This is a genomic window from Denitromonas halophila (genome assembly GCF_007625155.1).
GTDB lineage: Bacteria > Pseudomonadota > Gammaproteobacteria > Burkholderiales > Rhodocyclaceae > Nitrogeniibacter > Nitrogeniibacter halophilus.
Window position 1 is genome coordinate 1 of record NZ_VMNK01000015.1, and the last position, 115,343, is coordinate 115,343.

Annotated in this window: 101 protein-coding genes, 2 tRNA genes and 1 other RNA gene (1 of these 104 running past the window's edge); 53 read left to right on the forward strand and 51 right to left on the reverse strand. The window is 62.3% G+C overall.

The window, feature by feature from the left end; genetic code table 11:
* From FHP91_RS14510 to FHP91_RS14540, 7 genes are all read right to left on the reverse strand, one after another.
* On the reverse strand, positions 1-879 hold an 879-nt coding region (locus FHP91_RS14510), incomplete at its 3' end, for an aminopeptidase P family N-terminal domain-containing protein (protein WP_144310279.1).
* 9 nt (positions 880-888) lie between these two features.
* Positions 889-1,878 (reverse strand): cyclodeaminase, encoded by a 990-nt coding sequence (locus tag FHP91_RS14515; protein ID WP_144310280.1) that lies wholly within the window; start codon positions 1,876-1,878, stop codon positions 889-891.
* Positions 1,879-2,012: 134 nt separating this feature from the next.
* Positions 2,013-3,407: a MocR-like ectoine utilization transcription factor EhuR gene (ehuR, locus tag FHP91_RS14520; protein WP_144310281.1), complete on the reverse strand. Its 1,395-nt coding sequence runs from the start codon at positions 3,405-3,407 to the stop codon at positions 2,013-2,015.
* A 33-nt stretch (positions 3,408-3,440) separates the two neighbouring features.
* Complete coding sequence (eutB, locus tag FHP91_RS14525; RefSeq protein ID WP_144310282.1) at positions 3,441-4,415, reverse strand: hydroxyectoine utilization dehydratase EutB; 975 nt, start codon at positions 4,413-4,415, stop codon at positions 3,441-3,443.
* Positions 4,412-5,176 (reverse strand): maleate cis-trans isomerase family protein, encoded by a 765-nt coding sequence (locus tag FHP91_RS14530; RefSeq protein WP_144310283.1) that lies wholly within the window; start codon positions 5,174-5,176, stop codon positions 4,412-4,414. The genes eutB and FHP91_RS14530 overlap by 4 nt, the downstream gene beginning before the upstream one ends.
* A 172-nt stretch (positions 5,177-5,348) precedes the next feature.
* Positions 5,349-6,629 carry a TRAP transporter large permease gene (locus FHP91_RS14535; RefSeq protein ID WP_144310284.1) on the reverse strand — a complete coding sequence of 427 codons (1,281 nt, stop codon included), beginning with the start codon at positions 6,627-6,629 and terminating at the stop codon, positions 5,349-5,351.
* An 11-nt stretch (positions 6,630-6,640) separates the two neighbouring features.
* Positions 6,641-7,210, reverse strand: coding sequence for a TRAP transporter small permease (locus FHP91_RS14540; RefSeq protein WP_144310285.1), 570 nt, complete (start codon positions 7,208-7,210; stop codon positions 6,641-6,643).
* 398 nt (positions 7,211-7,608) lie between these two features.
* Here FHP91_RS14540 and dctP point away from each other — a divergent pair, with 398 nt between their 5' ends.
* Positions 7,609-8,631 (forward strand): TRAP transporter substrate-binding protein DctP, encoded by a 1,023-nt coding sequence (gene dctP / locus FHP91_RS14545; protein WP_144310286.1) that lies wholly within the window; start codon positions 7,609-7,611, stop codon positions 8,629-8,631.
* 205 nt (positions 8,632-8,836) lie between these two features.
* On the opposite strand, the gene FHP91_RS14550 is transcribed toward dctP, so the two are convergent.
* From FHP91_RS14550 to FHP91_RS14580, 8 genes are all read right to left on the reverse strand, one after another.
* Positions 8,837-9,934, reverse strand: coding sequence for a hypothetical protein (locus tag FHP91_RS14550; protein ID WP_144310287.1), 1,098 nt, complete (start codon positions 9,932-9,934; stop codon positions 8,837-8,839).
* Entirely contained in the window at positions 9,925-11,145 is a 1,221-nt protein-coding gene (locus FHP91_RS14555) for a glycosyltransferase family 4 protein (protein WP_186301568.1), read from the reverse strand. Before FHP91_RS14555 ends, FHP91_RS14550 begins: the two co-directional genes overlap by 10 nt.
* Entirely contained in the window at positions 11,145-12,425 is a 1,281-nt protein-coding gene (locus FHP91_RS21170) for a hypothetical protein (protein WP_186301569.1), read from the reverse strand. Before FHP91_RS21170 ends, FHP91_RS14555 begins: the two co-directional genes overlap by 1 nt.
* Positions 12,426-12,704: 279 nt before the next feature.
* Positions 12,705-14,327: an MFS transporter gene (locus FHP91_RS14560; protein WP_246116322.1), complete on the reverse strand. Its 1,623-nt coding sequence runs from the start codon at positions 14,325-14,327 to the stop codon at positions 12,705-12,707.
* Positions 14,328-14,461: 134 nt separating this feature from the next.
* Entirely contained in the window at positions 14,462-16,351 is a 1,890-nt protein-coding gene (locus FHP91_RS14565) for a TRAP transporter permease (protein ID WP_144310289.1), read from the reverse strand.
* A gap of 10 nt (positions 16,352-16,361) precedes the next feature.
* Positions 16,362-17,348: a TAXI family TRAP transporter solute-binding subunit gene (locus tag FHP91_RS14570; protein ID WP_144310290.1), complete on the reverse strand. Its 987-nt coding sequence runs from the start codon at positions 17,346-17,348 to the stop codon at positions 16,362-16,364.
* 20 nt (positions 17,349-17,368) lie between these two features.
* Positions 17,369-17,722: an AtuA-related protein gene (locus FHP91_RS14575; RefSeq protein WP_144310291.1), complete on the reverse strand. Its 354-nt coding sequence runs from the start codon at positions 17,720-17,722 to the stop codon at positions 17,369-17,371.
* Positions 17,723-17,724: 2 nt separating this feature from the next.
* Complete coding sequence (locus tag FHP91_RS14580; RefSeq protein ID WP_144310292.1) at positions 17,725-19,095, reverse strand: acyclic terpene utilization AtuA family protein; 1,371 nt, start codon at positions 19,093-19,095, stop codon at positions 17,725-17,727.
* A gap of 93 nt (positions 19,096-19,188) precedes the next feature.
* Here FHP91_RS14580 and FHP91_RS14585 point away from each other — a divergent pair, with 93 nt between their 5' ends.
* Complete coding sequence (locus tag FHP91_RS14585; RefSeq protein ID WP_144310293.1) at positions 19,189-20,100, forward strand: LysR family transcriptional regulator; 912 nt, start codon at positions 19,189-19,191, stop codon at positions 20,098-20,100.
* 199 nt (positions 20,101-20,299) lie between these two features.
* On the opposite strand, the gene ssrA is transcribed toward FHP91_RS14585, so the two are convergent.
* The 5 genes from ssrA to FHP91_RS14610 all read right to left on the reverse strand — a co-directional run bounded on the left by ssrA (position 20,300) and on the right by FHP91_RS14610 (position 24,271).
* Positions 20,300-20,675, reverse strand: a transfer-messenger RNA (tmRNA) gene (ssrA, locus tag FHP91_RS14590).
* Positions 20,676-20,724: 49 nt separating this feature from the next.
* On the reverse strand, positions 20,725-21,387 hold the full coding sequence (gene gph / locus FHP91_RS14595; protein WP_144310294.1) for a phosphoglycolate phosphatase: 663 nt from the start codon (positions 21,385-21,387) through the stop codon (positions 20,725-20,727).
* Positions 21,380-22,075, reverse strand: a complete 696-nt coding sequence (ubiG, locus tag FHP91_RS14600; RefSeq protein WP_144310295.1) for a bifunctional 2-polyprenyl-6-hydroxyphenol methylase/3-demethylubiquinol 3-O-methyltransferase UbiG — start codon at positions 22,073-22,075, stop codon at positions 21,380-21,382. Before ubiG ends, gph begins: the two co-directional genes overlap by 8 nt.
* A gap of 94 nt (positions 22,076-22,169) precedes the next feature.
* On the reverse strand, positions 22,170-22,886 hold the full coding sequence (locus FHP91_RS14605) for an OmpA family protein (RefSeq protein ID WP_144310296.1): 717 nt from the start codon (positions 22,884-22,886) through the stop codon (positions 22,170-22,172).
* Between the two features lie 59 nt (positions 22,887-22,945).
* The gene (locus tag FHP91_RS14610; protein ID WP_144310297.1) at positions 22,946-24,271 is read right to left on the reverse strand and encodes a TRZ/ATZ family hydrolase; all 1,326 of its coding nucleotides are present in this window, start codon (positions 24,269-24,271) and stop codon (positions 22,946-22,948) included.
* Between the two features lie 214 nt (positions 24,272-24,485).
* On the opposite strand from FHP91_RS14610, the gene gyrA reads away from it, so the two are divergent.
* The 31 genes from gyrA (at position 24,486) to FHP91_RS14765 (ending at position 53,852) form a co-directional block, all read left to right on the forward strand.
* Positions 24,486-27,161: a DNA gyrase subunit A gene (gyrA, locus tag FHP91_RS14615; protein ID WP_144310298.1), complete on the forward strand. Its 2,676-nt coding sequence runs from the start codon at positions 24,486-24,488 to the stop codon at positions 27,159-27,161.
* Positions 27,161-28,258 carry a 3-phosphoserine/phosphohydroxythreonine transaminase gene (serC, locus tag FHP91_RS14620; RefSeq protein WP_144310299.1) on the forward strand — a complete coding sequence of 366 codons (1,098 nt, stop codon included), beginning with the start codon at positions 27,161-27,163 and terminating at the stop codon, positions 28,256-28,258. The genes gyrA and serC overlap by 1 nt, the downstream gene beginning before the upstream one ends.
* Positions 28,258-29,340 carry a prephenate dehydratase gene (pheA, locus tag FHP91_RS14625; RefSeq protein WP_391527573.1) on the forward strand — a complete coding sequence of 361 codons (1,083 nt, stop codon included), beginning with the start codon at positions 28,258-28,260 and terminating at the stop codon, positions 29,338-29,340. Before serC ends, pheA begins: the two co-directional genes overlap by 1 nt.
* A gap of 59 nt (positions 29,341-29,399) precedes the next feature.
* Positions 29,400-30,497, forward strand: a complete 1,098-nt coding sequence (gene hisC, locus FHP91_RS14630) for a histidinol-phosphate transaminase (protein WP_144310300.1) — start codon at positions 29,400-29,402, stop codon at positions 30,495-30,497.
* The gene (locus FHP91_RS14635) at positions 30,497-31,390 is read left to right on the forward strand and encodes a prephenate dehydrogenase (protein ID WP_144310301.1); all 894 of its coding nucleotides are present in this window, start codon (positions 30,497-30,499) and stop codon (positions 31,388-31,390) included. Before hisC ends, FHP91_RS14635 begins: the two co-directional genes overlap by 1 nt.
* Positions 31,391-31,409: 19 nt before the next feature.
* Positions 31,410-33,335 carry a bifunctional 3-phosphoshikimate 1-carboxyvinyltransferase/cytidylate kinase gene (locus tag FHP91_RS14640; protein ID WP_144310302.1) on the forward strand — a complete coding sequence of 642 codons (1,926 nt, stop codon included), beginning with the start codon at positions 31,410-31,412 and terminating at the stop codon, positions 33,333-33,335.
* Positions 33,336-33,453: 118 nt separating this feature from the next.
* On the forward strand, positions 33,454-35,133 hold the full coding sequence (rpsA, locus tag FHP91_RS14645; RefSeq protein WP_144179992.1) for a 30S ribosomal protein S1: 1,680 nt from the start codon (positions 33,454-33,456) through the stop codon (positions 35,131-35,133).
* Between the two features lie 11 nt (positions 35,134-35,144).
* Positions 35,145-35,429 (forward strand): integration host factor subunit beta, encoded by a 285-nt coding sequence (locus tag FHP91_RS14650; protein WP_144179995.1) that lies wholly within the window; start codon positions 35,145-35,147, stop codon positions 35,427-35,429.
* A 79-nt stretch (positions 35,430-35,508) separates the two neighbouring features.
* Positions 35,509-35,826: a LapA family protein gene (locus tag FHP91_RS14655; RefSeq protein WP_144179998.1), complete on the forward strand. Its 318-nt coding sequence runs from the start codon at positions 35,509-35,511 to the stop codon at positions 35,824-35,826.
* A 5-nt stretch (positions 35,827-35,831) separates the two neighbouring features.
* On the forward strand, positions 35,832-37,007 hold the full coding sequence (lapB, locus tag FHP91_RS14660) for a lipopolysaccharide assembly protein LapB (RefSeq protein WP_144310303.1): 1,176 nt from the start codon (positions 35,832-35,834) through the stop codon (positions 37,005-37,007).
* Between the two features lie 41 nt (positions 37,008-37,048).
* The gene (locus tag FHP91_RS14665; protein WP_144310304.1) at positions 37,049-38,371 is read left to right on the forward strand and encodes a UDP-glucose dehydrogenase family protein; all 1,323 of its coding nucleotides are present in this window, start codon (positions 37,049-37,051) and stop codon (positions 38,369-38,371) included.
* 1 nt (position 38,372) lies between these two features.
* Positions 38,373-39,317, forward strand: a complete 945-nt coding sequence (rfaE1, locus tag FHP91_RS14670; protein WP_144310305.1) for a D-glycero-beta-D-manno-heptose-7-phosphate kinase — start codon at positions 38,373-38,375, stop codon at positions 39,315-39,317.
* A 26-nt stretch (positions 39,318-39,343) separates the two neighbouring features.
* Complete coding sequence (gene cysM / locus FHP91_RS14675) at positions 39,344-40,234, forward strand: cysteine synthase CysM (protein WP_144310306.1); 891 nt, start codon at positions 39,344-39,346, stop codon at positions 40,232-40,234.
* A gap of 55 nt (positions 40,235-40,289) precedes the next feature.
* The gene (locus tag FHP91_RS14680; protein ID WP_144310307.1) at positions 40,290-42,212 is read left to right on the forward strand and encodes a hypothetical protein; all 1,923 of its coding nucleotides are present in this window, start codon (positions 40,290-40,292) and stop codon (positions 42,210-42,212) included.
* 8 nt (positions 42,213-42,220) lie between these two features.
* The gene (locus FHP91_RS14685; protein ID WP_144310308.1) at positions 42,221-42,400 is read left to right on the forward strand and encodes a hypothetical protein; all 180 of its coding nucleotides are present in this window, start codon (positions 42,221-42,223) and stop codon (positions 42,398-42,400) included.
* Entirely contained in the window at positions 42,397-42,810 is a 414-nt protein-coding gene (locus tag FHP91_RS14690) for a YdbL family protein (RefSeq protein ID WP_144310309.1), read from the forward strand. The genes FHP91_RS14685 and FHP91_RS14690 overlap by 4 nt, the downstream gene beginning before the upstream one ends.
* Positions 42,807-43,598: a 3'-5' exonuclease gene (locus FHP91_RS14695; RefSeq protein WP_144310310.1), complete on the forward strand. Its 792-nt coding sequence runs from the start codon at positions 42,807-42,809 to the stop codon at positions 43,596-43,598. Before FHP91_RS14690 ends, FHP91_RS14695 begins: the two co-directional genes overlap by 4 nt.
* Positions 43,599-43,622: 24 nt before the next feature.
* Positions 43,623-43,865 carry a GlsB/YeaQ/YmgE family stress response membrane protein gene (locus FHP91_RS14700; RefSeq protein WP_144180025.1) on the forward strand — a complete coding sequence of 81 codons (243 nt, stop codon included), beginning with the start codon at positions 43,623-43,625 and terminating at the stop codon, positions 43,863-43,865.
* A 45-nt stretch (positions 43,866-43,910) separates the two neighbouring features.
* Positions 43,911-43,987 (forward strand) — tRNA-Val (locus FHP91_RS14705).
* A gap of 144 nt (positions 43,988-44,131) precedes the next feature.
* Positions 44,132-46,048: a threonine--tRNA ligase gene (gene thrS, locus FHP91_RS14710; RefSeq protein WP_144310311.1), complete on the forward strand. Its 1,917-nt coding sequence runs from the start codon at positions 44,132-44,134 to the stop codon at positions 46,046-46,048.
* A 27-nt stretch (positions 46,049-46,075) separates the two neighbouring features.
* On the forward strand, positions 46,076-46,600 hold the full coding sequence (gene infC, locus FHP91_RS14715) for a translation initiation factor IF-3 (RefSeq protein ID WP_144180031.1): 525 nt from the start codon (positions 46,076-46,078) through the stop codon (positions 46,598-46,600).
* Positions 46,601-46,719: 119 nt separating this feature from the next.
* Positions 46,720-46,917: a 50S ribosomal protein L35 gene (gene rpmI, locus FHP91_RS14720; RefSeq protein WP_144180034.1), complete on the forward strand. Its 198-nt coding sequence runs from the start codon at positions 46,720-46,722 to the stop codon at positions 46,915-46,917.
* 12 nt (positions 46,918-46,929) lie between these two features.
* On the forward strand, positions 46,930-47,289 hold the full coding sequence (gene rplT, locus FHP91_RS14725) for a 50S ribosomal protein L20 (protein ID WP_144180037.1): 360 nt from the start codon (positions 46,930-46,932) through the stop codon (positions 47,287-47,289).
* Positions 47,290-47,358: 69 nt separating this feature from the next.
* Entirely contained in the window at positions 47,359-48,390 is a 1,032-nt protein-coding gene (pheS, locus tag FHP91_RS14730; RefSeq protein ID WP_144310312.1) for a phenylalanine--tRNA ligase subunit alpha, read from the forward strand.
* A 6-nt stretch (positions 48,391-48,396) separates the two neighbouring features.
* On the forward strand, positions 48,397-50,775 hold the full coding sequence (gene pheT / locus FHP91_RS14735; protein WP_144310313.1) for a phenylalanine--tRNA ligase subunit beta: 2,379 nt from the start codon (positions 48,397-48,399) through the stop codon (positions 50,773-50,775).
* Positions 50,772-51,089, forward strand: a complete 318-nt coding sequence (locus FHP91_RS14740; RefSeq protein ID WP_186301570.1) for an integration host factor subunit alpha — start codon at positions 50,772-50,774, stop codon at positions 51,087-51,089. Before pheT ends, FHP91_RS14740 begins: the two co-directional genes overlap by 4 nt.
* Positions 51,073-51,453: a MerR family transcriptional regulator gene (locus FHP91_RS14745; RefSeq protein ID WP_144310314.1), complete on the forward strand. Its 381-nt coding sequence runs from the start codon at positions 51,073-51,075 to the stop codon at positions 51,451-51,453. Before FHP91_RS14740 ends, FHP91_RS14745 begins: the two co-directional genes overlap by 17 nt.
* Before the next feature lie 69 nt (positions 51,454-51,522).
* Positions 51,523-51,599, forward strand: a tRNA-Pro gene (locus FHP91_RS14750).
* Between the two features lie 468 nt (positions 51,600-52,067).
* Entirely contained in the window at positions 52,068-52,328 is a 261-nt protein-coding gene (locus tag FHP91_RS14755) for a hypothetical protein (RefSeq protein WP_144310315.1), read from the forward strand.
* A 67-nt stretch (positions 52,329-52,395) separates the two neighbouring features.
* Entirely contained in the window at positions 52,396-53,304 is a 909-nt protein-coding gene (locus FHP91_RS14760; RefSeq protein ID WP_144310316.1) for an HNH endonuclease, read from the forward strand.
* Positions 53,301-53,852, forward strand: a complete 552-nt coding sequence (locus FHP91_RS14765) for a thermonuclease family protein (RefSeq protein ID WP_144310317.1) — start codon at positions 53,301-53,303, stop codon at positions 53,850-53,852. Before FHP91_RS14760 ends, FHP91_RS14765 begins: the two co-directional genes overlap by 4 nt.
* A gap of 438 nt (positions 53,853-54,290) precedes the next feature.
* On the opposite strand, the gene hxsC is transcribed toward FHP91_RS14765, so the two are convergent.
* From hxsC to FHP91_RS14835, 14 genes are all read right to left on the reverse strand, one after another.
* Entirely contained in the window at positions 54,291-55,448 is a 1,158-nt protein-coding gene (gene hxsC / locus FHP91_RS14770; RefSeq protein WP_144310318.1) for a His-Xaa-Ser system radical SAM maturase HxsC, read from the reverse strand.
* Positions 55,442-56,902, reverse strand: a complete 1,461-nt coding sequence (gene hxsB, locus FHP91_RS14775; RefSeq protein WP_144310319.1) for a His-Xaa-Ser system radical SAM maturase HxsB — start codon at positions 56,900-56,902, stop codon at positions 55,442-55,444. The genes hxsC and hxsB overlap by 7 nt, the downstream gene beginning before the upstream one ends.
* Positions 56,899-57,183 (reverse strand): His-Xaa-Ser system protein HxsD, encoded by a 285-nt coding sequence (gene hxsD, locus FHP91_RS14780; RefSeq protein WP_186301571.1) that lies wholly within the window; start codon positions 57,181-57,183, stop codon positions 56,899-56,901. The genes hxsB and hxsD overlap by 4 nt, the downstream gene beginning before the upstream one ends.
* Before the next feature lie 66 nt (positions 57,184-57,249).
* Positions 57,250-57,543, reverse strand: a complete 294-nt coding sequence (gene hxsA2, locus FHP91_RS14785; RefSeq protein ID WP_144310321.1) for a His-Xaa-Ser repeat protein HxsA2 — start codon at positions 57,541-57,543, stop codon at positions 57,250-57,252.
* Between the two features lie 262 nt (positions 57,544-57,805).
* Entirely contained in the window at positions 57,806-58,444 is a 639-nt protein-coding gene (locus FHP91_RS14790; protein ID WP_144310322.1) for an SOS response-associated peptidase, read from the reverse strand.
* A 58-nt stretch (positions 58,445-58,502) separates the two neighbouring features.
* Positions 58,503-59,792 carry a Y-family DNA polymerase gene (locus FHP91_RS14795; protein WP_144310323.1) on the reverse strand — a complete coding sequence of 430 codons (1,290 nt, stop codon included), beginning with the start codon at positions 59,790-59,792 and terminating at the stop codon, positions 58,503-58,505.
* A 5-nt stretch (positions 59,793-59,797) separates the two neighbouring features.
* A complete protein-coding gene (locus FHP91_RS14800; RefSeq protein WP_246116324.1) occupies positions 59,798-60,289 on the reverse strand; it encodes a LexA family protein in 492 nt (163 codons plus the stop codon).
* A 146-nt stretch (positions 60,290-60,435) separates the two neighbouring features.
* A complete protein-coding gene (locus FHP91_RS14805; protein WP_144310324.1) occupies positions 60,436-61,068 on the reverse strand; it encodes a hypothetical protein in 633 nt (210 codons plus the stop codon).
* A 668-nt stretch (positions 61,069-61,736) separates the two neighbouring features.
* Entirely contained in the window at positions 61,737-63,263 is a 1,527-nt protein-coding gene (locus tag FHP91_RS14810) for a primase-helicase family protein (protein WP_144310325.1), read from the reverse strand.
* Positions 63,260-63,772: a hypothetical protein gene (locus FHP91_RS14815; protein ID WP_144310326.1), complete on the reverse strand. Its 513-nt coding sequence runs from the start codon at positions 63,770-63,772 to the stop codon at positions 63,260-63,262. The genes FHP91_RS14810 and FHP91_RS14815 overlap by 4 nt, the downstream gene beginning before the upstream one ends.
* A 538-nt stretch (positions 63,773-64,310) precedes the next feature.
* Positions 64,311-64,832, reverse strand: coding sequence for a hypothetical protein (locus FHP91_RS14820; protein ID WP_144310327.1), 522 nt, complete (start codon positions 64,830-64,832; stop codon positions 64,311-64,313).
* A gap of 8 nt (positions 64,833-64,840) precedes the next feature.
* Positions 64,841-65,248: a hypothetical protein gene (locus tag FHP91_RS14825; protein WP_144310328.1), complete on the reverse strand. Its 408-nt coding sequence runs from the start codon at positions 65,246-65,248 to the stop codon at positions 64,841-64,843.
* Positions 65,245-65,469, reverse strand: a complete 225-nt coding sequence (locus FHP91_RS21720; RefSeq protein ID WP_222105221.1) for a helix-turn-helix transcriptional regulator — start codon at positions 65,467-65,469, stop codon at positions 65,245-65,247. The genes FHP91_RS14825 and FHP91_RS21720 overlap by 4 nt, the downstream gene beginning before the upstream one ends.
* Before the next feature lie 597 nt (positions 65,470-66,066).
* Positions 66,067-67,422: a tyrosine-type recombinase/integrase gene (locus tag FHP91_RS14835; protein ID WP_144310329.1), complete on the reverse strand. Its 1,356-nt coding sequence runs from the start codon at positions 67,420-67,422 to the stop codon at positions 66,067-66,069.
* 390 nt (positions 67,423-67,812) lie between these two features.
* Here FHP91_RS14835 and FHP91_RS14840 point away from each other — a divergent pair, with 390 nt between their 5' ends.
* Complete coding sequence (locus FHP91_RS14840) at positions 67,813-68,028, forward strand: DUF3820 family protein (protein WP_144310330.1); 216 nt, start codon at positions 67,813-67,815, stop codon at positions 68,026-68,028.
* Between the two features lie 71 nt (positions 68,029-68,099).
* Here the strand turns inward: FHP91_RS14840 and FHP91_RS14845 are convergent, their stop codons facing one another.
* From FHP91_RS14845 to FHP91_RS14865, 5 genes are read right to left on the reverse strand one after another with little or no spacing between them, the layout of a single operon-like run.
* Complete coding sequence (locus tag FHP91_RS14845; protein ID WP_144310331.1) at positions 68,100-70,598, reverse strand: hypothetical protein; 2,499 nt, start codon at positions 70,596-70,598, stop codon at positions 68,100-68,102.
* Positions 70,595-75,073 carry a hypothetical protein gene (locus FHP91_RS14850; RefSeq protein ID WP_144310332.1) on the reverse strand — a complete coding sequence of 1,493 codons (4,479 nt, stop codon included), beginning with the start codon at positions 75,071-75,073 and terminating at the stop codon, positions 70,595-70,597. The genes FHP91_RS14845 and FHP91_RS14850 overlap by 4 nt, the downstream gene beginning before the upstream one ends.
* Positions 75,070-76,215, reverse strand: a complete 1,146-nt coding sequence (locus FHP91_RS14855; RefSeq protein WP_144310333.1) for an AAA family ATPase — start codon at positions 76,213-76,215, stop codon at positions 75,070-75,072. Before FHP91_RS14855 ends, FHP91_RS14850 begins: the two co-directional genes overlap by 4 nt.
* Entirely contained in the window at positions 76,202-76,819 is a 618-nt protein-coding gene (locus tag FHP91_RS14860; RefSeq protein WP_144310334.1) for a hypothetical protein, read from the reverse strand. Before FHP91_RS14860 ends, FHP91_RS14855 begins: the two co-directional genes overlap by 14 nt.
* Before the next feature lie 3 nt (positions 76,820-76,822).
* A complete protein-coding gene (locus FHP91_RS14865) occupies positions 76,823-77,368 on the reverse strand; it encodes a toll/interleukin-1 receptor domain-containing protein (protein ID WP_144310335.1) in 546 nt (181 codons plus the stop codon).
* A 587-nt stretch (positions 77,369-77,955) separates the two neighbouring features.
* Here FHP91_RS14865 and FHP91_RS14870 point away from each other — a divergent pair.
* The 5 genes from FHP91_RS14870 (at position 77,956) to pstB (ending at position 86,074) form a co-directional block, all read left to right on the forward strand.
* Complete coding sequence (locus FHP91_RS14870; protein WP_246116325.1) at positions 77,956-80,976, forward strand: transglycosylase domain-containing protein; 3,021 nt, start codon at positions 77,956-77,958, stop codon at positions 80,974-80,976.
* A 388-nt stretch (positions 80,977-81,364) separates the two neighbouring features.
* On the forward strand, positions 81,365-82,405 hold the full coding sequence (locus tag FHP91_RS14875) for a PstS family phosphate ABC transporter substrate-binding protein (RefSeq protein ID WP_144310336.1): 1,041 nt from the start codon (positions 81,365-81,367) through the stop codon (positions 82,403-82,405).
* Between the two features lie 75 nt (positions 82,406-82,480).
* Positions 82,481-83,866: a phosphate ABC transporter permease subunit PstC gene (pstC, locus tag FHP91_RS14880; protein ID WP_144310337.1), complete on the forward strand. Its 1,386-nt coding sequence runs from the start codon at positions 82,481-82,483 to the stop codon at positions 83,864-83,866.
* Positions 83,859-85,166 carry a phosphate ABC transporter permease PstA gene (gene pstA / locus FHP91_RS14885; protein ID WP_144310338.1) on the forward strand — a complete coding sequence of 436 codons (1,308 nt, stop codon included), beginning with the start codon at positions 83,859-83,861 and terminating at the stop codon, positions 85,164-85,166. Before pstC ends, pstA begins: the two co-directional genes overlap by 8 nt.
* A gap of 59 nt (positions 85,167-85,225) precedes the next feature.
* A complete protein-coding gene (gene pstB / locus FHP91_RS14890) occupies positions 85,226-86,074 on the forward strand; it encodes a phosphate ABC transporter ATP-binding protein PstB (protein ID WP_144310339.1) in 849 nt (282 codons plus the stop codon).
* Positions 86,075-86,146: 72 nt separating this feature from the next.
* Here the strand turns inward: pstB and FHP91_RS14895 are convergent, their stop codons facing one another.
* The 3 genes from FHP91_RS14895 to ppk1 form a co-directional block, all read right to left on the reverse strand.
* Complete coding sequence (locus FHP91_RS14895) at positions 86,147-87,433, reverse strand: methyl-accepting chemotaxis protein (RefSeq protein ID WP_144310340.1); 1,287 nt, start codon at positions 87,431-87,433, stop codon at positions 86,147-86,149.
* Positions 87,408-87,926, reverse strand: coding sequence for a PAS domain-containing protein (locus FHP91_RS14900; RefSeq protein WP_144310341.1), 519 nt, complete (start codon positions 87,924-87,926; stop codon positions 87,408-87,410). The genes FHP91_RS14895 and FHP91_RS14900 overlap by 26 nt, the downstream gene beginning before the upstream one ends.
* A gap of 101 nt (positions 87,927-88,027) precedes the next feature.
* Positions 88,028-90,112 (reverse strand): polyphosphate kinase 1, encoded by a 2,085-nt coding sequence (gene ppk1, locus FHP91_RS14905; protein ID WP_144310342.1) that lies wholly within the window; start codon positions 90,110-90,112, stop codon positions 88,028-88,030.
* 172 nt (positions 90,113-90,284) lie between these two features.
* Here ppk1 and ppx point away from each other — a divergent pair, with 172 nt between their 5' ends.
* From ppx to FHP91_RS14945, 8 genes are all read left to right on the forward strand, one after another.
* Positions 90,285-91,787: an exopolyphosphatase gene (gene ppx / locus FHP91_RS14910; protein ID WP_144310343.1), complete on the forward strand. Its 1,503-nt coding sequence runs from the start codon at positions 90,285-90,287 to the stop codon at positions 91,785-91,787.
* 8 nt (positions 91,788-91,795) lie between these two features.
* Positions 91,796-92,908 carry an ABC transporter permease gene (locus FHP91_RS14915; RefSeq protein WP_144310344.1) on the forward strand — a complete coding sequence of 371 codons (1,113 nt, stop codon included), beginning with the start codon at positions 91,796-91,798 and terminating at the stop codon, positions 92,906-92,908.
* A 25-nt stretch (positions 92,909-92,933) separates the two neighbouring features.
* Complete coding sequence (locus FHP91_RS14920; protein WP_144177163.1) at positions 92,934-93,707, forward strand: ABC transporter ATP-binding protein; 774 nt, start codon at positions 92,934-92,936, stop codon at positions 93,705-93,707.
* 3 nt (positions 93,708-93,710) lie between these two features.
* Positions 93,711-94,658 (forward strand): MlaD family protein, encoded by a 948-nt coding sequence (locus FHP91_RS14925; RefSeq protein ID WP_144310345.1) that lies wholly within the window; start codon positions 93,711-93,713, stop codon positions 94,656-94,658.
* An 18-nt stretch (positions 94,659-94,676) separates the two neighbouring features.
* Positions 94,677-95,297, forward strand: coding sequence for an ABC-type transport auxiliary lipoprotein family protein (locus FHP91_RS14930; RefSeq protein WP_144310346.1), 621 nt, complete (start codon positions 94,677-94,679; stop codon positions 95,295-95,297).
* A gap of 50 nt (positions 95,298-95,347) precedes the next feature.
* Complete coding sequence (locus FHP91_RS14935) at positions 95,348-96,997, forward strand: acyl-CoA synthetase (RefSeq protein WP_144310347.1); 1,650 nt, start codon at positions 95,348-95,350, stop codon at positions 96,995-96,997.
* A 130-nt stretch (positions 96,998-97,127) separates the two neighbouring features.
* Positions 97,128-97,928: an enoyl-CoA hydratase gene (locus FHP91_RS14940; RefSeq protein WP_144310348.1), complete on the forward strand. Its 801-nt coding sequence runs from the start codon at positions 97,128-97,130 to the stop codon at positions 97,926-97,928.
* A 19-nt stretch (positions 97,929-97,947) separates the two neighbouring features.
* Entirely contained in the window at positions 97,948-98,724 is a 777-nt protein-coding gene (locus FHP91_RS14945; protein WP_144310349.1) for a TatD family hydrolase, read from the forward strand.
* A gap of 10 nt (positions 98,725-98,734) precedes the next feature.
* On the opposite strand, the gene FHP91_RS14950 is transcribed toward FHP91_RS14945, so the two are convergent.
* Positions 98,735-99,328: a TetR/AcrR family transcriptional regulator gene (locus FHP91_RS14950; RefSeq protein ID WP_144177153.1), complete on the reverse strand. Its 594-nt coding sequence runs from the start codon at positions 99,326-99,328 to the stop codon at positions 98,735-98,737.
* Positions 99,329-99,500: 172 nt separating this feature from the next.
* On the opposite strand from FHP91_RS14950, the gene FHP91_RS14955 reads away from it, so the two are divergent.
* Genes FHP91_RS14955 through FHP91_RS14970 form a run of 4 tightly spaced genes read left to right on the forward strand, consistent with a single transcriptional unit; the run spans position 99,501 to position 103,727 of the window.
* The gene (locus FHP91_RS14955) at positions 99,501-100,250 is read left to right on the forward strand and encodes an electron transfer flavoprotein subunit beta/FixA family protein (RefSeq protein WP_144310350.1); all 750 of its coding nucleotides are present in this window, start codon (positions 99,501-99,503) and stop codon (positions 100,248-100,250) included.
* A gap of 2 nt (positions 100,251-100,252) precedes the next feature.
* On the forward strand, positions 100,253-101,188 hold the full coding sequence (locus FHP91_RS14960) for an electron transfer flavoprotein subunit alpha/FixB family protein (protein WP_144310351.1): 936 nt from the start codon (positions 100,253-100,255) through the stop codon (positions 101,186-101,188).
* 18 nt (positions 101,189-101,206) lie between these two features.
* The gene (locus tag FHP91_RS14965; protein ID WP_144310352.1) at positions 101,207-101,872 is read left to right on the forward strand and encodes an energy-coupling factor ABC transporter permease; all 666 of its coding nucleotides are present in this window, start codon (positions 101,207-101,209) and stop codon (positions 101,870-101,872) included.
* A gap of 58 nt (positions 101,873-101,930) precedes the next feature.
* On the forward strand, positions 101,931-103,727 hold the full coding sequence (locus tag FHP91_RS14970) for an acyl-CoA dehydrogenase (RefSeq protein ID WP_144310353.1): 1,797 nt from the start codon (positions 101,931-101,933) through the stop codon (positions 103,725-103,727).
* Positions 103,728-103,893: 166 nt separating this feature from the next.
* On the opposite strand, the gene FHP91_RS14975 is transcribed toward FHP91_RS14970, so the two are convergent.
* Positions 103,894-104,910, reverse strand: coding sequence for a Fe(3+) ABC transporter substrate-binding protein (locus tag FHP91_RS14975; protein ID WP_144310354.1), 1,017 nt, complete (start codon positions 104,908-104,910; stop codon positions 103,894-103,896).
* A 124-nt stretch (positions 104,911-105,034) separates the two neighbouring features.
* Between FHP91_RS14975 and FHP91_RS14980 the strand changes: the two genes are divergently transcribed.
* Positions 105,035-105,355, forward strand: coding sequence for a DUF2325 domain-containing protein (locus tag FHP91_RS14980; protein ID WP_144177109.1), 321 nt, complete (start codon positions 105,035-105,037; stop codon positions 105,353-105,355).
* A gap of 11 nt (positions 105,356-105,366) precedes the next feature.
* Here FHP91_RS14980 and FHP91_RS14985 read toward each other — a convergent pair whose 3' ends face one another.
* Complete coding sequence (locus tag FHP91_RS14985; protein ID WP_313791160.1) at positions 105,367-105,792, reverse strand: C40 family peptidase; 426 nt, start codon at positions 105,790-105,792, stop codon at positions 105,367-105,369.
* A 211-nt stretch (positions 105,793-106,003) separates the two neighbouring features.
* Between FHP91_RS14985 and FHP91_RS14990 the strand changes: the two genes are divergently transcribed.
* Positions 106,004-106,585 carry a DUF2726 domain-containing protein gene (locus FHP91_RS14990; RefSeq protein WP_144310356.1) on the forward strand — a complete coding sequence of 194 codons (582 nt, stop codon included), beginning with the start codon at positions 106,004-106,006 and terminating at the stop codon, positions 106,583-106,585.
* Between the two features lie 6 nt (positions 106,586-106,591).
* Here FHP91_RS14990 and FHP91_RS14995 read toward each other — a convergent pair whose 3' ends face one another.
* From FHP91_RS14995 to FHP91_RS15020, 6 genes are all read right to left on the reverse strand, one after another.
* On the reverse strand, positions 106,592-107,419 hold the full coding sequence (locus FHP91_RS14995; protein WP_246116326.1) for a 3'-5' exonuclease: 828 nt from the start codon (positions 107,417-107,419) through the stop codon (positions 106,592-106,594).
* Positions 107,334-109,226, reverse strand: coding sequence for a DUF294 nucleotidyltransferase-like domain-containing protein (locus FHP91_RS15000; RefSeq protein ID WP_144310357.1), 1,893 nt, complete (start codon positions 109,224-109,226; stop codon positions 107,334-107,336). The genes FHP91_RS14995 and FHP91_RS15000 overlap by 86 nt, the downstream gene beginning before the upstream one ends.
* A 126-nt stretch (positions 109,227-109,352) precedes the next feature.
* Positions 109,353-112,439: a CBS domain-containing protein gene (locus tag FHP91_RS15005; protein ID WP_144310358.1), complete on the reverse strand. Its 3,087-nt coding sequence runs from the start codon at positions 112,437-112,439 to the stop codon at positions 109,353-109,355.
* Positions 112,440-112,540: 101 nt separating this feature from the next.
* The gene (locus FHP91_RS15010) at positions 112,541-114,043 is read right to left on the reverse strand and encodes an NAD(P)H-hydrate dehydratase (protein WP_144310359.1); all 1,503 of its coding nucleotides are present in this window, start codon (positions 114,041-114,043) and stop codon (positions 112,541-112,543) included.
* 67 nt (positions 114,044-114,110) lie between these two features.
* A complete protein-coding gene (locus FHP91_RS15015; RefSeq protein WP_144310360.1) occupies positions 114,111-114,923 on the reverse strand; it encodes a DUF429 domain-containing protein in 813 nt (270 codons plus the stop codon).
* Positions 114,920-115,343, reverse strand: partial view of an NYN domain-containing protein gene (locus tag FHP91_RS15020; protein WP_222105222.1) — the 3' portion only. Its footprint extends 329 nt past the window's final position; 424 of the gene's 753 nt are visible here — the last part of the coding sequence; the start codon falls outside the window, past its right edge; the stop codon is at positions 114,920-114,922. Before FHP91_RS15020 ends, FHP91_RS15015 begins: the two co-directional genes overlap by 4 nt.

The window sequence follows — 115,343 nt, forward strand, 5'->3', positions numbered from 1 at the left end:
CGCGTCGAGGCCGGCCTCGATGCCTTCGATGATCGCCTTTTCGGCCTCGATGAAATGCTTGGGCGGGCGACCCAGATACACCGTGCGCGACTGCGGGCAGTGATAGCGGCGGTAGCAGCCGGTGATCTCGAAGAAGGTGCCAGAGTCGGCCGGCATGGGCGAGTCGTCCCAGGTCAGGTGCGGGGCGGCAGCGTCGGCGCCGGTGGGCAGCATCGGCACGATCGACGGGTAGTCGCCGCCGTGGCCCTCGGCGCCGAGAATCGCGGTCGAGTAGATCTGCGCGACCAGCTCGTTCTTGCGCATGCCCGGCTCGATCACTTCGACGATCTTTTCGTGCATCTTCTCGACGATGCGCGCGGCGATGCGCATGTAGGCGATCTCTTGTGGCGACTTGACCGCGCGCTGCCAGTTGACCAGGCCGTTGGTGTCGACGAAGGTGGCCTGCGGCAGATGCTTTTGCAGCGAGGCGAAGGCGGCGGCGCTGAAGTAATAGTTGTCCATCTCCACGCCGATGCGCTTGGTCTGCCAGCCGCGCGCGGCGATGACCTCGGTGGACAGGTAGTCCATGGGGTGGCGTTCGGTGGACTGCACATAGATGTCGGGGTAGCCGATCATGTTGTCGCGCGCGAGCCAGGTGGTGAGGCGGGCGCCGTTGGTGTCCTGCCCACGGCCAAACCACACCGGCTCGCCTTCGAGCGCGACCAGCACGCACTGGTGCACATAGAAAGACCAGCCGTCGTAGCCGGTGAGCCAGTGCATGTTGGCCGGGTCGGTGACGATCAGCAGGTCGACGCCGCGCTGCGCCATGGCGGCACGGGTCCTGGCCAGGCGCTGGGCGTACTCGCTGCGCTCAAAGGGGAGGCGGAGGGCGTTTGTCATGTGCCGGGCTCAGGACGCGAATGACAGACCCAGGCCGCGCTCGATGGCGCGTGCGTAGGTGAAGTTGGCGATGGCCGTGTCTTGCGCACCGGTGCCGGTCAGGTCGCACAGCGTGACGTCGTCGGCATGCGTGCGACCCGGGCGCTGCGCGGCGATCACCTGGCCGAGTTCGGCTGGCTGCGCGTCGGCGGCGACCGTGCCGGCGTCGATGGCGTGATGCAGTTCGCCGAGCACGCGCACCTGGCTGACCCGGTCGCACACATAGGTGCAGGCGGCCAGCGCGTCAGGGGCGATTTCGTTCTTGTGTTCGGCGTCCGAGCCCATGGCGGTGATGTGCAGGCCGGGGCGCAGGTGGCGGGCCTGGATCAGCGGCTCGCGGCTCGGGGTGGTGGTGATGGCGACATCGGCCTCGGCCATGGCGCTATCGATATCGGTGCACGGGGTGATGGCAATGCCCAGCTCGCGCCCGATGTTGTCGGCAAATCGCTGCGCGGCGTCAGTGTGCGGCGCCCATACGGTGGCCGAGGTGATCTTGCGCACCAGCGTCAGCGCCTTCAGTTGCAGGCGGGCCTGCTCGCCGGCGCCGATGACGGCGGCGCGATGGGCATCCTCGCGGGCCAGCCAGCGGGCGGCGACGGCGCCGGCGGCGGCGGTGCGCACCGCGGTGAGGTAGCCGTTGTCGAGCAGCAGGGCTTCGAGAATGCCGGTGCGCGCCGACCACAACATCATCATGCCGTTGAGGCTCGGCAGGCCGAGTTTGGGGTTGTCGAAGAAGCCGGGGCTGACCTTGATGGCGAAGCTGTCGAGGCCGGGCAGGTAGGCCGTCTTGACGTCCACTTCGCCGTTGTACGCATGGATGTCCAGACGCAGGATCGGCGGCATGATCACATCCTCGGTGGCGAGGATGCGGAAGGCCTGCTCGATGCAGTCGATAGACGCCAGATCCAGCGTGACGCTGGCGCGCAGGTCCTTCTCGTTCAGCAGTATGACATTCGACATGACGCCCTCTTTGCGTTGCAGCCCTGAACGAACGGGTTCAGATCATTGCAATCAAGTGTAGGGCGTGGAATTTGGCTTTCTTTTGTCCTAGTGCATTGCCGCGGATATTGGTGCGGGGTGCCGCATGGGCGCGCTCAGAGCGTGGCGTGGACGTGGGGGTATTGTTGAAAGACGCTGCGCAGGGTCGACAGGGCCGAATGCATGCGCACGTCGCTGCCCTCGGCGCCCAGGCAGATGCGGATCGCGTCGGGGCGCGGGGTGCCGAGGACGAGGAAGGGGTCGGGCAGGGTGACCGCGATATGGCTGTTGCGCAGCTGCTGTGCGAGCGCGTCGAGCCGCCAGTGCTGGGGAATGCGCAGCCAGGCCGAGAGGGATTCCGGATGGCTGCCGAGGCGGTAGTCGCCCAGCACTTCGAGCACCATGTCGTGTCGGCGGCCGAGGCGCTCGCGCTGGATCTCGATGAGATGATTGGCGGTACCGTCGGCGATCCAGCGGGTGGCGATTTCGGCCATCAGCGGCGTGGCCATCCAGCAGTTGACGCGCAGGATGCTCTCGACGCGCAGAGCCATCTTCCTCGGCATGCTCAGATAGCCGGTGCGCAGGCCGGTGAGCACCGATTTGGTCAGGCTGGTGCAGTAGAAGCCGAGCTCCGGGATGTGGTTGGCGATCGGCTGCGCGCGCCTCGACAGCAGCGGGCCGAAGACATCGTCTTCGATGACGTACACCCCGTAACGCTCGGCGATGCGGGCGATGGCCCGGCGGCGCGCGTCGGGCATGATCGACGAGGTGGGGTTGTTCAGGTTGGGCGTGATGACCAGCGCCGTGATGCGCTCATTGGCGCACATCTCTTCGAAGTGGTCGGGCTGGATGCCGTATTCGTCGGTGTCCAGGCCCTTGAGCGTGAAGCCGAGCACCTGCGCGGTGCCGATCACGCCGTGGTCGGTGATGTTCTCGCTCAGCACCACGTCGCCGGGGCTGACCAGCGAGGCCAGCGCGAGAAAGATCGCGTGCGAGGCGCCATTGGTGATCAGCGTGGTTTCGACCCGGGCCTCGTGCCCCAGCGAGGCCATCCACTCGACGCCGGCCGCGCGGTGGTATTCGAAGCCGGCGATCGGCCGGTAGGCGCGCATCCATGGCTGGTCGACCTGGGTGGCCAGATCGGCGCAGGCCTTGCGCCACAGGCGGCCGTGCTCGGCGGTGTGCACGATGCGCACGATGGAGAAATCGAACAGCGCGCGCTCGGCCCGGTCGAGCATGTAGGTGGCGACCTTTTCAGTGACGCGCTTGGCGACGAAGCTGCCACGCCCGACCTCGCAGCGGATCAGGCCGTGCTGTTCCAGTTCCTTGTAGGCATTAGTGACGGTCTGCACGCTGATGCCCACCGCCAGACTCACCTGGCGCTGCGGTGGCAGGCGCACGCCTTCCTTGAGCACGCCGCTGTCGATGTCCCGTGTGATCGCCTCGACGAGTACCTTGTACTTGGACTCGCCGCTGCGTACCGCGTCGAGCGCCTTGCGCCATTGCTCCATACCGATGACTCCCGGACCGAAGGGGCTGGTTGTTCAGGTCTCCATGCCGCACACGATGCGGCGGTGGAGCGCCATGTCGATGTTCGCGCCGCTGACCAGGATGGCCGTCGTGCCGGTGGTCTTGAGGCGTCCTGAGAGCAGGGCGGCGATACCGACCGAGCCACTGCCTTCGATGATGATCTGTTCCTTGGTGTAAGCATGACGGATGGCCGCGGCGATGTCTTCCTCGGTGACCAGCACCACATCGTCCACCAGCGTCTGTGCCATCCTGAAAGTGTAGCGGTTGTCCAGGCCGATGCCGCCGCCGAGCGAGTCGGCCAGCGTTTCGAGCTCCTCGACCTGCACCGGCTTGCCGGCGGCCAGACTCGCATGCATCGCGCAGCCGCGTTCCATGGTGACGCCGATGACGCGGATCTGCGGCGACGCGCGCTTGAGCGCCAGGGCCACGCCGGCCAGCAGGCCGCCACCGGACAGTGGCACCAGCACGGTGTCCAGGGAAGGCAGATCGTCGAGCAGTTCGAGCCCGACGGTGCCCTGGCCGGCAATGATGTCGGCGTGGTCGAAGGGCGGCAGCAGGGTCAGCCCCTCGTCGCGGATCAGGCGCGCGACCTCGACCTCGGCCTCGTCCTGGCTGTTGCCGACGATATGCACCTCGGCACCGAGCGCCCGGATTGCCTCGACCTTGTTGGATGGCACCAGCTTCGACATGCAGATGACCGCGCGCACCCCGAGCTGATGTGCGGCATAGGCCAGCGCGCGGCCGTGGTTGCCGGTGGACACGGCGATCACGCCACGGGCACGGGCATCGTCATCCAGGCAGAGCAGCGCGTTGGTGGCGCCGCGCAGCTTGAAGCTGCCGGTGATCTGGCGGCATTCGAGCTTGAGATGCACCTCGCCGCCAGTGTGTTCCGAGAGGCTGGGCGAGCGTACCAGTTGGGTGTGCAGCACGTGGCCGCGCAGCCGGTGGCGGGCGCGGTAGATATCGATGGGGCGGATGTCGTCAGTCATGAGGCACCTTGTGCGAGGGTTCGAAACAGGCGACCCGGCGCCACTGCGCCGGCGCCCTGGCCGGTGAGATGCAGCGCATGCCAGGCGATGGCCTGGTTGCTGGTTACCACCGGGCGGCCGAGTTTCGCTTCGAGCCGCTCGACGGCACGGCTCGCGCGCAGCGCGGTGCAGGAGATGAACAAGGCGTCGGCCTCATCCGCCATGGCCGCCACGCCGGCGTCCATCAGCGTGTCGGGGTCGAGCGCGGTCATGGCGTAGTCGTCGTCCATGTCGAGGCCCGAGACATTGAGCACCTCGAGGCCCCGGCTGGCGTAATACTCGCCCAGCGCGCGATTGACGCTGGCAACATAGGGCGTGAGGATCGACACCCGCTTCGCGCCCAGGTGGGCCAGCGCCGCCAGGCTGGCGGTGACCGGCGTGGTCTGGTAGCGGCAGGGGCGCGAGCGGGCGATCAGTGCCAACGTCTCGGCTTCTCCCAGGGCGATGGTGCCCGAGGTGCAGCCATACACCACCACGTCGAGGTCAAGCCCGGGCAGCAGATCACGGCCGGCGCGGGGCAAGTCGTCGGCGACCCGGCGCAGCGCCTCGAGGCTCATCGGGTTTTCATGGCGCACCCGGTTGCTGTACAGGCCGACCGTGTCGGGCAGCATGCAGCGCAGGTCGGCCTCGCTGCACAAGTCGGTGGCCAGCGCGAGCAGGCCGATCCGCGCCTGCTCGGGCGGGGTCATCGGGTCGTGGTGGGGGAGGGTGTCAATTCTCAATTCGGGCTCCGGGCTCAGAACGTGTGAATAAATCTACTGCGCGTGCCGATTGCTGCGTTGCTCACTTGCTCACTCCTCCCCTATCTATTTGATATGTCTCGTCGTTCGCTCGCGTAGTTGCCAAATGCGGCCTTGCACTCGGCCCTGCTCGCTACGATTTCTTCACACGTTCTCAGTGGAAGGCGAGCCGTGGCAGCAGCAGCGCGATGTCGGGCACCAGCACCAGCAGCAGCGTGGCGAACAGCAGGATGATGATGAACGGCGGCGTGCCGGCGATCACCTCGAGGTAGGGTTTGCGGAAGATCGCGCAGGCGGTGAAGATGTCGCAGCCGAAGGGCGGGGTGCACGAGCCGATGGCCATCTGCAGGGTGACCAGCGTGCCGACCAGCACCGGGTCGATGCCTGCGGCGTTGACCAGCGGCATGAAGATCGGTGTGAGGATGAGCGTCACCACGATCGGATCGACGAACATGCAGCCGATAAAGAAGGACAGCGAGATCACGAACAGGATCGTATAGGGACCGGCGTCGGCCAGGCCGATGGCGGCGATCAATTGCTGCGGCAGCTGGGCGAAGGAAATGAGCCACGAGAAGGCCGCGCCAGTGCCCACCAGCACAAAGACGATGCCGGTGATCAGGCCGGTGGAGTAGGCGATGCGCGGGATGTCCTTGAGCTTGACCGCGCGGTAGATGCACACCTCGAGGATGAAGGCGTAGAGCACCGCGATGGCCGCCACTTCGGTGGGGCTGAAGTAGCCGGCATACAGCCCGCCGATGATCAGCACCGGGAACATCAGTGCGAGCACTGCCTTGCGCGAGGCGCGAAAGCGGTCGGCCCAGCCGATGCGCGGGGCCAGCGGAATCTTGTTATGCCATGCGTACCACACCGAGTAGGCGCTGAACAGCACCAGAATCAGCAGGCCCGGCCCGATACCGGCGAGGAACAGCTCGCCGATCGACACCTTGCCGACGATGCCGAAGACGATCATGCCGATGCTGGGCGGGATCAGGAAGGCGATGTCGGAGGCGTTGATGATCAGCGCGGTGGTGAAGCGGTCGTCGTAGCCCGCCTGAAGCATGCGCGGGCGGATCGGGCCGCCGATGGCCACCACGGTGGCCTGGGTGGAGCCGGAGATCGCGCCGAACAGGGTGCACGCCACGGCGGTGGTGACCGCCAGGCCGCCCTTCACATGGCCGAAGAAGGTCATCGCCAGGTCGAGCAGCCGGTTGGCAGTATGGCCGCGGGTGACGATGTCGGCGGCGAGAATAAACATGGGCACGGTGATCAGTGCCACCGGGCTGATGCCGCTGATCATCTGCTGCACGATGATGTCCGACTTGAGCATCGGGAAATAGACGAAGAAGCCGACGAAGGTCGCCACCAGCATCGGGACGATCATCGGATAGCCGAGCAGCAGCAGGACCAGCATGACGAGAATAATCGTGAGAGCCATTGTCGAACTCCTCAGACGGTGGGCATGTCGACGTCGTCCTGCTCACGCACATATTGCGCGAGATAGGCGTCGTCTTTGCTGCGTAGATTGGCGGCGGAGGCGAGCACGAACTGCAGCGCGGCAATGCCCAGGCCGAGCGGCAACCACACCAGCGTGATCCACATGGGAACCTGCATGGCCGGCGTCACCCGGCCGAGCCCCTGGACGCGCAGGATGTAGGTGGCGGCGTACCAGGCCAGGGCGGCCAGGACGATTGCCGTGGTGGCCTGAATGAAGGCGAACATCCAGCGGCGGTATTTGAGCGGCAGCATGTCGGTGAGCGCCGACATGCGGATGTGCCGCCCCTGGCGAGCGGCTGCGCTGGTGCCGACGAAGGTGACGAGGACGATGAGGAACTGGTTGAGCTCTTCGGCAAAGAACAGGCTTGAGCTGAAGCCCAGCCGGACGACCACATTGCCGATGGTATTGACGGCCATCAGGATGACCGCGCCGGCTAGCAGTATTTTTTCGAGGCGGGCGAGCGCGCGATCGACTCGGCGCGCGCCGCGCAACACGATGCCGCCTTCGGACATTGAGTCCATGGGTATTCCTCCTTCGGCGTTGAGCTGCGGGTACTACTGGCGGTCACATCGCTTTTTGTTTTTGTGACCTGAGCAGTCTAGCGGCAGGTGAAAGTGCGCCAGATTGCTCTAGAACAATATTGTTCCGGGTCAAAGTCGCCATCGCCCTGCAGCAATTTTCCGGCTTCAGGCGGCCCCTGCGCGCGGCAAACGCCTCGCATGGTCAGGAAATCTGGCGCGCGACCGGCGGAGCGCGCTGGATAACGGAGGCCGGAGAGCGGGGCGCGGCGTCTGCACTTTGTATTGTTCTAGTGCATTCGGCGTCGTATCGCGACGTTGTAATCTGGACGTCGAGTCGCCATGCAGCTAATTGTGGCCGACCGACAGACTGCCCGATAACGAGGAAGGAGACACCCACCATGGCATTCACCGGAAAATTCAAGACCCTGCTTTGTGGCGCCACGCTGGCGCTGGCGGCGATAAGCAGCGCCAGCGCCGCCGACTGGAAGTTTGCCGTCGAGGAGAGTCCGGGCGACGTCCAGACGCTTTACGCGGAAGAGTTCAAGCGCCTCATCGAGCAGCGCACCGGCGGCAAGACCACCGTGACGGTGTACACCTATGGTCAGCTGGGTAACGAAAATGACCTGACCGAACTGACGGCGGGCGGGGCGATCCAGTTCTCCAACGCCTCACCGGGACACCTGGGTACTTTCGTGCCTGAGGTTCAGGTGCTCAGCCTGCCGTATTTGTTGCCGGAGTCTGATGCCGCAAAGGGTAAGGTGCTTTCGAGCAGTCCGGCACTATATGACTCGCTGGCAAAGGACTTCGCGAGCAAAGGTCTCAAGCTGTTCACCGTCTATCCCGAAGGGGAGATGGTGTGGACGACCAAAAAGGCCGTACGCACACCGGAAGATCTGAGTGACGTGAAGTTTCGTGTCATGACTTCGCCAATTCTCATCGAGCAGTTCAAGCTGTATGGCGCCAACCCGGTTGCGTTACCTTGGGGCGAGATTTACAGCGGCCTGCAGATGAACGTGATTCAAGCGCAGGTCAATCCGCCGTTCTTCATCGAGAGCGCCAAATTCCATGAAGTGACCACCCATTTGATCTATACGGGCGATGTCGAGTACACCACCACGGTGGTGGCCAACGCTGACTTCTGGAACGGTTTGAGCGAACAAGACAAAACCATGCTCAACGAAGTACGCGAGCAATTGCAAACCTTCATCCTGGCTAAACAGAAGGAGAAGAACGCCGCTGCGCTCGCGAAAATGCAGAAGGATAATCCCAAGCTGACGGTCATCCGTTTGACCGACGCGGAGCGCGAAGTGTTTCGCAAGCGCGTGAAGCCCTTGAACGCAAAACTGGTTGAAATGGTTGGGGGGCGTAGCGGGAAAATTCTTGAGCAACTTCAGGCGGATGTTGCCGCGGCATCCAAGTAAGCGTCTGTTGCGAAGCGCCATGGCATGTCAATCGCCCCGGCAGGAGTGAGCACAACGCTGCCAGCGCTTGACTGACTTCAGTCGCCAGACCAGCAAAGCACAAGGCCCGTATCGACAGATCGGGCCTTGTTTTTTTGCTATCGCCGGACGGCCGTTGGCGAGCGCATCACTGTGTACCGATCGTAATTTTCAGACTGATAAGCCTTCAAATTCGGGGCTTTCGTTCGGTGTTGCGGAGCAGGTCATGGGCGCGTGCGTAGTACCAGCGCGTTCGCGCAATCCGCTTCCAGAAGATCGGGAACACATCCTGCAGCGGAAGGATGTCGTCCTCTTCGACGTAGCCCATGTCAGCGGCCCGGTAGAGTTCGGTGAGGATTTCGCCATAGGCTTTGGCGACCGGGTCCTGCCAGAAGTCGCTGCCGCCCGGCGCATGGGCGGGCAGGAAGTCGAGTGTCATCTCGCGTGCATTTTCGAGCGGGTCGGACACGCAGGCGAGCGCTGGGCCCAGTGCGTCGAGCAGCCTTCGGTACTGTGTGATCGACACGGGGTTGATACGGTCACCGTCATCGCCGGTGAACCGGCAGGTGGTGTCCGTGGGGGACTGCGTTTCCTCGAGTCGGGTGATGAAAGCGTCGAGCGGGGCGTCGTCCCAGGCATGGTGCAGGGCGCCGGTGGTGCCGAAGGACAGCGAGCGGCGCAGATCGGACGAGAGGATGCGCAGTGTCAAGGCGCTGTCCGGCGACTGGTTCAACCGGTAGGTGCGATGGATGAGCGATTCGGACATCAGGGTGTCGACGAGCAGGGTGTCCAACTGCATGCTGTCCTTGCGCAGCCACTGCCAGAGTTGTGTCTGGTGGGCTTCGCGCAGGTGCGCTTCGTCGATGATTGCGGTGTGAAGGCCGAGTTCGGACAGGATGTCGGGCAGGGCCGGGGTCCAGGCGAGGTTGCCCGACCAGAAGGCGGTCGGCCGAATCGAGAACAGGCGCTGTTTGGTTTTCAGGTCCAGCGTGATCTGGCGGTGCAGATAGCGCGGTGGGATCAGGAAGGGGCAGACCTCGTGGTAGGTGGTGGCGACCAGTTCGACGATGGCGTCGGCGATCGCGTCGCCCAGGCTGGTCAGGAAGCGCGGTCGATGGGTCTCGATATGCGCCAGCAGGCTGCCGGTGATCGCGAGGCTGACTTTGGCCCGGGTGTCGTGATGGGCGTCCACCAGTAGTTGCAGGCTTTCATCGACCAGGGTCGTGACCTCGAATTCGGAGGCGCATGCCGGGAGGTGGTAGTACCAACCAATCATCAGGCACATGGCATTGCACCGTGCTTCGCCTGGGTGTGCGCGTCGCGCAGGGTTTCCGACAGACGTGCGACATGGGCGCCCCACGAGAACGCCTGGGCACGCCGGAGTGCGGCCAGCCCGAGGCGCTGGCGCTGTTCGGGGGCGTCGGCGAGAGTGCGTATGCGTGTGACGAGCGCGTCGATACGGCAGACGGGCGTGCCGAATTCTGCGCTGAGTGTTGGACCCCACAGCTCGGTCAGGGCGCCGACGGCGAAGCCGATGGTGGGGCGGCCGGAGGCCATGGCTTCGAGCACCGCCAGGCCGAAGGTTTCGTAGAGCGAGGTGGTGACCAGCAGGTGGTGGCGGTCGATGAGCGGCCATATCCCATCCGGCGCGGTCGATGGCGCAAGGTCGACATGGGCGAGCACACCGTGAGCGCGGGCCAGCGCGGCAATGCGCGTGCTGTCCTTCTCGCCGGTGACCACGGTCAGGCGAATGCTGGCGTCGTCGCGAATCAGTTGCGCCAGAGCCGCAAACAGGAAGTGATAACCCTTCTGTTCGGTCGGCCGGCCAATGGCGAGCAGGCGCAACGGCTCGTCGGGCGGGGGCACGACCGCGCTCGGGCGGTGGGCGCCGAGCGGTAGCACGCTGAGTTTGCCGGGCGAGACGTTATGGGTGAGCGTCAGGACATTGGCCGCGAAGGCGGACGGGACGATGACCCGCTCCGCCAGTTGCACCAGCTTGGCTTCCAGAATCTGGTGCATGGCGTCGCCGACCGGTTTGTCGAAATAGGTGAAACCGGCATACACCGGCAGATGGCAGGCGGCGATGAGGTGTGCGGCGGGCCGCAGGTGCTGTAGCGCGGCGGCGATCAGGGCGAGCGCATAGTCCTGCACGAAGACATGCAGCGTCTCGTCATGCCCGACAGGCTCGAGGGCTTGCCGGGCCACGGTAAGGGCGATGTGCTCCGCCTGCCGGAAGTCTGTCTCGGCGCCGATGTGCGGCAAGGCGTTGCGATAGGCGTCGCCCGCCATGTTGATGACAAGTCCGGGGGCGTTGGGGCTTGCACCAGGTGTATGGGGCGTGACGCCATTGATCGCGAACGGCCGGTAGGTCGGCACCACCATGACCGAAACACGCATGTCATGGCGCAGTCGCGAGGCAAGTTCGAATACGTAGCGTCCGACGCCACCGACGGTGAATGGCGGGTACTCCGAGGTCAGGATCAGGCAGCGCGACATCAGTGGGGCGCGGCCCCGGGATCGGCCGGTGCGGCCGGCGCAGCCGGTGCCGGTGCGGCAATGTGCAGGGTGCCCGTAAATACATCGCGGAGGATGAACTTGTCCGGGTCGATGAACGCGAGCGCGAGAATCAGGCCAGCGATTGCGAGCAGGACGTTCCGGGTCGTATCGCGCAGGCGCAGCATCTCCATGGACGCGTTGGTGGTGCGTGCCTGTAGCTGCAACTCGAGCGTTTCGTTCAACAGGCTTCGCACGACTGGCAGGCGGATGCCTTCGAGGTTGGCCGCCAGGAGGTGGCATTTGCTGGGCTTGGGTGTCCAGGGCATGCGCAGTGGTCGTTGGAGCACGCTGCTGAAAGCGGATTCGTGAACCGCCCGGAGCGTCTCTTCATAGGCGGCGCCATAGTGCAGAACCGGAACGGCGAGATAACGCAGGGGCGGGTATTCGGGCAGAAAATCGTAGCTCGGGTAGGCGTCTGCTGTGGCGCCGGATGAGGGGGCCACAGCCATCGGGAAGGGCGCCACCGCCAGGGTTGGCGGCGTCGGGTTGAACCACGCATCGTGCTGTTGGTGCGCCGTAGCCGGGTAGGGCGTCGACACCGAGAGCATGCCGCCCGGTTGGGAATAGAGCCTGAAGAACGCGGCTGATCCCCAGGGTTTGGGCAGCATTGCGGTGGCGACGGCGGCGTCGACGCCTTGTGCATGCTGATACAGCAGGCGATAGAGGTTCACGCGCAGTGCGTCGGACGGTGAGGCGATGGCGTCCGCGTCATTGCAGGCAAGTGAGGTGTAGATGTAGCGGGAGATGCCCAAGGCATGTTGCCGGCCGCGGGCCACGCCGCACAGTAACCGGGACAGATCCCGGAGGCCGCCCGGCAGGTCTTGTTCGTATTCGCTCAGGTGATAGACGTCCTTGAGAAAACCGGCAATCGCCTCGGTGGTCGGGCATTGCGGGTTGTTCAGGTCGAGGCGCAGGGTGGGAAAGCAGAAGTTGATATGCAAGGACTGCGTGGCCAGACGTTTGTCATCCAGCAGAACCCAGTCGGTCCAGACTTCGCCGATCGGACCATCGAGTACGAATGTCGATGACCGAACGTGAGTCAGCCCGATCTGCCGTCGATAGAAATCGTTGAATGTGAAGGACAGCGCGCAGCGGTAGCTGCGCTCGATATGGGTGCGCCAGGCCGTATCCGCCGCATCTCCGATGGACTGCCGGAGCCGAGCAACATCCAGCTCGAGCCGTGTCGAGCAGAAGATGGCCGAGGCGTATACACGGGTCATGTACCACTCCTGAGGGGCGCCGATGAACGCCATGGCCTGCGCCCGCCGGCTTCAAAGCTTTCCATCGTATCTCACCGGGGGGCAAACGGCACCCCCGGGGCGGCCCGGGCATCGCATGAAACGCGGTGGCGCGTGTGCATGGCCTCGACGCTTCAGGCCCATGCCGTGCGGCGCATGACAATGAAGCTATTCAGCGATCCCGATGGCTCCGTGCTCGATCGTATTGCGCACAAGGGCCACGATTTTTGGGCGCTTATCTGGCCGAATGACGCAGCTCGGTCAGCTTTCGTCCGGTGTGCCAAACCCTCGGATCGGCTCGCCGATGTAGCGCCGCGTTCGGGGCGGCTCGGTGCCGATATGGAAGGACAGTCGGCGATTTCGCAGCCCGATGTCGGCAGCGGTGAAGCGCGCCAGGCGGCGCTGGTGTTCGATCCAGTTTTCGTCGAGGAAGTACTCGATGTAGCGGCCCGCCAGCGAGGTATCACGGAACAGGCCCCAGGACAGCGCACCCTGGCGCAGGCGCGCGAGCCGCGTCAGCTGCATCACGGCGTTGAAGGCCTGGGCCTGGGCGGGGTCGATCAGGTATTCGACGGTCACCATCACCGGCCCTTCGTTGGGGGCGATGTCGATCACCGGCGGCGGGGCGGTGGCGCTCACCGGGGTGGGCGTCAGGTCTTCGTCGACCACACCGCCGGCGCCGTGATGGCGCGTCAGCAACAGAACCAGCGGGCCGATGACGGCCGCCGTGATGATGCTGGTCGGCACCGAGCTCACATTGGCGACATAACCCCACAGCGCGGCGCCGGCCGCGCTGCCTCCCATCAGCGCCATTTGGTAGATCGACATGCCGCGTGCGCGCACCCAGTTGGGCAGGGCCAGCTGGGCGGCCACGGTCAGGGAGTTGGCGGTGGCGATCCAGGCCATGCCGGCCACCGCCATGGCCGGCACGGCCAGCCACAGCGTAGGCGCGAGCACCACCGCGACGGCGGCGACGGCATGTACGCAGACGCCCCAATAGACCATCGCGTCACGCCGAATGCGCTGGCGCAGCCGGGTGAGGTTCAGCGCCATCACGACCGCGCCGCCGCCCATCGCCACCAGCAGTGTCGTGAACGCGCCGGGGCCGCCGTCGCCGAGGCGGCGCGCGATCAGCGGCAGCAGCGCGGTCAGCGAAACCGATTGCAGGAAGAACAGGAAGATGCGCATCAGCACCACGCGCATCCGCGGCGACTGCGTCACATGCTGCAGGCCGACGCGCATGGCGGCAAAGAAGCGCTCGCCGGGCAGGGCGCTGACGACCGGTTCGGAGCGCCAGCGCAGGATCAGCATGAAGGCGATGACCGCCAGCACGGCGTTGAGCAGATAGACATAGGCGCTGCCGACGCTGGCCAGCAGCGCACCGGCGATGACCGGGCCGATCACCCGCGACATGTTCATGGCGATGCCGTTGAGGGCCAGCGCCGCGGGCAGGTCGGCTCGGGGCACTACGTCAGGCACGATGGCGGCGAACACCGGCCAACGCATCGCCATGCCGATACCGTTGGCGAAGGTGAGCATGAGCAGGAGGGGGGCGCTCAGCTGCCCGGCGAAGGACAGGGCGGCGAGAATGATGGCAATGACGCCGACCCACACCTGGGTGACGGCGAAGTAGCGGCGCCGGTCGACGATGTCGGCGAGTGCGCCGCTGGGCAGGCCCAGAACGAACACCGGCAGGGTCGAGGCCGCCTGGACCATGGCGACCATGAAGGCGCTGTCGGTGAGCGAGGTCATCAGCCAGGCGGAGGCGACCTCGTTCATCCACATGGTGACATTGGCGGTCAGCCAGGCCAGCCAGAGCATGCGAAAGACTGCGTCGCGCAGCGGGGCGAGGGCGGACGGATTTTCCGTGGGGGCGCTCGTCAAGATGGATCCCTCCGGGGGCGCCGGCGCAGGGCACGGCGAGCCCCCATGGTACCGCGGTCATGGGGTGGCGCGCGGCGGAGAACCGCCGTCACCCGCGATGGCGAGGCGTCGGGGCGCCGGGCAGGGCCGGCCGCTCAGCAGGCATTGGCTGCCGGATAACGACGCCGGCTCAGCCACATCAGGGCCAGCACCGCGGCGATGCCGATGACCAGTCCGGCCTCGTGCGGATAGATGGCCGCCAGCGCCACGCCCAGCCAGGCGGGGATGTCGATGAGGCGCCGGCCGGTGATCTGCGCGCCGCCGAAGAGGTGCGCGAAGGCGGTCACGAACACCACGCCCGACAAGGCCGCCTCGATGTACTCCACCGCCGAGCCCGGCGTGAGCATGCCCGGGTAGAGCAGGAACAGGAAGGGGATCACATAGGTGACCGCGCCAAGCGAGACCGCATGGCGCGCCACCTGGGTCCAGCCCACGCCGGCAATGCCGGCGGCAACGAAGACGCCCACGCACACCGGCGGGGTGATCACCGACAGCGTGGCGAAGTAGAACACGAACATGTGGGCGGCCAGCGGGCTGACGCCGACCTTGACCAGCGCCGGGGCGAGCGTCGCCGCCACCAGCACGTAGGCGGCGGTGGTCGGGATGCCCATGCCCATGATCATGCAGATGGCCGCGACGATCAGGCCGACCGCCAGCACCGAAGCGGTGGCCTCGCCGACGATCATCGACGAGAGCGTCACGCCGATGCCAGTAAGATTGATCATCGCCACCAGGATCTGGGCGCCGGCCAGCAGCACGCCGACCACGACCAGGCTGTTGGCGCCGTCGTCGAGCGCGGAGCGCAGCTGCTTCGTGACCGGTTCGCGCGTCTCGTCGTCTCCGCCACGCGCGGGCCACAGGCGCCCGATGGCCACGCCGATCACGGTGCCGGCGATGCCGAAGAAGGCCGAGGTCTGGATCGAATTGCCGTTGGTGATGCCGATCCCCAGGCCGACGAAGGCGCAGGCGATCGGCGCCAGCCGATGCATCTTCAGGATGCTCTCCCAGGCCGGAATCTGGTCGTCGGGTACCTGTCCGAGCCGCTGTTCGCGGGCGGTGACGTGCACCGTGCCGAAGACGCCGATGTAGAACAGGGCGGCTGGCAGGATGGCGGCGAGCGCGATGGTGACATAGTCGACGCTGATGATCTCGGCCATGATGAAGGCGGCCGCGCCCATGATCGGCGGTGCCAGCTGGCCGCCGGTCGAGGCCACGGCCTCCACGGCACCGGCGAGCGCGGCCGGATAGCCGAGCCGCTTCATCAGCGGGATGGTGAAGGTGCCGGTGGTGGCGACGTTGCCCACCGCGCTGCCGCTGACCATGCCGAACAGGCCCGAGGCGATGGTGGCGATCTTGGCCGCGCCGCCGGTCGAGCGGCCGCTGACGCGCAAGGCGATGTCCATGAACGCCGCGCCGCCACCGGAGTGCAGCAAGAAGCTGCCGAACAGCGAGAACACCGCGATGATGGTGGCGGCAACGCCGAGCAGCGAGCCCCAGATGCCGATGTCGCCCAACAGCAGCGTCTCGGTCATGAAGTAGATGTCGAAGCCGCGGTGGCCGAGCCGGCCGGGGATATAGCTGCCGAGCAGGGCGTAGAGCAGGCCGATCAACACCATCGACGGGAAGATGAGACCGATCGCACGCCGCGACATCTCCAGGATGACCACGATCAGCGAGGCCGCCATGGCGATCTCCAGCAGGCCGGCGGTCGGCAGCGAGTCCATGATCTGGTCGGAGTGTGTCGCGATCCAGGCGCAGGACCCGACCGCGACGAGGCCGAGCGCCAGGTCGACAACAGCGCCGAGCGGCCGCCATGCCTTGCCCGCGCCCAGCGGATAGCGCAGCAGCGCGAGCACCACCACCAGGGCGAGAAAGGTCGAGCGCTGCACCAGCGCATCGAGGACGCCGAAGGCCGAGGTGTAGAGCACGAACAGGCTCAGCACCAGGGCAACGGCCATGACGGCCTTGTGTCGGAGCGTGTCCATGGCGCGATCCTCAGGGGGCGATCAGACGGGCCGGTACCTCGAGACCGCGCTCGCGGAAGTAGCGTACCGCGCCGGGATGCAGCGGCGACGAGGCGTACTTGAGCGTCATTTGCGCGATGTCGACGCCGGCCACTTCGCCGAAGGCGGCGGCCTGGATGTCCTTGTCCTCGCACACCGCCTTGACGATCTGGTAGGCGATGTTTTCGTCCAGCTCCGGTGCGGCCGCGGCGCCCACGCCAAAGCCCCAGGTCGAATAGGCGGGCAGCTTGGTCTGCGCATCGGCCGGCACGTCGACGATCGACAGTTCGGGCATGGCGCTGGCGATCTTGGCCTTCTGGCCGTCGTCCAGGCCGAGCACGCTGATCGGCGTGAAGGTGGCGATCTCGCGGGTCGAGGCGTCGAGCTTGAGACCGGCGCCGGACTTCACATAGCCGACCACCCGGTTGTCCTTGACCGCATCGACGATCTCGCCAGTGGAGCCGCGCACCACGTCGGGCGTGATGCCGAGCAGGGCGAACACCGCGTCGGTGGTTTTTTCGGTCGCTGAGCCCTTCAGGCCGGTGTTGAATTTCTTGCCGGCCAGATCGGCGAACGAATTCACGCCCGAATCCTTGCGCACTACCGCGTTCTGCGGCGCGATGGAGTAGATCCACAGCAGCCGGCTCTTGCTCGGCTTGCCGGCAAAATCGCCGGTGCCGGCGTTGGCATGGTGGATCACGTTGGTGGTGACCAGGCCGAGGTCGACCTGGCGGCGATCCATGCGGCGCAGGTTGTCCATGGTGGCGCCGGTTTCGACCACCGAGGTGTCCACGCCCTTGACGCGGCTGTTGACGATCTGCGAGACCGCCACGAAGTAGCCATAGTGGCTCGACGACGAGGAGGTGGTGCCGATCGCCAGGCGGCTCGACTGGGCGACGGCCGCGCCGTGAAACACGGTGAGCAGGGACGCGCCCAGGATCAGGGCGGCAGGCTTGAAGCGCGATGGATGGGTTTTCATGGTTGTCTCCTCCGAAGGGATCAGCGCCCGGCCACGCATTGGCGAGGCAGGCGGATGGTCATCGCCAGCAGCAGGTAGGAAAGCCCTTTGCCATGGCGATCGAGGCAAAGGCTGTTGTTCACGCCACCGGCCAGCACGTCGTCGATGACGAAATTGCAGGCGGCAAGATTGGGCACCAGGTAGCGCGTGACCGCGGACGGTGCGCGATGGCCGTAGCAGGCGAGCACTTTCGCTTCGGTGAGCTGCTCGGCCAGGTACGGATAGACGGCCGGGTCGTAGCAGAACACGGCGACGTTGATGCGGTTGCCCTTGTCGCCGGTGCGTGCATGCGCGATCTGATGGAGCGGGACGTCGACGAAGTCTTCAGCGGTCATGATCAGGCTTCCAGCGTCTCGATCTGCGGCGCGAAGGCCTCGCGCGGCACGAAGACCGAGGTCGAGTTCATCAAGGGCGTGACATGGGTGCGCACCCCGCCGCCGCCCGCCGGCCCGGCGGTGTAGAGCGCTTCGACTTCCTGCAGGGCACGCTCGACGTCACGGCGCTCGGCGCCCGACACGGCCAGGCGGACGCGCACGTCGTCGATCTCGCGCGCGGGGCACTGGTCGAGCCAGCGCCCGTCGGCATCGTTGAACACGCTGGCGACGCCGATCAGGTCGAAATGACGTTCGACCGCCAAGGCAAGCGCCGACAGTCGCTCGCGCAGGATATCGATGGCGAGCAGGCCGCGTGCGCGGCAGTTGGGGCCGGCGTAGGAGATCTCGCCTTCGCCCAGCCAGCCGCCATCGAAGCAGACCGTGCCCTTGAGCGTGGCTGGCCGCGGTTTGCCGGCCGCGCCGGTGACCCGGACCCGGTCCGGCCCGACCTGCTCGACCGTGACGCCGGACAGGTCGAGCGTGACGTCGGGCGTCAGGTAGGCCGAGGGGTCGTGGATCTCGTACAGGATCTGCTCCTTGACCGTGCGTTCCGAGACCATGCCACCGGTGCCCGACGGCTTGCCGATGACGAGGGCGCCGTCGGCCGCGATCTCGGCGATCGGGTAGCCCACCGCGGCCAGGTTCGGCACATCCTTGACCCCGGGGTCGGCGAAATAGCCGCCGGTGACCTGTGCGCCGCATTCGAGCAGATGGCCGGCGAGCACGCCCGCCGCGAGCCGGTCCCAGTCGTCCCAGCGCCAGCCGAAGTGATGCACCAGCGGGCCGAGCGCCAGCGCCGGATCGGCCACGCGGCCGGTTACCACTACGTCTGCACCCGCGGCGAGCGCCTGGGCAATACCTTGGGCGCCGAGGTAGACGTTGGCCGACACCAGGCTCGATCGTGCGATCTGCGTGGGCGGGCTGAACGGCATGGCGAGCAGTTCGTCGGCGCGCATGCGGCCGAGCAGATCGTCGCCGGTGACGGCCATGACCTTGATCGGGCCGCAATCGAGCGTAGTCGCCAGCTGGAGGATGCGTCGTGCCGCGGCGGCCGGATTGGCGGCTCCGAAATTGCCAATGATGGGGATGCGGTGGGCCACGCAGTCGGCCAGCACTGGGGCCAGCAACTCCGCCAGCGTCGTCAGGTAGCCGCCCTCGACATCTTGACGACGGCGCAGCTGCGCCAGGGCCAGCGTGCGCTCGGCCAGGGTCTCGAAGATCAGGCAGGCGGGTTTGCCTTGCGCGATCAGTTCCCTGACGACCGGCAGGGCCGCGTCCAGACGGTCACCGGCAAAGCCGGCGCCGCAGCCGATCAGTAGCGATTCCTTGGGCAAGTCCTCACCCCTTCGAAGTGCGATTGACGCGATGGGGTGATTGAAGCAAAGTCGCCTATATAAAACAATTTTAATGATTGCATAGGTTTATTTATGGCACGAATAAATCTCGACATGCGCCAGCTTCAAGCCCTGGTGGCGATCGCGGAGGAGGGCACCTTCTCCGCCGCCGCCAGCCGGATCTGCTTGTCGCAACCGGCGCTCAGCTTGCTCGTCAAGCAACTGGAAGAGGTGCTGGCGTTGAAGCTCTTTCACCGGACGACGCGCAAGGTTGAACTGACACCCGCCGGCCATGAAATGCTTCAAACGGCACGCCGGGTCCTCGGAGAGATCGACGAGGGGCTGAGTCAGCTTCACGACTATGCGGACTGCCGTCGGGGTCGGGTGACCGTGGCGGCGTTGCCGTCCCTCGCGTCGGGCTTGTTGGCCGAGGCGGTCGCAAGCTTCCGCCGCGAGTATCGCAACGTACGGGTAGTGATCCGGGATGGTGTCGCGGATGTGGTCGTCGAGTCGCTCAAAACCGGTGAAGCGGATTTTGCGCTGGGTTTCGCGGTCCCCGGCGAGGACGATCTGATCGCGACCGAGTTGCTGACGGACACCTTGGTGGCCGTCGTTCAAAAGGGGAAATTCAAGGCGACACGCAAGGCGCTGGCCTGGTCCGAACTGGCCGACCAGCCCTTGATCGCCATGGCACGGGGCACCAGTATTCGCCGTCTCACGGATTCGGCGTTCGGACAGATCGGATTGGATCCGGTGCCGGCCTACGAGGTATCGTTCATGAGCACCGCGATGGCCCTTGTCGAGAACGGCGAAGGCAATGCCGTCCTGCCCTCGAGCGCTTTGCCAGCGGTGTTTGCCGGCGCGCTACAGCGTTTGGCGTTGAATGCGCCACGTGTCGAGCGCCGGATCTGCATTCTTGAGCGCAAAGGCAGACAGAGGTCGCCCGCTGCCGAGCAGATGATCGGCCATTTGCTGAATCTCGCGGCGCACAACGATGGCGCATGAGCGTTTTAGCGGCGTGGCCTTCGGGGCTGCTTGAGCGGGCTGGGGAAACCCGACATTGCGCGGGGGCATGCGTTCAGCGTGGTGGTATGCCGGCGGTTTGTTCTATACCCAGGTGAATGTAGACAAACGAAAGCATAAAAAAAACCAGAAAATCTGATTTCAGATTTTCTGGTTTTGTCCGGATGTTCCGGAAAGTGTGTGGTGGAGCCGGGGGGAATCGAACCCCCGTCCGCAAGCCCTCCACAATGAGCTCTACATACTTGTCCCGTCTATTTGGATTTAATCACGGGGGTTGGCCGACGGACGGGCCGTCCCGCAACGAGTTACCTTGGTTTTAGGAGATGCGCCAAGTAACCCGACGCATCCACGAGTTCCTGTAAATGACACTGCAAGAAAGGATTTTCACCCCATCATCCGACCCAGGAACCTGTCGGGGCAGCGCCCACCGGGATTAAGCGGCGAGTGCGAAACGCTTGTCGTTGGCGTTTAGTTTGTTTCCAGCTGATTTACGAGGTAACTGGACCTCGGTATGCACTCAATTGCTTTGCGACCCACGTCGAAGCCAAGTCGGCCCCTTGAAGTGCTATATGGGAACGGTAGCCCCAGACTTCAAGCCCCTGCAGTTTAGCATGAGTCTTGAAGTCGAACGTGAAGTAGCGCTTCAGGCGTGTCGACGATCCAGTCGGCGCCCCATGTTTCGATCGGGTGGTCGACCCCCAGATACCCCCAATTGGCGGCGGCGGTAGGCATACCGGCGGCTTTTCCGGCGGTGATGTCTCGCAGGTCGTCACCGACGTAGAGAGTTCTGGCGGGGGAGACGTTCAGCGCCTGGCAGGCAAACAGGAGGCTGTCCGGGGCGGGTTTGGGGTTTGGGGTGGTGTCGCCACTGACAACGCAGGCTGCGCGCGATCCCAGCGGGAGTGCATTGACGAGCGGCTCGGTGAAGCGCCTGGGTTTGTTTGTGACGATGCCCCATGGCGTACCCGCGGCTTCAAGGGCGAAGATCAGTGTTTCGATGCCAGGGAAGAGTCTGGACCCGACGCACAGGGCGTTGGCGTAGTGGGTCAGGAAGCGCTTCGCAAGCTCGGGGAATTGGGTGGAGTCGGGGGTGACGCCGTAACCGATACGCAGCATGCCCCGGGTGCCGGATGAAGTGTGGGGTCGGAGTGTCGCGAGTGGCAGTACTGGCAGGCCGTCTTCGGCCAGCAGTACGTTGAGCGCGCCCCCGAGATCGGGCGCCGTATCGGCAAATGTGCCGTCGAGGTCGAACAGGACGGCCTCAAACATGGCGCCGGGTGTGCATCAGGTAGTTGACGTCGGTGTCCTTGCTGAGGGCGTAGGCGCGTGTCAGCGGGTTGTAGGTCAGGCCAGTCAGTTCGCCAAGCGCCAGGTCGTTTGATCGGCAGTGCCGAGCCAGTTCCGAGGGTTTGATGAATTTTGCGTAGTCGTGCGTGCCCCGCGGGAGCATGCGGAGGAGATACTCGGCGCCGATGATGGACAGCAGATAGGATTTCGGATTGCGGTTGAGCGTCGAAAAAAACACATGGCCGCCGGGCTTGACGAGCGTGGCGCATGCTTTGACGATGCTGGCCGGGTCGGGGACGTGCTCGAGCATTTCCAGGCAGGTGACGGCGTCGAACTGGGCGGGCATTTCGAGTGCCATTGCTTCGGCACTGATGAGCCGATAGTCGACGTTGAGGCCGGATTCGTGGAGATGGAGTTTGGCGACGCTGAGTGCTTTTTCTCCGAGGTCGATTCCGGTGACTTGGGCGCCACGCGCTGCCATGCCTTCGGAGAGCAGGCCGCCTCCACAACCGACATCCAGCACGACTTTGCCTTGCAGGGGGAAGAGGCTGTCGATCCAGTCCAGGCGTAGCGGATTGATTTCGTGGAGCGGTCTGAACTCCGATTCGGGATCCCACCAGTGGTGGGCCATGTCGCCGAATTTTTGAAGTTCGGAGGGGTCTGCGTTCATGGCGAAAGGCTTGCGAAATATAGGGTGGCGAAACGATAGCATGAAAAGAAAAAGCCCCGCGGTTGCGGGGCTTTTTCAGTCGAAGCGGGCTAAATTACTTGGAGCCGATAACTTCGATCTCAACGCGACGATCCGGCTGCAGGCAGTCGATCAGGGCCTTGCGGCTCTTCTGGTTGCAGTTGGTGGTCACGGGCTGGGATTCGCCCTTGCCTTCGGTGTAAACACGGTTGGCTTCAACACCTTTGCTGACCAGGTACTGCTTGACAGCAGCAGCACGCTTCTCGGACAGCTTCTGGTTGTAAGAAGCGGAACCCAGACGGTCGGTGTGACCAACAGCCAGGATCACTTCCAGCTTCAGCGAACCGGCTTCAGCAGCCAGTTTGTCCAGCTTGCCTTTGCCTTCTGCTTTCAGGACGGCCTTGTCGAAGTCGAACAGCGCATCAGCGGCCAGTTTGACCTTGTTTGCAGTGGGCTTGGGTGCCGGCGCCGGAGCGGCCATGGGCTTGGCAGCGGCAGCCATCGGGGCTACGCACTTGTCTTTCGGGACGATGTCGCCATCACACCCGCAGCCAACCGGGAACTCGCCAGCCAGGACGCTGGAAGCGGCAGCCGGGCTCCAGTAGCCTGTGCGCCAGCACAGGTTGGTGCCACTGCGGGCAACGACGTTACGACCGTCGATCACGTAGGGGATGTCACCTTGGCCAGTCACTGTGATGTCACCGTGGTTGTCGGCCATGACTGCCGACGCGGAGACACTAAGTGCGGCAGCGGCGGCCGCCATGATGAGATGCTTTTTCATTTGTTTGATCATATGTTCCTCGTCACAGGGCAAGGTTGAACGGTGAAAGTTCCGCGGTCTTTGTCGCGGTACTAGTCGAAACGACTACCGACCTTATTCTGCCATACGCGTGCAACGCCAAGCAATTCATTGTCTGCTTTTTGCAACACTTGTTTATTGGAAACACGCGCCTGTCCAGCAATCCAGACGTCCGACACATGTTCGCGGCCTGCGCAATATACAAGATGTGAGGCGGGGTCAAAGCAGGGTTGTGTTTCAAATGGTGACAGATCGACGGCGCAGAGGTCGGCCCACTTGCCAACTTCGATGCTGCCGATGTCGTTTTCCAGCCCCAGGGCCTTGGCGCCATGCTGTGTCGCCATGCGCAAGGCGGTTTTCGCCGGGATGGCGGCGGCGTCCTGTGTGCTGACTTTGGCGAGCAGCGCGGCCATGCGCATTTCCTGGAAGATGTCGAGCCGGTTGTTGCTGGCGGCGCCGTCGGTGCCCAGCCCGATTGGAATGCCGTGGGCGAGTGCGGCGGCCACCGGGGCGATGCCGGAGGCGAGCTTCATATTGGAGGTGGGGCAGTGCGCGAGGGCGCAGCCGTGTCGTGCGAGTGTCTCGATTTCGCTCGGCGTGAGATGCACGGCATGGACGCCGATGAGTTGGCTTTCGACCAAGCCGAGGCGGGCCAGGCGTTCGAGCGGGCGTTCGCCGTATTGTTTGAGGCTGTCTTCGATTTCCTGCGCAGTTTCGTGAATGTGAATATGAATCGGCAGGTCCAGCTCGTTGGACAGGCTGACGATGCGCGAAAAGGTGGTGTCGGAGACGGTGTAGGGGGCGTGGGGTGCCAAAGCGAATCGCACCAGCGGGTTGCCTCGCCAGGCGTCGCGCGCAGCGAGTCCTTTGCTGAGGTATTCGTCGGCGCTGGCGGCGTAGGAGGTCGGGAAATCGATGGCGGTAATGCCGATGACGCAGCGCATGCCCAAAGCGTCGAAGGAGGCGGCCGCAGCGTCGGGGTAGAAGTACATTTCATTGCAGGTGGTGATGCCTCCGCGCAGCATCTCTGCCGCGGCCAGCAGGGTGCCGTCGCGAACGAAGGCCGGGCTGACGTGTTGGGCCTCGGTGGGCCAGATCGCCGTTTGCAGCCAGGTCATCAGGGGCAGGTCGTCGGCAATGCCGCGCATGAGTGTCATGGCGGCGTGTGTGTGCAGGTTGATCAGGCCCGGGATGAGCACATGATCGGGCAGGCGGGTTTCGGTGGTGGCGTGGTAACGCTCCCGCGCAATATTGCTGGGCAGAACGGCAACGATACGCCCCTTGTGTATTGCGATGCTGTGATGTTCCAGCGTGGCGTCGGTGGCGTCGACGGGGATTACCCAGCGGGCGCTGATCAGCAGGTCGACCTGTTCGCTCATGGCGTCTGTTCGCTCAGGGATTGATGAGTGGAGGTGGCATTCAAGCCCGGTGATCGATAAAGATCAAGTCGGCCGCGCCGCGCCGGGGTGGGGTCGTGTTGGGGGTCTGTGCTCTTAGGTGGTGTGACGTCGCTGTCAGAGGGGGAGAAGGCGGGGCGTGACGTGGTAAGATTTCCCTCTTTTGAATGCCGCCTTTTCAGGCCCGCTGACAGCCATGGATCAATTCGCAAAAGAGACCCTTCCGATCAGCCTTGAGGAAGAGATGCGTCATGCCTACCTCGATTACGCGATGAGCGTGATCGTGGGGCGGGCGCTGCCGGATGCCAGGGACGGTCTCAAGCCGGTGCACCGGCGCGTGTTGTTTGCCATGCATGAGGCCAACAATGCCTGGAACCGGCCCTATGTGAAGTGTGCGCGGGTGGTTGGTGAGGTGATGGGTAAGTATCACCCGCACGGCGACTCGGCCATTTACGATACGCTGGTCCGCATGGCGCAGAATTTTTCGCTGCGTTACATGCTGGTCGATGGTCAGGGTAACTTCGGCTCCATTGATGGCGACAATGCGGCGGCCATGCGATACACCGAGTGTCGTCAGGCGCGCGTGGCCAGTGAGTTGCTGTCGGATATCGATAAAGAGACGGTCAATTTCGTCCCCAACTACGATGGCAAGGAACGCGAGCCGGCGGTGCTGCCCGCGCGGATCCCGAACCTGCTGATCAATGGTTCGTCGGGTATCGCCGTGGGCATGGCGACCAACATTCCGCCGCACAACCTGCGCGAGGTGATCGATGCCTGCCTGTTGTTGCTGAATGAGCCGGACACCGATATTGAAGCGCTGATTAAGATCGTCAAGGCGCCGGACTTCCCGACGGCCGCTCTGATTTACGGTCTTTCCGGCGTGCATGATGGTTACCGCACCGGTCGCGGCCGGGTGGTGATGCGGGCGCGGACGCACTTCGAAGATCTGGAACGCGGCAATCGTCAGGCGATCATCGTCGATGAGATGCCCTACCAGGTGAACAAGCGCTCGGTGCTTGAGCGTATCGCCGAGCTGGTTAACGAGAAAAAGATCGAAGGCATCTCCGAGATCCGCGACGAGTCGGACAAGTCCGGCATGCGCGTGGTGATCGAGCTCAAGCGCGGCGAAGTGCCCGAGGTGGTGCTCAACAATCTGTTCAAGCAAACGCAGTTGCAGGACACCTTCGGCATGAACATGGTGGCGCTGGTCGATGGCCGCCCGAAAGTGCTTAACCTGCATCAGCTGCTCGATTGTTTCTTGCAGCACCGCCGCGAAGTAGTCACGCGTCGCACCATTTACGAACTGCGCAAGGCCCGCGAACGCGGCCATGTGCTCGAGGGTTTGGCGGTTGCGTTGTCGAATGTGGACGAGGTGATCGCGCTGATCAAGGCGGCGCCGACGCCGGCCGAAGCCAAGCAGGGCCTGATGACCCGTATCTGGCGCTCGCCGCTGGTCGAAGAGATGCTGGCACGTGCCGTGGCCGATCGCGACAGTTTCCGCCCGGCCGGCCTGCCGCCAGAATTCGGCTTGCAGGACAATGGCTACCGCATGTCCGATGCACAGGCGCAAGCCATTCTCGAACTGCGCCTGCAGCGACTGACCGGTCTGGAGCAGGACAAGATTCTGTCGGAGTACCGCGAGGTGATGGAAACCATCTCCGATCTACTCGATATCCTGGCGCGGCCCGAGCGTGTGACCAGCATCATCGCGGAAGAGTTGGCTGCGGTTCGCGAACAATACGGCGACGAGCGCCGCTCGGAGGTCGTTATGGACACCTCCGATATCAATATAGAAGACCTGATCGCGCCTGAAGACATGGTGGTGACCTTGTCGCACACCGGCTACTTCAAGCGCCAGCGTCTGGCCGACTACCGGGCCCAGCGGCGTGGCGGTCGGGGCAAGCAGGCCACTGCGATGAAGGACGATGACTTCATCGACCGCCTGTTCGTGGCCAACACCCACGATACGATCATGTGCTTCTCGAACCGCGGCCGCGCCTACTGGCTCAAAGTGTACGAGGTGCCCGAAGGCACGCGCAACTCGCGCGGCAAGCCGATCGTGAACCTGTTCCCGCTGTTCGAGGGCGAGAAGATCACCGCCGTGTTGCCGGTCAAAGCCTTTGATGAGGACCACTTCGTCTTCATGGCGACCTCGCGCGGCACGGTCAAGAAAACCCCGCTGTCCGACTTCTCCAACCCGCGCAAGGCCGGCATCATCGCCGTCGGGCTGGACGAGGATGATTACCTCATCGGCGTGTCAATTACCGACGGCCAGTGCGATGTGATGCTGTTCTCCGATGCGGGCAAAGCGGTGCGTTTTGTTGAAACCGATGTGCGCCCGATGGGCCGCACGGCGCGCGGCGTGCGCGGCATGATGCTCGAGTCGGGTCAGCAGGTGATCAGCATGCTGGTGGCCGACGACGAAAGCTGGTCGGTGCTCACCGCTACGGTCAATGGCTACGGCAAGCGCACCCCGATCGGCGAATACACCCGCCATGGTCGCGGTACCAAGGGCATGATTGCCATCCAGTCTTCCGAGCGTAACGGCAAGCTGGTGGGCGCCGTGCTGGTCAAACCAGAGAACGAGATCATGCTGATCTCCACCGGTGGTGTGCTGATTCGCACTAAGGTCGAGCATATTCGTGAGATGGGGCGTTCAACTCAGGGCGTGACACTGATCTCGCTCGATGACGGCACCTATCTGGCAGGCATCGAGCCGGTGGCAGAAACCGAAGACGATGATGCGTTTTTCGATGAGGCCATGGATGTGACCGAGGGAGTCGAGGGCGCCGCAGCAGCAGTGGATGCGCCGGCCGAGACGGACGGGGCCGCTGAGGCCCCATCGGAAGACGGTGCAGACGGAGCAGAGTGATGTCCCGCGTGTTCAATTTCAGCGCCGGTCCTGCGGCGCTGCCCGAGTCTGTGTTGCGTCGCGCGGCCGAAGAAATGCTCGACTGGCACGGCACGGGCGTGAGCGTGATGGAAATGAGCCATCGCAGCCCGGCTTTTCAGTCGATCTACGATCAGGCCGAAGCCGATCTGCGCGAGCTGCTGGCGGTGCCATCGAATTACCGCATCCTGTTCATGCAGGGCGGCGCGATTGCCGAAAATGCGCTGGTGCCGATGAACCTGCTTGGCGACAAAGCCGGCGCCGACTATGTGGTGACCGGTTCCTGGTCGGCCAAATCTCAGAAAGAGGCGCGGCGCTATTGTGATGTGAACATCGCGGCGGCGACCGAAGCTGGCGCGTACAACACGGTGCCCGCTCTGAGCGACTGGCGCCTGTCGGACGACCCGGCCTACCTGTTTGTGTGCACCAACGAAACCATCGATGGTGTCGAGTTCGGCTTCGACCCCGATCTGCGCACCATCGGCCGCGGCGAGGTACCGGTGGTGGCTGACGTGTCGTCGCACATCCTGTCGCGCACGGTGGACGTGTCGCGCTACGGCGTGCTGTTTGGTGGCGCGCAGAAAAACATCGGGCCAGCCGGGCTGACCATCGTCATCGTGCGCGAGGATCTGCTCGGCCGTGCCCACAAGGATTGCCCGTCGGCCTTCGATTACAAGTTGGTGGCCGACAACAATTCCATGTACAACACGCCGCCGACCTACGCGATCTACATCGCAGGTCTGGTCTTCCAGTGGCTGCGCGCCCAGGGCGGCGTTGAGGCCATTGAGGCGATCAACATCAAAAAAGCCGACCGGCTCTATGGCTTCATCGATCAGAGCAACTTCTACCAGAACCGTATCGACCCGCGCTATCGCTCGCGTATGAATGTCCCGTTTTTCCTGGCCGATGAGTCGCGCAATGCCGCGTTTCTCGAGCAGAGCTCGGCCGCCGGTCTGGTGCAGTTGAAAGGGCATAAATCAGTCGGTGGCATGCGTGCCTCCATTTATAACGCGATGCCGATGGCCGGCGTCGAAGCGTTGGTCGAGTTCATGCGGGACTTTGAAAGGCGGAACGGGTGATGGCTGAAGGGATGAGCGAAGAGCAGGAACTGCTCAAACTGCGCAACGAAATCGATGCGATTGACGATGCACTGCTGGCCAGCATGTCGCGCCGTGGCAAGCTCGCCCAGCGGGTGGGTGAGATCAAGCAGGGCAATATCTATCGCCCGGAGCGCGAAGCCCAGGTCCTGCGGCGCCTGGCCGACGCAAACCCCGGCCCCTTGCCGTCGACGGCGATTCAGCGGATTTTTCGCGAATTGATGTCGGCCTGCCTGGCGCTTGAGCAGCCGCTCAAGGTGGCCTATCTCGGGCCGGCGGGCACTTTTTCGGAAAGCGCCTCGCGCAAGCACTTCGGCAGCGCGCCGACCTTCATGCCCATGCTCGCCATCGACGATGTATTCCGTTCGGTCGAGGCGGGTAGCGTCGACTACGGCGTGGTGCCGGTCGAGAATTCCACCGAAGGCGCCATCGGCCGCACGCTTGACCTGCTGCTGCTTAACCCGCTCAAGATCTGCGGCGAGGTCAAGCTGCGCATTCACCAGCACCTCATGTCCAAGGCCGACGGCCTGGGTGCCGCACGACGAGTCTATTCGCATGCGCAGAGCCTGGCGCAGTGTCAGGAGTGGCTAAACCGAAATCTGCCCTCGCTGCCCCGTGTGCCCGTGGCCAGCAATGCCGAGGCCGCGCGCCTGGCGGCGGAGGATCCGGAGTCGGTGGCCATTGCCGGCGAAGCGGCAGCCGAATTGTATGGCTTGAACATTCTGGCCGGCAATATCGAAGACGACCCCAACAACACCACGCGTTTCCTGGTGATCTGCCCGCATGACGCGGGCCCTTCCGGCAAGGATAAAACCTCGTTGGTGTGCTCCACGCCGAACCGCGCCGGGGCCATGCACCGCCTGCTTCAGCCGCTGGCCGAGCATGGGGTGAGCATGAGCAAGCTGCAATCGCGTCCGGCGCGTTCTGGCCTGTGGGAATACGTCTATTACATCGATTTTGAAGGCCACCAGAGCGAGGCGAAAGTGGTCGCAGCCCTGGCCGATCTCGAGCGCAACGCGAGCTTCGTGAAGGTGCTGGGGTCCTATCCGGTCGCCGCGCTCTGAATGCCGAGGCGCAGCAGGACAAGCACAAACTAGAAAAGCACTATTCAGGAGACGTCGTCATGCCAATCGCCGATCGGGCGCCGGACTACATTCGGGCCATTTCTCCCTATCAACCGGGTAAGCCAATTTCCGAGCTGGCGCGCGAGATGGGTTTGGTCGAGGCGAGCATCGTCAAGCTCGCCTCGAACGAGAACCCGCTCGGCATCAGCCCGATGGCCAAAGAGGCCATTGCGCGGGCGCTGCTCGAGCTGGCCCGCTATCCGGACGGCAATGGCTTCGCGCTGAAGGCTGCTTTGTCGGAACGCACTGGCGTGCCGATGAGTGGCATCGTGCTGGGTAACGGCTCGAATGACGTGCTTGAATTGGTGGCACGCACTTTCTTGACGCCGGGCTCCGAAGCGGTGTTCTCCGAGCACGCGTTTGCGGTCTATCCCTTGGCGACGATGGCGGTCGGCGGAAAGCCCGTCGCCGTGCCAGCCAGGGATTTTGGCCACGACCTCGACGCCATGGCGGCCGCCGTGACCGACAAAACCGGCGTGATCTTCATTGCCAACCCCAACAATCCCACCGGTACTTTCCTGTCAGGACCACAGATCGAGGCCTTCCTCGAAAAGATCCCCGAGCGGGTGCTGGTGGTGCTTGACGAGGCCTACACTGAATACCTGTCGGACGACGACCGCTATGATGCCATCGGCTGGCTGGCGCGTTTCCCGAATCTGCTGGTGTCGCGCACCTTTTCAAAGGCGTATGGGCTGGCCGGGTTGCGGGTCGGGTATGGTTTGGCGCACCCGAGCGTGATCGATCTGCTCAACCGGGTGCGTCAGCCGTTCAACGTCAATAGCCTGGCCTTGGCGGCCGCGACCGCCGCGCTGCGGGATGAAGAGTTTCTGGCCAAGAGCGCGGCCCTCAACCGTCGGGGCATGGCGCAATTGACCGACGCGTTCCGCGCCATGTCGCTGGAATGGATCCCGTCCTGGGGCAACTTTGTTACGGTCAAGGTGGGTGACGGTGATCAGATCAACCGCAAGTTGCTGGCGCAAGGCGTGATCGTCCGCCCGATCGCCAGCTATGGCATGCCGCAATGGCTCAGGGTATCGATTGGTCTGCCCGAAGAAAACGCCCGATTCATCTCGGCCTTGCAGCAGGCACTGAGCTGATGGATGTATTGCCAGAGGCGCCGATTCGACGGCTGGTAGTTTGTGGCGTTGGCCTGATCGGCGGCTCGTTTGCGCTGGCCTTGAAGTCGGCCGGAATGGTGGAGCGGGTGGTCGGTGTCGGGCGCACGCAAGCCTCGCTGGAGCGTGCGAAAACGCTCGGCGTGATTGATGAAGTCGCGCTGGATTGGGCAACGGCCCTGAGCGGCGCCGACTTCGTGCTTCTGGCCATGCCGGTCGGTCAGGCAAATGCGGTGATGGCGGCTATGGCGCCGCATCTGGCGCCCGGCACTGTTGTGACTGATGCCGGCAGCACCAAGCGTGATGTGATCGAGGCCATTTACGCCCATCTGGACGCCCACCTGATGCATGTGGTGCCGGCACATCCGATTGCGGGTGCTGAAAAAAGCGGTGCCGACGCGGCGTTTTCGACGCTCTATCGTGGGCGCAATGTCGTTGTCACGCCCTTGCCAGAGAATGATCCGGCGACGGTGGCGAGGGTGCGTGCAGTCTGGGCCGCTTGCGGTGCGTCGTTGCGTGAGATGAGTCCGCAAGACCACGATCGCGTATTTGCCGCGGTCAGCCATCTGCCGCATTTGCTGGCCTTTGGCCTGGTGCATGATCTGGCCGGTCGTGCCAATGCCGAACAGCTCTTCAGCTTTGCGGCCAGTGGTTTTCGCGATTTCACGCGCATTGCCGGCAGTCACCCTGAAATGTGGCGAGACATCTGCATGGCGAATCGCCACGCGCTCACGGCCGAGTTGGACCAGTATCTGGGCGAGCTGGCCTATCTGCGCGCACTCTTGATGTCGGGCGATGGCGCCAGCCTCGAAACCCTGTTTGGCGAGGCGCGCGAGGCACGCAACCGCTGGGCCGAGAAAACCTTTCCTTCTTGATTGATACGGATGTCGCAACGTGGAAACCCTTGATCTTGCCCCGATGATCCGGGCTGCGGGCACGGTTCGCCTGCCGGGCTCGAAAAGCATCTCCAACCGGGTGCTGCTGCTGGCTGCGCTGGCCGACGGGCAGACCCGAGTGCACGACTTGCTGCAATCAGACGATACCGAGCGCATGCTCGACGCGCTGCGCACGCTCGGTGTGCCTTGGCAGCACGATGTGGCTGCGGACTGTTTTGTGGTCGATGGCGTCGCAGGGCGCTTTCCGGTGGCTGACGCCGATCTGTTTCTCGGCAACGCCGGCACGGCCTTCCGTCCGCTGACTGCAGCCTTGGCCTTGTCGGGCGGCAACTACCGGCTGTCGGGCGTACCGCGCATGCATGAGCGGCCGATCGGTGATCTGGTGGATGCCTTGTCGCAACTGGGCGCCGCGGTGACCTACACCGGCAACCCGGGCTACCCCCCGCTGACGATCGGCAAAGGTACGATTCGCGCCGGCGGAACCGTGTCGGTGCGTGGCGATGTGTCCAGCCAGTTTCTGACCGCCTTGTTGATGGCCGCACCGCTGACCGGCGTTGCCGTCCATATTGAAGTCGTTGGCGAACTGATCTCCAAGCCCTACATCGAGATCACCTTGAATCTGATGGCACGTTTCGGCGTGCAGGTCGAGCGCGAAGGCTGGCAGCGATTTACCGTGCCGGGCGGCGCGTGCTATCGCAGCCCGGGTGACATTCACGTCGAAGGTGATGCCTCGTCGGCCTCGTATTTCCTGGCTGCCGGTGCGATGGGCGGTGGCCCGGTCCGTGTCGAGGGGGTGGGGCGCAACAGCATCCAGGGTGATGTGCGCTTTGCTGAAGCGCTTGAGCAGCTTGGTGTGCAGATCACCATGGGCGAGCACTGGATCGAGGCGAGTGCGCCTGCCAGCGGACGGCTAAAAGCCTTCGACATGGATCTCAACCACATCCCTGATGCCGCGATGACGCTCGCGGTGATGGCGGTACGCTGCGATGGCCCGTGTCATTTGCGCAATATCGCCAGCTGGCGGGTCAAGGAAACCGACCGGATTGCCGCGATGGCCACCGAGTTGCGCAAGATCGGTGTCGAGGTCGAGGAATTTGACGATTCGCTGCGGGTCACGCCACCGCAGACGCTGCGCCATGCCGCTATCGACACCTACGACGACCATCGCATGGCGATGTGTTTCTCGTTGGTCACCTTGGCGGGCACTGGCGTCACCATCAATGACCCGGCCTGTGTGAACAAAACCTTCCCAGGCTACTTTGACGCCTATCGCAGCATTGCTTCCCCCGTCCCCGTCGTTGCCATTGATGGCCCATCGGCGTCGGGCAAGGGGACAGTCGCCGCGCGCGTGGCCGAATCGCTGGGTTACCACTATCTCGATAGCGGTTCACTCTATCGCTTGGTGGCGTTGGCGACGATTCGCGGTGGTGTGACCGACGACGCAGCAATCGCGGCGGTAGCAGAGACCCTGCCGGCCGAGTTCGTGGGCGGAAAAATCCTGCTCTCGGGTGCGGATGTGACCGACGCAATCCGTAGTGAAGAATGCGCCGCCATGGCCTCAAAAGTGGCCGCCATTCCGGCGGTGCGCGATGCCCTGCTGGAGCGCCAGCGCGCCTATCGCCAAGCGCCAGGCCTTGTGGCGGAAGGGCGCGATATGGGTTCGGTGATTTTTCCGGATGCATCCAGCAAATTCTTTCTGACCGCTTCGGTCGAGGCGCGGGCACAACGGCGCTATAAGCAGTTGATGGAAAAGGGTTTGCCTGCTAACATTGACAGTCTTTCTCAGGAGCTTTCTGAGCGTGATGCGCGAGACGCGGCGCGAAGTGTGGCCCCTTTGAAAAAACTGCCGGACGCAGTGCTTGTTGAAACCTCAGACATGACGGTTGATGAAGCAGTCCGGTTTGTTGCCGAGCGCATCGCCTGAGCGGCGCGCCGGCTCAAACGTATTCCGGCCCTCTGGCCGGTGTGTTTATTAACTAACCCGCTGTCCTTGTGGCAGCACCAGGTCTTTTTTTATGTCCATTCCCACTCCTGAAATGTCCATGGAAAGCTTTGCCGAGCTGTTCGAGGAAAGCCTTGCGCTGCAGGAAATGCGCACGGGCGAGGTGATCACCGCCGAGGTGGTCCGCATCGATCAGAACTTCGTTGTCGTGAACGCTGGCTTGAAATCCGAAAGCTACGTTGCGATCGAAGAGTTCCGCAACGATCACGGCGAACTTGAAGTTAAAGAAGGCGACTACGTCCAGGTTGCCATTGACGCACTCGAAGACGGCTACGGCGAAACCCGCCTGTCCCGCGACAAAGCCAAGCGCATCGCTGCCTGGAACGACCTTGAGCTCGCGCTCAACGAAGGCACGCTGGTCAACGGTGTGGTCAGTGGTCGTGTCAAGGGTGGTCTGACGGTCATGACCCACGGTATCCGCGCCTTCCTGCCGGGTTCGCTGGTCGACATGCGTCCTGTTAAAGACACCGCCCCGTACGAGGGTAAAGAATTCGAATTCAAGGTCATCAAGCTCGACCGCAAGCGCAACAACGTGGTTGTGTCGCGCCGTGCCGTGCTTGAAGAGACCATGGGTGAAGAGCGCGATAAGCTGCTCGAGAACCTGGCCGAAGGCATGGTCGTCAAAGGCATCGTCAAGAACATCACCGACTACGGCGCGTTCGTGGATCTGGGTGGTATCGACGGTCTGCTGCACATCACCGACCTGGCCTGGCGTCGTGTGCGTCACCCGTCGGAAGTGGTTGCTGTCGGTGACGAACTCGAAGCCAAAGTGCTCAAGTTCGACCGCGAGCGTTGCCGCGTGTCGCTGGGTCTCAAGCAGCTCGGCGAAGATCCGTGGGTGGGCATCGCCCGTCGTTACCCCACCGGCACCCGTCTGTTCGGCAAAGTCACCAACATCACCGACTACGGCTCGTTCGTGGAAGTGGAACAGGGCATCGAAGGTCTGGTGCACGTCTCCGAGATGGACTGGACCAACAAGAACATCCACCCGAACAAGGTCGTCCAGCTGGGCGACGAGGTGGAAGTGATGATCCTCGACATCGACGAAGAGCGTCGCCGTATCTCGCTGGGTATGAAGCAGTGCATGGCCAACCCGTGGGACGAGTTCGCCATGAACTTCAAGAAAGGCGACAAGGTTTCCGGTCAGATCAAGTCGATCACCGACTTCGGTGTGTTCATCGGTTTGGATGGTGGCATCGACGGTCTGGTTCACCTGTCCGACCTGTCGTGGTCCGAGCAAGGCGAAGAAGCCGTGCGTCGCTTCAAGAAAGGTGACGAAGTCGAGGCCGTGGTGCTGGCCATCGACGTCGAGCGTGAGCGTATCTCGCTTGGCATCAAGCAGATGGATGGGGACCCCTTCACCAACTTCATCGCCACCCACGACAAGAACAGCCTCGTGCGCGGCACCGTAAAGACGGTGGATGCGCGTGGTGCCGTGATTTCGCTGGGCGATGACATCGAAGGCTACCTGCGCGTGTCTGAAGCCGCTCCGCACCGTATCGACGACTTGACCACCGTGATGAAGGAAGGTGAGGAAGTCGAGACGATGATCATCAACGTGGATCGCAAGTCCCGTTCGATCAACCTGTCGATCAAAGCCAAGGATCAAGCCGAGACCTCCGATGCCATGCAGAAGCTGGCCGCCGAGAGCTCCGCCGCGACGGGCACCACCAGTCTGGGTGCGTTGCTCAAGGCGAAGATGGACGAGCAGAAGCAATAATTGGTGCACTCATGACCAAATCGGAGCTCATTGCGCGACTGGCGGCACGTTTTCCGCAGTTGGTTGCCAAGGATGCCGATTACGCTGTCAAGATGATTCTCGATGCGATGACCGACTCATTGTCACGTGGTGATCGCATCGAGATTCGCGGCTTCGGCAGCTTTGCGCTGAATTACCGCCCGCCCCGCATGGGACGCAATCCGAAATCCGGTGAACGGGTTGAGGTTGCCGAAAAACATGTGCCGCACTTCAAGGCGGGAAAGGAATTGCGGGAACGTGTGGATCTGGCCGAATAATCGGTTCAGATTGTGTCATTGGGGAAGGCGGTTTCGACCGCCTTCTTTTTTGTCCACGAGTCGGCCATAATCACCCCCTATGCGAATCATTGTCTGGATTATCCGTCTGGCGGTCTTCCTCGTTCTATTCGGCTTTGCCGTCAAGAACGACCAACTCACGACGCTGAACTTCTACATGGGCAAGCAATGGCAGTTGCCATTGGTCTTGGTCATCCTGGGGGCATTCGCCGCCGGGGCGCTGGTAGGCGTGACCGCGACGCTGTCGTCGCTGGTGCGTCAGCGGCGCGAGATTGGAAAACTGCGTAAATCACTGCGCAAGGCAGAAGCCGAAATCAAGGCGTCGGCAGGCACGGCCGTTGTGCCGCGGGCCGACGGGGACGCGCCTGAAGCGTTCTGACCCCCATGGAAATTGAATTCTGGTGGTTACTGGCGCTGCCGCTGTTCTTTGCCTTGGGCTGGATGGCGGCGCGGGTTGATATCCGGCATGTGATGAAGGAGTCGCGCAGTTTGCCGCGCTCCTATCTCAATGGATTGAATTTTCTGCTCAACGAGCAGCCCGATAAAGCCATCGATGCTTTCATTGAGGCCGTGCGTATCGACCCCGATACGGTCGAGCTGCATTTTGCCCTCGGCAGCCTGTTTCGCCGTCGCGGCGAAACCGAGCGCGCGATCCGCATGCACCAACACCTAGTCGATCGCGAAGACCTGAATGAATCCCAGCGCCTGCAGGCACTGGCGGAGCTCGGTCAGGACTATCTGAAAGCCGGCTTGCTCGATCGCGCTGAATCCGTCTTCCTGCGCTTGCGTGGCACGGCTTTGAACGACGTTGCCCTGCGCGATCTGCTGGAAATCTATCAACAAGAAAAAGACTGGCCGAAAGCGATCGACATCGCCAAAGCCCTGCCTGATCACGAGAGTGTCTGGTGGCGCAAGGAAATGGCCAATTTTCATTGCGAGATGGCCTCCGACGCGCTGGCGGACTCGCGGCTCGACGATGCCGAAACGGCCATTCAGTCGGCCTTGCAGATCAATCCCCGGTCGGTTCGTGGAAGCCTGATCAAAGGCGATCTGGCGGCGCGGCGCGGCGATCTCGACGAGGCTGTCCTTGCCTGGAAGCGGATCGAAGGGCAGGACCCACTCTATCTCTCGCTCGCTGCGGAACGTCTGATGAAGGCGTACGACGCGCAGGGCCGGATAGAAGATGGACTGCAGTTGCTGCGCGCCTACCTGGAGCGCCACTCTTCGCTCGATCTGCTCGATGTGCTGTTTGACCGCACGCTCAAGCTGGCCGGTTCGCTCAGCGCCTATGATCTGGTGCGCGACGAGTTGCGGCGCAATCCGAGCGTGCTCGGTCTCGACAAAATGCTGGAAGCGGCCCTGGTGGCCGCGCCGACCGAGCTTCGCCCCGATATCGAGCTGGTGCGTCAGCTGGTGCATAGTCACACGCGTCGCGTGGCGCGCTACCGCTGCGACGCCTGCGGATTCAAGGCGCGTCAGTTCTATTGGCGATGCCCGGCCTGTGGAGGTTGGGAAACCACGCCGCCACGGCGGACGGAAGAATACGATCTGGTGCCTTGAGCAATCCTCCCGGCGCCTGCAGATGACATGAGGATAGAGAGATGAAAGTTACCGTTATCGGTACGGGCTACGTGGGCCTGGTGTCGGGCGCCTGTTTGGCCGACGTAGGCAATGATGTGCTGTGTCTGGATGTCGATCCGGCCAAAATCAAGATTCTTGAAGAGGGTGGCATCCCCATTCACGAGCCGGGGCTGCACGAAATCGTCCGCCGCAACGTTGAAGCCGGTCGCCTGTCCTTTACGACTGACGTCGAAAAGGCTGCAAAGTGGGGTGTGACGCAGTTCATTGCCGTCGGGACGCCGCCGGATGAAGACGGCTCGGCCGATCTTAAATATGTGATCGCCGCCGCGCGCAATATCGGCAAGCACATGGATGCTTACCGGGTGATCGTGGATAAATCCACGGTGCCGGTCGGCACCGCCGACAAGGTGCGCGCTGCGGTGGCTGAGGAATTAGCCAAGCGTGGCAGCACGACGGAATTCAGTGTGGTGTCGAACCCCGAGTTCCTGAAAGAAGGGGCCGCCATCGAAGACTTCATGCGTCCCGACCGCATCGTGGTGGGTGCTGAAGACCCGCAGGCCATCGAGCTGATGCGTCAGTTGTATGCGCCCTTCCAGCGCAATCACGACCGTCTGGTGTTCATGGACGTGCGCAGCGCCGAGCTCACCAAATATGCCGCGAATGCCATGCTGGCCACGCGGATCAGCTTCATGAACGAACTGGCCAATCTGGCCGAAACGCTCGGCGCCGACATCGAATTGGTGCGTCAGGGCATCGGTTCGGATCCGCGTATCGGCTGGCATTTCCTGTACGCCGGTTGTGGTTACGGCGGCTCGTGCTTTCCGAAAGACGTGAAGGCGCTGATCCGCACCGGCAGTGAACACGGCCATGACCTCAAGCTGCTTGGCGCGGTCGAGGCGGCCAACGAGATTCAAAAGCATGTGCTGGTCGACAAGATCGTGCGTCGCTTCGGTGAGGATCTGACCGGTCGACACTTCGCGCTGTGGGGCCTGGCCTTCAAGCCGAACACCGACGACATGCGCGATGCACCCAGCCGCGTGATCATTCAGGAATTGTTCAAGCGGGGCGCGACGGTGGCCGCTTACGATCCGGTTGCCATGCAGGAGGCCGAACGGATTTTCGGGGATGAACCCCGTCTGAGCTACGCCGGTCGCCCAAAGAGCACGCTCGACAATGCCGACGCGCTGGTCATCGTCACCGAGTGGAAAGAATTCCGTAGCCCCGACTTCGAGGCCATCAAGTCGCGCCTCAAGCAGCCCGTCATGTTTGACGGCCGGAATATGTACGATCCCGCATTGATCCGCGCCGAAGGCATTGAATACTTCGGTATCGGGCGCGGCTGAGATGAGCGGTCGCGACGTGCTGCCGGAGACATCGGCGGCGCGAATTCTCGTTGTCGGCGATGTCATGCTCGACCGTTACTGGTTCGGTGACGTCAACCGGATTTCGCCCGAGGCGCCGGTGCCGGTGGTGCGCATGACGCGCGCCGAAGACCGCCCCGGCGGCGCGGCCAACGTGGCGCGCAACGCGTCGGCGCTGGGCACGCAGGTGTCCTTGTTGTCGGTGGTCGGGCAGGACGAGGCGGGCGACAGCCTCGATCGCCTGCTGGCCGAATCGGCGGTCCGCGCCCATCTGTTTCGTGACGCCAGCGTTCAGACCACGCTCAAGCTGCGGGTCATCGGCCGAAGCCAGCAGTTGTTGCGCATCGACTTTGAGCAACGACCGCAGGCCGAGGTGCTGGCCGCCAAGCTGGATACTTTCAAACAACTGCTGTCCGCCCATGATCTGGTGCTGATTTCCGATTACGACAAAGGCGCATTGGACCATGTCGAGGCGATGGTTCAGGCCGCCAAAGTGGCCGGCAAGCCGGTGCTGGTTGACCCCAAGGGCGATGACTTCACACGCTATGCCGGCGCGACTGTCCTGACCCCGAACCGGGGTGAGCTTCAGGGGATCGTTGGTCGTTGGCGCTCCGAGGCTGATCTGGCTGCACGCGTCGACGCCTTGCGAAAAGAGCTGTCGATCGGTGCCGTGTTGCTGACCCGGTCCGAAGAAGGCATGACGCTGTTTGATGAAAACGGCGTCAGTCATGAACCGACGCGCGCGCGCGAGGTCTTTGATGTGTCGGGTGCGGGCGATACCGTGATTGCGACTTTCGCCGTAATGCTGGCCTGCGGCCTGTCTGCCCCCGATGCCATGCACTGGGCCAATCTTGCCGCCGGCGTTGTTGTCGGCAAACTCGGAACGGCGGTCGTCTCGCTGGATGAGCTGCGCGCCAGCGCGTCTTGACGCGACCTAACCATTGGAAAGAACGGATGCAATTCAAGACCCTTGAAGACTATGTTGGCGAAACACCGCTGGTGCGCCTCAAGCGAATCAATGCGGGTGACGGCAATGTGATTCTCGCCAAACTCGAGGGCAACAACCCCGCAGGATCGGTCAAGGACCGCCCCGCGATGTCGATGATTCTGCGTGCCGAGGCGGCCGGTCGCATTCAACCCGGCGATACGCTGATCGAAGCGACCAGCGGCAATACGGGCATCGCGCTGGCCATGGCGGCGGCGATTCGCGGTTACCGCATGATTCTGGTCATGCCCGAGAATCAGAGTGTCGAGCGACGCCAGACAATGCGGGCCTTCGGCGCCGAATTGATCCTCACCCCCAAAAGCGGCGGCATGGAAGTGGCGCGCGACATGGCAACCCGGATGCGGGACGATGGCGAGGGCGTGATCCTCGACCAGTTCGGGAACCCGGACAACCCCGAGGCGCACTTCGAGGGCACCGGCCCCGAGCTATGGCGTCAGACTGACGGGCGAATCACGCATTTCGTCAGTTCGATGGGGACGACGGGCACCATCATGGGCACCTCGCGTTATCTCAAGCAGCAAAACGCCAAGATTGAAATCATTGGTTGTGAGCCGGCCGAGGGGGCGCAAATTCCGGGTATTCGCAAATGGCCCGAGGCGTATCTGCCAACCATTTATGACGCATCCCGCGTTGATCGTATCGAACCCGTGACCCAGGCGGACGCCGAGGAGATGACCCGCCGGCTGGCGCGCGAAGAAGGCATTTTTGCCGGCATCTCATCCGGTGGCGCGATGCATGTCGCCCTGCGCGTTGCTGCGCAGGTGAGCAATGCGGTGATTGTCAGCATTGTCTGTGACCGCGGTGACCGTTATCTGTCGACGGGTGTGTTCCCGGCCTGAGCGCCAGCGCGGGCGGCGCCAGCCAAGCTGGCGGGCCGGCCTGGCGTTGCTCCTTTTGAGCGGGGCGGCCTGGGCGGGTCTGCAGCTCGACATTCACCAGATTGATCACCCGAGCTTTTCAGCGCGAGGCGTGAGCCTGTTGCTGGACGGCTCGGCCGGACGGATTCGGCTTGATCAATTTGCCGCGGCCGGCCGTCAATGGCGAGCCGTTTACCTCGATTGCCGTCGCTTGCAGCTCGACGAAGGGCGCATTCAGTGCGCCGATGCACGCGTTGGCGGCGTGCCGGAGCTGGCCGGTGCCCGGCTGAACCTCGATTTCTCGACTAAATCCCGCTCCGGTCGTTTGACGGCACAGTTCGCGGACGACGCGCGCTTGACCGCGACGCTGGCGGCCCATGGCGCACTCGATCTCAAGTTTTCGCATTTACCGGTCGCGCTCCTGGCTCGGGTCTGGCCGGCGGCGGCTCCGTGGCATCCGGTCGGTGCGCTGAGCGGCCGCGCCAGTTTCGATGGCCGTCGCGCGACGGTGTCAGCGACGCTTGAAAGCGCTGGGTTTTCCGATGCCTCGGGCAGCCATGCCGCGGAGGCGCTGGCGGGAGATGTGCGCTTGAGCGCCGTTCGGCAGGGTGATGCGTGGCGCTGGGATATGCGCGCGGCGTGGACTGCCGGTGGCGTGTTCTGGGATCCCGTGTTTGTGCCGTCAGGTGTTTCACTGCTTGCCGAAGGGCAGGTCTCGGGTCAGGAGGTCACGCTTTTTTCATCGCGCCTGGACGCGCCGGGTGTCGGCGACATCACGGCAAAAGGCCGTCTCGACATGGCGGACCGGAAAATCATCGAAGCGGAGGTGTCGGTCAGGCGTGCTGATCTGGCGGTGGCGGTACCGCAGTTTGTGTTGCCCGTGGTGGCGCCTGCGCAAACGGAGCGCTGGCAGGTGGCGGGCTGGCTTGATCTGGATGTGCGGTGGCTGGACGGTGAGCTGCACGGGGTGGAAGTGGGGCTTGACCAGGTGGGCTTTGCGTATTTGGGGCAGCGCTTTCGGGTCGGGCCGCTGTCGGGCCATCTCCCCTGGCATCGCGATACCCCAGCCCAGGGGCATCTTCAGGTCGACGGCCTGCACTGGCAAAAGCTCGACTTCGCGCCGTTCTTGCTGGACATGTCGGTTGAGCAGGGCCGGATCAAGGTCGATCCAGCGCGATTGCCTGTGCTCGATGGCGCGATCATTATCGACCGCCTGACGGTGGCGAAAACGGAGGATGGGTGGCAGGGGGCGGGCGGATTTTTTATGGAGCCGGTGTCGATGCGGGCCCTGACCACGGCACTGGATTTGCCGGAGATGGTCGGCACCTTGTCGGCGTCGATCCCCGGGCTGATCGTGACACCGCGCCGCGCTGCGCTCGACGGCGCCTTGGTTATTGCCTTGTTTGATGGTTATGTGCAGGCCACCGGGCTGGAAGTGATCGAGCCTTTCGGTCTGCTGCCACGTCTGCGCGCCGATGTGGTGGCTGAGCATCTGGATATGGCGCAACTGACCGAGACATTCTCCTTTGGTGCGGTTTCTGGATTCATTGATCTGGCTTTGAAAGACTTGCAGATGGCGGCCTGGAAGCCTGTGCGCTTCGATGCTTCGGTGCGGAGCACGCCGGGCGACTATCGCCGGCGGATCAGCCAGCGGGCGGTCGAGCACATCACGGCGCTGGGTGGGCCGAGTGCGAGTGCAGCCATTCAGCGGAGTTTTTTGCAGTTCTTCAACGATTTCGGCTACGGCGAGATTGGCGTGGGTTGCCGACTCGCCAGCGGGGTATGCCAAATGGAAGGTCTTGAGGGGCCGGGCGCGGATGCTTCGCCGTTTACCATCGTGCGTGGCGGCGGCATCCCGGCCCTGAACGTCATCGGCTACAATCGGCGCGTGAATTGGGATGAGCTGATCGCGCGCGTCAAGGCGGCTATCGCCAGCGATGCGGCGCCGATCATCAAGTGAGGACAGACATGAAACCGGTATCGACATGGGCCGCGATGCTTTCGCTCAGCCTCGCCATGGCAGGTTGCGTGACAATCAATATCTATTTCCCGGCAGCTGCGGCAGAGAAGGCCGCCGACCGGATCATCGACGAAGTCTGGCAACTCAAGCCGGATGCCGCCACCAAGGAAGGAGCGCCCAGCCGATGAAAACCATTTGGAAGATGCTGTTTATTGTCAGCCTGCTGTCCGCCAGCTTGGCAACGGCACAAGGCAATCTCGATGTCGATACGCCCGCGATTTCGGCCATCAAGTCGTCCATGTCGCAGCGGCATGCGCAACTCGCGCCGCTGTATGCGTCTGGTGCGGTCGGTCTCAAGTCGGACGGATCGCTCGCCGTTCATGACGCCAACGCCGTCCCGCTGGCGCAGCGTGGCAAGCTCAATGCGCTGGTGGCAGCGGAGAACAATGATCGCACGGCGCTCTACCGCGAAATTGCCACGGCCAATGGGCACCCCGAATGGGCAGGTGATATCCGCAACACCTTCGCCCAGCGCTGGATCGACAAGGCGCCCGGCGGCTGGTGGGTCGAAGGCTCGCGGGGCTGGACTCGCAAGTGAGCGCCGTTCTCATCTTTGACATCGAGACGATTCCCGATGTGGCCGGGCTGCGTCGTCTGCACGACCTGCCTGATGACCTCGCTGACGATGAAGTGGCCGAGCTCGCCATGCAGCGCCGCCGCGCAGCGACCGGCAACGATTTTCTGCCGCACTATTTGCAGCGCATCGTCACCATTTCCTGTGTTTTTCGTGACGCTGCGCAGTTCAAGGTCTTCTCGCTGTCCGAGCCAGACTCGGACGAGGCGGGCATCATCCAGCGCTTCTTCGACGGCATTGAACGCTTCACGCCACAAATTGTTTCATGGAACGGTGGCGGATTTGATCTTCCGGTGCTTCACTACCGAGGTCTGCTGCACGGCGTCAGTGCGCCGCGCTACTGGGAAATGGGTGAGGGCGATTCCCGGGACGCCCGGGATTTCAAGTGGAACAACTACATCAGTCGTTATCACAGCCGGCATCTGGACTTGATGGATTTGCTGGCTTTGTATCAGCCCCGCGCCAATGCGCCGCTGGACGTGCTGGCCAAGCTGATGGGCTTTCCGGGCAAACTTGGCATGGATGGCTCCGCGGTGTGGGGGGCCTATCAGGATGGGCGGATTGCTGAGATCCGGGACTACTGCGAAACCGACGTGGTCAACACCTACCTGGTTTACCTGCGTTTTCAGCGCATGCGCGGCGTGATGCTGGCAGAAGAATACGAGGCCGAATTGGCCGTGGTACGCAAAACGCTCAAGGCGATTGGCGCGCCGCACTGGGAAGCTTTCCTGGCGCAGTGGCCTGAGTCATGAGCGTGAAACGGGAGTGTGAATAGTATGGGTATCCTCTGGACGATTCTGATCGGACTGCTGGTCGGCGTGGTGGCGAAGTTCATCCATCCCGGCAAGGAGAATCTGGGCTTGGTAATGACCGCGCTGTTGGGGATTGCCGGTTCAATGGTCGCAAGCTTTGGTGGCCAGGTGCTCGGCATCTATCGTGCTGGCCAAGGCGCCGGTTTTTTAGGCGCGCTGATTGGTGCGGTTTTGATTTTGTTTATTTACACGCGAATTAAGCGGTAAAAGTATTTGACAGGTGTTTGGGTTCGGCTATAATTCGGCCTCCTTAGGCGCGTAGCTCAGCTGGTTAGAGCACCACCTTGACATGGTGGGGGTCGTTGGTTCGAGTCCAATCGCGCCTACCAAACATCTAAGGAGCGCATCGTCGTGGCTTTCCGAACTTGCACCGGTTGCAATAACTGAACAGGTCGAGTTTCACGACGTTTGCGTTGCGAACGAAAAAAGTGCGGCTCAGACCGCACTTTTTTTTTGCCCCAAAGGATTGAGTCATGCCGAAGATCACGCTCCCCGACGGTTCCGTTCGAAGTTACGAGCAGCCGGTGACCGTCCTTGAAGTTGCCGCGTCGATCGGCGAGGGTCTGGCGCGCGCCGCGCTGGCTGGCAAGGTCGATGGTGTTGTTGTTGATGTGTCCCATTGCATGGACGCCGACGCAGGGCTGAGCATCATCACCGCAAAAGATCCCGATGGTCTGGAAGTCATCCGCCACTCGACCGCTCACTTGCTGGCCTATGCCGTCAAGGAGCTGTACCCGGAAGCGCAGGTCACCATCGGTCCGGTGATTGAAAACGGCTTCTACTACGATTTTTCTTACGCGCGCCCCTTCACGCCCGAAGATCTGACCAAGATCGAGGCGCGCATGCGCGAGCTCGCAAAAAAAGATCTGCCGGTCGTGCGCGAAGTGTGGCAGCGCGATGAGGCCGTGTCCTTCTTCAAGTCCATTGGCGAAAACTACAAAGCCGAGATCATTGCGTCGATTCCGCAGGATCAGGCGGTGTCCTTGTATCGCGAGGGCGATTTTGTCGATCTGTGTCGCGGACCGCACGTGCCGTCCACCGGCAAACTGAAAGTCTTCAAGCTCATGAAGCTCGCCGGCGCCTATTGGCGTGGCGACTCGAAAAACGAGATGCTGCAGCGGATCTACGGCACGGCCTGGGCCAGCAAGGACGACCAGGCCAATTACCTGCACATGCTCGAAGAGGCCGAAAAGCGCGATCACCGCAAAATCGGCAAGCAGCTTGATCTCTTCCATTTGCAGGACGAGGCGCCGGGCATGGTGTTTTGGCACCCGCTGGGCTGGACGCTGTGGCAGCAGGTTGAGCAGTACATGCGCAACACGCTGAACGAGGCGGGCTACAAGGAAGTCAAGACGCCCTTGATGATGGATCGCTCGCTGTGGGAGCGCTCGGGGCACTGGGAAAACTACCGCGAGAACATGTTCACCACGGAGTCGGAAAAGCGCGACTACGCGGTCAAGCCGATGAACTGCCCGGGCCATGTCGAGATCTTCAACCATGGCCTGCACTCCTACCGCGACTTGCCGCTGCGTCTGGCGGAGTTTGGCTCTTGTCATCGCAATGAACCCTCGGGCGCGCTGCATGGTTTGATGCGTGTGCGTGGTTTTGTGCAGGACGATGCCCACATTTTCTGCACCGAAGACCAGGTGGTCTCCGAGGTGCGTGAGTTCAACGAACTGCTGATGCGCGTGTATAGCGACTTCGGTTTTACCGAAGTCGACGTCAAGCTGTCGCTGCGCCCTGAAAAGCGTGCTGGATCGGACGCGGTCTGGGATAAGGCGGAAGACGGCCTGCGCGAAGCGCTGGCGTCTTCCGGCGTGAGCTGGGAAGAACTCGAAGGCGAGGGTGCTTTCTATGGTCCGAAGATCGAATACCACATCAAGGACGCGCTCGGTCGCTCTTGGCAGTGCGGCACCATGCAGCTCGATTTTGTGCTGCCTGAACGCCTGGACGCCGAGTATGTGACGGAAGGAAACAGTCGCGCCCGCCCGGTTATGCTGCATCGCGCCATTCTGGGATCGATGGAGCGTTTCATTGGTATTTTGATCGAAAACCATGCCGGCCATTTCCCGTTTTGGCTCGCGCCGGTTCAAGCGGTTGTGATGAATATTTCCGATCCGCAGGCCGACTATGTGAAATCCGTGACCAGCCGGCTCCAAAAGGCCGGCTTCCGGGTGGTTTCAGATTTGCGGAACGAGAAAATTACATATAAAATCCGCGAACATAGCGTACGCCGCTTGCCCTATCAGCTTGTCGTTGGTGACAAGGAGAAAGAGGCAGGTTTGGTTGCCGTGCGCGCCCGGGGTGGTCAAGACCTCGGTCAAATGTCCCTCGATTCGTTGATCGAGCGTTGGCAGCGGGAAATTTTCACGCGCGCCGGCATGGACTGATTTTGTTCGAATTTGGAGAGTTGAACCATCGCTCAGGAAAAGAAGCAGCGCGTTAATTCAGAAATTACCGCGCCGGAAGTGCGTCTGATCGACGCCGACGGGGAACAGGCAGGCGTCGTGTCCATTCGTGCAGCACTGGCGATGGCCGATGAGGTGGGGCTGGATCTGGTTGAGATCGCTCCGCTGGCTGAACCGCCGGTCTGCCGCATCATGGATGTCGGCAAGTTTAAGTATCAGAGCGCCAAGAAGGCGCATGAGGCTAAGCTCAAGCAAAAGCAGGTTCAGGTAAAGGAAGTCAAGCTGCGTCCGCGAACGGACGAGAATGACTACCAGATCAAGCTGCGTAATCTGAAACGCTTCCTGGAAAATGGCGACAAGGTCAAAGTGACCCTGCGCTTCCGCGGTCGTGAGATGGCTCACCAAGAGTACGGCATGCGCCAGCTCGAGCGTATCAAGGCCGACCTGATCGAGCTGGCAAACGTCGAGCAGATGCCAAAGATGGAAGGGCGCCAGATGGTGATGATCATCGCGCCGAGCAAGAAGACGGTTTAAAGATTTTTGCGCACTGCGCAAAAAGTAGGGGAAGTGCCAGTCACTTCCATGACAAGTGGAGCCGGGTAAAAAAATACGCCACTGGCGTTACCTGGTGCCATGACATAACAGGAGCAATCATGCCCAAGATGAAAACGAAGAGCGGCGCAAAAAAGCGGTTTAAACTGCGCGCTGGCGGTGGCATCAAGCGTGCCCAGGCGTTCAAGCGTCACATTCTGACCAAGAAGACCACCAAGGTGAAGCGTCACCTGCGCGGTGTTCTGGAGGTTCATGAGTCTGACGTCAAGATGGTTCGCGCCATGTTGCCTTACGCCTGATAGGAGAAAAAGATGTCCCGAGTTAAACGTGGTGTAACAGCCCGCGCCCGCCACAAGAAAGTCCTGGCTCAAGCCAAGGGCTATCGCGGTCGCCGCAAGAACGTCTATCGCGTCGCCAAACAGGCGGTGATGAAAGCCGGTCAATATCAGTATCGTGACCGTCGTCAGCGCAAGCGTCAGTTCCGCGCTCTGTGGATTGCCCGTATCAACGCGGCTGCTCGCGAGCTGGGTCTGACCTACAGCGTCTTCATGAACGGCCTGAAGAAAGCCGCGATTGAAGTTGATCGCAAAGTGCTGGCCGATCTGGCAGTGTTCGACAAGCCGGCGTTTTCCGCCCTTGTTGACCAGGCCAAGGCAAAGCTTGCTGCATAAGCGGATGCAGCTCAAAGAAAGGAGGCCTGGCCTCCTTTTTTTTTCTGAATTGAATTACGGCCATTGTTCATGAATGAGCTCGACACTCTCGTAACGCAAGCGCGCACCGATTTTGAGAACGCTGCCGACGCCACTCAGCTGGATGTCGCCAAGTCGCGGTATCTCGGCAAGGGCGGTGCCATTACTCAGCAAATGAAAACGCTGGGGCAGTTGGGTCCGGACGAACGCCGGGCGGCGGGCGCGCGCATCAATGCCGCCAAAGACCAGATCGAGACGGCGCTTGAAGCCCGTCGCGAAGCAATCCGCGATGCCGCCCTGGCTATTCAACTGTCGGCCGAGGCGCTGGATGTGACCTTGCCGGGCCGGGGGATGGGCAAGGGCGGTCTGCATCCGGTGAGCCGGACGCTTGAGCGCATCGAAGCCTTGTTTAGATCCATTGGCTTTGAAGTGGCCGATGGCCCGGAAATCGAGACCGATTTCCTGAACTTTACCGCGCTGAACACACCGGAAAATCACCCGGCCCGTTCGATGCACGACACCTTCTATCTTGAAGGGGTGGACGATGTGTTGTTGCGCACCCACACCAGTCCGGTTCAGGTGCGAACCATGCGTGAACATGTGGCGCAGTACGGCGATCGCGAACACATGCCGGAAATCCGGGTGATCATCCCTGGCCGGGTGTATCGGGTTGACTCCGACGCCACGCACTCACCGATGTTCCATCAGGTTGAGGGCTTGTGGGTGGGTGAAGACATCAGTTTTGCCGATCTCAAAGGCGTGATCGCAGATTTTCTGCGCAAGTTCTTTGAGACTGACGACCTTCAGGTGCGCTTCCGCCCGTCCTTCTTCCCCTTCACGGAGCCGAGTGCTGAGATTGATGTGGCGTTCATGCACGGCGAGATGAAAGGGCGCTGGCTCGAAATTGCCGGTTGCGGCATGGTCCATCCGAACGTGTTGCGTCATGGCGGTATCGACCCCGAGCGCTACACAGGCTTCGCCTTCGGCATGGGGCCGGACCGGCTCACCATGCTCCGTTACGGCATCAACGATCTGCGCCTCTTCTTCGAGGGCGATCTGCGTTTCCTCGGCCAATTCAGGTAAGCGAACATGCAATTCTCAGAACAATGGTTGCGCCATTTCGTCGATCCGAAGATTGACAGTGAGGCGCTCGGTCAGTTGATGACCATGGCTGGCCTGGAAGTGGAAGAAATGAACGCCGTCGGCGGGGTGTTTACCTCCGTCGTGGTGGGCAAGATTCTGTCGACCGAAAAGCACCCGGACGCGGATCGTCTGAAAGTGTGCCAAGTCGATGCCGGCCAGGATGCGCCGCTGCAAATCGTGTGCGGTGCGCCCAATGCCGAAGCCGGTATGAAAGTGCCGTGTGCCGTGGTGGGCGCAAGCTTGCCCGGCTTCGAAATCAAGCAGGCCAAACTGCGCGGTGTCGCCTCGCACGGCATGTTGTGCTCCGCTCGTGAGCTCGGTATTTCCGACGAGCACGGCGGACTGTATGCGCTGCCTGACGACGCGCCGGTCGGTGCCGATGTGCGTCAGTTGCTTGGGCTGGATGACACGGTGTATGTGATCAAGCTGACACCGAACCGGGCGGATTGCCTCAGCCTCGTGGGTGTGGCCCGTGAAGTGGCGGCGCTGACCGATATGCCGCTGACGGTGCCACCGTCGGCGCCTGTCGAGCCGACGATCGATGATCGTCGCGTCATCGCGCTGGATGCGCCAGAATCCTGCCCGCGCTTTTGTGGCCGAATCCTTCAAGGCGTGGATGCACGCGCGAGTACGCCGGAGTGGATGGTGCGTCGTCTCGAGCGCAGTGGCATCCGGGCAATCAGCGCGCTGGTCGACATCACCAACTACGTGATGCTCGAACTGGGCCAGCCGCTGCACGCTTATGATAACGACCATCTCGAAGGTGCGATCCATGCACGTATGGCGCAGCCAGGCGAGAAGCTGCTGCTGCTCAACGAACAAGTGATCGAACTGGCCGCTGGCACTCTGGTGATTGCTGACGATGCGCGCGTGCTTGGCATGGCAGGCATCATGGGCGGAGAAGAGAGCGGTATCTCGCTCGATACGCGCAACGTATTTCTTGAGGCCGCCTACTTCACACCCGACGCGGTGGCCGGTCGTGCGCGCGAATACGGGTTTGGTTCCGATGCCTCTCACCGCTTTGAGCGTGGGGTCGATTTTGCGCTGTCGCCCGTGGCGATCGAGCGCGCCACTGCATTGATCCTCGAGATCTGCGGCGGTCAGGTCGGGCCGGTGGTGCAAGCCGAAAGTCTTGCGCATCTGCCAGCGCGCCGGCCGGTGACCTTGCGCCCCGCGCGGGCTCGCAAGGTGCTGGGCATTGATCTGTCCGATGACGACATGGCCAGCCTGCTGTCACGTGTGCACCTTGATGTCGTACGCGAGAGCGAGAACTTTCGCGTGACACCGCCATCGTATCGCTTCGATATCGAAATCGAGGTCGATCTGGTTGAAGAACTGGCGCGCTTGCACGGCTACGACAACATTCCCGCCCCCGCACCGCAAGGCCATCTCGCCATGCTGGATCGGCCAGAATCCCGTCGTGACCTGTGGCAAGTGAAGCGCATGGTCGCCGACCGCGACTATCAGGAAGTGGTGACCTACTCCTTCATTGAAGAGGCGTGGGAGCGTGATCTTTGCGGCAATACTCAGCCGATTCGCCTGGCCAATCCGATTGCCAGTCAGATGAACGTGATGCGCAGCAGTCTGCTTCCCGGACTGCTCGGCGTGTTGCTGACCAACCGCAAGCGCCAGAACCCTCGTGTGCGCGTGTTTGAAACCGGTCGCTGTTTCCGCGTCGACGATGCCGGCACACCGGTGGCAGGCTACGATCAGTCTGTGCGACTCGGATTGCTGGCAGCAGCCGGAACTGCGCCTGAGCAGTGGGGCGTGGCGCATCGCAACGCAGATTTTTACGATCTGAAGGGCGATCTCGAAGCCTTGTTTGCTCCGCAAACACTCAGCTTCGAAGCCGCGGAGCACCCCGCGCTGCACCCGGGGCGAAGTGCCAAAGTACTGGCCGCGGGCAAGGTAGTCGGCTACATCGGTGAAATTCACCCGAAGTGGGCGCAAAAATACGAACTGGGGAATGCCCCGGTCGTATGCGAAGTAGACGTCGATGCGCTTCTGCAAGCAAGCTTGCCGGTGTACACGGCGATCTCCCGCCTGCCCGCTGTTGTGCGGGACATGGCATTGGTGGTCGCCAGTACGGTGCCGGCAATGGCGCTGATGGCCGCGCTCAAGCAGGCTGCGCCGGCGATTGTTCGGGATATCCAGTTGTTCGATGTCTATCAAGGCAAGGGGGTTGATCCTGACAAAAAGAGCCTTGCTTTCAGGGTGTTGATGCAAGATACTCAACGAACCCTTGAAGATGCCGAGGTGGACGCTGCGGTCAGTGCGCTGGTTCAGTGCGCTCAAGCACAATTCAACGCCGCCCTGCGTGGATGAGGGACGCGAGCATGACGTTAACGAAGGCCGAATTAGCTGACCTGTTGTTTGAGCAGGTTGGTTTGAACAAGCGCGAATCGAAAGACATGGTGGAAGGTTTCTTCGAAGAAATTCGCACGGCATTGGAGCGGGGGGACTGCGTCAAGCTGTCCGGTTTCGGCAACTTCCAGTTGCGCGACAAACCCCAGCGTCCGGGCCGGAACCCGAAAACGGGGGAAGAAATTCCCATTACCGCCCGCCGTGTAGTGACCTTTCACGCCAGCCAGAAGCTGAAATCTTCTGTGGAAAAGCTGAGTTATGCAGGAAAGTCCTAATCCGGAAGCCGATGTCGTACTGCCGCCGATTCCCGCCAAGCGTTACTTCACGATTGGCGAAGTCAGCGATCTGTGTGCGGTCAAACCGCATGTGTTGCGCTATTGGGAGCAGGAATTCACCCAGCTCAAACCGGTAAAGCGTCGCGGTAATCGACGCTACTACCAGCACCATGAAGTGCGACTGATCCGCAAGATCAGGGAGTTGCTTTACCAGGATGGCTTCACGATTTCCGGTGCGCGGAATCAGCTGAATGCATCGGCGATCCACGCACAGGAAGACGCGGAGCAAGCGGTTGAGTTGCGAGCGTCCATTTCGCAAGCGCGTGAGACCCTGATCGCCTTGTTGGATGACTTGAAGCGCTAAGTTTGTTAAAAATATCGGCCTTGCGGAATTGTAGTTTTGAATTCCAGTGCTATAATTCCGCTCCTGTGTCGGGGCGTAGCGCAGCCTGGTAGCGCACTTGCATGGGGTGCAAGGGGTCGCGAGTTCGAATCCCGCCGCCCCGACCAATAGAAACAGGCACTTAGCCCAGTCTTCGGACTGGGCTTTTTGCTTTCTGAGGCTGTTGGTGACACTTCTGGTGACACCTTGGCGAAGGTGTGCTGCTTTCCAGCGGTAAAAAAGCGGCCCGTGGTGTTCCGACCTTGCCGGCATGGAAGCTTGTCTGTGATGTCCAGGTGCAAGATCGCTCGCGCGACGCCATCAGTATGGGCATCAACCATCGATCACAGCGCCCGCGTCCGGGTTGTCAGGGAGCGTGTGTTGGTTAAGTTTTCCCCTCCCCATGTGGACCACGCGTCGTGACCCCCGCCCCCACCCTGACCCAACGGTCTTGCACCAAACCCCCTTGAAAACTTCGTGTCCCAGATTGCGAGCCCCATATGTAACTGCGGACAAGTCGTACTAAGGGCGGTGCTGCTATCGCTTTATCCAAAAAGGATTGATATGCTGTCGTCAATCTACTTGTAGGGTCGGCAATGACAAAAGAAGACAGGTTGGGCATCTGTGGTGACTGCGGTGGAACGATTAGCCGTCGTGCTGTGCTGTGTCCTGGTTGCGGGCGTTCGTTCGGAGGCGACCCGCGTCTTGAGGTGAACATCGCTGATGTGCGCATGCCATTTAGTTCGATGGTGGTCTTTATGGTCAAGTGGGCGATCGCAGCAATTCCCGCCGTGATCATCTTGGCCGTGATTTGGTTCTTCGTGATCGGCCTGCTTGGTTCTGGGATGCGGCACTGAGTTTGGTCGCCAACCGAACAAGTTGCGAGCCGATTCTTCGTTTCAGTCTAGCGAGCTACAACGAGATATGAGCTACTTTTGGGTCAACCACAAACAAACCGGGCGGCAAGAGCGCTTGGGCGGATACCTTTGGTCGCCGTTCAAGAAGGCGAACGGTGGAAAAAACGCAACCTACGACAGTATGGCCACTGCTAGACCCGGGGATACAGTGTTTTCATACGTGGGCGGGCGTATCGGTGCTGTCGGCACCGTAGTTCAGGCTGCGCGTCCTGCACCGAAGCCTGTCGAGTTTGGCGTGGCCGGCGCGAACTGGGGAAAGGAGGGGTGGTTACTTCCCGTTGACTTCGAGGTGCTAGAAAGGCCGCTAAAGCCGAAAGACGCTATCGAATCAATCCGACCGCGCCTGCCATTGAAACATTCGCCGATCCAACCCAACGGGAACGGGAACCAGGCGTGCTACCTGGCGCCGATTTCGGATGCCCTGGGGACACATCTACTTGAACTGCTTGGACGCGTTCTCTCTGCGCCCATTGACGATGAAGCTCAGGATGTTCGGGAGATCGAAGCCTCCCCAGTGCTTTCCGAGACGGAAAAAGCACAGCTTATACAGGCGAGGCGTGGGCAGGGACGTTTTCGTTCTGCTGTGCTTGGAATTGAGCCGCGCTGCCGTGTGACGGGTGTTGATGTTCCTGAACTACTTCGGGCAAGTCACATAAAGCCCTGGCGCGACTCTGACAACTGCGAGCGGCTTGATGGGAACAACGGCCTCATGCTCGCGCCACACGTGGATGTGTTATTTGATCGCGGGTTGATCTCGTTTTCCGACGCTGGGGGAATACTAGTTTCGCCGCAACTGTCGCCCAAAGTACTCGGACAATGGGGGATCAATCCGAAAAGGACGGTAGGCATTTTCTCGCCTGATCAGTCCATGTACCTGCGTCTACACCGGCAACGCTTTGGTTATCAACCGGAATGACCTCTCCGTCGTCCTTCCTGCTTGCGTTTGCTGGATGCGTCTTTTTCGCTCTGCCGTCTGTGTCGAAAGGCGAAGTTCTTCATGGCCGTATCGTCGGGGTTGCCGACGGCGACACAGTGACATTGCTGGATGCAAACAACGTGCAGCACAAAATCCGACTGCAAGGCATCGATGCACCTGAGAAAAACCAGCCGTACGGAAGTGCGTCTAAGCGCCGCCTTTCGGACCTTGTTTTTGGCCGCACTGTGGGTGCGGCATGCAGCAAGACGGATCGCTATCGGCGATTGATCTGCCGAATCGATGTCAATGGAGTCGACGTAAATCTGGCCATGATCACTGCGGGCATGGCTTGGCACTATAAAGCCTACGAAATGGAACAGACTTCAACTGAGCGAACTGCATACGTTCTAGCCGAAGAGCAGGCCCGTCTGGCACGCACTGGACTGTGGTTGGACCACAGCCCGACACCTCCCTGGGGTTTTCGGAAGGCGAAAAGGGAGGCCGACATGCTCAAGCGAATGAGTAAAGGAGCGGGCAAGCCACAGTAGGATTATGCGGAGGTGAGGCATGTGCCCCAGCATGGAAGCGTCATTGGATCGAATTGCACCGGCTCTCTCGGCATCAATGTCGATAGAATCGTAAAGATTCCAATCGAATCGATATTCGTGTGAGGGGGGCTTTCCGCCTCACAACGGGGAGCGCTTGCAGGCAACAACCCAGACGGAGTCTGTGGGCCACAACCTGACGGCCAGGCTAGAATAACAGCGTTATTACGAAAGTTTTTGCGCTGTAAGCAGGCACACGCTAGATAAACCGACTAGCCCTTGCTCAGTTGCGGATTTGATGCATAGTGAGGACGCTCTTGCAAGAGGCGGTATCTCATGCTGACCTTGTGACTGCCGCTTGATGGCGGTTCGGAATATGGGCCGGCGAAGAACCGCCTCCAAGAAAAAACATTGTGATCTAAGTTCGCAGATATCCAAAAATTAGGTAAATGGCTTTAACGACTGGCTGTATCCGTGCTGAATCCCCGAGGAAAAGAAACCGCCACAATCATGCTTTCTGGTGCAGCCTTGGCACTCAAGTGCATATTCGTTTTTCCAGTCGGATATGGAGCGTACGTATGCTTCTTCTACGTCAGGATTGACAAGGCAAAGTGGGTGGTTGTAAACCGATACCGGAACGCGGTAGCTGCTTAAGACCCTTACTGCCTCACTGAGTTTGTCTTTGTATTCAATTGGGTCAATCCACAGAGAGTCAAGGTTCGCACGGGTGAAGCCCGTCATCTCCAGCCCCATTAACGCTACCTGGTCGATAAAAAGCAGGTTGCGAGTGATGAATTCAGCAAGGGCCGGCAGGCCATCACAAGTCTGTTTGTGCACCACTACGCGAATCTCGACTCGTTGGCCAAACTCCTTGAGATTAAGTATGCCGCGTAGTGTCTCGTCAAATGCGCCCTTTGCTTGGACAACGTAGTCATGCCTGGCTGGGTCTGAAGAGTAAACTGGAATGCCGACCATCACTTCTGGGTGCCCGACGGCCGCGTACTTTCTTGCAAATTCGCGGTCAGCAAAACGCCGGCCGTTAGAGAGGATATGAAGCGAGGTATGGGGTAAATACCGCTTAAAATGGCCAACCAGGCTGATGAAGTCTTCTCCGTAGATGGTGGGCTCGCCCCCTGTGATGCACATGATCTTGGCGGTGTGCCGTGGGATCATGCGAATCAGCTCCATTGCTTCATCCATGAGCCAGCCGTCATCTACGTCTTTTGGCGGCTGTGAGCACATCAAACAGTAGTTGTTGCAGCGCTCCGTGATGAGCACCGCGTTGTGAGGCGAACTCGCGCGATAGAGTGAACGAATCCTACCGTCCGACCCTATGGCAATAACGTCGTTCTCCGCCAGGTAGGCAAAGGTCCGGTCGATGACAGTACAGGCCGCCTCGGCTGGCAAGTTTTCAGGAACTGAATCAAACGCCAGGTAATGGCGAAATCCTTCAGGGACTTCATTTCCTCTCACCAGAAACGCGCGTTTTCCACGAAGCACCACCGGCAGGTGTGGATTTGTGCTCAGCAAGAAGAGTTGCCGCCTTACAGGCATAACTGCCGAGCTTAGCTGAATGACCTTTCCGGATAATTTCAGCATGCGCCCACCCATTTCATGAAAATTTCCTTTGCTTCAGGGTCGGTCCTCATAACCTCTAGTAGGTGCTTTGCTATGCCCATTTGGCGTTTGCAGAACTCGGACTCTGGTTTTCGGCCGAGCATGTCTCCTGTCATTCCGTGGTGAAACACCGGGTCGGCGCCACACCAGGGCTCAATTGCGCAATCAGAGCAGCCCGGAGCAGACAAGGTGAAAGAGTCCTCCAGCGCTGTCAGGAGCGCGTCATTCGTGAAGATTTCTTCGTAGTTGTTGGTGTAAAGATTGCCAATGCGGAACGTCGAATCACCCATCTCATGCAACATTCGGCTCTCATCGGATGCATAGACGTCTCCATCGTAGTTGAAGACCACCGCGGAGATACCTGCGCCGCTCGGGTTTGAGAGGTCGACAAAGCTGGGGTCGCGCACCGTCAGCATTTTGGTCAGCAGAATGGAACTGTAATGTTCGACAAAAACTGTACCGGCCTTGTTGAGTTCAAGGATGTAGGCCAAGCCTTCCTTGAAGAACTCCAGCCAACGCTCGGCGTTGTATGCATGGTAGCTCTTCGTCCTTAACGCAAAACCATACGGCGAAAGGTGCCGAAGGAAGACACCATTGAAATCTAGCTTCACGTATTCATCGATGATGTCCTTCACCCGGTTCATGGAGGAGGGGGAGGTGGTCATCAGCGCCGACACAGCATCATAGCCAACAATTTCTCGGGCCCGCCAAAGCCCGTCGACAAAGCGTGCATAGCTGTCCCGCCCCGGGCGGGGGCGATTTTTGTTGTGTAGGTCTTCCGGGCCATCGAGCGAAGAGGACAGAAAAATCCCGTGATCGCGACAGTATTCGAACATTTCATCGGTGGCGAGGGATAACGTTGTCGTGATGACGAACTGGAGGTTGCGCCGCTCCAACCTGTTGCGCTCCTCGGCCTTCTCCACGATGTACTTGATTAGCGGCCAGTTGAGCAAGGGCTCCCCGCCCTGGAATTCAATTTTGATGGCTGGGTTTGGTGACCGAAAGACGATATCCAACGCTTTGTCTGCGGTCTCCTCTGTCATGTCGAATTTCGCTTTGTCTTCTGACTGCCGGGAGACTTGGCAATATTGGCAAGAGTGGTCGCATCGAAGGGAAACCACGAAAAGATGCAAGTTCGTGAAATTTGCTTTGTTCACAAATTTCGTTCGTGCCTTCAGTGCTAGCAGTTCGAGCGGGGCCTGCTCCCCAGGCTCTCGAAGCATGTGTTTGGCCCGCAGTGTGCTGTAGTCTGGGTCAGAGGTGTCTAGAGTGTGATTGACTAGCGCCCCTAGCTTTTCTCGTTCAAGGATGACGAATTCGCCGACGATGTTTGATAAAACAACCTCACCTTCACCGAGAGGCTCAAACTTGAATGGCAGTAGCTCATACCCGTGTTCAGCATCGGAATATGTCGATATGGGTTGGAACTTACTCATCCCTGCAATCCTGAACGAGAAAAGGCATACGCTAAGATGAGATTTCGTATATCTGCCGTCTCATTCTTGATTTGAATTCGAAGCTGTTGGTCGAGGAGCTCACGTTTGAAATCGGCGAGCAGTGGTGCAAGTACGTCTTCTGGCCCTACAACCACTTCGATGTCACAAGTAATGGCTCCTTCCGATTGAGAAATGAGTACGGTCAGTCGGTCAATAAAGCGATAAGCCGCTTTCTGGACGGCTTCAAGCGAATACACGCTTTTGTCAAGGTCAAGGCGCACAGTAATTCCTTTGCTAAAACGAAAAAGCCGGCATATGCCGGCCCTTGGTTATTTCATGGATGCGAATTAGCGGCTTGAGTAGTGCGAGGAGTGAGACGAGTGCGAGGAATGAGACGAGTGCGATGAGTGGCTTTGATGATAGGCCATCATCAGGCCACTTTCAGCTCGCTCAAGCGTAAAACCGAAGGCATCACCAGTTTGGTTAGTCACCGTAATTTTTGAGGAGGCGACTTGGCCCGGCATCGTGGCTTCAACGCTCGGCACTGCTGTAGTCAGTTCCTGCTTAGCAGGGAGTGCTTGTGCGTGTTGAGCCGCAAAACTAGCTGCAAGCGCTGTGAACGAAGCCATGAATTTTTTCATCAGAACACCTGTTTCAAATTGTTAGCTTAATGATACTGCGCTGGAAATTCGAGTCAATACCGCGAAAGTCATAGCGGGTACAACCCAAAGCGTTGTGCCTTGTGGGTTAGCTCCAACAGGGCCGCGTTCGTGGGGTCGAAACTATTGGGCTCCTTGCTCTCAGTTGATGTTCTCCGTGCGGGGGCCGTTGAAAGCACTTCAATCGTTCAACCGTACATCCCTAATGACACCAAAAGTCGAATTGCACGGTGTTTCGATCGGGCTAATCGCTAAGGCGTCCGGACGAGGCTGTCAGCAGCGCAGGATCGCACGGGCGAAGAATCTCCCTCATCTGCGCTTCGGTGGCTGCAGCCAGCCAGTCCTCGACCTGCCTACCATCCAGAATGACCGTCATGCGCTTTTCGTCGCCAGGCTTGTGAAACCGGCGCATCACAGGGTGATCGTCAGCGTTGACGGTCAGCATTGTGAACGACCATCCGGGCTGATCATCATCCCAGTTTTTTCGCTCCCACAGGCCGGCCAGCGCCATCGGCAAACCGTCGGCGCGTTGAATCCTCCACCAGACCGCTTTGCCGGTTTCATAGCACGGTTCATAGATGGCAGTGGCCGGGACGATGCAAAGCTGGCGCTTTTGCCAGGCGTTGCGAAATGACGGCTTCTCGGCAACGGTCTCAGAGCGCGCGTTGTATGTCCTCTTCGCGAAACTCTGCTCCTTCGCCCAAACGGGAAGGAGACCAAACGTGCCCAGGACTGCGGCGCGAGGCCCGTTGTTCGCGGGGCGGTAGACGAGCGGCGCGGCACTACCCGGGTAGGCGTCACCCTTCGGGATGACGTCATCAATAGGCGGTGCGTCAAAGAACGATAGTTCCTTGTTTCCGATAGGGCGATAGTTCGAGCACATTGACTAAGGATACCTTGGGCTCAGGCGGGCTGAGTTCCTAAGCGGAGCGTGGCTAGTTTTACCTCACGACAGGCAACTCGTCCCACCGGGTGGTGAAGCGTGGCGAGCGGTTTTCCGATCGCATGCTCCAGCGCTGCTGCGTGCCGCTAGCCCCGGTGCGCAACATGCCTCGCCCATAGAGGCGGTTGACTTGGTCCATCGCAGACATGACCGCCGCCGAGCGTGCGTGCTCCACCGGTGCGTCGAATAGGCTGCCCTGTTGGACGCCCTTGTCCGACAGCAGGGTGAGCATGATGCCGGTTTTTTTGTACCGGAAGCCTGGGCGGTAAATCGACCGCAGGCCATGAAGGGCAGCGGCCGTCAGTGCGAGCGTGTCGTCACTGGGGGCCACCAATGCCACCGTAGTCCCGGTGTTGTTCTGGGGTTCTTCGGGTCGGAAGCGATTGCACTGTACGAATACGTGGACGGCTGCACACACCGAGCCTTGCTCGCGCAGCTTCTCCGCGGCTCGGTCGACGTAGGTAGCCACGGCTTCGCGCAGATCCTCCAGGGCCTCAACGCTGTGTCCGAAGCTTCGCGAGGACATGATTTGCTGTTTGGAGGGCGCGACTTGTTCAAGCTCCAGGCAGGCGATGCCGCGAAGTTCGCTACAAACTCGCTCCATGACGACGCCAAAGTGCGAACGCAGTGTTTTGGGTGAGGCATTGCGAAGATCGAGCACCGACTGAATACCCATCTCCTTGAGCCGTGGCGCAAGCCTTGGACCAACACCCCAAACTTCACCTGCGTCAATATCCGCCATATAGCCTAGGCGCTCTGGTCGGCTGAGAGCATGAAGGTCACAGACACCGTTGAATTCAGCGCGCTTCTTCGCCATGTAATTGGCAAGCTTGGCCAGTGTTTTGGTTGGCGCCACGCCGACGCACACCGGCAAGCCGGTCCATTGCTTCACCCGGTGGCGGATTTGCTCGCCCATTGCCAACGCTCCGCCATAGAGATGGGCGACCGTCTCGATGCGCAAAAATGCCTCATCAATGCTGTAGATCTCAATTTCGGGCGAGAAGTCTCGCAGCACCAGCGCCACCCGATTGCTCATGTCGCCGTACAGCGTGTAGTTCGATGAGAAAGCGCGAATGTCGTGCTTTTCGGCCAGATCCTTCATCTTGAACCACGGCACACCCATCTTGACGCCAAGCGCTTTGACTTCATTGCTACGGGCCACTGCGCAGCCGTCGTTGTTCGACAGCACCACAATCGGCGTATGGGCTAGGGCAGGCTGAAAGACACGTTCGCACGAGACGTAGAAATTGTTCACGTCGACTAGTGCAAATTGGGGTGTGGCGTTCATATTGCCTACCGTTTAACCGGGTAGCGCCTGACCACGCCAACGACCACACCCCACACCTGAAGTTCGCGACCTTCTGCAAAGCAGATCGCCTTATAGCTCGGGTTTTCTGGTCGTAGCTCGACCTCGCCGTCGCGCATGAACAGGCGCTTGATTGTGTATTCGCTATCGACGACGGCCACCACGATGTCGTTGTGCTGTGGTGCCTGCGAGCGGTCGACGACGACTTTGTCACCATCTTCGATGCTGGCGCCCGTCATCGAGTCGCCTTTGACTGTGAACATGAAAGTGGCCGGCTTGTTGCGAACCAGGTAGTCGTTCAGGTCTAGACCATCCTCCACATAGTCGCTTGCAGGGGATGGAAAGCCAGCGCTTATCCGATGCGAGATTAGCCGCACTTCGCAGGCCGGCGTGTCGACGGGCATCTTGACGGGAGTCTGGGTGAGCGTTTGCATGGGGCGGTGCGTCGAAATGTGCAGGGTCGGTTGGGGAACGCTCATTGTCTCACCATGAGGTGGCGACGAGTACGCCGTGCGAAGGAGCGGTGGCGCTGGCAGCGAACGGTAAGCAGGAAGCGATAGAAACGGGAGCCATCCGGGGCTGTAGGCACTCGCTCTGCACGCGGGGTGCCTGCTCGTTGTAATACTCAGTACCGCCGCAACTCGTCGACCAACATTTCGATCCTCTGGCGCACGATTCGAGCAGCGGTGTTGTCCTGCTTCAGTCGCAGGCGTTGTTCAAGCTCAGTGACGATCTGTTGAACGCGACGTGGGCGGATGCGTCCGCCTGATTTAGAAGCGTGAGTCCCGAGACGCGAGGCCAGCCAGTCGACCAAGTCCCAGACCTGCTCATGGTTAAGCATGCCTACCATTTCCGGAAGACAGCGCCTCGCGTACGCGACTGCTTGGTCGTAGGTCATTCCCGATGACTCCAGCATTCCGCGCATGTTTTCTCCGTCATTGGCTGCAGCAGTAAACACTGTGCTGAAATCCGGGTGCAAGCATAGCTCCATCGCAACCCCGGCTATCGAGATGAGCACGTCGCGTTCGTCAAGGAAGCCGACCCATACGCGGCCACCGTGCGAAGAAACCACAATCTCACCCACCGGTGCGTTCAGCGCTACCGCGACAAGGAGATGTGCCGCTTCGTGCAAACAAACCTCGGCCCGTCTGATGATCGAAGCATCCGAGGCGCTGGGATAGCGTGACGAGATGGCGGCAAGTGTCGCGACGGCGGGCATATGGTCAAGGTACATAAGTGGAATGGTGGGGCTGGTCATGATTGATCCTGGCCCGAACGACCAGCGGCGTTAAGCACGCACGCGGCGAGCTGGTCGATAGACGGACGGCCCCTTGCGGGGCGAGGAACGCGGTGGCCGGGAAGTGCGTAATAGACCCGACGCACACGGCGGTTGTTGGTGCGTGACCACCGGGCGGCACGATGCCAGCCGAGGATGGCAAGCACGGCGGGGAGGGCGTAACGAGGCACGCCGGTAGCGCTGGTGATTTGATGCGGGCGATACACCGTCGGGCCATCGGGCGGGAGCGCGGCACGCCATGAGGTGATACACGTCACGAAGCGGGCGAGGGTGGCCGGGTCCATGTGTTACACGGTTAGCGGCAGGGGGAAGCCGGCGAGGTGTCACAGGTGGCACAGGCTGTCACAGGATCGGGAAATGTTACCTGTGCCAGCCAAACCCTTGCCAGCACTGGGATTGAGCCAAGTGGCACAGGTGGCACACCTTTTTCGGCGAATTCCGTACACACGCACGGGGGGTGTATATATTTCATATCGTGAAATAATCTTTTTTATCTCTGATAAATTAGAAAAAAAGGTGTGCCACCTGTGCCAGAAGGCTAGAACCCGCACCAGTGCTGGGATTGGCTGGCACAGGTAACACCTGAAAGTCCTGTGCCACACCTGTGCCACCTGTGCCACCCCCGTGCCTCAATCGGTGGGCCATGGCGCATGCTCCCCGCTCAGTGCGTAGCGTTCGAACTGTCGCCGTGCTTCGTCGAGTTCCGGAAGCACCCAGTAACGGTTTCGGCTCCCCGTCTCACGGTGCTGCGTCTCTCCCAGTTCCGGGAAGACGGCCCGCAGGTGCCGGCCAACGGTTGCGGCGTCGGTGCGCTCATATCGGCCCAGCCCGTGGCTCTGTACGTACTGCTCAAAGGCCCCGGTCACATCCTCACGGCGTTGCTCGTGCTTCCAATCGTTGTCGTGCTCAAGCACGGCCCCTGAGTAAAGCCGTTCGTAAAGCCAGCGGTCAAAGGCAGGCAATGACAGCAGTTTCTGATCTACAAGCCCCGACGTGCTCGGCACCTGGCGCACGTTGAACGTGCTGGTGTCGTGGTGCATCAGGATATGCAGCAGCGCAGCCAGTCCGCCGTCTTCCGCTTGTTCGTGGAGCTTGTCGAAGTAGGCGTGTTTTTGCTTGCGGCAGTCCGATACATCGAGCACCAGATACCGCCGTTCGTCGATGCCGGCAGGTACAACCCAGTCTGAGTTTGAGGCCATCATGATTTTCAGCCTGTTGGGTGCGGTGTAGGCATCTACCCCCTTGCGTTCGATGGTCAGCGTCGGTTCAGTGACCAGCCCCTTGAGCACGTCCGCGCCTTGGCGATCGCCCGCAAAAAACGCCTCATCTGCGAACAGCATGCACACGCCGCGAAGATGTGCATTGAACGTACCGACCAGATGGCGCGAGTGAAGCACGTGCATCCCGTGCGGACCGAACAAGCGGCACATCCACCGGCCCACAGTCGATTTGCCCGTACCGCGCCCACCTCGCATCACGATGGCGACCTCAGCCGGTTTTGCCGGGTGCTGCACGCATCGAGCCATCCAGCCCAGCAGATACAGGAAGTGGTCGTGATTGCCTGCGCAAACCACGTTTCGGAGGTGCCACAACAGCGGCGCGGCCTTCTTCGTTGAGCGGTCAGGCTCGATACCAAAGCCCCGCCACAGGTTATAGACCCCCTCCGGTGCCTCCATGCCGGGGAGCAGGGCAATCCCGTTGGGGTACTGGCGTCGCTGCGGTGCACGCAGCCACACATCGGCAAGATTGGCCGACTTAGTGTTTCCGTTGGTGTCGGTCGTCGTGACCGTGCGGTTTGCGTGCAGGAGTCGGAATTCCGCCTGCGATAGCCCGATCAACTCGTGCAGCCCGGTTTCGGGGTTCGTGCCCTCGATGAAGATACACACGGTCCCGCCTTCGATAGACACGAAAAATTCGCGGTTCAGCGCCTCGATAGCGTCTTCAAGGGCTTCCCTTGTGCTGTCGGTCTGGATGGTGTCGAGCTGGGCGAGTGCGTCCGTTTTCGGAGGCGTGGCCTGCGCCTTCTTCGCATCGGGTGTGTGCAGTGGCACAACCTGTGCTGTTGCGGGGGCGGCGTCGGTTGCCTCGACGTGTTGCGTCCCTTGGCGGGCCTCCAACATGCGCTTGAAGTAATCCGTGGTGAGTTTCGCGGTCATTGTGAGTTACCCAATTCGGTACGCAGCGCCTTGAACGCTCGGGCGTGGTGTCGGGATACGTAGCGCGCTGCGTTAAGCCCTTTTCCATCAAGCGCCCCGTCTGTCGTGATCTGATCGCGCACCACATCCAGCGCAGCATCACGCGCGGCAGCATAGAGCGCTCCCAGCAGGGCATCAGCGGGTGCCGTGGACGGCGACCAGCGCACCCACATTGCGGACGGGTCGAAACGGGTGTCATCGTTTTGCGCGGTGGCCTGTGGCCCTGCGGCCTCGCTCCAAGCTGCAAACATCGCCTGCCCGTCGTCGTCACTGAGTACGCCGAGCGTCACAGCGGCTTTGATTGCGCCTAGCCCACGAATCCACGCCGCATATTCGGCAGCTGGGGTCATGGCCAGTGCTTCAGCAAGGCGCTTTGCCTGCTGGGTGTGCGGCACCATGGGTGCGACGTAGGGCCGTTTGCGCTGCTGTTTAGGGAGCACAAGCCCCAGCCCCTGCACAAGATCATCCACGCTATACCGTCGGGTAGGCTCCCATTCGTGCATGACGCAGCGAAACGGCGGACTGTGCTTGGCGTTCCATCCTCGGGGCATGCGTGCATATCGCGCAGTAGGCCCACCAGCGCCCGGATCGCACAGCCCAGCGGCGATAACGGCCCGCATCACCCGCCCGGCCAGACCCGCATCAGCGATAGGGGGTGAAATTATGTACCCCCACTGTGCGTTACCGGGTGAAGTCTCCAGCCTCCAAGTCGGCTGCAGTGTTACACCATCCGCACCGGCCTTAGTGCCAACGTCATCGAGCATAACCGCATGCAGCGCGGCGAAGTTGGCAGAGGTGCGACGAAACCCATCGCCGGGACGCCGGTAGTAACTCGACACAGTGAAGTAGTTGTTGGCATCGCTAGGCACCGCGGGCACCGCACCGGGCACCCATGGCTCCGCGCGCCATGCCCCAGCCCCTGCAGTCCGGGGGTTTTGGCCGAAACTGGCCAGCCCCGGCATCGCGCCATCGGGCAACTCGCCGAATACCGTGCGCATGAACACAGCGTTACTCGGGTTCATCAGAGCCTCCCGCAGGCTCGGCGTCAATGATGTCGCCTTGTGGGCGTGGCGTTGCAGGCAACCGGATCGTGATACGCGACTCTCCGGCGCGGGTTGGCGGGGCCTTTTCGTCGCCGTGCAGTACAAACACTGTCGCACTGGGTTTTTCCGGTTCTGTGAGGCGCAGGCGGGATGCGCGTTCTTCCGCCAGCCCGGTCAGCTTCAACAACGTATCGGCCAACTTCGGTGCGGTGCCTGGCGGGATGTGGCCCGCGTCGATCATTTCGTCGATATGGGCGACCAGCTTTTCCAGGGGTGCCAGCGCTTGGCGCTTGAGAAGCTGCCCTGACTGCCGCAAGGCCTGCGCAGCCACAATCGCCGCGCGCAGGCCTTCGGGTTCTGCCAATGTGCTAAGCACGTGCTCAAGATCAACGCCGTACGCCGTGCAATGCTCCTCAGCTTTCGAGGGCTCGCAGTAGGTGAGGGCGAGCGCCAATTTCAGGCGCTCTTTCTCGTCATCGGTGGGCACGGGGGAACTCATGCGGGCCACACCAGCATAGGTTTCGTCGGAAGGATGCCAGCCGCGACGCCGATCAAGTCGCGCAACGCCATGGGCCACCGCGAAGGGTGCGCATCCAATACAACGCGGATATGCTCCAGCGTCAGTGTGATCAGCGTAAGGCGGGCATCGACGGCGACCAGCCATTGCTGACCATCCCGATGGACAAGCACGGCGTGTTTGTACCCCTCCGGCGCCTGCCACAAAGGGCGCGGATCGTCATCAGTCGTCCATCCGCGCAAGCGAAAATCTGCTTCGGGCCGCAACTCGAAGTAGTCATCGTCCGGTGCGTCTTCAAGCAGTTGCCACGCAAGGCGCGAGCCGCCGAAGCCGTCATCATAGTAGTAGCGGTTCAGGTGATCGGGGATGTCGGCGTGCGTGGTCATTGCGAGGCCTCCCTCTTGCTTTCGGCCCATGCAACTAGATCACGGCGAGGAAACAGGGTTTTTCGCGTCGATGGACGTGCGGGGGTAGGAAAGGTGGGGTCGGTGCGGGCGTATCGCCACAGGGTACTGAGACCGACGCCGAGGAAATGTGCCGCATCAGCGGGTGTCATGTAGCCCGCGTGCTCGGTAGCGGAGGCGAGCAGATCAACAGGTTCTTTCATGGTAGGTGCCTTGTCATGTCGGGAATCGAAACGAGCCGTATTGGCATCGTGTCTTCATGAAACCCCACCCATGACGGGACCTAGTACAACCGAAAATGACCGTATATTTATGTCATGCGCCGCGCCACGTTCTGGCTTGTCGTATCTGCCGCTTGGCGATGATGGCGTTCCTTCCAGTCATTCGGCGGATCATGGCCCGAGCAAGCCGTACGGCGAGTGAAGGCGCCCCGCCCCTGTCGTTATCACCGTGAATGCCACCGGACAGCCCAGCGTTCGCAAGCACACGCGCTACATCGGCGATCATTGCCGCCTGTGCGCTTCTTGGACGCCCCTTTGTGCGTTCTCGTAGGCGCTTGAAAAGCACACTCGTTGCTTGATAGGCCCCCCATGCCTCGTTCAGTCCGTGAGCGACATAGCTGATCTTGTCTGTAGGCACCGACTCCGCTTTAGCTGCTTCCTCGGCTACAGCCAGCGAATTCAAGTCGATTTGCCCGATGGGTGCCTGCGGGCTGCTCTTGGGGCGCCCCCGCTTGCGGGGAGTGGCTGGATTGTCCGGAGGGTCGCACGGGAAAAACCACGGGGGGGTATTGATTGCCATCACGCGGCCCCACGCAGCGTAACCACGTTGTCAGCGCCCGAGCGTGTCAGCAGTTCAAGCCGCTCGCCCAGCAGGCGCCATCCCTCGTGCATTTCGTTTTCGTAGCTGTGTCGCTGGTAGGTGCGTTTAACCCGGTTTTCTTCGGTGTGGTTCAAGCAGCGTTCGGCGACTTCGGGAATCACCCCGAGTGCGACCATCATCGTTGCCCCTGTGCGGCGCAGATCGTGGGGCGTCCATCTACCACCTGAAAGGGTAAGCGACGATGCCCGTTCCACCTTTACACGCCGGCTCATGGGGGCTTTGCCTTCCCGCTGGCGATCGCCAAGTTGCTTTGTGACTGTCTTGGGGCACACGGGGGCATCCCCTTGCCGGTTCGGGTAAATCCACGGGCAGGGCTGAGCGTCTGGTGATTTCTTTCGTGCTTCCGCCAGCTTGGCGTTGGCTGTGGCTTTCAGTTGTTCAAACTGGGTCAGCGCGAAGGCGGACAGGAAAACGGTGTGCTCTTTGCTGTTCTTGCTGTTCTCGGCGGGGATGCGCCATGTTCCTGTGTTCAGGTCGACGTGCTCCCATCTTGCCCCTAGCAGTTCACCAATGCGGCAGCAGGTCGACAGGGCGAGCCATACGGCACACTGTGTGGACGCACTGGCTGCGCTGGTCGGCAGTTGGCGGGCGAGGGCTTTGATTTCCCCTTCGGAAAGGACGCGATCCCGTTCGGTGTCCTTGCCGCCGATCTTGGCTTTCCTGATGGCGGATGTTGGTTCGAACTCAATGATGTCGCGGTCGACGGCGAAGCGGAACATCTGGCGCATGAGCGAAAAAATCACCTTCGCCATGCGGGGAACGCCTCGCGCCAGTAGTGCGTCAGTCACGCCGGTTACATGCCCCTTCCGGACATCCTCAACGGGGAGTGCGCCCAGCGTCGGTAGCACGTCCTTTTCGAACATGCGCCGGACTTCCGCGCCGCCGTCTTTGCGGCGAATTAGGTCCACTTCTGCCCAGCGCTTGAACAGCCCGCTAACGGTAATGCGGGCGTTCTGTGCTTCAAGTGCCTCCGCCTGGGCGTTCGCCGCAGCTTCCCGCTCCATGGTTTCGCGTTCTCGTTCCGCGACAGGATCAATGCCCTGTTTGCGATCAGCGGTGAGTCGCGTCGCTTCGGCACGCGCGTCGGCCAAGGAGAGTGAGGGGTACATTCCCAAGTCAAACCACCGGGTCCGTGTGCCGACCTTGTAACGATACAGCCAGTATTTGCCGCCCGACTTGCGCACGCGCAGGTACAGCCCGCTTCCGTCGCTTAGGAATTTGTCGTCATCTTCGTGCTTGGCAGCTCGAATCAGCCGGTCGTTCAATTTGGCCATGCAGCACCTCATCGAGTCGATTGGTGACACTTCTGGTGACACCTTTGCGTGGGTCTTGATGGGATTGTATAGCATGTCACGAGACGCTGCAAACGCTTAAAATCGAGTGAAAACAGGTAGATGCGATGTTTTATGCTGCCGCATGTTGTTGCATGCTGTCGCATTGTTACCTTTATGGGGTGCAAGGGGTAGCGAGTTCGAATCCCGCCGCCCCGACCAATAGAAACAGGCACTTGGCCCAGTCTTCGGACTGGGCTTTTTGCTTTTCGGCGTTTGGGTGGCACCGAGTGCGGTGTCTTTCCTTCTTTACAGTTTGAACATCCCGGGCGCTGCGGCACCAACCAAGGTCTTTGGTCCGAGCGCATTGTGTTGAACACGCCTTGACTCACTATGAACCCAGAACTCCTGGAATTGTTGCTAATCCATGAGATGCCCTTCGGTAAATACAAAGGGCGTGTCATTGCGGACCTTCCGGGGCACTACCTTGCGTGGTTCGCACGACAAGGTTTTCCCGAAGGCCGGTTGGGGCATCTACTGGCGCTCATGTATGAGCTCGACCACAATAATCTGGTAGGCCTGATCGACCCCTTGCGGAAAACCCGTTGACCTGTGGCAGGTAGACCCACTTCCGGCAAACCCGCGGTGTCCGTCTGAGTTACGGGTTTGGCGATCGGCCCTTAGTTTGAATCCGATCGCGTGAGCCACTTGCGGAGGAGGCGCCACAGCATGAAGGAGGCGGGGAGCGCTGTCTTTAGCCAGCTGAAGCTTTGCCGGTTGGTGGCACTGTCTTCCGGCGTCGAAGGCTCGGGCATGGGGATTGTTGCGGACTGTTCGGTGAGTTCGGTCGGCACGTCGGATTCCTCGGGGGAATTGTCGAACGGGCTGTTGACGGTATTTTTGCTCTCGGACGCGTTCCGAGTCTTGCCAAGGTCGGTGCCGTCTTTGGATTCAGGGTGGTCGGAATGCCGTGGCCGCGCTTCGACGTTGATCAATTGGCGGGCCAGCGCTGGCAGGGCGTCGGCCAGCGCGCTTGGCGCGGGCAGGCTGATGCGGGCGGTGTATTCGTTGGCGGTGTACAGCGTCGGTGCATCGTGAGCGCGTATTGCCGGGGTCAGGCCGATCACCGAATCCACCATCCGTTCGAGGCCGCGCGCAGCGGCTGATTCTGCCGGATTCATGCCCGCTTCGATCACGATCAAATCAAAGCGTTGTGTCCGTGCACGCGTCTCCGGCGCTGGCAGAAAGCGCCAGATCAGCCGTCCAAGGCTGCCGAGTCCGCCTTGTTTGGCAAAACGGTTAAACAGGGCTAGCAGGGTCAGCCAGGTGGTTACCGACCAGGCCAGTGCTGCGGTGCCCGATGTTGCGGGTTGAAGCAGGGACGCGGCAACGCGCTGCCCGTGCGTGTCGGATTGCGTATTCAGCGTCGCGGCGAGTGCTTCGGCAAGTGCGCTGTCTGATGCGCAGTGAAGAATCAGGATGCGGCGTTCCTTGATGGGTCTTGGCCGGTGTTTGAAGAAGAATCCGGTAGTCAGATGCTCGCGGTCCGGTCCTTCGTTCCAGGATGTGTCAATGGACTTGTCCAGCGTTGCGGTGCGAAGGCTGAAGCGTTCTGAATGTTCGGGCAGTTCGGCCAGCGCAGCGGTCCAGCCTTCGGCCATCGGACCGTCGGCCAGGGCCAGCACGCGCGCGTCGTCGGGAAGCAGGGTCATCAGGGCGTGGGCGGCTGCCGGGGTGGCATAGACTGCTCGCAAGTGCAGTGCGCTACGGGTGGCCTCGGCCATCGGCTGGTGCTGCCAGGCCTTCGCATCCATGGCGGTGTTCAGGAACAGGTCGGCGACCGAGTCGGCGTATTGAGCCAGACGCAGGTGTGTGCCCCGCAAGCGGGGTGCCGCAGCGCTCGGTGCGAGTAGCGTGACCGGCCCATCGTTCCATTCGGTGGCGACGCGTTCGGCGATGTGCAGACCTTCCGTGAATTCGGCGTCGCTGGGGAGCACCAGCCAGAGGGGGGGGCCCGGCGAGTGCGCAGGGCGGCCGAGCAGAATGCGGGCGACACCGTGGACAAGGACGACCAGACAAGCCAGTGCCACCTGCGCTGCTGCTTCATTGCGCGGGCCAAAATCGACCGGCATACCGTGCAGAAAAACGCCTTCTCGGCCAAGCTCGCTCAGAAGTGCGGCAACGGCTTCGTCCAGCCATACAGCATTGCTCATCAGTAGCATCCAGGCGGCGAACCAGGCAACTTCGCCGGCCGTGCTGGCGCTGACTCTCGCCCCCAGTTGCCAGCGAGCAAGGAGCGCAGGGAGTGCCATGCCGGCGCCGGCCACGGCCAGTCCGCAGCCCATGCCTGCCATCATGCCCGCGATGGGTGCAATGCCTTCGAGCGGCGTGTTGAGGGCGACTCGCCAGGCAGCGGTCTCCAGCCAGGGCACTGCGATCTGGGCGAGTGCGATACCGCTTAACAGGCCGCCCAGCCGGATCGTGCCATTTCGCAAGGCAAGCAGTCGCCCGGCGCTGCGAAATCCCCGTGTGGCCTCAAAGCGGTTGCACAGAAACGCGGCAACCCACAGCCCACCGACAATCGCCATCAAGCGGACCAGGTCGTCGCCGGTTTGCCAGGCGGTGACGCCCAGCACGAACAGCGCCGCGCCGCTGGCGATCGCCAGGGCGGCAGAGAGCGGAAGTGCGAATGTGCCGAGGATGCGCCCAAGGCGTTGTGTGATGAGCACCATCGAGAGCGACAAACACGCCGCAATGGCGCAGCTGACCAACACCGCCTGGCGAAGCATCTGTGCCTGAGCCGGATTGTCGGGTAGGACAGTGGTCAGCCCGATGACGGAAAAAAATCCGGCCCCCAGCATCAGTGCGGCGAAGCGGCCGATGGCCGCTTGCGACCAGCCAATGACAGCGGGCAGCGCCATCAGTGCGGTGCCGCCGCCAACCTGCAGGGCGATCCACACGCCAGGCCAGGTGGTGTCGCTTCCGCCCAGAACCAGCGGCAGAACGAGAAGCATGGCGGTGATGGCGATGCCGCGCTGGGTGCCTGGCGCGCGCTCGAGCGCGACGCGCATGGTGGCGGGTAGCGCGCTGGCCACACGGTTTCCGTGCTCGGCTTCGCGCCGGGCGGCGTGCCAGAGAGCGAGCAAGGCCTCGCCAGGCGTGCGGGTTGAGTGATTCATTGGCTGGCCTCCGCGATCCAGTGCGTGATCTCGCGCGCTTGCCGGCGTTTGCGCCAGAGCAGCAGTACCGGCCATAGACCCAAAGTGGCCAACAAGGCGTAGCTCCATAGCTGCGGTGGGGCTTCGGCCGGGCGCAGCGGCAGCGGATAGGGCGGCACACGCCAGATCTGTACGCCGCCGGTGGGTGCTGGCACATCGGCCGTGAGCGGGGCAGATCCGCTCGATTGTGCGCGGGCTTCGCCTGCCAAGTTGGCGCGCGGCGTTGCCGTTTGGCGCGTCGGTGGCTCGGCGTTTTGGGCCAGCACGATGGCCGGTGTGGCGGCTTGGGCCGTGGAAATGATGTCGCCCAAGAGCGACGCTAATGTCTCACGGGCGCCCGAGTCATGGAGGGACTTTTTCGCCGGTGCCTGCTGCTTTTGCGGCGGCGAAATCTGCTTTTGGCGTGGCGGCAACTTCTCTTGTGGTGTGCGAACGGAAGGGGCTTCAGGGGTTGTTGGCGGCGCAACCGACTGCACGTTGTTGTTTCCAGCTTCTTCCGGCGTTTGAATTGTCGCGGTGTTGTCAGGTGGCCCGCCGACTTTGTCGAGTTGCGGCGCAATGACTGGTTGATTGGCGATCCAGGCGCTGACAATCCGGGCGCCGTCTGGACTGAAAGCCACGCTTTCGCCCCCGCCTGCTTGCGCTATTGGCGCACCGATGAGCTGACCCGTGGTCACATCCCACAGACGCAGGGTCGCGTCGTAACTGCTTGAGACGATTCGCCCGCCGTCGGGGCTAAAGGCCACACTCCTGACCTCCGCCGAATGCCCCTGCAGCGGTGCGCCGATGGCTTGGCCGGTGGTGGCATCCCATAGGCGCAGGGTGGTGTCGTTGCTTCCCGAGACGATGCGCGTGTCGTCGGGGCTGAAGGCGACGCTCCAGATCGTGCCCGAGTGCCCCCGCAGTGGTCCGCCGACGGCTTGGCCGGTGGCAGCGTCCCATAGTCGCAAGGTGTCGTCCTCACTGCCGGAAACGATGCGTGTGCCGTCGGGGCTGAAGGCGACACTCCAGACTGGGCCCGAGTGCCCCTGCAACGGCGCGCCGATGGTTTGTCCCGTAGCGGCATCCCACAGGCGCAGCTCGTCACCGCCCGAGACGATGCGCGTGCCGTCGGGGCTGAAGCTGAGTGTCAGGATTGGGCCCGAGTGCCCCTGCAGCGGTGTGCCGATGGCCTGCCCAGTGATGGCATCCCACAGGCGCAGCGTGGTGTCGAAGCTGCCAGAGACGATTCGCCTGCCGTCGGGACTGAAGGCCACGCTTGAGACCATGTCCGAGTGCCCCTGCAGCGGTGCACCGATGGCTTGACCGGTGGTGGCATCCCACAGGCGCACGGTCTTGTCTTCGCCTGCGGTGGCGATTTTGCTGCCGTCGGGGCTGAATACCGCCTGATAGATTGCGGCGGTGCCGTCGAGTGTGACGCTTGCGGTTTCATCACCTTGGTTGATCCAGAATCGAAGCGTGCCGTCCGCACCGCCCGAGACCACCTGCGCGCCGTCGGGGCTGAAGGCGAGGCTGTTGACCGGGCCCGCATGGCCGCGCATCGGCGGGCCGACGGCTTCGCCTGTTTTGGTATCCCACAGGCGCAGGCTGGCGTCGTTGCTGCCCGACAGAAGGTAGGCGCCGTCAGGGCTGAAGGCCACGCTGGTGATCTCGTCTTCATGGCCGGCCATGGTTGGGCCGATGGCTTGGCCAGTGCTGGCGTCCCACAGCTGTATTTCGCCGTTGCCGCTGCCCGAGACGAGACGTCGGCCGTCGGGGCTGTAAGCCAGACTGGTGAGGAAGATGTTCTGGGGCGGCATGGGCCGGTTGACGGCTTCGGCGGTGGCGGTATTCCATTGACGAATGCCAGTGTCAGTGGCACCGCTCGAGGCAATGACGCTGCCATCCGGGCTGAAAGCGAGGGTGCTCACCATCCCGTCGTGGGCCTGGATCGGCGGGTCAATCGTTTTCCCGGTCCGTACGTCCCACAGTCGCAGCATGCCGTCGGTGTCGCCGGTCGCCATGTACCTGGCGTCGGCGCTGAAGGCGACGCTGGTGAAGGGGGTTGTCGATATCGCGCTTTTGTCAGCCTTCAATAGCGTCCCGATCAGTCCTCCGGTGCGCGCATCCCATTGGCGTTGCCCGCCATCCCAGTCGTTCGAGATGATCGTTGCACCGTCTGCGTCATACGCGACGGCGCGAATCGAGGCGCTTTGCACGCCGCCGGTCCATCGGCCTTGTTCGGTGTAGAGCGCATCTCGCGCGCCGGTCGGCAGGGTGTCGGGCTCGGTGCGCAGGGCGGTGACGGAAAGCACCACACCGATGGCGAGCACACCGGCGGAGACCCGCAGCATGCGCCGTGAGCTGCCGTAGAAGCTCAAGCCATTGCGCCACAGCAGGCGGTCGCGCCAGGCGGTGAGCCATTCGCGCCACAGGCCCGTGCGCTGGCGCACGGGCAGCTGGGCCAGCCAGCCCGACCATTCGCTGGGGGCGCGCAGCATCAACTGGCGCGGGGTGTGGCCGGCGAGGTAGCCGAGGTAGAGTGTGTCGGCGGCGTCGTTGGTCTCGTTCGATGGGGCACGGCTCAGTGGCCCCGGCGGCTCTTCGAGGCTGAGCGCGTCGTCGCCGCGGGCGTCGAGTTGAATCTGGCCGAGCTTGTTGCGTACCACGGCGCGGACTTCTTCCTGAACGCTGGGCGAGAGGCTGTCGAGCAGGGCCAGGCGCAGCCAGTCGGGCATGCGCTGGCGACGCAGCCAGGGCAGCATGGCCAGGCGCGGGTAGTCGTCGGCGATGTAGTCGGCGAGGTCTTCGGGTGGCAGCTTGGCGTTGAGGTAGTACTGCTCACCGAGGAGCAGGGTCAGCTCCCAGCGAATGATCGGGGGGACGGCGCAGGCGCACAGCCAGTAGTAGCCGTTTTCGCCAAGGTAGTACTTGAGTTGGTCGAGCAGTTCGGCGAGGCCGTCGATGGGGGTGTCGGGGTCGAGCAGGGCGTCGATACGCTTGTCGGCCTCGAGCGCGCGCAGGCGGGCCGGGTAGCGCTGTGAGCGGCTGAGGGTAAAGCGCGGCAAGCGGCCGGTGACGACAAGTTCGGCCCAGGCCGCCAGTGCCGGCTCGTCCAGCGGCAGCACATAGAAGCCGGGGTCGGTGGGGCGTTCGCGGCGCTCGATGGCGTCTTCGCGTTCGCCCCAGTGACGGGGTTCGGTCGGGGTGAACATCACGCGCTGGGGCCAGCGATGGAAGCGCGCGCTGACGGCCCAGTCACGCCACTGGTGATCGGCGTCGATCAGCAAATGGCCGTCGGAGACGATGACCAGCCGCTGGCCGACCGGCGGTGTTGGCAGGCGATCCAGCGACTCGCCCTCGTCGCCGTCGAGTCGCCAGCCGGTGCCGGTGGGGCGGCAGACCCGCGCGGTCTGCGCTTCGGCATCGAAGCGTGCGAGGCGGATGTCGACATCGATGCCGTGCTTTCGCAGGCGCTCGGCCCAGTGGTAGAACATGCGCCCGCGCGGGTCGTTGATCAACTGGTGAGGTGTCTGGTCGGTGTCGGCGTCGACTTCGACAATCAGCAGATACGAGGGGCGCAGGCGGGCATCGCGATGGCGCAGACTGAGCACACCGAGTCGGCGTGCGGTGGCTTCGATGGTGCGCCCGATATGCAGCGGTGGCCTGCGTTGCAGGCGGCTGCGTGCGGTGGCTGGGCCGGCGACATGGCGTTCGAGCCGGGCCTGGATGTCGGCGGAGAGCGGCGGCACGATGCGCCGGGCTTCTTCGCGCAGGCTGGTGAGATCGAGCGGTACGCGCCGCCCGCTGCGCCGCGCATGCCCCAACCATGGGGTGGCAAGCGGCAGCGCGAGGCCAAGCACGCCAAGCGCGCCGAGACCGAGCAGGGCGGCTGCGACCCACGGGCGCAACTCCCAGTTGTAGCGCACGGCCGGCGTGTAGCCAGCGAAGCGGGGGGGCGTTTTTTTGACCACTGGCGCGGGGGGCGGTGATGCCGTTGGCGCGACGGGGCTTTGTTTCACCGCCTCTTGCACCGCTGGCGTGTCGGCGGGGCGCTGGCGTGAGTCCCACCAAGCCAGCACCATGATGATGCTGAAGACCAGCAGCGCCAGATTTCGCCAGATGGACGTGCGCGGCGGTGGGGCGGCGGTGGCGGTTTGGGGGGCGTCGGCCACGGCTTTGCGTTGTGGCTTGAGTGCGTTTGCCCATTCGTGGAAGAGCGCGTCAAAGCGCGCCTGATCTTCTTGACGCTTGCACAGCACGGGGCGCAGCTTCGGGATCAACCCGGCGGGATCGGGTTGTTCGGTGCTTGGTGAGGCGCGGCGCGCCAGGTGGGCGATCAGCCGCGCCGCGTCGACCGCTTCGGCCGGCCCGACGGGAAATCCGCGTGCGCGCAGGAAGACGATCAGACCGTCGACGCCGCCACCCGGAGACACTGCGTCCGCCGGGGAGCTCATGTCGTTCCGGGGCCTGGCGCGAGCCCGAAGCGCTTGAGCTTCGAGGTCAGCGTCTGGCGATCGTCCTGATGCTTGAGGATTGTACCCAGGGTGCGACCGATCAGGCCCGCGTTTGCCTTCAGATCGCCCTGTGGGTCAGCGTGGTAGCGGGCCAGCGCGTTGGCCCAGTCGATGAGTTCCGAGGTGCCCGGCCGGTAGGCCAGATGGGCGGCGCGTTCGTCGCGGTATTCAACGAAGAAGCTCAGCAAATCCTGATAGAAGGGCGCGAGCTGGTCGATTGCGTTGACGCCTGTCGCGCCGCCGGATGGGCCGCCCAGCGAAGCGGGGACGCGCAGACGCAAGATTTCGGCGAGCTTTTCCTGCGTGGGGTCGGGGATGTTGTAGTAGACGCAACGACGCAGGAACGGATCGGGCAGGTCGCGCTCAGAGTTGCTGGTGATGATCACGATCGGCTTGAGGGTGTCGTCATTGGGCGCTGACACAAGGTGATTGCGCATTTCACGGATGCGGAAGGCCATGCGCTCGATGCCGTTGAGCAGGTCGTTGGGCACGTCGCGCGCGGCCTTGTCGATCTCGTCGATCAACACCACGCTGCGCTGCGCCTCGTTGATCGGTGGGGCGATCAGTGAATCCTGGGTTTGGCCACCGTCGACCCGCAACTGCCGCGTATTGTGCTGATCCCATTCGATCAATCTGGCGTGAGCCTGCGGATTGGCATAGAGAATGGCCTTCCCCAGCGCACCGAAGCTGAGAAAGTGTTCCGGCGGACGGGGGGCATCGTCGCCACGCAGCTGCGCATCGGCCATTTGCGCGATCAGGTCAAAGCGATAGAACAGTTCCTGCGCTTCGGTCAGTGACTGGCTTTCAAAACGCAGTACCGGGCCCAGAGCCAACTCCCAGCTGATGCGCTCGGCCAGTTCGCTCTTGCCGGTGCCCGGGCGGCCGGTGAGTAGCAGTGGTTTGGCCAGGATGAGCGCTGTATTGACCGCTTCGACCAAGCCTTCGTCGGCGCTGTAGCCGGCCGGGTGGCCAGGCATTGCCGTGTCGCTGACCGGGGCATAGCCTTCGCGCAGCCACAGGCCGGCCTCCGGCAGCGTGCCTTTACCAACGAAGTGTGTGCGTGCGGAATCAGGGCGTGTCATCGGGCGGGTCTCCGGCGGCGTGGGTGCAAGGGGCGCATAAGTCGGGGTGCTTGAGAATCTGGTCAATGCGGCGCCCCATGTCGTCGTTGAATTCCTGGATCGAACGGGCGGTGTCGCTGGGCAAGGGGATGCGGTCGTTCTCGCCGCCCCAGCCGTGCCACCAGTCAAAATCCAGGCGAGCGATGTTGGCGTTGCGGAAACTCACCCGATGCAGGGCGATGGCCTCGACCGGGAAGATCCACATGGTCAGTTTGTCCGGCGGATTGGCGCTGCCTTTGGTCTCGATGAAGTAGAGCAGGTCCGGCACTTCGTCGGTATCGGTGGCTTTCTTGGCGTCCACCAGATAGTCGGTGGTGAAGATAGCCACGAAGTCCGTGGCGTCGGCGCGGAATTTGCGAATTTCGGCGCTCTCTTGCCCGGCCTGCTGGCCCGGATCGCTGGCCACGACCATCAGCATGCGCCCGTGGTCGTCCCAGTCAGACAGTTGCAGACGCGCGGTGAGCTTGCCGAACACCTCGCTGGCCAGCGCGTCCGGCCGCCACGAGACGTAGATCAGCCGCCGGCTGTCCTCCATGTCGGTGATCTGACAACTCGCCCGTGCCATGGCTCACCGCCCCCGTGCCGGCAACGTGCGTTCGAAATGGTCGATCAGTTGTTTGATCTGGTCGCGCAGCACCGCTTCGTTTTCCCACTGCAACCGCACCAATTGTTTGGCGCTGTTGTAGGGACCGAGAAAATGGATGTCACCGATGCGCTGGACTTTCGGGTCGTCGCTGACCAAGCGTCCGGCCCGGCGATCGGGGTTCAGGCTCAGCAGGTCGGGGCGCATGTCGTCGACCAGCACAAACAGCAGACGGGTTTTCATGCCATCCTCGTAACGGTTGATCGCCGCATTCAACTCCCTGCGGCACTCCGGTGATAGCCAGAAGTCGTCAGTCAGCAAGGCGATGAAATGCGTCATCCCGTCCAGCGCCGCGTTCACCTCGCCCTGCCAGTTGTCGCTCGCACGCAAGTTTTCGTCATCGAGAAAAACGCGAAAATCGAGTGCATCGGAGACCACTTCGAGTGCGTTGCGCAGGCGTCGGGCGACACGCGTCGAATGTTCGACATGCTTGTAGGAAATGAAAACCAGCTGGGTGGGTTCAGCCCGCATTGGTGAGGTTCTCCTGGTTGTGCGCCGTCGGCGTGCGGCGCAGACACGCCGGAACGGATATCGAAGGACGGGCCGCCGGATAGTGCGTCCGCATAGGCACCCCTTCAGAATTCATTCAAGCACTTGCGCGCGCTCATTCAAGTGAACTCGTGCTGTCGGCAACGGCCAGTGCGTCTGGCGCCGGCCTGTCGGGCGAGCAATCAGACGCGAAACAAAGGGCATGAAGTGATCCGGGCGCGCATGACGATCGGCAATGAGGCTGCGGCCTTGGCCGCGGGCGCGTCGTCGCATGTCAGGCGCGGCCGGTGGCGATGTCAAAGGCGTGACGGGGCGTGGTCTTCGCGCGAGGATGAGGCCCTGTGCGTGCAAGGCATGGCGTACTTTCTGGTCGTACCAGATCTGCGGGTGTCGAGGCGCGGACCGGTGACCTATGAGAAATCGGTATTTCTGAGGGCGTTTGTTTTCAGGGGCCATGCGCTTGATACGCGTCGATGAGTGAAAAAATACGACACTCAACCGCGGGGGACGATGGCTTTGGTGGTTGATGCTGGATAATTGTTGTCCTGCACCATCTCCAGGATTTGTTTGTGACCCGTAACATCAAACCCGCTCGGCGGCTGACGTTCTTTCGTCTGCTTGGTATTGCCGTATTTATTGTCGTGCTGGTGGCTCTTGTCGCCGGCGGGCTGCTGGTTGCCCATGAGCTGAACTATTCGCGTTTGCAGGCGCGCGAAATCTCGCGCTATGCCGAAACGCTCACATTCGAGGTGTCGGGCAAGCCGAATCAGGCGGTGCTCTATCCGTCGCATGGGCCTTTTGATCAGCGCATGGGTTACACCGAGCTTCCGCGCGTTGCTGAGCGTTTGCAGGCGCGGGGCTTCGCGTTGACTGGGCAGACGCAGTTTTCAGCGGCCTTGATGAGTTACACCCAGCGGGGCTATTTCGCGCCGTATCGGGAGAAGGCGCAGGCGGGATTCGAGCTGACGGATTGCCGCGATGCGTCGCTCTACCGATTTCGCTATCCCTTCCATGCGTATTCGGACTTCGCTGCGGTGCCAAGGCGCGTCGCGCAGTCTTTGCTGTTTATCGAGAACCGCGACTTGCTGGACGCATCCCGCCCGGCGCTGAATCCAGCTGTGGATTGGGTGCGTTTCGGGCGGGCGGGCATTGGTCAGCTGGGGCGGATGGTTGACGCCGATCTGGATGCGCCCGGCGGCAGCACCTTGGCGACGCAGATCGAGAAATACCGGCATTCGCCCGATGGCATTACGCACAATGCGCGCGAGAAACTGCGTCAGATGGTGTCGGCCAGTGTGCGGGCCTACCAGGACGGCGAAGACACGTTGCCGGTGCGCGAGCGCTTGGTGGTCGATTACCTCAACACGGTGCCCTTGTCGGCGGCGCCGGGCTACGGCGAGGTCAATGGCTTGGGCGACGGCTTGTGGGTGTGGTTCGGCGCGGATTTTGCCCAGGTGAATGCGGCCCTGTCGCGCGAGGATGGCGACGATGAGGCGCTTGCGGCGCAAGGTTTGGCCATGCGTCAGGTGGTGGCGCTGATGATCGCGCATCGCCGGCCGTCTTATTACCTGGCGCGTGGGCACGATGAACTGGCGCAGCTGACCGGGAGTTATCTGCGTCTGCTTGCTGAGGCGGGTGTGATTTCGTCGCGTTTGAGTGAGGCGGCGCGCGCGCAGACCTTGGTTTTTCGCGACCAGGCGAGTGATCCGGCGCGGCATCCGACGGTGACGGGGAAGGGCGCTGGCGCGGTGCGCTCGCGTGTGGCCGGACTGCTTGGCACCTCGCTCTATGGACTTGATCGTATGGATGTGGATGTGTCGTCCACCCTGAACCGGGATCTGCAGTACGCGGTGAGCGACTACCTGGCACGCCTGAGCGAGCCGGCGTTTGCCGCCGAGCAAGGCTTGATCGGCGAGCGCATGCTGGGCCCGACCAGCCTGGGGGCGGTGCGCTACAGTTTCAATCTGGTCGAACGCGCCGCGGGCGGCAACCGGGTGCGGGTACAGACCGACACCACCGATCAGCCGCTCGACATCAATGAGGGCAGCAAGCTCGAACTCGGTTCGACCGCCAAGCTGCGAGTGCTGGCGACGTATCTCGAGATCGTCGCTGAACTGCATGAGCGCTATTCAACGTGGGACAAGGATGCCTTGCGCGGCGTCGAACTGGCGCGGCGCGACCGGCTCAGTCGCTGGGCCGTCGACTACCTGGCGGCGGCCGATGATCGCGCCTTGCCCGCGATGCTCGAAGCCGCGCTGGAGCGCCGCTTTTCGGCCAGCCCGGATGAAAGCTTTTTTACCGGTGGCGGCTTGCATACCTTTGGCAACTTCAACAACAAGGACAATCATCGTTCGCCGACCGTGCGTGAGGCCTTGCAGGCGTCGATCAATCTGCCCTTTGTGCGGCTGATGCGCGAGATCGTGCGCTATTCGATGTATCAGGTGCCCGGCAGCACCGCGAAGCTGCTCGAAGACAGTGAAGACCCGCGCCGCGCCGAGTATCTGGCGCGCTTTGCCGACCGCGAAGGTCAGACCTTTTTGCGGCGTTTCTGGCGCAAGTATCAGGGACTGACGCCTGACGCGATGCGGGCCCAATTGCTCGATGGCTTGCGCCCGAGCGCGGATCGCTTGAGTACCGTGTTTCGGTATCTCGACCCGGCCGCGCCGCCGGCCGCGCTTGCCCGTTTTCTTGGCGAGCGGCTTGGCGATGCGCAGATGTCGGAAGCCCAGATTGCACAGTTGTATTCGCGCCACGCGCCAGCGGCCTTTGATCTGCCGGATCGCGGCTATGTGGCTCGCCTTCACCCATTGGAGCTGTGGCTGGTGGCGTATCGTACGGCGCATCCGGACGCGACGCTGGGCGCGGCCCTGGAGGCGAGCGAGAACGAGCGCCAGGCGGTGTATCGCTGGTTGTTCCGCACGCGCTTCAAGCGGGCGCAGGATGTGCGCATCGACACCATGCTTGAGGTCGAGGCCTTCCTCGATATTCACCGGCGCTGGGCGCGCATGGGCTATCCCTTCGAGCATCTGGTGCCCTCGCTGGCCACGGCGCTGGGTAGCTCGGGCGACCGTCCGGCGGCCCTGGCGGAGTTGATGGGCATCATCATCAATGATGGCGTGCGCCTGCCGACGGCGCGTATCGAGGCGCTCCGATTTGCGGCCGACACGCCGTACGAGACGCGCTTTACCCGCCGACGCGCGGAGGGTGAGCGGGTGATGGCGTCGGAAGTGGCAACGGCCTTGCGGCATGCCTTGTCGGAAGTGGTCGAAAGCGGAACAGCACGGCGACTCGCGGGGGCCTTTGAGCTGGCCGATGGTACGGTGCTGACTCTGGGGGGCAAGACCGGCACGGGCGACAACCGCATCGTGCTGGCCGGCGATCGCACCGGCCCGGCGCTCAATCGCACGGCCACCTTCGTGTTCTATCTTGGCCCGCGGCACTACGGGACGCTGACCGCCTATGTGCTCGGCCCGAACGCGGCAGGCTACCGCTTTACCTCGGCGTTGCCGGTGCAGATTCTGAAATCGATGGGGCCGGTGTTGCTGCCCTATCTGGCGCCCGAGATGGCGGTGGGGTGTCGGGCCGATTGACCGGTCGGCGCCCTGCTGATCTGGATGGCCCGGTCGGCCGGTCGGGTTTCCAGGATGATGGCTTTACGGCCGAGTCCGCCTTTCATTGCGCCGCGCATTCTGTGTTGGATGACGCGGCGCCGACCTGGGTACGGCGAACCCGTTAACGGGCGCTACTGCGGGCGTGTGTCGCGCCGGGGCCGGGCGTGAGGTGTTTGATCAACCGCTGGCACTATGTGACACAGATGTGTGCGTTCACATCACTGTAACGTTGCTGACAAATAATGGCGCCGCTCGATAGGAAAAGGGCGGTGGCCAGAAGGGCTGCCTCCTGATCTCATCAAGGTGAAATACCGCGACAACCCGGCATTGGCCGGGGTCCGGAATTGTTCTCAACAGGAGATTCTCGATGAAAAAGGCGGCTCTCGCCCTTGCAGTTCTCTCAGCGGTTGCTACCGCTCCGGTGCTGGCTCAGTCCTCGCGTGATTACATCAGCATCGTCGGTTCCTCGACGGTGTATCCGTTTGCCACGGTGGTTGCCGAGCAGTTCGGCAAGGCCACCAAGTTCAAGACGCCCAAGATCGAATCGACTGGTTCGGGCGGTGGTATCAAGCTGTTCTGCGCCGGCGTCGGCGTGCAGCATCCGGACATCACCAACGCCTCGCGCGCCATCAAGAAGTCCGAACTCGAGCAATGCGCCGCCAACGGCGTGAAGGAAGTGGTCGAGGTCAAGATTGGTTACGATGGCTTGTCGATTGCTCAGAGCAAGGCCGGCAAAGGCATGCAGCTGACCCGCAAAGAGGTGTTTCTGGCGCTGGCCAAGCAGGTGCCGAATCCGAATGGCACCCAGACCCTGGTCGACAACCCCTACAAGACCTGGAAAGACGTCAACGCCGCGTTGCCGGCGATCAAGATTGAAGTGCTCGGCCCGCCGCCGACCTCCGGTACGCGTGACGCCTTTGTTGAACTGGTGATGGACGAGGGCTGCGACGCTTTCGATTTCATCAAGGCAATGAAGAAGGCTGACAAGAACGCGCATAAAGCCGCATGCCAGACCATCCGCGAAGACGGCGCCTATGTCGAAGCCGGCGAGAACGACAACCTGATCGTTCAGAAACTCGAAGCCAATCCGGCCGCACTGGGGATCTTCGGCTTCAGCTTCCTTGACCAGAACCGCGACAAGGTGCGTGGTCTGGCCATTGAAGGTGTGCAGCCGGAATTCGAGACGATCTCGAACGGCAGCTACCCGGTGTCGCGTCCGCTGTTCTTCTATGTGAAGAAAGCGCACGTTGCCGTGATCCCGGGCATGAAGGAGTACCTGGACGAGTTCATCAGCAAGAAAGCCATGGGTGAGGAAGGCTATCTGGCCGAGCGTGGCCTGATTCCGCTGCCCAAGGATGAATACATGAGCGTTTCGAAGGGCGTTACCGCACTGGACGTCATGAAGTAAGGTAGCATCCGCGGGCCGGCGACCCGGTCGCCGTTCCGCGGACTTCTTCCCGTCCTTATTGGCTGACTGTTTCTCGTGACCCAGACCCCCATACTTCTCGTTCTGCTGCTGGCGCTGACGTCGGCAGCCTATTACTTTGGATGCAAGCGCGCCTTCCGCGTGGCGGACGGCAAGATCCGGAAGCTGCATTCCTTGCCGGGGTACTACGGCCTGTATGTTGCGCTGTGGGCAGCCTTGCCGGCGCTGCTGATTCTTTGCGCCTGGCTTTTGTTTCAAGGCTCGATCATTACCCGCATGGTGGTGTCCTCACTGCCCGATGCGATTCAGCAGCTGGGGCCCGATCGGCTCAATCTGGTGGTCAATGACATCCGCAATCTGGTGTCGGGCAATATCGTGTCCGGCGAGCCGGACGCCATCATGCTGGCAGCCGCGGACTACTATCGCGGCCTGCTGAGCGTGAGCCGTAATATGCTGTTTGCGATCGTGCTCGTCGTGGCGGGCCTGAGTGGCTGGTACGGGTACTCGAAAATTCGTGTGCAGCATCGTGCCCGCAATGGTGTCGAGTCGATCATCAACTGGTTGTTGGTGGCATGTTCCACCGTGGCGATTCTCACCACCGTCGGTATTGTTCTGTCGGTGTTGTTCGAGTCGATCCGTTTTTTCCAGTCCGTGCCGATCACCGAGTTTCTGTTTGGTCTGGAGTGGAGCCCCCAGATTGCGCTGCGCGCTGATCAGGCGGGCTCGTCCGGTGCCTTCGGTGCCGTGCCGCTGTTTGCCGGCACCTTGCTGATCACCTTCATTGCCATGACGGTCGCCGTGCCGATCGGCCTGATGTCAGCGCTCTATCTGGCCGAATACGCAAGTGCGCGGGTGCGCGCCATTGCCAAGCCTTTGCTTGAGGTGCTGGCGGGTATTCCGACCGTGGTGTATGGCTTTTTTGCGGCGCTGACCGTGGCGCCCTTCATTCGTGAGTCAGGCGGTTTCCTGGGGCTGGACGTGGCCTCCGAGAGCGCCTTGGCGGCCGGCCTGGTGATGGGAATGATGATCATCCCCTTCGTCTCGTCCCTGTCCGACGATGTGATCAACGCCGTGCCGCAGTCGCTACGCGAAGGCGCTTATGGCATGGGCGCGACTTCGTCCGAGACGATCCGCCGGGTGATTCTTCCCGCCGCGTTGCCGGGCATTGTGGGTGCGATTTTGCTGGCCGTGTCGCGTGCCATTGGCGAAACCATGATTGTGGTGATGGCGGCGGGCCTTGCGTCCAATCTGACGGCCAACCCGCTCGAAGCGGTGACGACGGTGACCGTGCAGATCGTGACCTTGCTGGTCGGCGACCAGGAATTCGACAGCCCGAAAACACTGGCGGCCTTTGCGCTGGGCCTGGTGCTGTTTGTGGTGACCCTGGCGCTGAACTTCGTGGCCCTCTATATCGTTCGAAAGTATCGGGAGCAGTATGACTAATCCAGGCAAAGCGCTGCCCGAGGGCGCAACGAGCTTCGCGCGTATTCAGGCCGGCATGGCCAAGCGCCGGGCGGCGGAGCGTCGCTTCAAGATGCTGGGGCGTTTGGCGGTGAGCGTTGGCTTGCTGTTTTTGTCGGTGTTGCTAATCAGCATCGTCAGCAAGGGCTACACCGCGTTCTGGCAAACCCAGATGCGGATCGATGTGGTGTTGGCAGCCGAGGACATCGACCCGGAAGGCACGCGTAACGCAGAGACGCTGCGCAAGGCCGATTACTCGTCCTTGATCAAGCAGAGCATGCGCGACATGTTCCCCGAGGTGTCGGGTCGCCGCGATAAATTCGCCTTGTATGGCCTGGTCAGCAACGGCGCAGCCTTCGATCTGCGCGACAAGGTCATGGCCGATCCGTCCCTGATCGGCACCAAGGTGTCGCTGTGGGTGCCCGCCGACGACGATGTCGACATGCTCATGAAGGGGCATATCGATCGCAATGCGGCCGAGGACGACCGGCGGATCAAGGACAATGTGCTGGGCTGGATCAATCAACTCGAGGCAGAGGATCGTCTTGAACTGCGCTTCAATATTGACTTTTTCACCAAGGGCGACTCACGTGACCCGGAGCTGGCCGGTATCCGCGGCGCGCTGATGGGCACCATCTTTACCTTGATCGTGACCTTGTCGCTGTCCTTCCCGCTCGGTGTGGCGGCGGCGGTGTATCTCGAAGAGTTTGCGCCCAAGAACAAATGGACCGACCTGATCGAGGTGAACATCAACAACCTCGCCGCCGTGCCGTCCATTGTGTTCGGCCTGCTCGGCCTGGCGGTGTTCATCAATGTGTTCGGGCTGCCGCGTTCGGCACCGCTGCTCGGTGGCCTGGTGCTGACGCTGATGACGCTGCCGACCATCATCATCGCCAGCCGCGCCGCGCTCAAATCGGTGCCGCCGTCGATCCGCGACGCCGCGCTGGGCATTGGTGCCTCGCCGATGCAGGCTACGCTGTATCACGTGATTCCGCTGGCACTGCCCGGCATGCTCACCGGCACCATCATCGGCATGGCGCAGGCGCTGGGCGAGACGGCGCCGCTGCTGATGATCGGCATGGTGGCCTTCATTGCCGATGTGCCGCAGGGGGTGTTCGATCCTTCAACGGCGTTGCCGGTGCAAATCTACCTGTGGGCCGACAGCCCCGAGCGCGCCTATGTTGAGCGCACCTCGGCGGCCATCATGGTGCTGCTGGGCTTCCTTGCGCTGATGAATCTGGTGGCCGTGCTGCTGCGCAAACGTTTCGAGCGGCGCTGGTAAGCGTTGGCAGATAGAATATTGAGAATCGAGGTCAAATCATGAGTCCCCAAGGGCAAGCAATGGCTTTCAAGTTGGATGGTGCGGCAGGGGCGGCACACGTAACCACCGTGGGCCGTGATGTTCGCGAAACCGTGGGCGAAGTGCGGGTGAACGACCCGCGTGTTCGCTGTACGGATGTGAACGTGCACTACGGCGATAAGCACGCCATCAAGAACATCAGCCTGGATGTCGGCAAGGGCGAAGTGCTTGCCATGATCGGTCCGTCCGGTTGCGGCAAGAGTACTTTCCTGCGCTGCCTGAATCGCATGAATGACACGGTGCGCGAGTGCCGCGTGACCGGCGAGATCCTGCTCGACGGCGAAGACATCAACAGCCGTCACATCGACGTGGTGCCGCTGCGCGCGCGTGTGGCCATGGTGTTCCAGAAGCCGAACCCGTTTCCCAAATCGATCTACGAAAACGTGGCCTTCGGACCGCGCATTCATGGCTTGTGCGAGAGCAAGGCCGATCTGGACGTGGTTGTCGAGAGTAGTTTGCGCAAGGCCAACCTGTGGGACGAGGTCAAGGACCGCCTGGATGATGTCGGCACCGGCTTGTCTGGCGGCCAGCAGCAGCGTCTGTGCATCGCGCGGGCGATTGCCATCGAGCCCGAAGTGATCCTGATGGACGAGCCGTGCTCCGCGCTCGACCCGATCTCGACCGCGAAAGTCGAGCAGCTCATCGAAGAGTTGCGCCAGCAGTTCTCGATCGTGATCGTGACGCACTCGATGCAGCAGGCCGCGCGGGTATCGCAGCGCACGGCCTACTTCCATATGGGCGACCTGATCGAGGTAAGCGAGACCGATCGCTTGTTCATCAAGCCACGCCACCAGCTGACCGAAGACTACATTACCGGTCGTTTCGGCTGAGTTGCCCCCGCGCATGAAAAAGCCCGCGACCTGACGGTTTGCGGGCTTTTTTGTTTTTTGAGTGGCAGGCGGTCAGCGCATCTGCTGCTCCAGGTTCTCGAACAGGTGATCGTAGATCTCGACCAGGGCACTGCGGTCGCGGCTGTCCTTGACCCAGCGCCGGTCGGCCGCAATCCGCGCGGCTTCCTGTTCCATGTCCGTGAGACTGCGCAGGTCGGTGACCTCGCCCTGAATGATGAGGTTGGCGTCGGCGCGCGCTTTTTGTGCGGTAGACACTATGTTCATTGAGCGACTCATCGATAACGCGCCTTCGCCGATTCGGCTGGCCAGCGTTCCTACCTGGTGGGCCGATTTGGCTGAGGTGATGAGCTTTTCTTGAAACTCGTCGGCGGTGTCGCGGGCGTCGGACACCGCGCTCGCCAAGGCGTTGATCTGACTGTTGGCGGCGGCCATGGAGGCGCTTATTGCACTGATGGCCTCGGCGATTTCCTCCGCCGATCGCTGGGCCTGATCGGCCAGTTGCCGCACCTCGTCAGCGACGACCGCAAATCCGCGCCCGGCCTCGCCGGCTCGGGCTGCTTCGATCGACGCGTTAAGTGCGAGCAGATTGGTTTGCTTGGCGATGTGGTCGATGTTACCAGTCAGCGCTCGAATCGCACCGGCCTTTTCAGACAGGTCACTCACCGCGCGTGCGCCTTCGTTGGCACGCACGCTGGCGTCGCCGAGCGCGCCCGACATGTGCGATGCCGCCTCGGACATTGAGTGGGCGGTGTCTGAAAAATCGTGGGCGAGCGTGGCCGACTCCGTGGCATTGACGCAGACGGTGCCGAGTGATCCGCTCACATGATCGATGGCCAGCGACAGGCCACGCTCCGAGCGCAAAAAAATGCGTGAAAGCAGCGCTTCGCGCGCGACTGACACCTGTGCTGCGTCGAGGTTGTCGAGCATCACCTGCATGCGATCGAGTACGTTTTTGAACAGTCCGTGCAGCCCAACGGTCTGCAAGCGGCGCCATGGGCGCTGGTTAGTGCCGGCGTCCATGCCGCCGAGAATCTCGCGGAAGGCAGTTTCTGTCTGGTCAAGGGCGGAGTTCAGGCTGACGCGCATGGTTTCGAGCGTCGGATCGCGATAGGCGCGCGGCACGCGGTTACTCAGCGATCCTTCGCCGATTTCGCCGAGTAAAGTTGCCAGTGAGTCGATCTCGCCTGCTGCCGATTTACGGGGCAGTATTACAAGGATGCCCGCCAGCGTTGAGAGGGCCGTCGCCAGAGCGGGCATCCAGAATGTCGTCGCCGCGGCGCCGAGGGCGAGCAGCAGCACGCCATGGCGCCGATCAAAGTGCGAAAACAAGTTCTTCATAGCGCATATCCTTGGCCTTCATCACATCTACCAGAACCTGCGTGCCGGCTGCAATGGCATCGCGTGCGCCCGCCTGCTTTTCGGCTTGCAGCATTTGCGTGTAGACCGCCGAGACGGTTTCGACGGCTGGACGGGTGGGGCAGCGGCGTACCGAGGTGTAGCCGGTGATGCGCCCGTGGGTATCGACATCGGGGGTGATATGGGCAAGCACCCAGTAGAATCCGCCGTCTTTGGACAGGTTTTTCACGTAGGCGAACACTTCCTTGCCCGTGGCAATGGTGTCCCACACCAGCTTGAAGGCAGCGCGCGGCATGTCCGGGTGGCGAATGATGTTGTGCTGCACGCCGAGGAGCTCATCTTCGGTGTAGCCGGAGAACTCGACAAAGATCGGGTTGCAGTAGGTGATGATGCCTTTGGGGTTGGTCTTCGAGACGATGAAATCGTCGTCGCGCATGATGCGCTCGATCTGGGTGGGGGTGATGGCTCTCTTCATGCGCGGCTCCCGTGGGGCATGGGGAAATTAGCGGCATGAATTGCCACGGCTTGAGTGAAACGTGCTGCGACGCCGTGGTGCGGCGTCGCAGGTGGGGCGGTTTAGCTGCTTGGCCGGGGCTCGACCAGCATTTCGAGCAGCGCCTGTTGCGCCGGATGCCGTGCGCCCCGGGGGTGTTTGCGACGGTAGCTACCGTCGGGTTGCATTTCCCAGGCGTTGCAGTTGTCGTTGAGATAGACGCGGAAGCCTTCTTTCATGACGCGGCGCTTGAGCCGCGGGTCGAGAATCGGGAAGGCGGTTTCAATGCGGCGGAAGAAGTTGCGATCCATCCAGTCGGCGCTCGACAGGTAGAGTTTGTCTTCGCCATCGGCATGGAAACAGAAAATGCGGTGGTGCTCGAGAAAGCGGCCGATGATGGAGCGCACCCGGATGTGCTCCGACAGTCCGGGCACGCCCGGACGTAGCGCGCAGGGGCCGCGGATGATGAGATCGACCTCGACGCCGGCTTGCGATGCTTCGTACAGCGCCATGATGGTTTGGGGTTCGAGCAGGGCGTTCATCTTGGCGCTGATGCGCGCCTTGCGGCCAGCGCGGGCGATCTCGGTTTCTGCTTTGATGTTCGCGATCACGTTGGCGTGCAGGGCAAAGGGGGCCTGCCACAGATGGGTCAGGGTGGAGGCTTTGCCCAGGCCGGTGATCTGCTTGAATAGCGCGGCCACGTCTTCGCCGATTTCGGGGTTGGCGGTGAGCAGGCCGAAGTCGGTGTAGAAGCGGGTGGTGCGCGGGTGGTAGTTGCCCGTGCCCAGGTGGATGTAGCGGCGCAGCCCATCGGTCTCGCGACGGATCAGCATCAGCAGCTTGGCGTGGGTCTTGTAACCGAACACGCCATACACCACATGTGCGCCGACTTCTTCAAGCCGCGCGGCCCAGCCGATGTTGGCTTCTTCATCGAAGCGCGCCATCAGCTCGACCACCACGGTGACTTCCTTGCCCTTTTGCGCGGCGCGCATCAGGTGCTCCATCAGCACCGAGTCGGTGCCGGTGCGGTACACCGTCATCTTGATGGCCAGCACGCCGGGGTCGTCGGCCGCGGCCTTGATCAGCTCAATCACCGGCGTGAAGCTTTCAAAGGGGTGGTGGAGCAGGATGTCCTGCTTGCGGATGGCGGCGAAGATGTCGGACGACGACCCCCCCAGACCGGCCGGCATGGCCGGCTTGAAGGGGGTAAAGGTCAGGTCCGGGCGGTCGACGCTGTCTGGCAACTGCATCAGGCGCACGAGGTTGACGATGCCGGGGGTGCGGTACAAGTCGTTTTCCGACAGCCCGAACTGGGTCAGCAAAAAGGCTTCCATGCCCGGCGAGCAGTTGTCGGCCACCTCAAGGCGAACGGAGTCGCCGAAATGGCGTTGCTGTAATTCGCCCTTGAGCGCGCTGCGCAGATTGGTGATCTCTTCTTCATCCACGAACAGATCGGAGTTTCGGGTGAGTCGGAACTGATAGCAGCCGAGCACCGCCATGCCCGGAAAGAGCTTGTCGACATGGGCATGGAGGATGGACGACAGGAACATGAAGCCGTGCTCGATGCCGGTGATGTGTTTGGGCATCTGGATGATGCGGGGCAGGGCGCGCGGGGCCTGGACGATGGCGGTATTGGTGTCGCGGCCGAAGGCGTCGAGCCCGTCGAGTTCGACCGCGAAGTTCAGACTCTTGTTGAGCACCCGCGGGAACGGGTGCGCCGGATCCAGGCCGATGGGCGTTAGCACCGGCGCGACCTCGCGCTCAAAGTACTCGGCGACCCAGGCCTGCTGGGCTTCGGTCAGCGCTTCACGCTTGAGCAGGACAATGCCCTCGGCTTCGAGCGACGGCAGGATCTCCTCGTTGAGCAGACGGTATTGCTCCTCGATGATGTCATTGACCACCACGCTGATCTGGTCGAGCAACTCGTGCGGTGTCAGGCCGTCTTCGGTGTCGGGCGCGCGCAGGCCCTGGCGAATCTTCTCCTTGATGCCGCCGACGCGGATTTCGAAGAATTCATCCAGATTGCTGGAGACGATGCACAGAAAGCGCAGGCGCTCGAGCAGCGGGACACTGTGGTCCGCCGCCTGCGCCAGCACGCGTTGCTGGAACTGCAGCAGGGACAGCTCGCGGTTGATGAAGCTTACATGCGGGAGGTCGTCGGGATTCATGTGTGAGCGTGCCGTGTTGGAACAAGGTAAGAGCGAGAGTCTTTGACATCCATATTACATCGCGATGACAAAAGGCGAACCGGGTGGATTGGGCCGCGGCCCGGCTGCGTGTCGGTGCTAGAATCCGGGGCGTCTGCCTACGCCTTTCGCCGGGCGCCGCCCGGCCATACCAATGACTAACGAATTGATTGCCGCAATCGATCTGGGTTCCAACAGCTTTCGCCTTCAGGTCGGGCGCATCGTCGAGGGGCAGATCTATCCGCTCGATGGGCTCAAGGAGCCCGTGCGGCTTGCCGCCGGGCTGTCGCCCGAAAAATACCTCGATACCGCCGCGCAAACCCGCGGCACCATGGCCTTGAGCCGGTTTCGTGAGCGGCTGGCGGGGTTCAAGCCAAGCCAGGTGCGGGCGGTGGCGACCAACACCTTGCGCGTTGCCAAGAATGCACCGGAGTTTCTGATCCGCGCCGAGGCCGCGCTCGGTTTCCCGATCGAAGTCATTGCGGGTCGTGAAGAGGCGCGTCTGATCTATATCGGTGTCGCGCACTCGCTGGCCGACCCGCAGCGTCAGCAACTGGTGGTCGATATTGGTGGCGGCTCGACGGAGTTTGTCATCGGCCGGGCGTTCGAGCCGCTGGAACTCGAGTCCTTGTACATGGGCTGCGTCAGCTTCAGCCTGCGCTATTTTCCAGACGGCAAAATCGATCGACGTGGTTTTCAGGAGGCCGACCTGGCCGCTCAGCGGGAATTGCAGACCATCGTCACACGCTTTGCCGAAGTCGGCTGGGAGCTGGCCGTTGGCTCCAGCGGTACCGCCAAATCGCTCAGCGACATTCTGCGCGGCAATGGCTACACCGACGGCCGCATTACCTTGGTGGGGCTTGAAAAGCTCCGCTCGGCGCTGATCAAGGCAGGGCGTCTGGATGGCTTGTCGCTATCGGGCATCAAGGCCGATCGTCTGCCCGTGTTGCCCGGCGGCCTGGCCATCATGATTGCCGTTTTGAAGGCTTTCAGCCTGAAAGAGATGGTGTTCTCGGAAGGTGCGTTGCGCCTCGGCGTGCTCTACGATCTGCTGGGTCGCTATCATCATCACGACTTGCGCGACGCGACGGTCGAGGCCTTCGCCATCCGATATCGCGTGGGCCGTCAGCAGGCGGAGCGGGTCGCGGATACGGCGAGCTTTCTGTTTTCCCAGCTTGACCCGATGGCCTCTCAAGAGGGCAATCTCGACCTGCGCTACCTCAAGTGGGCCGCCTTGCTGCACGAGGTTGGCATTTCGGTCGCGCATTCGAGCTATCACAAGCACAGTGCCTACATTCTGGGCAACGCCGACATGCCGGGGTTTTCGCGCATGGATCAGGGCCGGCTGGCCAGACTCGTGCTCGCCCATCGCGGCAAGCTCGCGCGCATCGCGAGTCTCGACCCGGCCAGCAGCGACTGGTTGCTGATCGCCTGTTTGCGTCTGGCGGTGGTCTTTCACCGCGCGCGGGACAACCGCGGGCGTCCGCCAGTCGGTATCGAGCGAAAGGGCAGCGGATTTGCCCTGGTGGCCGACAAAGCCTGGCTGGATGCGCTGCCGCTGACGGCCGCAACGCTGGCCGATGAAGTGGCGCAGTGGTCCGCCCTGGGGCATCCGCTGTCGGTCGCGACACGGTCCGGTTTCGCCCTGACCGTTTGACCACCCACATGGCCGACGCGATCCGCACGCCAGAACTCCATTTGAGTGAGGGGTGCCTGAGTCCGGCAGGCGACTGGACTTTGCTGGCGCTGGCTTCACACGCGAACCGCTTGCGCCAGGAGCTGGCCGGTGCCAAAGCGACCCGCTGGGACTTGTCGGCGCTGAACCGGCTGGACAGCTTTGGCGCGCTGTTGTTGTGGCGCGCCTGGGGCGGGCGCCTTCCCGCAGACATGGTGCTGCCCGACGGCTACGCGACGCAGTTCGAGCGTCTGGCCGCCATGGACGAGGCGCCGGTGCCGCGTCCGCCGCGCGTGGGTGTCGTCGATGTGGTGGCCGGACTGGGCGGCGCCTTGCTTGGGCTGTTTGCGCATCTGGGCGACTTCCTGGCGCTGATCGGCCGCCTGGCGCTCGATGGTCTGCACCTGCTGGGCCGACCGCGCAACTGGCCGCTCAAGGAATTTTCGGCCAATCTGTACAAGGTCGGCGTCAAGGCCATGCCAGTGAGTGCGCTGGTCGGCTTCCTGATCGGTGTGGTGTTGTCTTACTTGTCGGCCTTGCAACTGAAGGCCTTTGGCGCGGACATCTTCATCGTCAACATTCTGGGCCTGGGCATCATCCGAGAGCTCGGGCCGGTGCTGGTCTCGGTGCTGGTGGCCGGGCGCTCCGGCTCGGCGATGACCGCGCAGCTTGGCGTGATGCGCGTGACCGAAGAGGTCGACGCGCTCACGGTGATGGGTATTTCCAACTACATCCGGCTGGTGCTGCCCAAAGTGATGGCGCTGTCGGTGGCGATGCCGCTGCTGGTGTTGTGGACCTCGGCCGTGGCGCTGGTCGGCGGCATGATGTCGGCTGAGTTGCAGCTGGGTCTGAGCTATGGCTATTTTATTGAAACCCTGCCCAAGGTGGTGCCGGCGGCCAACCTGTTCATCGCGCTGGGCAAAGGCGCGGTCTTCGGTGTGCTGATCGCGCTGGTGGCCTGCCATTTTGGTCTTCGGGTCAAGCCGAACACCGAGAGCCTGAGCGCCAATACCACCGCGTCGGTGGTGACGTCGATCACCTTGGTGATTCTGGTCGATGCGGTGTTTGCCATCGCCACGCGCTCGATCGGGGTGCCGCTATGAGTGCGCCTGCGGAACGGGTCGGCCCATGACGACGCCGGTGCTCAGCCTGCGCGGCCTCAGTACGCGCTTTGGCAGTAACTGGGTGCACAAGGGCGTGGACCTCGATATCCCGCCGGGCGAGGTGGTGTCCTTGGTCGGTGGCTCGGGGAGCGGCAAGACCACGCTGCTTCGCCAGATGGTGGGCTTGTTGACGCCCACCGAGGGCGAGGTGCGGGTGTTCGACGAACCCTTGTTTGCGGGCAGTCGCGAGGCCCAGCGCCAGCGCCGTCGTCGTTTCGCCATGTGCTTTCAGGGCGGTGCCTTGTTCTCGGCGTTTACGGTTTACGAGAACATTGCTTTCCCGCTGCGCGAGGCTGGTATCGCGACCGAAGCCGAGATCCGTGAGCTGGTGGCGCTCAAGCTGACCATGGTCGAGTTGCTGCCCAGCCATGCCGCGCTGATGCCAGCGGAGCTCTCCGGTGGCATGATCAAGCGGGTGGCGCTGGCCCGTGCGTTGGCGCTGGAGCCCGAGTTATTGCTGCTTGATGAGCCGACGGCCGGGCTGGACCCGACGCGCAGCGCGTCCTTTGTGGCGCTGATTCGCGATCTGCAGCAGCAACTGGGGCTGACCGTGGTGTTGGTGACCCACGATCTGGACACGCTGGCGGCTTTGTCCTCGAAGGTGGCGGTGCTGGCCGAGCGCCGCATTCTGGCCTTTGATTCGCTGGAAGCGGTGATGCAGGTCGACCATCCTTTCATTCAGGAATTTTTCCTCAGCGAGCGCAGTGCACGTGCGTTGGCTCGGGCGCAGGGAGCTTAAACCATGGAGAATCGGGCACATGCCATTCTGGCCGGCCTGTTCGTGCTGTTGCTTGGCGCGGCGACGGTCTCGGGGGTGTGGTGGTTTTCGGGTGAGCGTGAGGCCACCCGCACGCTGGAGTTGGTGAGCCGGGGCAGCATCACCGGCCTCAATCTGCAGGCGGCGGTGCGCTACCGTGGTATTTCAGCGGGGCGGGTGGAGTCGATTTCCATCGATCAGACCGATCCCCAGAACATTTTGGTCCGGGTGAGCCTGCGCACCGATCTGCCGGTCACCCAGGGCACCAAGGCATCGCTGGGCTATCAGGGCGTGACGGGCCTGGCCTTTATCCAGCTCGACGACAAGGGGACGGACCCCACGCCGCTGGTGGGTGAGGGCGGCAATCCGCCGCGCATCGCGCTGTCGTCGGGCCTGCTGGACGAGTTGTCGACCGTAGCCGTGCAGGCGCTCGACCAGTTCCGCAAGATCGCGGCGCAGGTCGAGCGGGTGTTCGACGAAAAATCGGTGGCGCGGGTGGAGTCGACCATGACCCGGCTGGAGTCGGCGGTCAAAGGCATGGACGAGACCTTTGCTGCGGCCCCCGAGGTGCTGGCCGAGGCGCGCCGCTTCCTGACACCGGAGAATCGGCAGCATCTGACGCGCAGCCTCGCCAATCTGTCCAGCGCGTCAGAGCAGGCCGGCCCGACGCTCGTCGAACTTCGTGGATTGCTGCTCAAACTGCAGGAAGTGAGCGAGCATATCGATGAGACCGCGGTGGCGACCGGCGACGGTTTGCTCAATGGCACACTGCCGCGTCTGAACGGCTTGATGAAGGAGTTGACCGTCACGTCACAGCGCCTGACGCGGTTGATTGAAGAAGTCGACGCATCGCCGCAAATGTTGTTGTTGGGCCGGGGTGAGCAGGCGCCCGGCCCCGGCGAGGCGGGTTTTGCCGTTCCGCCAGTGCGCTGACAGACAGGAGACGCACGCATGACACGATACAAAGGCCTGGCTGCGCTGATGCTGCTTGCCGGTTTGAGCGGATGCACCAGCTTCAGCGCCATTCCCGAGTCCTTCAGCATTTACGACATCGGCCCCCAGGGGAATACACCCGTGCCAGTCGCGGTGCCGCTGGTGGGCATCGACGTGGTCGCGCCCTCATGGCTGTCCTCTTCGGCCATGCAATATCGTCTGATACCGCAGCATCCGCTGGAGCGTCGGGCCTATACCAACAGTCGGTGGGCCGGAATGCCCTCGGAGATGATCCGGATTGTGATTGGACGCGTGATCGAAGCCCAGCACGCCACCAATGGCTCGGGTTGCCGCCTGCGGGTGGATGTGGATGAATTTATTCAGCGTTTTGACACGGTCGACACCAGTGTGGCCCTGATCGAACTGCGCGCCAGCTTGCTTGCGCCGCGCACTGATGCGGTGATGGCCGGCCAGAGCTTTGCGGTCGAAGTGCCCGCGCCGACGGCCGATGCCGCCGGCGGCGTGGTCGCGATGCGAGCCGGCGTCAATCAGCTTGCGGTCGACGCCGGGCGCTGGCTGGCTGCGCTTGAGGCGCCGGGCGCGGGCGCCGAGTCTTTCCGGGCGCGATGTTCGCGCTAAGCGGAGTCGTTCAACCCTCGTTTCAAACCACCACCTTGCGGGAGTGACGCATGACCCTGACATCCAGCCCCTATGCCGAAGGCCTTGATCGATGTGACGCCAATTATGTGCCGCTCTCGCCGCTGAGTTTTTTGGCGCGCAGTGCGGCGGTGTACCCCGACCGCCTCGCCGTCATTCACGGCGCGCGTCGCTACACCTGGCGCGAAATGTACGCGCGCAGCCGACGTCTCGCCTCGGCGCTGAAGGCGCGGGGAGTGGGCCGGGGCGATACCGTGGCCGTGGTGCTTAACAACACCCCGGAAATGCTCGAAGCGCACTTTGGCGTGCCGGCTATCGGCGCCGTGCTCAACACCATCAACACCCGGCTCGATGCCGATGTGACTGCCTTCATTCTTGGTCATGGCGAAGCCAAGGTGCTGCTCACCGATCGCGAGTATTCGCCAGTGATGCGCGAGGCCTTGCGCCGTGCCAACCGGCAGGATCTGCTGGTGGTCGATGTAGACGACCCCGAGTTTACCGGCCCCGGCGAACGCGTCGGCACGCTCGACTACGACACCTTGCTGGCCGAAGGCGACCCCGAGTTCGCATTTGAGATGCCGGCCGATGAATGGGCTGCCATCTCTCTCAACTACACCTCCGGCACCACGGGCAATCCGAAAGGCGTGGTGTATCACCACCGCGGTGCGTACCTGAATGCGCTGTCAAACATCGTCTCCTGGGGCATGGCGCCGCATGCCGTGTATCTGTGGACCTTGCCGATGTTCCACTGCAATGGCTGGTGCTTTCCGTGGACCATGGCGGCCAATGCCGGGGTGAACGTGTGCCTGCGCCGGGTGGACCCGGCGTTGATTTTTGACGCGATTCGCGCGCATGGCGTCACGCATTACTGCGGCGCGCCGATTGTGCATGCGATGCTGGCCAATGCGCCGGCCGCGATGCGCGAAGGCATCCATCACAAGCTCAACGGCCTGGTGGCCGCCGCGCCGCCACCGGCGTCGGTGATTGAAGGCATGGCGAAAATCGGGGTCGAGCTGACGCATGTGTATGGCCTGACCGAGACCTACGGCCCGGCAGCGGTGTGCGCCAAGCATGATGACTGGGCCGATCTTCCGCTGGCTGAGCAGGTGCGGCTCAACGGCCGGCAAGGCGTGACCTACCATGTGCAGGAAGGCATCACGGTGATGGACCCGGAGACCATGCAGCCCGTGCCGCGCGACGGCGAAACCATGGGCGAGATCATGTTCCGCGGCAATCTGGTCATGAAGGGTTACCTCAAGAATCCGCAGGCGACACGCGAGGCGCTGAGCGGCGGGTGGTTCCATTCGGGCGACCTGGGCGTGCTGCAGCCCGATGGCTACGTGAAGATCAAGGATCGCTCCAAGGACATCATCATCTCGGGCGGCGAGAACATCTCCTCCATTGAGGTCGAAGATGCGCTCTACAAGCATCCGGCCGTGATGGCTGTGGCCGTGGTGGCTGCGCCAGACGACAAGTGGGGCGAAGTGCCGGCGGCCTTTATCGAACTGCGCGAGGGGGCGAGCGTGACCGAGGCCGAACTGGTGGCGCATTGCCGCGAGCATCTGGCGAGTTACAAGTTGCCGAAAAAAATCGTGTTCAGCGAATTGCCGAAGACCTCGACCGGCAAGATCCAGAAGTTCGTGCTGCGCGAGCGCATGCGTTCGACCGACGCGATCGACTGACCCATACGCTACCGTCTGGTCAATTCGCCATCAGCGCGCTAACATGAATCGATAGCGCCGCTCACAGCCGTGGGCGGTCGAGCCAATGCCCGGGCGTCCGTAGAGACTGCCCGGCACGGAGGAGAGAATCATGAGTGCAGTGCTGAACCAGGACGATAGCCCCATGGTCTTGCGCGAGGACCGCGATGGCGTCGCCCAGCTGACCTTGAACCGCCCTGCGCAGTTCAACGCCTTGTCCGAAGCCATGTTGAACGCGTTGATCGCCGAGCTTGACGCGATCGCCGCCGATCCGACGGTGCGCGTGGTGGTGCTGGCCGGCGAGGGCAAGGCCTTTTGTGCCGGTCACGACCTCAAGGAAATGCGTGGCAATCACACGCTTGAATTTCAGCAAGCCCTGTTCCGCCTGTGCGGCAAGCTGATGTGCAAGATCATCGCCATCCCCCAGCCGGTCATCGCGCGGGTGCACAGCATCGCCACCGCGGCAGGCTGCCAGCTGGTGTCGATGTGCGATCTGGCCGTGGCCGCCGAAGGCGCGCGCTTTGCCGTGTCGGGGATCAACGTCGGGCTGTTCTGCTCGACGCCGAGCGTGGGCCTGTCGCGCAACATGGGGCGCAAGGCCGCGTTTGAGATGCTGGTCACCGGCGAGTTCATTGATGCCGCCGAAGCACAGCGTCGCGGCCTGATCAACCGGGTGGTGCCGCTCGAGCAGCTTGATGAAGAAGTCGCCAAGCTGGCCGCGTCAATCTGCACCAAATCGTCGGCCGCCATCAGCATGGGCAAGCAGCTGTTCTATCAGCAACTCGAAATGGGCATCGACGCGGCTTATCAGACCGCGGCCGAAACCATGGCCTGCAACATGATGACCGAGGATGCGGGCGAGGGCATCGATGCCTTCATCGCCAAGCGCAAGCCGGTCTGGAAGGGCCGCTGAGCGACAGGATGCGGGTGCGATGCTGATCGACACCCACATTCATCTCGACGCCGATGAATTTGCGCCAGACCGCCAATCGGTGATCGACGCGGCGCGCGCGGCGGGGGTTGGGGCCTTCGTGGTCCCGGCCGTCACCGCGACTGGCTTTGATGCGCTCGACACCTTCGCTGATGCCACACCGAACGTAGCGCGCGCCTACGGGCTGCATCCTCTCTACATCGACAGCGCAAGGCAGGAAGACCTTGAGTTGCTCACGCAGCGACTGGCGCGACCTGAGGCGGTGGCGGTGGGCGAGATCGGTCTGGATGGGTATATTCCGGCGCCGGATCTTGCCACGCAGTTGCCGTGGTTCGAGGCGCAGCTGGCGCTGGCCAAACGATTTGATCTGCCGGTGATTCTGCATGTGCGCCACGCCGTTGAGCCGATTATCCGATCCTTGAAAAAAGTCGGGGTCGGTGGTGGCATTGCCCACGCCTTTAATGGCAGCCGCCAGCAGGCCGACACCTTGCTGGCGATGGGCTTCAAACTGGGGTTTGGCGGGACGCTGACCTATCCAGGATCGCGCCGGATTCGTGCGTTGGCGACGAGCTTGCCGCTCACCGCGATGGTGCTCGAAACCGATGCGCCGGACATGTCGCCCGAATGGGCGCGGGGGCAGCGCAACGCGCCGGCCAACTTGGTGCGAATTGCCGAGACGCTGGCGGCGTTGCGAGGTGAGCCGCTGGCGGAGGTGATCGCGGCAACCGAGGCGAATGCGCGGTGCGCATTGCCACGGCTGGACACGTTGATCGCGTGAAGCTGGTGCGTTAGCTGCTGGTGGCGTTGGACGAGCTCGCGATCAGGCCGGCAATATCGTTCTTGAGGTCGTTCACGTTGTCAGCGTAGCGGTCGCAGAACATCAGCGAGACGCCGAACACATACGCGTAGAGCAACATGCTGCGGCTGGACGCTTCGGCCATTGGCACACCGCAGGCCAGAAAGAGTTCTCTGGCGCACTTGAGGCGCCAGGTATCCACCTCTTCAACAATCGCCGCGGCGGCTTCGTCACGACGTGCCCAATCGCGCACAGCCAGCTCGATCATCATGCCCTTGCGGCTGCGGCTGGCGCTGTAGACCTCGATCACGTGGTGCAATTGCGACAACTCTTTGCCGGTGTTGGCGCGTGTTTGCTTCACGATGTCGCGGATACGGCCTTCTTTCCAGACCTCCAGCACCGATAGCAGCAGATCGCTGCGATCCTTGAAGTGCCAGTAGAAACTGCCCTTGGTCACCTTCAAGTGCTTGGCCAGCAACTCCACGCGTAAGCCGGCGACGCCTTCTTTCGCCAGCAGTTCGGTGGCGGCGAGCACCCAGGCCGAACGGTCGAGTTGGGCGCGGGGTTTGGTCTTCGAATTTTCCATACGGCGTAGTATTGACAAAATCACCCTCCATACGCTACCGTACGGCCCATACTTTTCCGTATGGAAATTTGTCATCCGGGGGCATCGAGCGAAACATCGTGGGCGATGCCATAATGATTGTTGGCTTTGTAGCAGTATTGCCTTTCTGAAGATTGGATTAAGGAGGACAGCCTTGAAAATTCTGGTTCCCGTCAAACGGGTCGTTGATTACAACGTAAAAGTACGCGTGAAGGCCGATGCGAGCGGCGTCGATATTGCCAACGTCAAGATGAGCATGAACCCCTTCGACGAAATTGCCGTTGAAGAGGCTGTTCGCCTCAAAGAAGCGGGTGTGGCAACGGAAGTGATCGCCGTGTCTTGCGGTGTGGCCCAGTGTCAGGAAACCCTGCGCACCGCCATGGCCATCGGTGCCGACCGCGGCATTCTGGTGCAGACCGATGAAGAGCTTCAGCCGTTGGCGGTGGCCAAGCTGCTCAAGACGCTGGTCGAGAAGGAAGGCCCGCAACTGGTCATCCTCGGCAAGCAGGCGATCGATGACGACGCCAACCAGACTGGTCAGATGCTGGCCGCGCTGCTGAATTTGCCGCAAGCGACCTTCGCCTCCAAAGTGGCGATCGCCGACGGCAAAGCCACCGTGACCCGCGAGATCGACGGCGGTCTCGAGACGCTGTCGATGAGCCTGCCGGCCATCGTCACTACTGACCTGCGCCTGAACGAGCCGCGTTATGCCACGCTGCCGAATATCATGAAGGCCAAGAAGAAGCCGCTGGAAACCGTCACCCCCGCCGATCTGGGCGTGGATGTGGCGCCGCGCCTGAAGACGCTCAAGGTTGAAGAGCCGCCCAAGCGCAGCGCCGGTGTCAAAGTCGCCGATGTGGCCGAACTGGTCGCCAAACTCAAGAACGAAGCGAAGGTGATCTGAACATGAGCATTCTCGTCATTGCAGAACACGATAACGCCAGCATCAAGGCTGGCACCCTCAATACCCTCGCCGCGGCCCAGGCCATCGGTGGCGATATCGACCTGCTCGTGGTTGGCAGCGGATGCGGTGCTGCCGCTGAAGCCGGCGCCAAGATTGCCGGTGTGAGCAAAGTGCGCGTGGCCGATGCCGCCCACTACGCCGACGGTGGCGCCGAGAACGTTGCCGCCCTCGTGGTGGCCAACGCCGGTGGTTACACCCATATCCTCGCCGCGGCCTCCACCTTCGGCAAGAACGTGATGCCGCGCGTGGCTGCCCAGCTGGATGTGGCGCAGATCTCCGAGATCGTGACCGTGGTGTCGGCCGATACCTTCCGTCGTCCGATCTATGCCGGCAACGCGATTGCCACCGTGCAAAGTGCGGATCCGGTCAAGATCATCACCGTGCGGACGACCGGTTTCGATCCGGTCGCTGAAACCGGTGGTAGTGCCAGTGTCGAAGCGCTTGACGCGGCTGCCGATACCGGCCTGACCAAGCTGGTCAATCGCGAGCTGACCAAATCCGAGCGCCCCGAACTGGGCGCTGCCGGCATCATCGTGTCCGGCGGTCGCGGCCTGGGCAATGGCGAGAACTATCACAGCCTGCTCGAGCCGCTTGCTGACAAGCTCAACGCTGCGCTGGGCGCCAGCCGTGCTGCCGTCGATGCGGGCTATGTGCCCAATGACTATCAGGTCGGCCAGACCGGCAAGATCGTCGCGCCGCAGCTGTATGTGGCGATCGGTATTTCGGGTGCCATTCAGCACCTGGCCGGCATGAAGGATTCGAAAGTGATCGTTGCCATCAACAAGGACGAAGAAGCCCCGATCTTCCAGGTGGCCGATTACGGTCTGGTGGCCGATCTGTTCGACGCCGTCCCGGCGCTGACTGCGGCACTGGGTTAAGCGCAAGGTGTTGCGGCGGTGAACTTCACCGCTGGGTTGTTTGCCGAAGGCTGGCTTTGGGGGGCGTACGTGCTCGCCAGTGCGGTGCTGGTCTGGATTATCCGGACCGGTCCGTGGGCCAGCTTGCGTCGTCCCGAGCGCATCAATGTGTGGCTCGGGACGTCGGTAGCGCTGATGCTGGTGTGGCGAATGAAGGCGGGGGTGCTCCCCGGTCTGGACCTGCACCTGCTCGGCGCAATGGTGGCGACCTTGTTGTTTGGCCCTCAGTTGGCCATGGCCGTGCTCGCCATCGTGCTGGCAGCGGTCGTGCTGGCCACCGGCGGCGACTGGCCGAGTCTGGGGCTGAACTGGCTACTGATGGTGGTATGGCCGGTGTTGGTCGCCGAAGGTGTGCGCCGTCTGGTGGCGTGGCGCCTGCCGCGGCACTTTTTTGTGTATGTGTTTGTGGTCGCGTTTTTCGGCAGTGCGGCCACGGTGATGGCGCAGGGGTTGTTGGCGTCGGTGGTGCTGAGCATCGCCGGTGTGTATTCCCTGGAATTTCTTGCGTCGGACTATCTGCCGTATTTCCTGCTGCTGGGCTTCTCCGAGGCCTGGTTGTCAGGCGCAGTGATTACCGTGATGGTCATCTATCGACCCGATTGGGTCGCCACTTTCGATGACCGTCTTTACTTGAAGAACAAATAGGCACGGCTGCGGCGATCGTCGCAACCACAATCAAACACTGGACAGGAGTGCATGGACAATGAGCGAGTACGTTGCCCCGATTCGGGATATGCAGTTCGTGATGAAGGAACTGGCAGGCCTTGAGCAAGTGGGTCAGTTGCCCAGCTTTGGCGATGCCACCGACGACCTGGTCGACGCGGTGCTCGAAGAGGCCGGCAAGTTCGCCACCGGCGTGCTGTCGCCGTTGAACCGCACCGGCGACCAGATCGGCGCCAAGTGGGCCGACGGCCAGGTAACGACGGCGCCGGGCTGGCAGGCGGCCTACCGCCAGTTCGCCGAGTCCGGCTGGACGGCGCTGGCCTGCGATCCGGAGTATGGCGGCCAGGGCCTGCCCAAGCTGGTTAGCACCGCGGTGATGGAAATGTGGAAGTCGGCCAACATGGCCTTTTCGCTGTGCCCGATGCTGACCAATGGCGCCATTGAGGCGTTGATGCTGCGTGGCACCGACGAGCAGAAGGCGGTGTACCTGACCAAGATGGTCAGCGGCGAATGGACCGGCACCATGAACCTGACCGAGCCGCAGGCCGGCTCCGATCTGGCGGCGGTACGCACCCGTGCTGAACCGCAGGCCGACGGCAGCTACAAGGTCTTCGGTCAGAAAATTTTCATCACCTATGGCGAACACGACCTCACCGACAACATCGTGCATCTGGTGCTGGCGCGCCTGCCGGATGCGCCGGAAGGCGTGAAGGGCATTTCGCTGTTCCTGGTGCCGAAGTTCATGGTCGATGCCGAGGGTACGATCGGCGAGCGCAACGATGTGCATTGCGTGTCGATCGAGCACAAGCTGGGCATCCATGCCAGCCCGACCTGCGTGCTGGCCTTTGGCGACAAGGGCGGTGCAACGGGCTACCTGATCGGCGAAGCGAACCGTGGTCTCGAGTACATGTTCATCATGATGAACGAGGCGCGTTTTGCGGTCGGCATGGAAGGTCTGGCGCTCGCCGAGCGTGCTTACCAGCAGGCGCTGGGCTATGCCCGTGACCGCGTGCAGGGCACCGAACCTGGTGTGCGTGGCGGCGGTAAGGTGGCAATCATCCGTCACCCGGATGTGCGTCGCATGCTGATGTCGATGAAGTCCCAGACCGAGGCGATGCGTGCGCTGGCCTATGTGGTGGGTGCAGCCACCGATATGGCCCATGATCATCCGGATGAGACCGTGCGTGCGCAGAACCAGGCCTTCGTCGATCTGCTGATCCCGATCGTCAAGGGCTGGTGCACCGAGAACTCGATCGACATCGCCTCGACCGGCGTTCAGATTCACGGCGGCATGGGCTTTATCGAAGAAACGGGTGCCGCACAGCATTTCCGTGATGCCCGTATCACCACCATCTACGAAGGCACCACGGCCATCCAGGGCAACGACCTGATCGGCCGCAAGATCTCGCGCGATGGCGGCATGGCCATGAAGGCTGTGATCGAGCAGATGCGCGGCGTTGTGGTTCAGTTGAACGAGCAGAGCGCCCCGGAATACAAGGCGATCCGCACGGCGCTGTCGGCGGGCATTACCGCGCTGGAAGAGGCCACTGACTATGTGTTGGCCACTTATGGCAACGACATCAAGGCGGCTTCGGTGGGCGCCGTGCCCATGCTCAAGCTGTTCGGCATTGTGGCCGGTGGCTGGCAGATGGCGCGCGCGGCAATGATCTCGCAGACGCGCTTGAACGAAGGCGCGGGTGATGCGTCGTTCTATCAGGCCAAGATCGTGACGGCGCGTTTCTACGCCGACCACATCTTGTCGCAGGCACCAGGGTTGGCCTACTCGGTCGTCAATGGCGCGGCCGGTGCGCTGGCGCTTGAAGACGACATGTTCTGATCACTGAGCACCGCCTGACACCCCCATGCGCGAGAGCCCATGGGGGTTTTTCTTTTGGGGTACCGGCGTGCTGCCGGCGGTGAGGGTTTGGGCGCTCGACGGCTAAAGTCGCGGTGTGTCGGCGAAAAAAAGCGACCCGAAGGCCGCTTTGCTGGCGTGTATCGACTCAGCGATAGCCGGCGCGATCGTAGGCTTTTTGCGCCTCGGCAACCGAGTTGGCGAGCTTGCCGACAGGCAGGGCATCGGCTTTGAAGGTGCCCAGCTTCTCAAGTGCGGCATTGCTCACCTTGACGGACTGCACCACCGGCCATTCGTTGTTGCCATCGGCGAAGTAGCGTTGTGCTTCGTCCGACGCCAGGTACTCAAGGAAGGCCACGGCAGCGGCCTTGTTCGGTGCGTGCTTGAGCATGCCGCCGCCAGACACGTTGATGTGCGTGCCGACGTTGGCCTGGTTCGGCCAGATGACGCCAACGGCGTCCATGACTTGCTGGTCTTCCGGCTTGGTCGAGTTGATCAGGCGCGCCACGTAGTAGCTGTTGGCAATCGCCACGCCGCATTCGCCCGCCGCGACGGCGCGGATCTGGTCGGTGTCGCCGCCTTTGGGCTGACGTGCGAAGTTGGCGACGATGCCTTTGGCCCAGGCTTCGGTCTTTTCAATGCCATGGTGCTCAATCATGGAAGCGCCCAGCGACAGGTTGTAGGGGTGGCTGCCCGAGCGGGTGCACACCTTGGCTTTCAGTGCCGGGTTGGCGAGGTCTTCGTAGTTCTGGACCAGTTCAGGCTTGATGCCAGCCTTGTTGTACACAATGACACGGGCGCGGGTGGAGAAGGCGAACCAGGTGTCGGTGCGCAGGTTTGCCGGGATGCGGCTGGTGAGCAATTCGGATTTGACCGGGGCGAACACCCCCAACTCGTCGGCCTTGGCGAGGCGGGAGGCGTCGACCGTGATGAGCACGTCGGCCGGGCTGTTCTCCCCTTCGCTGCGAATCCGTTCCAGTAAGGCGTCTTCCTTGCCCTCGATACGGTTGACCTTGATGCCGGTGGCCTTGGTGAAGTTGGCGTATAGCGCTTCATCAGTCTGATAGTGGCGCGCGGTATAGAGGTTGAGCACTTTGTCGTCGGCGTGTGCCGAGGAGACGGAGAACAGTGCGCACAAGGCGGCAGCAGCAACAGTACGATTCATGGCTAGTCGGACCTTTGGTTCAAGAAAATTTGAGTGTCCAAAGTGTAACGAGAACAAATTACAAATGCAAACGATTCTCATTCGGTGTAATCTGGATGCGAATCGTTCTCAATAGGAATTTGTCATGAATGCAATGCTCATCGGCGCCGACCGTCTCGGCAATATCCCCGGGGTTCTGGATGAGTTCGGAATCCGGATCGCGGCCCACGTGACTGGCCGGGACCGATCTCATCAAAGACGCGCGGCGGACTTGCCGGTGGGCGTGGACCTGGTGATCCTGTTTACGGATTTCCTTGGTCACAATGTCATGCAGCGCTTCCGGGAAGCGGCCGGCAAGGCAGGCGTGGAGTTTGTGTGTTGTCGGCGTTCGGTGTGCGCGCTCAAGCAGGCGCTCGACAAGCGCGCCGGCAGCCGTTGCCGAGACTGCCCGAATCGAGGCGCTTGAGCGGCGGCGGCTTACTGCAGGGTGGCGGCGATGGTCGGGCTTGCTGTGTGGCTGACGACGCGCCGGCCACCGTTGAATCGCTTGTTCCAGTAGCGGGCGTTCAGGCTTTCGATGCGCACCTTGCCGCCGCTGGAGGGCGCATGGAGGAAGCGATCGCTACCCAGGTAGATGCCCACGTGAGAATACGCACGGCGACGCGTATTGAAGAACACCAGGTCGCCTGCTTTGAGCTGCGCGCGTTTGAGACTGTCGCCAATCTTGGCCAACTCGCTGGTCGTGCGGGGCAGATCAAGGCCCAGCGCCCGCTGGAAGACTTGTTGCACCAGAGCACTGCAATCGATGCCGGTGTCGCGGGAATTGCCGCCGAAGCGATACGGGGTGTCGAGATACGCCAGACCCTGCACAATCAGTTCGCTGATCGGCGCGCCTGCGCTCACGGGCTTGCTGTTGGGCTCCGCCAAGGCCGCGCTTGCGTTTTCCGTGCTGTACGCCGTGCCAGGCAAAGTCAGGGCGAGCAGAAGTGCAGCAACAGGAAGTGCGTGTCGAATACCCATCCGCGCGAATATACTTTCTTGGCGCGCTTCAGTAAAGCGCTGATTATTGGCACTGTTTTTATCTTTGGCGCTGACGACAAGGAGAGCGAACGGGATGGCGTGGATTTTTTTCTTTGTGTCGGTACTGGCTATCGTTTGGCTAGGTGTGTTGCTGCGCCGTCGCAGGCGCGAGCATCGAGAGTCGGAGCAAGCCCGAGAGATGGCCTTTTTGTTGGCCCACGGCGAACTGCCAGGTGGGCAGGTGGTGAGGGGCGATGCCGCGACGCCCCGGGCCATGGATGGCGAGCGCTCTCATGATGTTGTGCCGCCGGTTGCGCCGCTTGTCGAGATGGTTGCGGTGCCGGAAAGCGCAAGGCCTGCGTATCTGGATGCCGTGCGGGCAACGGCGTATCAGCGTCTTAAGGCGGCGCTGCCCGCGTATGAGATTTTTCCAAGGGCCTCATTGCGCCGGGCGGCTGGACTGGAGGCGATTGAAAAGGACGCTTTGCTCGATTTTGTGGTCTGTACCCGCGCGCTGATTCCCGTGGCAGCGGTGGATCTTGCGCGGGGTGAGCGTTCGTCGCCGGGCGATGCATTCAAGCGCGAAACGCTGGAAGCGGCGGGCGTGCGCTATGCGCGCTGGCCCCATGATGCGCTGCCGCCCAGTGCGTCGATTGCGCATTGGGTGGCAGATTGAGTGCGTTCAGAGCGGGCGTTTCAGGCGCTGACGGGCATGCTCGAGCTCGATGAGCGCTTGGGGTGTGCTGTGGCCCAGAAGGCGCCCTCGGGCCTGCGTTGCGAGAAATAGCTGCGCAATGGCGTAGCCGTCGCCCAGCGCATGGTGCCGCTGGAAGGTCTCGATTCGCAAGGCGTTCATCCAGTCGGTCAGTTTGCTTGCGCTCTGGCCACGCTCGGCAAACAGGGCCGGCAGCAGCCAGTACAGGTCGATGCAGTGCAGTTCGGGCTCAACATCCAGTACGCGTTCGATGGCGTTGAGGATCACGCGTTTATTGAAGCCCGCGTTGAAAACGACGATCGGTGAGTTGCCGATGAATTCGAGCAAGCCGGTCAGCGCGTCTGCGGGATCGGGTTCGAGACTTTGATAGAACGCGAGTTTTGGGTCGATCAGCCCGCCTTCGATGGCAATGGCCGCGACCGACAGGAGCCGATCCTTGCTCAGGTCCAGGCCGCTGGCCTCCGTGTTGACAATGACATAGCGCGTCTCGGCGTGTTGTGAGGTGAGCGCCGTCTCGGGCAGTTTGCGCCAGGCGTCGAGCCGTGCACGGATCTCGGGTGCCAGTTGTACGGGGGGGTGAGCGCCAGGGATAAGTCGAGAGAGCCAGGTCATCGGTGGTGGTTTGCCAAGCGTGAGTCGTAAAAAAGCGGAATCTGCATGCGCGACGCCTGAGAAGTGTTGCCGTCGCGCAAGGGGTGCAAGTGTTGCCTTAGAGCTGGTAATCCAGTTTAAGCCGGAGTTGCAGCTTTCGAGCCTGTCGGAAAGCTTCTTTGAGAATGCGTCGATCGAGCTCATTGAGCGTATCGGGGTCGATTTTATTGTCGCCGGGCGCGTCGTGCTCGGTGTCGAGGTGTTGTGAGCGTAGGCGCAGGAGCTGGATGAAGTGGAAGCCGTCGGTGATGGCATCGAGTTCTTCTTCAGCCATGTTGGCGCGCTGACCCGACTGGCGCAGGCGACCGACCGTGCTGGATGCCTCGACGCCGGAGCGTAGCGACAGAATGCGGGCGACGTCGACGAACAGGCGTGCGCCCGATTTTTTCAGATCGATCATGCCGTCGTCTTCGACCACAAAGTCGCGGAAGCGACCCAGGGGGGGGGCCACGGCCAGCGCATTTTGCGCCATCATGCGCAGGAAGGTGGAGTTGCCGCGCGCGGTTTCGAGCAACCAGCGACGTAGTTGGTCGCCAATCTTCTCGCTGCCGAAGAGCACCCGGAAGTCGAAGAAAATCGACGCGTTGAGCAGGGCTTGCGGGTCGGGCTCACGAATCCAGGCACCGAAGCGGCGCTTCCACTCTTCGAGCGTCAGACACAGCTCGGGGTTGCTGGCCATGATGTTGCCTTTGCACAGCGGGAAGCCGCAGGCGGCCAGCGCATCGTTGGCGTCTTTGGCGAAGGCCAGCAGTTTTTGCTTGATCGCGTCGCGTTCGCCTTCGGGGGCGGAGAAGATGATGCCGTTGTCCTGATCGGTCGACAGCGTCTGCTCGTGACGCCCTTCAGAGCCAAAGGCCAGCCAGCAAAACTGCACGCCGAACAATTCGTGACGCCCCAGCTCGAGGGTAATGATGCGGCGGGTGAGGGCGTCGTTGAGGGCGGAGATGAAGCGCGTGAGCTGTTCAGAACCGATGCCCTGAGCGATGAGGTTGAGCGCCAGTTGCCGGATGTCGCGGCTGGCGTGCTGCAGCGATTCGATGTCGTCGGCGCCTTCGATGCTGGCGCGAATCTGGCGCAGGCCGATGCGTTGCAACGAGAACAGATCGCGCTCGGACACCACGCCGCGCAGTTTGTCATCGGAGTCGACCACCAGCAGATGCCGGCGGGCATGGGTGGCCATTTCGAGCGCGGCGTCGTAGGCCGTTGCCGTCATTTGCAACACTTGCGGCGCTGGGGTCATGACATCCGAAATCGGCCGACTCAGGTCGAAGGCGGGGAGCACGATGCGCGACAGCAGATCGCTCTGGGTGAGAATGCCCACCGGGCGGGCGTCGGCATCAGCGACCACCATGCAGCCGATGCGCATTTCGTTCATTTTTTCGAGCGCGCTGCGGGTGCTGGTGTCGGGCGTGACAAAGATCGGGTCGCGCTTGATCAGATGGCCGAGCGGGGTTGTCATGGTCTGCTGTTCGGCTGCGCGTTGCGAGAAAGTGCTCTGCAACTGCTGGCGTGACTGACTGAGCAGGCTAGCAATGTACTGGGTGCAGAAGACGTGGAAGACCGGGCTGATGCGCATCAGCGCCATGAAGTCGTCGGCCGGGAGCTGGAAGCAGAAGCTGTCTTCGAGCGCCATGTAGGTGTTGGTGGAGGGGCGGCCGGCGGAGATGGCGCCGATCGGGAAGCACTCGCCCGGCCCGAGCGTCATGGAGGCGTATTCGGTGAGGGCGACATCACCGCTCTGGCTGGCTTGCACCTTGCCGCGCTGGATGATGTAGAAGTGGCGTGGCTGACCCATTTCGGCGGACAGAATGGTCGCGCCCTTGCTGAAGAAGCCGAGGAGTACGCGTTCGGACAGATAGTCCAGCGCCTCCGGCTCCATTTGGTCGAAGGGTGAAAAGCGCTTGAGAAAATCGGCGCTGGCGCCCACGAGCGTTTCTGTTGCTGTTGTCATTCGGCCTCCCCTTTCTGCTTATTCGGAAATTATAGGGCGCTCCGATGGCGCAAAACTGATCTGACGCAAGAAAACAGCGTGTATTGCGGGAGGTTGATGCTGACTTGCCGGGCTCGCGGCGTGGGGTCATTCGCCGAGGCAAAAGCGAAAGGTCGCGCCCGGCTTCTCACCGGATTGCGCTTCAATTCGACCGCCGTGGCGGGTAACGATGCGCTGCACGGTGGCGAGGCCAACGCCGGTGCCGTCGAAGTCGCGCGGCGAGTGCAGGCGCTGAAAAGGTTTGAAGAGCTTGTCGGCGTAGGCCATGTCGAAACCCGCGCCGTTGTCTTCGACCACAAACCAGTGTTGCCCGTCGCGTTGTTCCGAAAACACTTTGATGTGTGCCGCATCGACGCGCCGGCTGAACTTCCAGGCGTTGCTGAGCAGATTGTCGAGGACCGACTGCATCAGGATGGGGTCGGCATTGGCGCGCAGATCGCCGGCAATATCCCAGGTAACGGCGCGCTCCGGGTCTCGTTCAGACAGGTCGGTGAAAACTCGGCGTGCCATCTGGCTGATGTCCACGGGCTGACGTTCCACCGGTTTGCGTGACAGTCGGGCGAGGTCGAGCATGTCGTCGATGAGGCCGCCCATCCGGTCGACGGCGGATTGAATGCGTTCCAGATACTCACGATTCACTTCGTTGAGCTGGCCCGCCAAGTTCTGCCCGAGCAGGCGGCCGAATCCGTCGATTGCCCGCAGCGGCGCGCGTAGATCGTGCGAGAGCGAATAGCTGAAGGATTCGAGCTCATCAAGTGCGTTCTTCAGCTCGCCGGTACGGGCATCGACATGGTCTTCCATGGTGGCTTTGAGGCGATCGAGCTGTTCGGCGGTCTTTCGGCTGGCGGTGATGTCGCGAATCATCAGCGTCATGCCGTTCTGCCCGCCATTGGCCAACCGGTGGCGCGACACCCTGACATTGAACCAGTGTGTTTGCTCGCCGACCTCGACCGAGTAGTCGAATTGCTGAATGCCAAGCCCGCTGCGAAGTTTTTCGTGTGCGGCATCGAAGTGCGCGAGTGCCTCGGAGGGGAGGATCGTGCTGACGTTCAGGCCGGTGAGCTCGGGGCTGGGGAATTGAAAACGCTGGGGGGCGGGTTTGGGGTAATGATCCTGAATCTGCCCCTCGCAGTTGGTGATCAACATCAGATCGTCCATGCCCGAGAGTGCACCGTGCAGGCGCTCATCGCTTTCGCGGCGCGAGCTTTCGGCGCGCATGCGCTCGGTGATGTCACGGCCTATCACCATCAGGGCTTTTGGCTGCTGATGTGTGTCCAGAATCGGGGTCTTGATCATGTCCAGCGAGCGCAGGCCGGGGGCGTCGGTGTGAGGGATTTCTTCGATGTAGCGGATGGACTCGCGGCGAGACCAGGCGAGCTTGTCGGTGTTGTTGCAGCGGGACAGGATGTCCTGCATGGGGCCGCCGGCGTGGGCGGCGAGTTGTGAGTTGGTCTTTCCTTTCCAGTCCGTCTGGTTCAGCCCGTACATGTGCAGACCGGCGGAGTTGGCGATTTGCCAGCGGCCCGCCGCGTCCTTGACGGCGATGAAATCCGGAGACGTGGCAAGCAGGGTGTCGAGGCGCTGTTCGGACTCGTGCAGTGCCTGCTCGATGGCGTCCTGAACCGTGAGGTCGATGATGAATCCGCCCAGGTAGTGCTTGCCCAGGAAGTGCATTTTGTTGAAGAACAACTCGACCGGGATCTTCTGGCCGTCGGCGCGTATCAGCTGGCACTGAAGACGTAAGGCGTCGCTGTCGTCCGGCAGGGTGCGCAGGGTGTCGGCAGGGTCGAAGAGCTGGTCCACGCTGAGCGTTGTGTCGGCGCCCTCGCAACCGGCCAGTCGCTTGAACGCCGCATTGCTCAGCGAGATCGTGCCTTCGGTGTCGGCCCACATCATCGGGAGCGCCATGGTGCCAAAGGCGTGTCGGCTGAAACCCAGCAGCTCTCCGGCCTCCTTGGCGACCGATTCGTCGATCAGGATCAGCAGCTGCGACAGCGCGCCGCTCTGGGCATGGGTCGCAAACGGTTGCGCCTGCACCATGAGTTGGCGCTCGCCAAGCGGGATCGATACCGGGGCGGCGGGCGGCGTGGTGTGGATAAGCGCGGCAATGGCGGCCCGAGCTTCTTCGGTTGCATGCTGGAGAGCGTCATCGAGCCGGCCGGCAGGCTGAGCCGGTGCAAGTTGGAGCAATGCGCGTGCGGCAGCGTTGATGAAATCAACCTGGCCGTCGGCCTCGACAAGACACAATCCGAGCGCCTGGCTGCGCGACAGGAGTTGGTCGAGAACGTTGTTGTGCGCGTGAACTTGCCGGTGGGCTTCGAGTTCGTCGGCCTGGCAGTGGATGACCCGGCGCAGCACGTCGACGTAGCGATGCTCCAGGCAGCGCACGATGTCGTGTTCGGAGACGACGCCGCACAACTCATCGCCCCGCGTGATGATGACGTGTCGGATGCCGTGTGAGGACATCAGGCGGGCGGCTTCGAACACCGGGCGATCCGCGGTCAGTTGAATGACTGGCGATGTCATCACCTCAGCGACTTGCACGGTATGCAATGCGTCGCGTTTGACCAGCAAACGGGTGATGTCGCGTGTGGTCAGGATGCCCAGCGGCATGTCGGCGTCGGATGCCACGACGACGCAACCGATGTGTTCCTTGCGCATCAGGTCGGCGCAATCGTGCACCGATGTGCCCGGGGTCACCGTGGTTAGCCGCGGGGTCATGACCTGATCGATGGCGTCGAGGTGTGCAAAGTGCTCAATGCCCATCCGGCCGAGGATGGCACTTTCGGAGAGCAGGCCGATCATCTCGCCATCGGTGCCCCGGACAATGGCGTGGCGCATGCCGTGGCGGAGCATGCGCTCGTATACATCGACATAGTTCTCATCCGCCTTCGCCCACAGCACCGGGTGCTGGCAGACGTCTGCCAGCCGTGGTTCGGTCGGTTGATTCCGGGATGTCAGCTCCAGCCCCAGCGCCAAGGCGGAGCGCTCGGTCAGAATGCCGATGATTTCGCCGTGGCGTTCGGCCAGCACGGCGTGGGATGCGCTACTGGCCAGATTGGCCAACGCGGCAGACAGCGGCGTATCGGCGGCCAGGGCAGTGATCGGCAGGGCGAGTTCGGCCGCCGACGAGGTCGTAAAAGGCGAATGGCCGATACGGCGGGATGCGGACATATGAGGGTCGCTACAGGTGTGGTGTGATCCACTTGTTACCAAATGTAGCTGATCCCCGGTTTAAAAAGAAGTCATATGGCAATTGGATGAAGCTCGCGCGGTTAGTAGTGCTGATGCTGTGCTACCCATTGATTCATCAACATTCTCACCGCATCGGGGAGCTCTGATGCGCCCATGCCGATGGGGCCGATACCTTTGGCGAGCAACAGGTCGGCGGCGGCGCCGTGCAGATGAACGGCGCCGAGTATGGCGGCCTCGATGGGCCAGCGCTGGGCGAGCAAGGCGGCGAGCAGGCCGGTGAGCACATCGCCCATGCCAGCGGCCGACATGCCCGGATTGCCGCTGCGGTTGATCAGCCAGCGGCCGTCCGGATGGGCGATCAGGCTGCCGTTGCCTTTGAGGATCACGTGGGCGTCAAATCGCTGAGCCAGCTTCAGTGCGGCATCGAGCCGGTTGGCCTGGATTTCGTCTGGCAGGGCCTTGAGCAGTCGCGCGGCTTCGGCCGGGTGAGGCGTCAGTACCACCGGGGCATGACGGCGCGTGAGGGCGCCGGCCAGTGTATCGTCCGTGGCCAGCAGGTTCAGCGCATCGGCATCGAGCACCAGCGTGTGTTTGCTGGCGACGGCTCGGTGCAGCAGTGCGGAGGCCGCTTCGTCGCGGCCCAGTCCGGGGCCAATGGCGATGGCCTGGCCTTCGCTCAGGGCATCTTCGGCAGGGCGAAGCATCAGCTCGGGCTGGATCAGATCGACGACTGGCGCGCGCGGATCGAGCAGACCGACAAACACGCGGCCGGCACCGGCACGCAGCGCCGCGCGGCCCGACAGCAAGGGGGCGCCGCACATGCCAGGGGCGCCGCCAATGATCACGGCGTCACCAAACAGGCCCTTGTGCGAGTTCAGCCGCCGCGGCGCGAACTGGTCGCCAAACAGGGCGGGTCGAACCTCCCAGCCGGGGGCGGGCAGATAACTGTTGGCGTCAAGATCCAGTCGCTTGACCACCAGCTCGCCGCAGTGGTCCGGCCCATCCAGCGTGAGCAGACCGGGCTTGAGCGCGATAAAGGTGACCGTGTGGGTGGCTTTGAAGGCGACGCCCAGTACGCGACCAGTGTCGGCGCACAGGCCGCTGGGCACGTCGATCGACATGCGCGGGCAGGGCAGCGCGTTGAGCGCGCGAATCCAGTCAGCGTAGCGGCCATTGATGGGGCGTTGCAGGCCGATGCCGAATAAGGCGTCGACGACCAGCGCCCAGCCTTCGGGCGGCGCCGAGGGCAGGTCAGAGAGCGTTTCGCCGCCGGCATCTCGCCAGGCTTCCCAGGACTTTTTGGCGTCACCGGGCAGTTTCGCGGTGTCGCCCGAAAAGGCCACCACGACCTTGCGACCGGCTTGCAAAAAGTGGCGCGCCATGACGAAGCCGTCACCGCCGTTATTGCCGGGGCCGCAGGCGATCAGCAGCGCGCCGGGGCGGTCGATCATCAGGCGCACGGCTTCTTCGGCCGATGCGCGTCCGGCGCGTTCCATCAAGGGCGGCTTGGCGGAAGGCATCGCGGCCGTTTCGATGGTGCGGATGCCGGCAACGGTGTAGATCGGTTGGCTCGGTTGCAGCATGGCGTGTGTGCCCAGGACGTCAGAGAGGGCACATTCTACGCGTTTCAAACGGTGTGGCGTGCAGGCCTCAGGCGGTGGCGATCCAGCCTTCGAGCGGGTCGGCGTGTGCTGGCATGCCAAATTGGGGGGCGCCATGGCGGGCGCAACGGGCGGCTTGCGCCAGTGCGAGTACGGCATCGAGCCAGTCGCCGCGGGCATCGGCGATCAAGGACGTGCGTTGTTCAGGCGTCAGCGTCAGGCGCAGTCCCGCCAGTGCGGTGCCGGCGATCAGTTCGGCGACGATGTGTTGCCGTGCTGCGAGCCGCTCGGGGCTTTGCTTGCGGCGGGTGTCACTCTTGTAGGAAGCCCGTGTGATGCGCCGGGCAAGCAGACCGGGGTAGGCCTCGACCGCGATGCGCATCGGGTCGCCGTCGTGCAGGCCCGGCAAGCGACAGCCTGCGGCAAGCAGGCGTGGCGCGCCTTCAAAAAACATCAGCCCGACCGGTGGGTTGACCAGCTTCATCGGGCTGTGCGAGTGGGCGGTGGCGTCGGTGGCGCGGTGCGGGTAGCGGGCGCCCATGGGCCGGCGCAGGCGGTCGGCGTCGAGTGCGGCGCGAAAGTCGGTTTTGCTGAGCGTGGCGACATGACGCACCAGCGTCGCCCAGTCGGGGTGCGGCCAGCCCAGCGCGGTGAGGCCTTCGCGCGGCAGGCCAAAGGGGAAGTCGAAGGCGCCCAGCCAGGGGCCGGGCGTGTTAAGCAGGGCGTCGAAGGACGGCCAGTCGGGCAGGGCGGCGAGGCGGTCGAGGTGAATCTCCTCACCCGCGAGTCGGCCGTGTGCCACCGTAATCGGTTTGGCCGCGCGCGGCGCCGAGGTGAAGTCGACGCCGATCAGCACGCTCACGTGCCGGCGCTGCCTTTGCTCTTGTTGCGCTTGTCGCGCAGGTAGAGGTGGCTGCCGCGACGCTCGGATTCAAACAGGCCGGTGGCTTCGATCAGGTCGCCGAGTTTTTTGTAGCCATAGTTGCGCGGATCAAACGGTGTCTGGTTGCTGATGTGCGAGCCGATAGAGGACAGGCTGGCCCAGTTGTCTTCCTCGTCGGCGCAGGCTTCGACCGCGTTGCGCAGCAAACTGGTGATGCGCGAATCGCCACGCAGCGCCTTGCTGCTCACCCGCTCCGGTTTGGCCGCGGCGGGGGCGGTGTCATCGGCGGATTCGACGATCAGGTTTTCAAGGTAGAGAAAGCGCGAGCAGGCATTGACGAAGGGCATCGGCGTTTTCTTCTCGCCAAAGCCATACACCTTGAGCCCGTTGGCGCGGATG

Bases quoted from the DNA above. Each gene is read 5' to 3' on its own strand.
- FHP91_RS14515 (WP_144310280.1), bottom strand. From the start codon at position 1,878: ATGTCGAATGTCATACTGCTGAACGAGAAGGACCTGCGCGCCAGCGTC.
- ehuR (WP_144310281.1), bottom strand. From the start codon at position 3,407: ATGGAGCAATGGCGCAAGGCGCTCGACGCGGTACGCAGCGGCGAGTCC.
- eutB (WP_144310282.1), bottom strand. From the start codon at position 4,415: ATGACTGACGACATCCGCCCCATCGATATCTACCGCGCCCGCCACCGG.
- FHP91_RS14535 (WP_144310284.1), bottom strand. From the start codon at position 6,629: ATGGCTCTCACGATTATTCTCGTCATGCTGGTCCTGCTGCTGCTCGGC.
- FHP91_RS14540 (WP_144310285.1), bottom strand. From the start codon at position 7,210: ATGGACTCAATGTCCGAAGGCGGCATCGTGTTGCGCGGCGCGCGCCGA.
- dctP (WP_144310286.1), top strand. From the start codon at position 7,609: ATGGCATTCACCGGAAAATTCAAGACCCTGCTTTGTGGCGCCACGCTG.
- FHP91_RS14550 (WP_144310287.1), bottom strand. From the start codon at position 9,934: ATGTGCCTGATGATTGGTTGGTACTACCACCTCCCGGCATGCGCCTCC.
- FHP91_RS14555 (WP_186301568.1), bottom strand. From the start codon at position 11,145: ATGTCGCGCTGCCTGATCCTGACCTCGGAGTACCCGCCATTCACCGTC.
- FHP91_RS21170 (WP_186301569.1), bottom strand. From the start codon at position 12,425: ATGACCCGTGTATACGCCTCGGCCATCTTCTGCTCGACACGGCTCGAG.
- FHP91_RS14565 (WP_144310289.1), bottom strand. From the start codon at position 16,351: ATGGACACGCTCCGACACAAGGCCGTCATGGCCGTTGCCCTGGTGCTG.
- FHP91_RS14570 (WP_144310290.1), bottom strand. From the start codon at position 17,348: ATGAAAACCCATCCATCGCGCTTCAAGCCTGCCGCCCTGATCCTGGGC.
- FHP91_RS14575 (WP_144310291.1), bottom strand. From the start codon at position 17,722: ATGACCGCTGAAGACTTCGTCGACGTCCCGCTCCATCAGATCGCGCAT.
- FHP91_RS14585 (WP_144310293.1), top strand. From the start codon at position 19,189: ATGGCACGAATAAATCTCGACATGCGCCAGCTTCAAGCCCTGGTGGCG.
- gph (WP_144310294.1), bottom strand. From the start codon at position 21,387: ATGTTTGAGGCCGTCCTGTTCGACCTCGACGGCACATTTGCCGATACG.
- ubiG (WP_144310295.1), bottom strand. From the start codon at position 22,075: ATGAACGCAGACCCCTCCGAACTTCAAAAATTCGGCGACATGGCCCAC.
- FHP91_RS14605 (WP_144310296.1), bottom strand. From the start codon at position 22,886: ATGATCAAACAAATGAAAAAGCATCTCATCATGGCGGCCGCCGCTGCC.
- FHP91_RS14610 (WP_144310297.1), bottom strand. From the start codon at position 24,271: ATGAGCGAACAGGTCGACCTGCTGATCAGCGCCCGCTGGGTAATCCCC.
- gyrA (WP_144310298.1), top strand. From the start codon at position 24,486: ATGGATCAATTCGCAAAAGAGACCCTTCCGATCAGCCTTGAGGAAGAG.
- serC (WP_144310299.1), top strand. From the start codon at position 27,161: ATGTCCCGCGTGTTCAATTTCAGCGCCGGTCCTGCGGCGCTGCCCGAG.
- pheA (WP_391527573.1), top strand. From the start codon at position 28,258: ATGGCTGAAGGGATGAGCGAAGAGCAGGAACTGCTCAAACTGCGCAAC.
- hisC (WP_144310300.1), top strand. From the start codon at position 29,400: ATGCCAATCGCCGATCGGGCGCCGGACTACATTCGGGCCATTTCTCCC.
- FHP91_RS14635 (WP_144310301.1), top strand. From the start codon at position 30,497: ATGGATGTATTGCCAGAGGCGCCGATTCGACGGCTGGTAGTTTGTGGC.
- rpsA (WP_144179992.1), top strand. From the start codon at position 33,454: ATGGAAAGCTTTGCCGAGCTGTTCGAGGAAAGCCTTGCGCTGCAGGAA.
- FHP91_RS14650 (WP_144179995.1), top strand. From the start codon at position 35,145: ATGACCAAATCGGAGCTCATTGCGCGACTGGCGGCACGTTTTCCGCAG.
- FHP91_RS14655 (WP_144179998.1), top strand. From the start codon at position 35,509: ATGCGAATCATTGTCTGGATTATCCGTCTGGCGGTCTTCCTCGTTCTA.
- lapB (WP_144310303.1), top strand. From the start codon at position 35,832: ATGGAAATTGAATTCTGGTGGTTACTGGCGCTGCCGCTGTTCTTTGCC.
- FHP91_RS14665 (WP_144310304.1), top strand. From the start codon at position 37,049: ATGAAAGTTACCGTTATCGGTACGGGCTACGTGGGCCTGGTGTCGGGC.
- rfaE1 (WP_144310305.1), top strand. From the start codon at position 38,373: ATGAGCGGTCGCGACGTGCTGCCGGAGACATCGGCGGCGCGAATTCTC.
- cysM (WP_144310306.1), top strand. From the start codon at position 39,344: ATGCAATTCAAGACCCTTGAAGACTATGTTGGCGAAACACCGCTGGTG.
- FHP91_RS14685 (WP_144310308.1), top strand. From the start codon at position 42,221: ATGAAACCGGTATCGACATGGGCCGCGATGCTTTCGCTCAGCCTCGCC.
- FHP91_RS14690 (WP_144310309.1), top strand. From the start codon at position 42,397: ATGAAAACCATTTGGAAGATGCTGTTTATTGTCAGCCTGCTGTCCGCC.
- FHP91_RS14700 (WP_144180025.1), top strand. From the start codon at position 43,623: ATGGGTATCCTCTGGACGATTCTGATCGGACTGCTGGTCGGCGTGGTG.
- thrS (WP_144310311.1), top strand. From the start codon at position 44,132: ATGCCGAAGATCACGCTCCCCGACGGTTCCGTTCGAAGTTACGAGCAG.
- rpmI (WP_144180034.1), top strand. From the start codon at position 46,720: ATGCCCAAGATGAAAACGAAGAGCGGCGCAAAAAAGCGGTTTAAACTG.
- rplT (WP_144180037.1), top strand. From the start codon at position 46,930: ATGTCCCGAGTTAAACGTGGTGTAACAGCCCGCGCCCGCCACAAGAAA.
- pheS (WP_144310312.1), top strand. From the start codon at position 47,359: ATGAATGAGCTCGACACTCTCGTAACGCAAGCGCGCACCGATTTTGAG.
- pheT (WP_144310313.1), top strand. From the start codon at position 48,397: ATGCAATTCTCAGAACAATGGTTGCGCCATTTCGTCGATCCGAAGATT.
- FHP91_RS14740 (WP_186301570.1), top strand. From the start codon at position 50,772: ATGAGGGACGCGAGCATGACGTTAACGAAGGCCGAATTAGCTGACCTG.
- FHP91_RS14745 (WP_144310314.1), top strand. From the start codon at position 51,073: ATGCAGGAAAGTCCTAATCCGGAAGCCGATGTCGTACTGCCGCCGATT.
- FHP91_RS14755 (WP_144310315.1), top strand. From the start codon at position 52,068: ATGACAAAAGAAGACAGGTTGGGCATCTGTGGTGACTGCGGTGGAACG.
- FHP91_RS14760 (WP_144310316.1), top strand. From the start codon at position 52,396: ATGAGCTACTTTTGGGTCAACCACAAACAAACCGGGCGGCAAGAGCGC.
- FHP91_RS14765 (WP_144310317.1), top strand. From the start codon at position 53,301: ATGACCTCTCCGTCGTCCTTCCTGCTTGCGTTTGCTGGATGCGTCTTT.
- hxsC (WP_144310318.1), bottom strand. From the start codon at position 55,448: ATGCTGAAATTATCCGGAAAGGTCATTCAGCTAAGCTCGGCAGTTATG.
- hxsB (WP_144310319.1), bottom strand. From the start codon at position 56,902: ATGAGTAAGTTCCAACCCATATCGACATATTCCGATGCTGAACACGGG.
- hxsA2 (WP_144310321.1), bottom strand. From the start codon at position 57,543: ATGAAAAAATTCATGGCTTCGTTCACAGCGCTTGCAGCTAGTTTTGCG.
- FHP91_RS14790 (WP_144310322.1), bottom strand. From the start codon at position 58,444: ATGTGCTCGAACTATCGCCCTATCGGAAACAAGGAACTATCGTTCTTT.
- FHP91_RS14795 (WP_144310323.1), bottom strand. From the start codon at position 59,792: ATGAACGCCACACCCCAATTTGCACTAGTCGACGTGAACAATTTCTAC.
- FHP91_RS14800 (WP_246116324.1), bottom strand. From the start codon at position 60,289: ATGAGCGTTCCCCAACCGACCCTGCACATTTCGACGCACCGCCCCATG.
- FHP91_RS14805 (WP_144310324.1), bottom strand. From the start codon at position 61,068: ATGACCAGCCCCACCATTCCACTTATGTACCTTGACCATATGCCCGCC.
- FHP91_RS14810 (WP_144310325.1), bottom strand. From the start codon at position 63,263: ATGACCGCGAAACTCACCACGGATTACTTCAAGCGCATGTTGGAGGCC.
- FHP91_RS14825 (WP_144310328.1), bottom strand. From the start codon at position 65,248: ATGACCACGCACGCCGACATCCCCGATCACCTGAACCGCTACTACTAT.
- FHP91_RS21720 (WP_222105221.1), bottom strand. From the start codon at position 65,469: ATGAAAGAACCTGTTGATCTGCTCGCCTCCGCTACCGAGCACGCGGGC.
- FHP91_RS14835 (WP_144310329.1), bottom strand. From the start codon at position 67,422: ATGGCCAAATTGAACGACCGGCTGATTCGAGCTGCCAAGCACGAAGAT.
- FHP91_RS14840 (WP_144310330.1), top strand. From the start codon at position 67,813: ATGAACCCAGAACTCCTGGAATTGTTGCTAATCCATGAGATGCCCTTC.
- FHP91_RS14845 (WP_144310331.1), bottom strand. From the start codon at position 70,598: ATGAATCACTCAACCCGCACGCCTGGCGAGGCCTTGCTCGCTCTCTGG.
- FHP91_RS14850 (WP_144310332.1), bottom strand. From the start codon at position 75,073: ATGAGCTCCCCGGCGGACGCAGTGTCTCCGGGTGGCGGCGTCGACGGT.
- FHP91_RS14855 (WP_144310333.1), bottom strand. From the start codon at position 76,215: ATGACACGCCCTGATTCCGCACGCACACACTTCGTTGGTAAAGGCACG.
- FHP91_RS14860 (WP_144310334.1), bottom strand. From the start codon at position 76,819: ATGGCACGGGCGAGTTGTCAGATCACCGACATGGAGGACAGCCGGCGG.
- FHP91_RS14865 (WP_144310335.1), bottom strand. From the start codon at position 77,368: ATGCGGGCTGAACCCACCCAGCTGGTTTTCATTTCCTACAAGCATGTC.
- FHP91_RS14875 (WP_144310336.1), top strand. From the start codon at position 81,365: ATGAAAAAGGCGGCTCTCGCCCTTGCAGTTCTCTCAGCGGTTGCTACC.
- pstA (WP_144310338.1), top strand. From the start codon at position 83,859: ATGACTAATCCAGGCAAAGCGCTGCCCGAGGGCGCAACGAGCTTCGCG.
- pstB (WP_144310339.1), top strand. From the start codon at position 85,226: ATGGCTTTCAAGTTGGATGGTGCGGCAGGGGCGGCACACGTAACCACC.
- FHP91_RS14895 (WP_144310340.1), bottom strand. From the start codon at position 87,433: ATGAAGAACTTGTTTTCGCACTTTGATCGGCGCCATGGCGTGCTGCTG.
- FHP91_RS14900 (WP_144310341.1), bottom strand. From the start codon at position 87,926: ATGAAGAGAGCCATCACCCCCACCCAGATCGAGCGCATCATGCGCGAC.
- ppk1 (WP_144310342.1), bottom strand. From the start codon at position 90,112: ATGAATCCCGACGACCTCCCGCATGTAAGCTTCATCAACCGCGAGCTG.
- ppx (WP_144310343.1), top strand. From the start codon at position 90,285: ATGACTAACGAATTGATTGCCGCAATCGATCTGGGTTCCAACAGCTTT.
- FHP91_RS14915 (WP_144310344.1), top strand. From the start codon at position 91,796: ATGGCCGACGCGATCCGCACGCCAGAACTCCATTTGAGTGAGGGGTGC.
- FHP91_RS14920 (WP_144177163.1), top strand. From the start codon at position 92,934: ATGACGACGCCGGTGCTCAGCCTGCGCGGCCTCAGTACGCGCTTTGGC.
- FHP91_RS14925 (WP_144310345.1), top strand. From the start codon at position 93,711: ATGGAGAATCGGGCACATGCCATTCTGGCCGGCCTGTTCGTGCTGTTG.
- FHP91_RS14930 (WP_144310346.1), top strand. From the start codon at position 94,677: ATGACACGATACAAAGGCCTGGCTGCGCTGATGCTGCTTGCCGGTTTG.
- FHP91_RS14935 (WP_144310347.1), top strand. From the start codon at position 95,348: ATGACCCTGACATCCAGCCCCTATGCCGAAGGCCTTGATCGATGTGAC.
- FHP91_RS14940 (WP_144310348.1), top strand. From the start codon at position 97,128: ATGAGTGCAGTGCTGAACCAGGACGATAGCCCCATGGTCTTGCGCGAG.
- FHP91_RS14945 (WP_144310349.1), top strand. From the start codon at position 97,948: ATGCTGATCGACACCCACATTCATCTCGACGCCGATGAATTTGCGCCA.
- FHP91_RS14950 (WP_144177153.1), bottom strand. From the start codon at position 99,328: ATGGAAAATTCGAAGACCAAACCCCGCGCCCAACTCGACCGTTCGGCC.
- FHP91_RS14960 (WP_144310351.1), top strand. From the start codon at position 100,253: ATGAGCATTCTCGTCATTGCAGAACACGATAACGCCAGCATCAAGGCT.
- FHP91_RS14970 (WP_144310353.1), top strand. From the start codon at position 101,931: ATGAGCGAGTACGTTGCCCCGATTCGGGATATGCAGTTCGTGATGAAG.
- FHP91_RS14975 (WP_144310354.1), bottom strand. From the start codon at position 104,910: ATGAATCGTACTGTTGCTGCTGCCGCCTTGTGCGCACTGTTCTCCGTC.
- FHP91_RS14980 (WP_144177109.1), top strand. From the start codon at position 105,035: ATGAATGCAATGCTCATCGGCGCCGACCGTCTCGGCAATATCCCCGGG.
- FHP91_RS14990 (WP_144310356.1), top strand. From the start codon at position 106,004: ATGGCGTGGATTTTTTTCTTTGTGTCGGTACTGGCTATCGTTTGGCTA.
- FHP91_RS14995 (WP_246116326.1), bottom strand. From the start codon at position 107,419: ATGAGCTCGATCGACGCATTCTCAAAGAAGCTTTCCGACAGGCTCGAA.
- FHP91_RS15000 (WP_144310357.1), bottom strand. From the start codon at position 109,226: ATGACAACAGCAACAGAAACGCTCGTGGGCGCCAGCGCCGATTTTCTC.
- FHP91_RS15005 (WP_144310358.1), bottom strand. From the start codon at position 112,439: ATGTCCGCATCCCGCCGTATCGGCCATTCGCCTTTTACGACCTCGTCG.
- FHP91_RS15010 (WP_144310359.1), bottom strand. From the start codon at position 114,043: ATGCTGCAACCGAGCCAACCGATCTACACCGTTGCCGGCATCCGCACC.